Below are 112889 nucleotides of genomic sequence, written 5' to 3'. Positions count from 1 at the left end.
ACGGCGAGAACCTCGTCGTAAAAGACCTAAACCTTGCAATGCCCAAAGGTGAGTTTCTAACAATGCTTGGGCCGTCAGGCTCGGGCAAGACGACTTGCCTTATGATGCTCGCCGGATTTGAAACCGCCACGCATGGTGAAATCCTCCTGGGCGGCAAGCCCATCAACAATATCCCGCCGCACAAGCGCGGTATTGGCATGGTTTTTCAGAACTACGCTTTGTTCCCGCATATGACGGTGGCCGAAAACCTGTCGTTTCCACTGGAAGTCCGTAAACTGGGCAAGTCGGAGCGGGATGAAAAGGTCAAGCGCGCACTGGATATGGTTCAGATGGGCGCCTTTGGTGGCCGACGTCCTGCTCAGCTGTCGGGCGGGCAACAACAGCGGATTGCTCTGGCTCGTGCCTTGGTATTCGAACCCGAACTGGTCTTGATGGACGAGCCATTGGGGGCATTGGACAAGCAGCTGCGTGAACATATGCAGTTCGAAATCACGCGTCTGGCCCATGAGCTTGGGATCACAACAGTCTACGTGACCCACGACCAGACCGAAGCGCTGACCATGTCAGATCGGGTGGCTGTATTTGATGACGGCCGCATTCAACAGCTGGCGCCGCCTGATCAGCTTTACGAAGAGCCGGAAAACAGTTTTGTCGCGCAATTCATTGGTGAAAACAACACGTTGGAAGGTGTTGTTAAATCAATTGACGGCGACACTTGCGTCGTACGTCTGGATGATGGCTCGGAAATCGACGCGGTTCCGATCAACGTCCACAGCGCAGGCGACCGGACCAAAGTTTCGATCCGCCCTGAACGTGTGGAATTCAACAAAGACCGACTGCATGCTGACGCGCATACTTTGAAAGCAAGGGTCGAAGAGTTCATTTACATGGGCGACGTATTCCGGTTCCGCATGTCCGTTGCCGGAAACAACGAATTCATCGCCAAAACTCGAAATGCGCCTGACGCCGTACGCCTGACCCCAGGTCAAGAGATCGAGATCGGCTGGCTGGCACAGGATTGTCGTGCGCTCGACGCATAGACCAAACCGCGCGGGACAAGCGCGGTTAAGCTGAGGGACCGGCCGGTGAAAACCCGTGCATCGGCTGACCACCACATAAAACGGGATGAACTGGGAGTAACACATGAAACCAACCAAGATCATGCTCACTGCGGCTGCGATTGCGACGGCTGCGGGCACTGTTTCAGCCGAGGAGATGACCATCGTTTCCTGGGGCGGTGCCTATTCAAAGTCGCAGTTGAAGGCGTATCACGAGCCCTATTCGGAAAAGACCGGCATCACCATTCTGAACGATGACAGCTCGGCCGAAGCCGTTGCCAAACTGCGCGCAATGAACGAAGCGGGCAACATCACATGGGATGTGGTAGATGTTGTGGCCGCTGACGCGATCCGTCTTTGCGACGAAGGTCTGGCCCTCGAGATCGATTTCGACAGCCAGTTGGCCGCAGCTCCGGATGGCACGCCCGCCTCTGAGGATTTCGGCGACCTGCTGGTCAGCGACTGCTTTATCCCGCAGATCGTCTATTCGACCACATTCGGCTACCGCACTGATCTGGTCGGTGACACCCCGCCGACCGACATCTGTGCAGTGTTCGATCTGGAAACCTATCCGGGCAAACGTTCGCTGGAGAAGCGTCCGATCAACAACATGGAATGGGCGCTGCTATGTGATGGTGTCGCCAAGGATGATGTCTATGACGTTCTGGCGACTTCGGAAGGTCAGGATCAGGCCTTGGCCAAGCTGGGCACCATCAAAGACAGCGTTGTCTGGTGGTCTGCTGGTGCGGACACGCCACAACTGCTGGCTGACGGCGAAGTCATCATGGGTTCGACCTATAACGGCCGTCTGTTCAGCGTGATTGAAGAGCAGAAACAGCCGGTTGCAATGCTGTGGGACGCGCAGGTGTTCGATCTGGATGGCTGGATCATTCCTGCCGGTCTGAGTGATGAGCGCAAGCAGCGCGCGCTGGACTATATCATGTTCGCAACCGACACTCAGCGTCTGGCGGATCAGGCCAAGTACATCTCGTACGGTCCGGCCCGCGCCTCGTCGGCTCCGCTGGTAGGTCAGCACGCCGATCTGGGGATCGACATGGCCCCGCATATGCCGACCGATCCGGAAAACGCCAAGAACACGTTCTTGTATAACTACGAGTTCTGGGCGGATTACCGTGATGACATCGACGCCAAATTCCAGGCGTGGCTGGCGCAATGAGCGTCTGATTTCATGACACAGTCGGGGGCGGTGCGCCGCCCCTGAACCAAGACAGATCCAAGGGGCTCCAATGACTGACGCAAGCCAAAACGCCGGACCCATGCTGGCAGCGGATGGAACACCGCTCAAGCTATCGCTGGCACGCTCGTTGCGGCGGCAAAAGCTGCGTGCCTTGCTGTTGATCGCTCCTTTGCTTCTGTTCGTTCTGTTTTCCTTTATTGTTCCAATAGCTGCGATGCTATTCCGTTCAGTAGAAAACAACATCGTCTCTGACACTCTGCCTCTTACCGTCGAGGCGCTTCAAAACTGGGATGAACAGTCTGGAGAATTGCCGGGCGAGGGCGTGTATGATGCCTTTGTGCGGGACATGATTGTTGCGATTGACAATAAAGAGCACACACGGCTTGGTTCGCGTTTGAACTACGAAGAAACCGGTATGTCTTCGATGTTCCGCAAGTCAGGTCGTCAGATCAAGAAACTGGATCCTGAAACGGATGGTCCGTTTAAAGAGCAACTAATAGATATTCACGACGGATGGGGCGATACACAAACGTGGCGCGTGATCAAAACCCATTCGCCGAAGATCACCAACGGGTATTTTCTGAACGCGGTAGATATGCGCAGAACCCCCGACGGCGCGCAGGCACAACCCGAAGACAAGCAAATCCTTGTTAAGCTGTTCGGTCGAACGCTGTTTATGTCTCTGGTAATAACGGGTGCCTGTATCCTGCTGGCTTATCCGGTCAGCTATTTGCTGGCGACGTTGCCGATGCGTGTCTCAAATCTGCTGATGATCCTTGTGCTTCTGCCGTTCTGGACGTCACTGTTGGTGCGGACGTCGGCGTGGAAGGTGATGCTGCAACAGCAAGGCGTGATCAACGAAACGCTGGTCTGGCTGGGGTTGGTGGCTGACGATGCACGACTGGTGATCATCAATAACCAGATCGGTACGATCACCGCAATGACGCATATCCTGCTGCCATTCATGATCCTGCCCATGTATTCGGTGATGCAGACCATTCCGGAATCCTACACGCGTGCCGCGAAATCCATGGGTGCGACCAACTGGACGACGTTCTGGCGCATCTACTTCCCGCAATCTATTCCGGGTATCGGCGCGGGTTCAATCCTCGTGTTCATTTTGGCGATTGGCTACTACATCACGCCTGAAATCGTGGGCGGTACCAAAGGTGTCTTCATCTCGAACCGGATCGCCTATCACATCTCGTCCTCACTGAACTGGGGACTGGCGGCGGCGCTGGGAACGATACTTCTGGCGGTCGTTCTGCTGCTCTACTGGGTCTACGACAAGATCGTGGGCATTGATAACGTGAAGCTGGGATAATCGACATGGCCGCACTTACTCCGATATCCCGTAAACCTATGTCGATGGTTCTGCCCAGCGTTGCATTGGCCGGAGCATTCGCTGGTATCTTTGTCGGCGCCGGAAACGGCTCGGTCCTGCTAGGGATCGTGGGCGGTGCCATCGTGATTGCCGGACTGGCATGGATTTACATTAACATTCTAAAGAATGAGCAGTTGGCCCGCTGGATCAATATCCTCGGCTTTGGCATCGCGGGCTTTTTGATGTCCGGCCCAATGGGGGGAGTACTTGGCCTGTTGGGGGGCTGGTTCTTCGCCTGGTTTACTTATTGGTTGTACGAAGGGCGATACCGGCGCAAGCTGTTGCCGTACCTGACCGCGCAGCAGGTGTTTTACCACTACCTGTTCCGGGTGATCTGCGGTGCGATCTTCGTCTTCCTGATCACACCGATCCTTGTGGTCTTGCCGCTGTCGTTCAACGCACAGGACTTTTTTACCTTCACGCCCGAGATGTTGCGGCTTGACCCTGAAGGGTATTCGCTGAAGCACTACCGCGATTTCTTTACCAACAATGAATGGCAACGCAGCTTCAAGAACTCGCTGATCATTGCCCCGATTGCCACAATCATCTCGGTCTCGCTTGGCACCTTGGCGGCCATTGGTCTCAGCCAGAGCCACGTCCCCGGCCGCCGTGCTATCATGGGTATCCTGATTTCGCCGATGATCGTTCCGCTGATCATCTCGGCCACTGGCATGTTCTTTTTCTACAGCGATATCGGTCGGTTCCTTGAAGGCACGCTGGGCATGAACAAGAACTTTGTGGGCTATCTGAAAGTCATCCTGGCGCACGCCGTTCTGGGTATCCCGTTCGTGATCATCACTGTGACCGCCACGCTTGTGAGCTTTGATCGTTCACTGACGCGTGCGGCTGCCAACATGGGGGCAGGGCCGGTGCGGACCTTCTTCAAGATCCAGATGCCGCTGATCCTGCCGGGTGTGATTTCGGGTGGTCTGTTCGCCTTCATCACCTCGTTCGACGAAGTTGTGGTGGTTCTGTTCGTGGGCTCGGCCAGTCAGAAGACTCTGCCGTGGCAGATGTTCACGGGCCTGCGGGAACAGATCAGCCCGACCATTCTGGCGGTTGCGACGATCCTTGTGGTTCTGTCGATTGCGTTACTGACCACGGTTGAGTTGCTGCGTCGTCGGTCCGAACGTTTGCGGGGGCTTTCACCCGCTTGACGGAGCATTCTGTCTGATCTAACGATTCTCGTGTTCATCTCCGCTGCGATGGCGTCGCGGCGTTTAAGGGGATGATCGGCTCTCGGACCCCGAGACCGCCTGTCCTGAACGCCGGGACATGTGGCCGGGATTTGTCGCCCGGCAAAGATGAGAGACCAAGTGATGACCGACACAACAAAACGCCCCGAATTCTTTACCTGTCACAATGGTGACAAAGCGCCTTTGCCGTTCAGCAAGGGTGAGTATGATCGCCGTCTCAGCAGGCTTCGCAGCATTATGGCCGCACGTGATATTCCTGCGGTTCTGCTGACATCAATGCAAAATATCGCCTACTACTCGGGCTTTCTGTATTGTTCCTTTGGCCGTCCGTATGGCTGTGTGGTCACCCAAGAGGCCTGCACCACCGTTTCGGCCAACATCGACGCCGGGCAACCGTGGCGCCGGTCAGTCGAAGACAACGTGATTTATACTGACTGGAAGCGCGACAACTATTGGCGTGCGGTTGCAAGCCTGATCGGCAATGTTAAGCGGATCGGCATTGAAGGTGACCACATGACGCTGGCCGCCCGCGACACCGCCCTGCGGATGCTGGGTACCCCCGAACTGGTTGACATCGCGCCGGATACAATGACCGCGCGCATGGTCAAATCCGCCGAAGAGATTGAATTGATCAAGGGTGGGGCACGCACCGCGGACGTTGGCGGGGCGGCAATCCATGCGGCCATCCGTGAAGGCGCAACTGAGATCGAGATTGCCATGGCGGGCCGTGACGCAATGGAAGAGGAAATCGCGCGCGCTTATCCAGACGCCGAATATCGCGACACCTGGGTTTGGTTCCAGTCCGGGCTGAACACCGATGGCGCACATAACCCGGTTACAAAACGCGCTCTGCAAAAAGGCGATATCCTGTCGCTGAACACTTTCCCGATGATCTCAGGCTATTACACCGCGCTGGAACGTACCCTGTTTCTGGGCGAGCCGGACGCTGACAGCCTGCGCCTTTGGAAGGCCAATGTGGCGGCCCATGAACTGGGCCTGAGCCTGATCAAACCCGGTGCGACCTGTTCAGGCATCACCGCCGAGATCAACCGTTTCTTTGCCGATGAGGGGCTGCTGCAATACCGCTCGTTCGGGTATGGCCACTCGTTCGGCATTCTCAGCCACTATTACGGGCGCGAGGCCGGTCTGGAACTGCGCGAGGATATCGACACCGTGCTGGAACCTGGCATGGTCGTTTCAATCGAGCCCATGCTGTGGATCCCCGAAGGGCAACCCGGTGCAGGGGGCTACCGCGAGCATGATATTCTGGTGGTTGGCGAAGATGGGGCCGAAAACATTACCGGCTTCCCATATGGGCCCGGCCACAACATCATCGGTGCCTGATACAAAGAAGGGGGAACATACGTTCCCCCTTCATTTTTCGCGACCGGCGCGTTCGTGAAAGATGAAACCCAGGAAATTCAACAATAGCTGCGCAGCCAGAATCTGCGTGCTTTCGCTGGGGTCATAGGCTGGTGCCACTTCGACAAGGTCGATGCCGACGACATTGCCGCGTTTAGCGAGGCCCTGAAGGATTTCCAGTACGTCATAATACAGAAATCCGCCATGGCTGGGTGTCCCGGTCCCCGCCGCGATAGAGGGGCAAAAGGCGTCGATATCTATTGTCACATAGTACCGAGCACCTTCAGGAATGCGTTCAAGAACGCCCCCGGTTCCCAGCTTTCTCACCTGACGCACGGACAGGATGTCTGATCCACGTGCGCGTGCGTCCTCGTATCCTTCCTTGGCGGTTGACGAGACGTTCCGAATGCCCAACTGGGTCATCCCCGAGACATAGTCTTTCTCGATCGCCCGTCGCATGGGGTTGCCGTGGCCATTGGTGACACCGTGACGCTCGTCCACGAAATCCAGATGCGCATCGATTTGAACCACGTGGATCGGGCCATTTTGTGCACAATCATATTCAAACGCGGAAATGCAGGGAATGTTGACAGAGTGATCGCCGCCGATCACAAGCGGCAGCGCCCCGGCGAACAGAATTTTGCGAACACCATAGGCGATGTTTTCGTGGCTGACCTCGGTCTTTGTGTGGACGATATCTGCATCCCCCAAATCCACGATGCGCACGGAACTGTCCAGATAGGTAGCATCGTCTTCGTGGTCATAAGCACCGGCATGTCCAAAACTGAACAGGGTCGAAGCCTCGCGCACGGCCCGAGGGCCGAATCTTGCCCCGGCGCGCCATTGGGTGCCGAAATCAAAGGGGGCACCTAGGACACAAACATCCGCATCAATTTTGTCCCAATCCTCGACATACGGAGATTTTCCAAAGGTCGATATTCCAACGAAAGGTAGGTTCAGTCGTCCTGACGCATATCCATGATCCTGCATTATCAATCCTTTCGCTGGTCATGCCGCCTTGCGTGCAATTGAACATGAGAAGGCGGTGCAATGAAATTAATTTTCTTCGATCAAACCATGTCTGGCGTTCAGACAGGTCTGATCCGGTGCATTCTTTCCGTTTAGCTGTTGGTCGTTTCGCCACAAACGAAAATTCAGAGGGGCAAGCTGTGGTCCCGCAAAATCGTTCACGGCAGCGCGTGATTTTGCGAGCGATACACAGGCCCGGCGAAACGCTGTTGTCATGGGCGCAGGTGTTCTATTTCCGACGGCTCATACATTACACCTGCCGCACAAGTTGCGAGCCGGGCGCAATCGTTGGCGGTGCACTGTTCAGGGCGTCACGCGCGAAACCGGCGGCAGCTTTGTATTTGGCCATGAAACTGGCCCTTTCAGCCAAGGGAATGACCGTTTCAATATCGTCGAACACACCGGCACAGCGGTCGTTGACCAAATTCAACAGGCCAAAAGGCCCGGCACCCCGATTGCGAAGGACAAGGTCTGACACCGGACCGCACAGCGTGTCATCATAAGCCACCAGCGCGGTTGAACCCACGCCATGCTTGAGCAAGCTGGCCCCCAAAACGCGGGCGTCCATGATCGCCTGGCTGGCCCCATTCGAACCGGTGGGGTACATCGGATGGGCGGCGTCTCCGATCAAGGCAACCGGCCCGTCAACCCACGTTTCAACCGGATCGCGGTCGATCATCGGGTTTTCGTATGTCACACCCGCACCGCGGATCAGAGCTGGAACATCCAGCCAGTCATAGGTCCATCCGTCAAAATGGTGCGCAAAATCCTTGGCCTCAACCTGCCGGAACCATCCGGTTGCCGCATGCGCGGCCGGGTCATCGTGGGTGACTTCGGCAATCCAGTTTATCAGCGCCAAGCCGGTTTCGGGGTCGGGGTGCGAGATCGGGTAGATCACCATTCGTTTCTTATGCGTACCCAGTCCGACAAAGGAGGAACCCGTGCGCACAGGCTTTGCCAGTGTTGTGCCGCGCCACATGACGGCACCTCCCCAATGGATCGGAGGTTGGCTTGGATGCATTTGGGCGCGGATGGCTGAATGGATACCGTCGGCACCGATCAGAATGGCACCGGTTTCGCGGTTAGCCCCCTCGTCAGTTTGCAGCCGCACTGTAACCGTCCCGTCCGCATTGATCTGGTACCCAGTGGCCCGAGCGCCAAGGCGTACGGCATCCGGGCCTGCGCGTTCGACAAACCGCTTGTAAAGCGCCATGTGAAACGCGCCGCGATGCACCGCGTATTGCGGCCAGTTGTAACCGGCAAAAGTTCCGCGCGGTTCCGAATAAATCTCATGCCCATTCAAACCAACAAGCGCCCATTCCCGCGCTGGGACGCCAAACTCGTCCAAATCCCGAGCCGTGAAACCCAGATCGTACAACTCACGCACGGCGTTGGGTTGCAGGTTTATCCCGACACCCAGGGGGCGCGGGTGCCTAACGCTTTCAAAGACGGTGCAGTCGATGCCAATCTGATGCAGTGTCAGCGCCAGCGACAACCCGGCAATACCACCGCCCGCGATCAGCACTTTTGGATTTGTCATGTTGCCTGCCTTTCTGTCCGACTGGCGATGGGTATTGGTTGTCGATAATCGGCGCGTGTGGATCAAGCCTCAACCGCAAATGCGTTTGATCCGTTTCGGGGATGGATGAAGGCTCGCGGCGTTGCGCAGCCGCGCCCGTAGGCAGATCAGAGCGGTATCAATCGTCGTTTGCATGAACCCATGCGCCATCGCCGCGCTGTCACCCTGTTTCAGCTTTCGGCGAGCGGATTGCCAAGTGTTCAGTGCGTCCGAAATCGCATTGCATGTCCAATGCTCGGCTTCTTGTGCAACAAATTCGGCGATGGCGTCACCCGCAGGCCCTGCGGCCAGACGTGTTGCCAGCATACGCGCGTGTATGCCGTTGGCCCCTTCGTAAATCGAGGTAATTCGGGCATCACGATAGGTCTGCTCCAGCCGGTATTCGCGCAAATAGCCATAGCCGCCCAGAACCTGCATACCCAATTCGGCGGCCTTGATACCGGCGTCGGAGCAATAGACCTTGGCAACCGGGGTCAGAAAATCGACCAGGTCAGGCGATGTGCCCCGTTCCATTGTGACAAATGCAAGATGTGCAAGACTGCGGCTACTGACCGCCAGCCAATCGATTTGATCCAGCATGCGGCGGATGTCGGCATGTTGATCCAGTGTTGCCGGTTTACCGTCGGGATTGCGTCCCTGCACCCTTTCACTGGCATAAGTACTGGCAATGTCATAAGCCCGCGCGGCGTGCGCGACGCCCTGTAGGGCGACATCAAGCCGGGCGTGGTTCATCATGGTGAACATGGCCATCAGACCTTCACCCTCGGCCCCAATCAATTCGGCTTTGGCACCATCAAATGCCAGCTGGCACGTGGGCGAGGCATGCAGGCCCATCTTTTCCTCGATGCGCGTTACGGTAGCTTGGTTGCGGCTGCCGTCTGTGCAGGAGCTGGGGCATAGAAACAGCGATAAACCTCTGACGCCGTCATCGGACGTGCGCGCAAGCACAAGATGCAGGATGTGATCGCTCATGTCCTGGTCACCGCCAGAGATAAAGATTTTTCCGCCCGTGACCTTCCAGCCATCCTCGGCAGGTTCCGCCCGGCAGCGCACGCGTGAAAGGTCAGATCCGGCCCCGGGTTCGGTCAGGCACATGGTGGCCAGAGTTTCACCCGAGGCCAGAGACGGAATGTACCGGTATTGCTGATCCTCTGTGCCAAAGCGCAACAAGGTACGCACCGCGCCCGGAACCAACCCCGTAACCATCTGAAGGCTGTGGTTTGCGCCCGAAAAAACCTCGGACGTGATGGCCAGCATCAAGGCTCCAAGCCCTTGACCGCCATATTCCTCAGGCACGGTGAGAGAGGGCCAGCCCTGTTCCGAATACGTGGCATAAACTTGGGCAAAGCCAGCCGGCATGGATACGCGACCGTTTTCCAGCGTGCATCCCTGCCTGTCTCCCGGCTCGTCCAGCGGGGCAATTTCACCTTGTGCGAAGGCGGCAAAATGTTCGCCGATCTCACCAGCCAGGTCAGCGTCCCAGTCTGGAAGCTCGGTAGCCCGGGCTACGTGGTTCAACGTGAATAAGATGTCCGTAAGCGGGGCTTCGAATGGCTTCATGATCATATCACCCGACAGCTGGTAAGTTCGGCGGTCACGACGCGGCCCGGTTCTGGCGGTTTGGCACTGTCGAATCTCAAAGTGACTGGGTAGGGACGCGATGGGGCAGGGGGCAGCATCACGGGGTCAGTCCCAGCAGGCGCGCGGCATTGCCTTTGATGATGTCCGGGCGCAGTTCGTCCTTGATATTGATCTTCTCGAAATCCGACAGCCAGCGTTCAGGAGTGATCATTGGCCAGTCGGACCCAAACAGAACCTTTTTCCTGAGGATCGAGTTGCAGTATTTCACCAGGATCTCGGGGAAGTACTTTGGTGACCAACCGGACAGGTCGATATAGACGTTGGGCTTGTGCTGCGCCACGGACAGAGCCTCTTCCTGCCAGGGAAATGACGGGTGGGCGAGGATAATCTTCATATCCGGAAAATCGACGGCGACGTCATCCATGAACATCGGGTTCGAGTATTTAAGCCGCATTCCGTTACCGCCGCGCATGCCCGAACCGACACCGGTCTGGCCTGTGTGAAACAGGGCGATGCAGCCTTCCTCGGCGATTGCTTCGTAAAGGTCATAAGCCATGCGGTCATTGGGGTAGAACCCCTGCATCGTCGGATGAAACTTGAACCCTTTGATACCAAATTCGCGGATCAGGCGGCGCGCCTCGCGTGCGCCCATCTTGCCCTTGTGCGGATCAATTGACGCAAACGGGATCAGCACGTCGTCATTTTCCGCCGCCAATGCGGCAACTTCTTCGTTCTTGTAGCGCCGATAGCCGGTTTCCCGCTCGGCATCGACCGGGAAGATCACCGCGGCTATGTTTTGCTCGCGATAGTGCTGTGCAGTTTCGGGAACCGTAGGCGGATGGCTCCACGGCGCGCCAAAGTAGTTGGCCATGGTTGCCTGCAGGTCGTCATAGCCGTCATCCGAGTGGCACCCGCAGGGTTCTTCAGCGTGGGTGTGAATGTCGATTGCGCGAACCTTGGAGATATCGACCATCTGTTCGTTCCTTTCTCAGATCTTTATGATTGCCGGATCGGCGTCGTCATAAAGACGCTCAAGTAAATTTTGCCGGCGTGTCAGTATCTTGCGGAAATTGAGGTTCCCCTTGGCGGTCATTTCGCCCTCGGGCATCGAGGCGGGCTCGCTAAGGACAATGGCGCGCCCGACCCGTGTGGAGCTGCCCGATAACTCGCGGGCGCGCTCTGCCAGGCGGCGGTGAATTTCGCCTTGCAGCAATTTGCAGCAGTAGGCGCCACTGTCGTCGTTCAGGTCAAATCCTTCCCGCTTCAGCTCGGCGACATCGGGAAAGACCATGACGCCGATCTCATTTCTGTCGGCACCTGTAATGACCAGATCTGAGGCAAGAGGCGCAAGACAGGTCAACAAGTCCATCCTCAATTGTGCGGCCCGCACCCATGTTCCGGTCAGCAATTTGAAATCCTCGGATATCCGGCCGTCGAATTTCATACCTTTGTTTACGTCCTGCGGGTCGATGAACCGCATGGCGTCGCCGGTAATGAAAAACCCTTCTTCATCGAAAACGCTGGCTGTCTTGCCCGGCTCGTTGAAGTACCCGGGCATCACGTTTGGCCCTTTGATGCGCATTTCGCATCGCATGTCTTCATCCGGTATCAGCTTGAGTGTCACGCCGTTCATCGGAACGCCAACAACCCCGGAACGATCAATGGGCTCGGACTGCATCATTGTGGCGGGCGCTGTCTCGGTCAGTCCCCAGGATGAGGTCATCAGCGGTATCTCACCTTTGACATCCAGCACCATCTGTTCAAATTCAGACCAGATGTCCTGTGGCAGTGAAGCGCCCGCATAAAAGATCAGATCAAGTTCTTCGAAGAACCGCTGACGCAATTCGCCATCCCGCTGCAATGCGCCCAGCAGCATGCCGTAACCTACGGGAACATTGAAGCTGAGCGTGCCGGTGACCATGGACAGGTTTTCCAGCGTCCGCTCAAACAGACCAGCTACCGGTTTGCCGTCGTCGATGTAGAAGCTTCCGCCGTTGGCGAGCATCATGTTGAAATTATGTGATCCGCCAAAGACGTGGTTCCATGGCAGCCAATCGACCACACGGGGCGGACGCGTGCGCAGAAATGGCAACGCGTCGGCCAGCATGGTCTGGTTCACACACATCATGCGTTGGGTCGTGATGACCCCCTTCGGGGCCGAGGTTGAACCGCTGGTCATCAGGATCTTGGCGACGGAATCGGGGCCAACCAGTTCATAGGCGGCCGCAAGATCGACACTGACATCCCCTTTGAGAAGTTCGTCGAACGCTGTGACCTGACTGTTCCTGCCTTGTCGGCTGGCTACGATTTCGACCCCTTGAAGCGCATCCAGTTCCAGCGCCTCTCGGTATTGATCCCCATCGACGACATAGGCCATCTTCGGGCGCACCAGTTCGATGGCATGGCGCAGGCGGCCGTGCGCGCCATGGATCAACGCGTACTGCTCAGCCACGGGGGCTGTTGGTATGCCGATATACTGAGCAGCAAGGCTTAGCAGACCGTGATCGACACCGTTACCGCTCATGATCAGGATCGGTGTGTCAGGCCCCATCCCACGCCCCAATAGCGAGCTTGCGATGGCTCGCACCTTTTCAAGCGTGGTCGCATAGCTTTCCTTGCGCCATCCCGCGCCGCTGCGTTCAGCAATGAACGTGCGGTCAGGCGCGTCCGAGGCCCAGGCGTGCAGCCAGACACCGGTTTTGTCGACGACAGGACCAAGAGTGTGGTTCGATTTTAGCAGGATGGAGCCGTCGGCCCGATCTTCGCGCGAAACAGAATGCACCAGGTATTCCGATGTGCGTTGCATGATCAGCCCCTTTCCCTCGCTTTTTCGATCGTCCTGAGGGCATCGAAAACGGTGGTGATGGTTGCGTCATCCAAACCGGCCAGCAGCTTGCCTTCGTGGGCGGTAACCGCGGCGACGGCCTTTTCATATAATTGCCTTCCCGCCAATGTCGTCCTGAGGGCATAGGCGCGCCGGTCGGTGGGTACCCGGTCGCGGACGATCAGTTCCCTGCGCTCCAGTTCATCAATGATAACGACAAGGTTCGGGCGCTCGATATCCATTGCATCAGCCAGTTGGGACTGCCGCAATCCGGGGTTATCGACGATGAGAACCAGTGCCGTATACGTCAGCATTCGCAGATCAAAGGGGCGCAGAGTTGTTGTCAGATCTTCCTGCACCACATTGAAGGCCCGTTTCATGCGATACCCGACAAACCCCCGCAGCGTAGCATCGCTAATCGTGTTTGGCGCGCCGTCTTCTGGCGTGTGTTCATGTTTCCTTTTCATGTGTTCACCTGAAGTTCGGGGCGCGCTTTTCAAGAAAGGCCCGCAGCCCCTCCTGCGCATCGGGTGTTGTTTGCGACAGGGCCGCAGCCAGAGATTCAGTAAACAGCCCGTCGTTTTGCGACATTTCATTGATCCGTGCGACCGCCTGAATCATCAGATAGTTTGACAGTGGCGCGTTTCGGGAAATCTTACCTGCCAGCGTTTGGGCCAGCGCCAAAGCCTCGCCTTCACCAACGCTATAATGTGCCAGCCCCAGCGATACCCCTTCATCGGCACCATATTTGCGGCCGGTCAGCATCATCTCGGTCATCCGATCGGCCCCCAGCAGGCGACCGACCCGCGCGGTCGCACCGCCGCCGACAAATATTCCGCGGCGGCCTTCGGGAAGCTGAAAGATCGTCGAAGGTTCAGCGATGCGAACATGTGTTGCCGCTGCAAGCTCCAGCCCGCCGCCGATCACGGCACCAAACATGGCCGAGACAACCGCAAGCCCACCAAACTGGATCTTGTCCATGACGCTGTGCCAGTGACGGGAATGATGCAGGTTTTCCTCGGCTGTACGATGAACATGCTCGGACAGGTCCAACCCGGAACAATAGTGCCCTTCAGTTCCGGTCAGGATCACCACACGCACATTTTTGGGTGGTGCAGAAAAGAAATCATCCAGCGCGCCCAACAGTTCCTCGCACATCGCGTTTCGCTTGTCTGGGCGGTTCATGGTCAGGGTCGCGATGGATCCGTTGACCTCAATGTTCAGGATTTGGCTGTCCATGGGGAACTCCTTACCGGGGCGGCAGACGAACGGCGCCGTCAAGTCGAATAGTGGTGCCATTCAAAAACGGGTTTTCAACGATCTGTTCGGCGAGCATTGCGAACTCGCGCGCTTCGCCAAGGCGGGCAGGGAAAGGAATGTTCGCAGTGATCTTGGCAGTGACCTCTTCCGGCAAGCCTTCCATCATTGGCGTGTGGAACAGGCCGGGTGCGATGGCCATCACCCGAATACCCGACTGTGCGAGTTCCCGCGCGGCGGGCAGGCACATCGAAGCGATTGCCCCTTTGGACGCGGCATAAGCGGCTTGACCCAATTGACCGTCCTGCCACGCAACCGACGCCGTGTTGATGATCACACCGCGTTCACCGTCAGCCAACGGGTCGAGACCGGCCATGTGTCTCGCCGCGTGGCTCATCACGTTGTAGGTGCCAAAAAGGTTCACGCGCAGAGTTTTCTCGAACACGTCGAATGACAGCTTGCCTTCGCGCCCAACGATCCTGGCCGCCATGCCGACGCCTGCACAACTGACGGCGATTCTGGGCGCCGACCCGAAATGGGATACTGCCGTCTCAAACGCGGCACTGACGGAGGCCTCGTCACTGACATCGGCTTGCAGGGCAAGGCCACCAATTTCGTCAGCGACTGCCTTCGCACCGTCAGCATTGAAATCCAAAACGGCAACCTTTGCTCCGCTGGTGGCGAAATGCCGTGCCGTTGCAGCGCCCAACCCGCTTCCGCCGCCGGTGACCAGCGCGACACATCCACTTAACTGCATGGTGCTCTCTCCAATTTAGTATGCTCAATCATTGTTGTATCTCATACCTATTTTCGGATGGGCCTGCTCCGGACCGCTGTTGGTGTCTAAGCTAGGGGATCAGGAACAGGGTAATGGCTGGAAACAGCACCAGGATCATGACCCGAATGATGTCAGAGGTGACGAACCACATCACTGCCTTGTAAGTTTGGGTCATCGGGGTTGAACGATCCATAGCGTTGATAATGAACAGATTCATTCCGACCGGAGGGGTGATCAGCCCGACCTCGACAACGATCAGAACCAGAATACCGAACCAGATGGCCACATGTTCGGGGCTCATGCCGAAATCCAGTGCGCTGATGACCGGAAAGAAGATCGGGATTGTCAGCAGGATCATTGACAGGCTGTCCATCAGACACCCGAAGATCAGATAGAACACCAGGATCAGGCACAACACCATCCACGGGCTGAGCCCAAGTCCAACGACCCAGCCAGACAGTTCCTGCGGTACCTGAGTGAGCGCTAGGAAACTGTTATACAGCCCTGCGCCCAACACGATGAAGAAGATCATCGCCGTGCTTGAGGCCGTGGCAATGATGCTTTCGACGAAGACCTGCCAGTTCAGATTGCCCGAGATCAGAGCGATCAACCCGGTTCCCGCCGCCCCCACGGCTGCGCCTTCGGTTGGGGTGAACCAGCCAAGATAGATGCCACCAACAACAAGGCCAAAAACCAGCAGGACAGGCCAGACATCCAGCAGTGCCCGTACGCGTTCAGGATATGGGATCGCTTCGCGGGTGCCGGCGGCGTCAGGATACATGCGCACATAGATCGAAATCGTGATGATATAGCCGAGCGCTGCCAGAATGCCGGGGACAAAGGCCGCGAGAAACAGCTTGGCGATATTCTGTTCCGTCAGGATCGCATAGATCACAAGGATCACCGAAGGCGGGATCAGAATGCCCAATGTGCCGCCAGCAGCAAGCGTTGCGGTCGAAAACCCGCCGGAATAGCCGTAGCGGCGCAGTTCGGGCAGCGCGACACGGCTCATCGTCGCGGCGGTGGCCAGGGAGGACCCGCATATTGCGCCAAATCCGGCACAAGCGCCAACTGCCGCCATGGCGACGCCTCCTTTGCGGTGGCCCAACCAGCTTTCAGCCGCTTTGAACAAGGCCGAAGACATGCCCGACAATGTCGCGAACTGCCCCATCAGCAGGAACATCGGAATGATCGTCAGCGAATAGCTGGAGAAGGTAGAGTAGGTTTCGGTTTTAAGCTTGGCCATGAACATGCTGGTGCCACCCATGGCAAAATACAGCCCGCCAATCCCGCACAGCAACATGGCAAGGCCAATCGGCGCGCGCAGGAAAATCATGATCAGAAGTACGGGAAAGGACACGTAGCCCAGTTCGAGCATGGTCAATGTGCGGCCTCCCCGCGATAGGGTAGGATATGACGCCCGGTGACAAGCTCGATGACCTGCGCGACGGCGCAATAGACAGCAACAAGTGATGCGACAAGGGCGGCAACAAAGCTTAGCCCATAGGCCCACCAAACCGGAAATTGCAGCAGAAAGGTCGTTTCACCATAGTCCAGCTTGTTTTGCATGCCGACAAACAGGCGCCATGTAATCAAAAGGATGACAAGCGACAGGATGATTTCCCAGAACGTGATGATCACCTTGTTCACCTTAGCCGGAAGGGCGTTTGTGAATACATCGACCGTGGCGTGAGAGCCGTAGAGCTGGCAGATCGGCAGGAACGAGAATATGGCGAACGCAACGCCGGCTTCGACCAGTTCAAAATCGCCATTCACCGGCCCGACGCCCGATGCAATCAGCGCATTTGCCGCTGCTTCCGACAGTGACGTCAGAATGTCCGAGTGACCCAGCGTGTTCAAGCCGCGCCCCAGCACGCTGACACAGGTCAGCAGGACCAGCGCAGTCAGAACCACACCGCCGAGAACGGCCATGAAGCGCGCGATGCGCTCAACCAGTTTCTGCATGATCAACTCCAAAGGGATTGCTCTCCCAGCGGGAAATAGCGCCGGAAGAGCGACCGGATCAGTTGCCGGAGTATTGCGAAATCAGTTCGAGCGCGCGGGCGCGCAAGCCGGTTCCGTCCAGACCTTTTTCATCCATCTCGGCGATCCAGGCGTCAGTGGTCGGCTGTGATGCTGCCTTCCATTCCGCAACCTGTTCCGGGCTCAGCGTGATGATGTTGTTGCCGCGTTCCATCGCCTGCTTGTGTGGCCCGTCATCATCGGCCTGCATCTGCTTGCCTGCGAAGGCCGAGAATTCAGCGCCCGAGTTGGCGTCGATGATGGCCTTCAGATCATCCGGCAATGCATCCCAGCGGTCCTTGTTCATCGCGAAGATGAAGGTGGTGGTATATAGCGTGTCGTCGCCAAAGGTCGTGTGGTTCCCGACCAGCTCGTTGACCTTCAGGGCGCCTGTCACTTCCCAGGGAATCACAGTTGCGTCGATCACGCCTTTAGACAGCGCTTCAGGTACCGCGGGAACAGGCATGCCAACGGGGGTTGCCCCAAGCGAGCTGAAAAGGCCGTTCGTTACGCGTGTCGGTGCGCGCAGCTTTACACCGTTCAGATCTTCGATGCTTTCGATCGGCTCCTTTGAATGGATTAGACCGGGCCCGTGCACCCAGAGCCCGAGAACTTTGAACTGCTTGAAGTCATCGTCCATCATGGTTTCTTCGGCCAGATCCCAATAGGCGCGTGAGACGGCTTCTGCATTCGTCATGGTGAACGGCAGTTCGAACACTTCGGTCCGGGGAAAGCGGCCCGGCGTATATCCGGACACCGTCCAGACAATGTCGGCCACACCATCAATGGCCTGGTCGATCAGTTCGGGGGGTTTGCCCCCAAGCTGCATGGACGGAAACCTTTGAATTTCGATCCGGCCATCCGAATCCGCTTCGACCTTGTCGGCCCAGACATCCAGAACGTTCTTGGGTACGTTGGCTTGTGCTGGCAGGAATTGGTGCATCCGCAGTGTCACTTCGGCCGCAATGGCAGTGGTTGACATGGCGCCAAAAGCAATCGCCGCCACTGCAGATTTGAGTATGGTTCTGCGCAAGTTGGTCATGGTCTCCTCCCTAGATGACCTATGAGTATCATCCCCTGTTCATGATTGCTCATATTAGTTATGTTTTATAACGATTTTGATCCACTTTCTTAGTGTTTGGTTTCAGGTCCTTTTCGGAAAACAGAATGCTCACACATGTGAACCTTTTCGTCGAAACGCTACGCAACAGACAGGTTATGCGCGGACGCCAAGTTATCCTCTCAGGATTACATTGCCCTCGGTTGGCTCAAAGGTAAATTGAGATTTCTTAGATTTTAGTTTCTGTTTTCGGTAACTAAAGCGCGAAAACGGTGGATTTGCTTTCCCTGTTTCAATTGGACCAGCGCCCGCGGTGGAATTCAAGACCGTGTGTTATCGTCGGTGGCAGCTTCAACTGCCTTGCCTGCGAGCTTCAGGAAAGTTTCGCGTTCATTCGGAGTTAGCCCTTCGAGGATCTCGCTTTGCAGGTCAATTACGACTGGCGCAGCTGCCGCTAGGATGTCTTTTCCTTTTTCGGATAAGGTGACCTCTCGCGCGCGTCTGTCACGTTGACTGACCGAGCGTTTGACGTAGTTTTTCTGCTCCAGCCGGTCGATAACCCCGCCGATTGTTGCGCGGTCATAGGCGATTTTCGCCGCGACTGTGGCCTGATCAATGCCGGGTTCGGCGCGAATTGTTTCAAGTGCTGCGAACTGAACGGATGTAAGGTCGATCCCGGCCTCCTGCATCCGGACCGAGAAAACGTGGGTTGAAATCTGATTAAGTCTGCGGATGAGGTGGCCCGCCATTCCGTAAATGCTCATTCAAAACCTCCGAAATCACTTTAAGCCGTCACTTTTTCCAGAACTACCGCGGCAATTAGTGAGTGTACATATCTTTGTTGACAAGAAATAGTAAGTATAGTTATTAAAATTGCGTAAACCTGCGGAGGAGGGGGCAATGCAATATTACGTTGATGGATTTCGTCCGGGTGATCCGGATATCAAACCGGCTGCGTTCGGTCACCACAACCACCCCGCAACCATCCCCGAAAAGGTTGATGTTCTGATAGCGGGTTGTGGACCGGCCGGGCTTTGCCTTGCGGCGCAACTGGCCGGGTTTGCAGCGATTTCGACAATGATCGTGGATCAAAAGCCGGGTCCGATGGAGAAAGGCCAGGCGGATGGCGTCAACGTCCGCTCGATGGAGATGTTTCAGGCGTTTGGTTTCGCTGAGAAAGTGAAGCGTGAAGCATATTGGGTCAACCAAACGGCATTCTGGACGCCCGATCCCACAAGCCCGGGCCACATCCGCCGGGCGGGCACGGTGCAGGACGTGGCCGACGATCAATCCGAGATGCCACATACCTTGATGAATCAGGCCCGGATTCATGAGCTGTTTCTGGACGTGATGAGAAACGCTCCAACGCGGCTGCAACCCCATTACGGGCTTCGTGTCAGCGATTTGACGATTGATACCGGTTCCACGGATCACCCTGTCAGGGCAGAGCTTGAACGCCTGGGCGAAAATGGCGACGTGGTTGAACGGCTTACAGTACGTGCGAACTATGTCGTAGGCTGTGACGGTGCACGCAGCAAAGTGCGCAGGGCTATCGGGGGTAAGCTGCAAGGCGACGCAGCACACCAGGCGTGGGGCGTTATGGACATATTGGCGAATTCCGATTTTCCCGATTTGCGGCGGAAATGCCTTGTTCAATCGGCTTCGGAAGGAAACGTTCTGATCCTTCCGCGCGAGGGCGGATACTTGTTCCGAATGTATGTCGAGCTTGACAAGCTGAACCCGGATGAGCGGGTCGCCAACCGCAATCTGACGGCTGACCATATCATCGCTGCCGCGAACCGGATCATGCGTCCTTTTTCCATCGACGTAAAAGAAGTCGTTTGGTGGTCGGTCTACGAGATTGGGCATAGGTTGACCGACAAGTTCGACGATGTCCCGCAGCATGAAATTGCAACACGCACCCCGCGCGTGTTCACGGCGGGCGACGCCTGCCACACGCATAGTCCCAAGGCAGGTCAGGGGATGAACGTGTCGATGGGCGATACTTTCAACCTGGGCTGGAAACTGGTGCATGTGCTGACGGGAAGATCAAAGCCTGATCTTCTTCACAGCTACTCGGCCGAGCGTTTGCAAGAGGCCAAAAGACTGGTCGAAACCGACCATAAATGGGCCCGGACCATGAGTGCACCACCGGGCGAGTCAGAGCTTGACGGCACTGATATGCCCCGATTTCAAAAACAGTTTATCGAAAATCTGGAATTCACCGGCGGGCTATCTGTTCACTATGGGCCTTCGGACTTGGTCGCCGAACCGGTTCACCAGCATCTGGCGCGTGGGCTGGTAATAGGCAAGCGATTTCATTCCGCACCAGTTGTCCGGCTTGCGGATGCCATGCCCATGCAATTGGGACATGTGGCCGAAACGGATGCGCGTTGGAGGCTCTATGCCTTCGCTGGACAGGGAGACGCAGGTACGCAAGGCGGATCGATCCATCGGCTTTGCGAGGCTTTGCAAAGCGATTCGAACTCTCCGCTCCGACGGTTTACGCGCCCATACGAAGACATCGACGGTTTGATAGACCTTCGGGCCATCTTCCCGCAGGATTTCAAATCGCTGAATTATGAAGATATGCCGTCTCTTTTGAAACCCGAGAAGGGCAGGTACCGCCTGCGCGACTTCGAAAAGGTTTTTTGTGTTGATCACAAGAGGCGCGAAGACATCTACGAAATGCGCGGAATTGACCGGATAAAGGGCTGTATGGTCGTCGTCAGGCCGGACCAATATGTGGCGCATATCCTGCCATTAGAGTGTCACGCTGACCTGTTTGACTTCTTCTCCAGGCTGTTTGTTTCGGGCGGCGGTTGATAAGTGCGACGTCTTAGACCGCAATGGACAGAGGCTCCGGGGGGAGAATGGATTGTTGCATCGGTGCATGGTTCGGCAAGATTACCGCCTGGGCAAATCTGGATTGGCACTTGAAGCCGCCCGTGTCGCAGGAAGGCTCTCTAGCCAGTCAGCTAAGCGCGGGTATTTCAGGACGCGTTTAACGCGGCCAGAACCTCGGTGCTCACCACAACACCGTCAGCCTCGGCTGCCGCCCGTTTGGCCAGACGCCCATCACCCGGAACACGGGCGTTCCCATTGCCGACAATTTCTGCGCAAATGCGCGCGATATATTGATTGAAGTCCGCGTTGCCGAACCGCGTCGGATCAATCGCTATCAGTGTCGCACCGCCTTTGATGTTAAGGGCTCCGAACGTCTCGCGTTCTTGATTGTCCACGGAAAGGGTTCCACCAGCCAGGGCGGCACCCAACACCTCAACCATGAAAGCGATTGCGGCGCCCTTGTGCTCGCCAAAAGGTAACAGGCTGCGGGTTTCCAGGATGGCGTTCGGGTCCGTACTGGGTTGGCCGTCAGGATCCAGCCCGGCGGGGCGGGGCAGGTCGTGCCCCTCGGCTGCGGCCATGCGGATATCCATCAAAGCAACCATTGAAGACGCCTGATCCCAGACTATCGGCGCACCGTCCTCGCGCGGGCAGGCAAAAGACATCGGGTTGGTGCCAAAAACCGGGCGCACCCCGCCTTGCGGCACCACCATGGACAATGAGTTGATCACGGCGAAAGCTACCAGACCAGCCTCGGCCAGCGGTTCGGTGTCAAACCGCAACGCGCCCAGATGGTGGCAATTTGCGCAGGTGAACGCGGCAATGCCGTATTCCTGCGCCATTTCGATCAACGTGTCGCGGGCTTCTGCTGCGGCGACCTGATAATATCCGTTATCGGCATCACCGCGCAGAACGCCCGGGGCAGCCTTTTCTATCTTGGGTTTCGCATTGCCGTTTGCATAGCCCGAGGTGAAGCTTTGGACATAGACCGGTAGCATACGCAATCCGTGGCTGCGCGGTCCGTCCCGCTCGGACCGGGTAACAATGTCGGCCAGAATATCGCTGCCCTGTGCGTTTACACCAGCAGAAGCTAGTACGGATTTCGCCAGCGCCCGAACCTCGGCAAGAGAAAGCGTTTTGGTCGATTGTTCGGTCATCATTTCAAATCCAGTCTTTTTACTTCAGGGGTTAGGCACGCGCACGCGCGTTGGTGGGATCAACGGCGCAAGTATCGATCACCTCGGCATCGCGCATTTCGTTATGGACCAACACCTGCATCCTTGTACCCGGCGCGGTCATATCGTTTGGTACAAGTGCCATCGCTATGTCGTGGTTGCAATAATAAGAGAACCCACCCGACGTAACGCGCCCGATCAGTTCACCGTTTGCATAAACACCCTCATCGAACATCACCGAAGTTTCGCCAAAGGGAAGTTTCAACGTGACCAGCCGTTTGTGATTGCCCTCGCTTCTCTGCTTCTCCAGCGCCGCTTTTCCGATGAACTCGCGCCCCTCGGTGACGACAAACCGATCAAGGCTGGCCTCATACGGTGTCATGTCCTTGCAAATCTCGCGGTTGATGGCGCGATAGGATTTTTCAAGGCGCATGGACTCCAATGCCTCAAGACCGAAGGGTTTTACACCGGCTTTCAAAAGCAGGTCGACAAGGTGTCGGTTATACCCGACAGGATGGTGCAGTTCCCAACCCAGCTCGCCTGTGTAAGATACCCGAAGCAGGTGTACGTCTTTGGCATAGCCCACTTCACCCTTTTGCGCAGAGAGCCAGGGAAAAGCAGCATTCGACAAATCGTTGTCGGTCAGCGGTTGCAAAATCTCGCGCGCCTTGGGACCGGCCAGCGCGATCACACCCAACTGTTCCGAAACGTCTTCAAGGATAACCGATTGATCTTGTGGTAGCAGGCGTTGCAGCTGATCCCAGTTATAGGCGCGCCAATTCGGGGTAGAGACCAGGCAAAAATCATTCTCGGCATAGCGGACAACTGTGTATTCCGCATCCATGCCACCTTTTGGATTCAACAAGAGCGACAGGTTCATCCGGCCCACTTTGGGCAATTTGTTTGCCATCAGACCATCCAGCCACCGCGCAGCGCCGGGACCGCGTATAGTAAACTTGGTCATCGGCGACATCTCGATGAACCCGGCCTCTTCGCGGGTGGTGTGCACTTCCTCCTGAACGCGTTCCATGTGGTTGGTGCGGCGGAAAGAATGTTCGGGGATCGCCTCTTGCGGCGATTTGGCGAACCAGCGCGGGAATTCATAGCCGTTGAAGCTGGTCCAGACTGCGCCATGCGCCGTCAGCAGATCGTAAGACCCCACGGTTTTCATTGGGCGCGCGCCCGGGAAATCTTCGCCGGGGATATGCGCGTTCATATGTGTGCCCCAGGTTTCGCGAACCTTATCCATGGTCCAGCGTTTGGAGGCGTAGTCAGAGAAACGGCGCGGGTCCAGTTCCGACATGTCCATGCCCGGATCACCGTCGACGATCCAGCGGGCCAGCCGTTCGCCCACGGTGCCGCCCCACAGAATGCCACCGGGCATCCCTTCGGCCAACCACAGGTTTTTGTGCCCCGGCGCTGGCCCGGCAAGTGGCAATTCGTCCGGCGTCATTTGGAAGGGGCCGCGCGTGTTCGCCTTGATGCCCACCTCGCCAAGCACTGGCACCCGTTCGATCGCCCGTTCCCATTGGGTTTCCACGGCATCGAAATCCTCGGGCAAGAGGTCTGCGCCAAAGTCAGGTGGCACGCGGTCTTCGGCAAACAGTTTCAGGTCCTTGGTGAATTCATAGGGCCCGAACTGAATGCCACCGACATCTTCGCGCAGATATGCGCCGTAATCCTCATCCCGCAGGATCGGGAACTCGGGCAAACCCTGCGCGCGACGTTCCTTGAGCAGTGGAACGGTTTCCGTGGTCCAGTACTGGTGAACGATAGGAATGCAGGGCAGGTCCAGCCCAACGCGCCGGGCATTTTCACGGGCATAGTTGCCGGTGGCAAAAACCAGATGCTCGCACGTGATCTCACCCTGATTGGTGGTCACTTTCCAATGACCGCTTTCCAGCCTTTCATACGCCTGTGCTTCGGTGTTCTGACAGATTGTGGCGCCTGCATCCCGCGCCAGTTTTGCCATTGCCATGGTGATGTCGGCCGGGTTCACATAGCCGTCCTCGGTATGCAGGATACCGCCGCGAATATGCTCGGACTGGCTCAAAAGGGGGTGAACATCGGCAATTTCCGCCGGCGTCAACAGTTTGCAGGGCACACCGGCGGCCTCGGCAATCGAGATATATGACTGGAATTCATCCCAACGTTCCTGGGTGTTGGCAACGCGCAGCTGACCCACTTTGCGCAAGCCTACCGACGCACCCATCTTCTGTTCGACTTCGGAATAGATGCGGATGGTTTCCATCGTCATCTTCGACACGTTTCGGGACCGCACGAAGGTGACCAGCAGACCTGCGGCGTGCCAGGTCGAGCCTGAGGTCAGCGTGGTCCGTTCCAGCATCACCGCATCGCTACAGCCGTGCTGTGTCAGCCCATACAGAATGGACGAGCCCACACATCCGCCGCCAACGACAACAACTTTGGCATGTGATTTCATTCGCCGATTTCCTTCTTGCGACTGATCATGGTGTCAGACGCTCTGCCTGCCCGAAATCAGTAAGATGAGAACGTTCCGAAGTTTTTACGGAAACATGGCGCCAGGTAATCGCAAAAAATTTCTCCTGCGGCTTAGTTCAGGTCACCTCTTACTAGGCACCTTCGAATTGGTCGCTGTCTGGTTCCCAGTCATTCAGTGCCGTCCAGAACGGCATCAATTTTTATGTGCCTTGTCTTGTTTCACCCTGTTATGTTAGCGCAAACTGTGCCAGTGAAACCTGATGCCTTTGCAAAACTGGGTTTCTGTTGCCTACAGTATTGCGGCTTACAAGTGGGAGGAACAGGTGTATCTCGGTCTTGATTTGGGGACGTCAGGTCTTCGGGGAATTGTGGTCAGTGAAGACGGCGACGTCGTTGCCGAGGCCGAAGCAAGCGTGAACACATCGACACCGCATCCGGGCTGGTCAGAGCAGAAACCTGCGGATTGGGTTGAAGCGTGTCAAAAGGTCGTTGCCCAGTTGCGCGGGCAAAACGGCGCTGCGTTTTCGGCAGTGCGGGGCATTGGTCTGAGCGGACATATGCATGGCGCAACGCTTCTGGACCGAAATGGTAGCGTCTTGAGGCCCTGTATCCTTTGGAACGACACAAGGTCTGCCCGCGAAGCTGCCGAGCTGGATGCGCTTTCCGCGATGCGATCGATCACCGGAAACATCGTTTTTCCCGGTTTCACTGCGCCTAAACTGGAATGGGTGCGCAGGCATGAACCTGACGTTTTTGAAAAGATCGCCAAAGTCTTGCTCCCCAAAGATTATTTGCGCTTCTGGCTGACCGGAGAATACGTCAGCGACATGTCTGACAGCGCGGGTACCGCGTGGTTGGACGTCGGATGCCGTGAATGGTCGGAAACAGCGCTTGAGCTAAGCCACATGCGTCGGGATCAGATGCCCGAACTGGTCGAAGGCAGCGCCGCCGGGGGCGAGCTGAGGGCGGAGATTTTGCAGCACTGGGGTCTGACCGGACCCGTTGTTGTTGCAGGTGGGGCAGGTGACAACGCAGCGGCGGCCTGTGGTATTGGAAGCATCGCCGAAGGCAGCGGTTTTCTATCGCTGGGAACGTCGGGTGTGCTGCTGGTTGCCAAGGACAGTTACGCGCCCGCACCAGAAACGGCGGTTCATTGCTTCTGCCACGCGGTGCCGGAGCGCTGGATTCAAATGGGCGTCATCCTGTCGGCGACCAACAGCCTGAACTGGCTGTCCCGGAACCTCGGCCAATCCGTTGGTGCACTCGCATCGGCGTTGCCGGATACCGTCACCGGGCCGTCGAAGACAATGTTCCTGCCATACCTGTCGGGGGAACGTACCCCTCATAATGACAGCGCCATCCGGGGGGCATTCATGGGGCTGGATATTGCGTCAGATCCAGCGGATCTTGCACAGTCCGTGATGGAAGGTGTCTCGTTCGCGCTGCGTGATTGCCTTGAAGCCCTCAGGAGCACGGGAACAAAGCCTGAAAGCCTGATGGTCGTCGGCGGGGGTGCACGATCCCGGTTCTGGGTCGAGACGCTGGCAACTGTTCTGAACATTCCGCTTGCCTTGCCCAAAGGCAGTGAATTCGGAGCCGCCATCGGAGCGGCGCGCCTTGCTGCCTGTTCAGTAAATGGTGCAGACCCGGCGGAGCTCATGACATCGCCAGAAACCTCAGAAATTGTTCAGCCGCGCGCGGGGTTATTCGACGCCTATGAGGCTGAATATCAAAGATACCGCCGGTTCTATGCCGCTCTATCCCCCCTGTCTGCGCCATGATGAAGGGCGTCACTTCCCTACCCATCGAACAGGTTGTTCTGGAAGATGGTGTGATGTCGGTTTCCCTGCTGAGCTATGGGGCGATCACACAAGGGTGGTGGATCGGTGAAACGCCCTTGATCCTGGGCTATCCAAACCCGCAGGAATATCTGACCGACCCTTATTACATAGGCGCAATCGTGGGTCGCGTCGCCAATCGGATCGGTGGCGCAAAGTTTAATATGCAGGATGCCGCTTATCGCTTGACGGCGAATGAGGGGGAAAACACGCTGCATGGCGGTGTGGTCGGGCTGTCACGCAGCCACTGGATTATCAGGAAGACCAAGTCGAACCGTGCGGTTCTGTCCTTGACGTCACCTGACGGCGCTGACGGTTTTCCCGGAGAAATCAGGTTCGAGATTCATGTCGAGCTGGCTTTTCCACGGCTGAATTACACGATCACCGCATGGCCGGACCGGCCTACGCCGATCAGCATTGCGCAGCACAATTACTATACTCTTGGGTGCCAAAGCGGTATTCTTGACAGCCGATTGACCCTGAATTCCAAGCGGGTACTGGAACTGGACGACAGCTCCACTCCGACAGGCATCGTGGATGAGATCGAAAACCAAGCGCTGGATTTCTCATCCCCGCGCATTATCGGTGATGAGGGGCGCGGCATTGACCACTACTTCGTGTTTGAAGAGGCGGGCAATTTCAGTCGACCGGTTGCCACAGTCGAAACACCGTCAGGTTTACGCATGAATACCTACTCTGATCAGCCCGGCGCGCAGGTCTATTCCGCCGCGCACCTGTCCGATCCTTTCACGCCATGCGCAGGGCTTTGCATTGAGCCTTCCGGTTACACGGACGCTGTGAACCACCCATTGTTTCCGTCCGTCATCTATTCTCCGGACAATCCGTATAAACAAGTTCTGACGTTGGAAATCGCAGAGGATCAGGCATGAAAGTTGCGATATCGGTGTATGCTCTGGCCCTTTGCGTGACACTGTCGGCGGCGCAGGCGCAAGACCTCGGGCCGCTTCCTCAATTTGTAGAACCGGACCTTGTCAAGGTCGAACTGGGACAGTTGCTGTTTTACGACCCGATCCTGTCGGGGAACAAAAACATCAGCTGCGCCACTTGTCATCATCCGAAACTGGGAACGTCAGACGCGCTTTCTCTGGGTATCGGCGAAGGCGGTGTGGGGCTGGGTGCAACGCGCAGGCTTGATCAGGAAAACATGCCCGAGCAGCGCATTCCCCGAAATGCACCGGGGCTGTGGAACCTTGGGGCGCTGGAATTCACCACCTTCTTTCATGACGGGCGTCTTGAGGCAGACCCGTCACAGCCTGACGGGTTCCGAACGCCCTTGGGCACAGATATGAGGCCGGGCTTCCAATCTGCACTGGCCGCGCAAGCGATGTTCCCGGTCTTGTCGGCTGACGAAATGGCCGGCCACTATTCGGAAAACGAAGTGAGCAAAGCCGTACGTCTTGGGTTGCTGACCCAAAAGGACGGCGCATGGGAGCTTATCGCGGCGCGTGTTGCCGCAATCCCGGAATACAGGGCGCGCTTTGACCAGCTCGCGCCCGGAGAAGAGATCACTTTTACCGCAATCGCCAATATCATTGCCGATTTCATCGCCTTTGAATGGCGCGCTGACAACAGCCTGTTTGATCGCGCGATGCAGGGGAAAGAGGCGCTGCCCGAACAGGCACAAATGGGGCTCGACCTTTTTTACGGCAAAGCCGGGTGCAGCACCTGCCATTCCGGTTGGTTCCAGACGGATCATGGATTTCATTCTATCGCCATGCCGCAAATCGGGCCGGGAAAAGCCGCCCGGTTCGAGAACCATGTTCGCGATGACGGGCGATTGCGTGTGACGGGCAATGCGGATGACGCCTTCACATTTCGCACGCCATCCTTGCGCAATGTGACCCTTACGGCACCCTATGGTCACAACGGAGCCTACGCGCGGCTTGAAGATGTTGTCCGTCATCATCTGGATCCGGTCGCAGCTTTGCGCAGCTATTCGGTCGAAAAAGCAGCGTTGCCAGAGTTTCCGGGCGCGGATGATCAAAAAGCCTTGCTCGACCCCACGCTGACCGAGGCGATTGCAGCGTCGAATGAACTGGCCCCAATCAGCTTGAGTGATGACGAGGTGAACGCCATTCTGAGTTTCCTCAGTACACTGGAAGACCCGGCAGTCCGGCTGGGTGTGCCTGCGCATGTGCCCAGCGGTTTGCCTGTTGATCAATGATCATCGGTCGATGCGAAGCACTTGGTTGCTTCTGAAGGTCTGCCAATCACCAACTGTGCCGTCTGGCCAGATAACCCGCAGCGCCAGTTCGTCCGCGTTGCCCAGGCCAAAGTGGTGAAGCCCGGAGATGCCGCTTGCGTGACCGCCGCCAATGGTCACTTCCCGTGTTTGAATTCCGTCGGTGGTTTTAACCTCGATGAAGCTTCCGACAGCTGCGCGGTTGGGACGATCCTGGCCAAGATCAACCTGAATCCAGTTTCCAAGCTGTTGTTCGTTCTGAAATACCTCAAGCGCTGACCCGCGATTGACCACGACCAGATCAAGCGATCCATCCCCGTTCAGGTCCGCCAGGGCCCCACCGCGGGACTTGCCCATAGAGGCGACACCCGCCGCTGAGGCAGCTTCGAAAAACTGACCATTTGCGGATTGCAGCAACAGGTTGTTGGGGTCGGTTTGCGCCGCATCGGGCATCTGTTCGACATTGCCCTTGGCGACAAATATGTCGTCGCGCCCGTCGTTATTGACGTCGCCGAACTGCGCATGCCAGCCGGTTGACGGGCGACCATCGCCACCGACATGCGGCCTGTGCGCCGTTGTCCCTCGGTCATAAGTCGCGTCGCGCCATGTCGGCCCCTCTGCAGTGGGATCAAAGATCTGAAACTTCTGATCTCCCATCGAGGTCAGGTAAACATCCGGGAAGCCGTCCCCTGATATATCCCTTGATGCAATCCCCATGCCCCAGATCGAATAGGGCAGCCACCCATCTTCCGGCGCGTAAAGGCGTGGCGTGTCTTCCATAGCCCAAAGCTGCTCTTGCCCGCCGCGCACATAGTAATGGCGGTCGTTACTGACACGCAAGTCCGCGCGCCCGGTGCGCGCCCAGTCGGAAAACAGAATGGACAAGGAACAATGTCCCGGTACCAGGTGGAGAGGCGGGCCATAGGCCGTCCCTTCGGGGCGATACAAAAGCGTCGGCCCGCAGGTTTCAAACGGGCCATTGGGATTGGTTCGGTCGACATATGTTCCAAAAGCCAGTGTCGGCAGGGTTTGACCACTTTCCCAGGTGGCGGAAAAACCGGTGGTCCAGTGATCCTGAGACTGGAAATTCAACGAGGTGAACGGTTCAAATGCGCAATTCGCTTTGCCACGCAACAAAACGTCCTCGCCAACGCGCAAAACCGCCAGATCCAGAAACCCGTCCCCATCGATATCCACTGGGTAGGCGCCCGTCACGCCGGTCAGGGACAGTGCGCTTGGCGTTTCTGACCGAAAACTGACATCGGGTCCTGATGTGTTGACAAACAATTGCGCCGGGTTGGTTCCCCCTGCGGCAAACAGGTCGGACCGATCATCGCCATTGCAGTCGAAAACGGCGATGCCTCCGCCCACGAAGTGCTCCCACCCGCCGTCGTAAACATGGCTGGGGACGTCGATGCTGTGAAACTGCGGAAGGTTGATGTCGGCCGTGGCGGCAGACGCTGTCGCTAGCAGGATCGTCAGTTCAACTCGCATTTTCCGCCAGTTCCCTGACTTTCAGGATCGAGACTTGTTCGATCCCATAGGCTGCTGCCCCTTTTGCCCACATTGAATCCCCCCAATGGTTCACGTTGATTTCAGGCAGTGGCGCGTCAACGCTGACGACACCGTTTTTGATACGGGTCATCACTGCCTCAGAATGCAGGTATTCAAAGCTGCCTCGGGTGCCGGACAGGATGATACATTCCGGATCGAACAGATTGATCAAGTTGGAAAGCCCCATTCCAAACATCTGGCCAGCGCGGAACAGAACTGAAATGGACCGGGCATCACCGGATTGGGCGGCTGCGTGAATATCAGCAAGAGTGTGCGGGTCAGTAGCCCGGCTGGCAATGGTTGCCTCGCGGATCAGGGCATATTCCCCAACATAAGCTTCAAGGCATCCGCGTTGCCCGCACTGGCACAATGCGCCATCCAGCTGAACTTTGACATGCCCGAATTCCGCGCCGCAGCCGCGCTCGCCGCGATAAAGCTTGCCATCCAAAACAATGCCCAGACCAATGCCGTGTTCTATCGTGACAACCAGAAAGTTCTTCAGCCCTTTGCCAAGACCGAAAAGCTGTTCGGCCTTTGCAACCAGATTGGCGTCATTCTCGATAAATGCGGGGCAGGGGAGCGTTTGGGACAGAAGCGGGCTCAGATCCACGTTGCGCTCTGTCAGCGAAGATGACCAATGTACAAAATTCCGCTCTGCGTCGACCAGTCCGGCAATCCCGATGCAGACGCCGGAGACCTCTGTCAGGGACCAGCTTGCAGACGCGCAGGCCTGTTCCAGCGCCGTGCATATCTTTATTGCAAACGCCTCCGGGGCCATCCGGGCCTCTTCCAACGGATGTGTGTAGGAGATGATCTCGGTGCCTTCAAAATCGACCAGGATGACTGAAATCTGGTGCCGGGCCACTTTTACACCTGCAATCAAGTGACATCCGCCATGCAGTTTCAGCAGCACACGTGGTCTGCCGCGGCGCGCGGATTTTGACGGTGTTTCGCTTTCGATTTCCTGAATCAGACCAGCTGAAAGCAGATCTGACGTTGCCGCTGTCACTGTCGCTGGGCTGGTCTCAAGCGCGCTTGCAATGTCGATCCGCGATATCGCTCCGGTCGACCGGATTTGTTCCAGCACGCGCAAGCGGGTGATGTTTCGTTGATCCGTAGCGTTTGAAGAAACCTTGCTTTTCAGCATCCTGCCCTCGCGAATCTGGTGATTTCCCAAGCGTAAGCGGTTTTTCTTCTTTCGGGTAGCATAAATATTTTACTGACTGAAATAAATATGCTACTCAGAATTGTGAGAGCCACGAATCATGAAGCGATGGCTCGATAAACCGGGAGGAAATCATGAAACGAATTCTCAGCGCTTCTGCTGTGGCTGTCCTGATGGGGACGGTTGCGTTTGCAGAAACCACGGTCGGTGTCAGCTGGTCGAACTTCCAGGAAGAGCGCTGGAAAACCGATGAAGCGGCAATCAAAGCCGCGCTTGAGGCGGGCGGTGCCGAGTATATTTCGGCAGATGCGCAATCGTCGTCGGCCAAGCAGTTGTCGGATATTGAAAGTCTGATCGCCCAGGGCGTTGATGCGCTGATCATTCTGGCGCAGGATTCCCAGGCCATCGGACCGGCTGTTCAGGCAGCGGCCGACGAAGGTATCCCAGTCATCGCATATGACCGTCTGATCGAAGATGATCGGGCCTTCTACCTGACCTTTGACAATGTCGAAGTCGGTCGTATGCAGGCGCGTGCGGTGTTCGACGCCATGCCCAAGGGCAACTATGTGATGATCAAGGGCTCGCCCACCGACCCGAACGCGGATTTCCTGCGCGGTGGTCAACAGGAGATCATTCAGGGTGCTGTTGACAGTGGTGACATTGTGATCGTTGGCGAAGCCTATACCGACGGCTGGCTGCCTGCGAACGCGCAGCGCAACATGGAACAGATCCTGACCGCCAACGAAAACAAAGTTGATGCTGTGGTCGCGTCAAATGACGGAACCGCAGGCGGTGTAGTTGCTGCACTGACCGCACAAGGTATGGACGGCATTCCGGTGTCGGGTCAGGATGGCGACCATGCGGCGCTGAACCGGGTGGCCAAAGGCACGCAAACCGTTTCGGTCTGGAAAGACGCACGTGAGCTGGGCAAGGCCGCAGGTGAAATCGCGGTCGCGCTGAGCGGTGGAACGGCTGCGGCGGACGTCGAAGGCGCGGTCAGCTGGACTTCGCCCGGTGGGACTGAGATGACGTCTGTCTTCCTGGCGCCTGTGCCGATCACAAAAGACAACCTTTCCGTTGTGGTCGATGCTGGCTGGATTCCGCTGGAAGACCTGTGCCAAGGCGTCGAAAACGGCCCTGCACCCTGCAACTAAGTCAAGTCTCCAAACCATAACGTCTCTGGCCCGCAAGGCCGGGCCAGAGACCATAGCTGAACATGAAAGATCGGATATGACCGAAACTTCGTCTCAGCCGGTACCCCAAAAAGCAAAGGCCAACCTGTTCCAGCAACTGGAACTGGACATGCGGCTATTGGGCATGATCGGCGCCTTCATCATCCTGTGCATCGGCTTCAACATCGTAACGGATGGCCGTTTTCTGACGCCCAGAAACCTGTTCAACCTGTCGATCCAGACCGTCTCGGTCGCGATAATGGCCTGCGGCATGGTGTTCATTATCGTGATGCGCCACATTGATCTTTCGGTCGGCGCGCTGCTGGCGACCACATCCGCCGTCATGGCGATGACACAGACCGAACTTCTGCCGAACGTGCTGGGGTTAGGTTTAAATCACCCGGCGACTTGGGCAATCACCCTTGTTGTCGGCCTCGCAGTCGGAACCTTGATCGGCGCATTCCACGGTTGGATGGTAGGCTATCTGACCATACCGGCCTTTATCGTGACGCTTGGCGGTTTTCTGGTCTGGCGCAACGTCGCCTGGTACATGACAGACGGCCAGACAATCGGCCCGCTGGACAGCACGTTCCTGATATTTGGCGGAACCAACGGGACGTTGGGAACAACGGTCAGCCTTCTGTTCGGCCTTGCCGCCACCGCTATTGCGGTCTGGGCGTTGTGGAGCGGACGCCGCTCCAAGGCTGCCCATGGGTTCCCTGTGAAACCGGTTTGGGCCGAAACAACTTTGGCAGGGATCATTGGCATCGCCATTATGGGCTATGTCTTGATCGTCAACAGTTACTCGATCCCCACACGCAGGCTGGAACGTATGTTCGAAGCGCGGGGCGAGACCATGCCTGAAGGGCTTGTTGTGGGTTATGGTATCCCGATCTCGGTTCTGATCCTGATCCTTGTTGCAGTAACCTTGACTGTTGTGGCCCGCAAAACCCGATTTGGCCGCTATATCTTTGCCACGGGGGGCAACCCGGATGCGGCGGAACTGTCGGGCATCAACACCCGCATGATGACCGTCAAGATCTTTGCCCTGATGGGGTTTCTGTGTGCGCTGTCCGCGGTCGTGGCCTCGGCCCGTCTGGCCAACCACTCGAACGATATCGGCACATTGGATGAGCTGCGCGTGATTGCTGCGGCCGTGATCGGCGGCACCGCCTTGTCGGGCGGTATCGGTACGATCTACGGCGCGATCCTAGGCGCGCTGATCATGCAGGCGCTTCAATCGGGCATGGCTATGGTTGGCGTTGACGCACCGTTTCAGAACATCGTCGTGGGCACCGTTCTGGTTTTGGCCGTCTATATCGACATCGTCTATCGCAAACGTCTGGGAGCGAAATGATGCAAGCACAAGAAACACAGAACCAAACTTCGGGCCGAGGGTCCGGCCAGCCTCCTCTTGTCGAAATGCGCGATATCTCGATTTCGTTCGGCGGCATCAAGGCGGTGGACCGTGTCTCGGTCGACTTGTACCCGGGCGAGGTTGTGGGCCTTCTGGGCCACAACGGGGCCGGTAAATCTACGCTGATCAAGGTGCTTTCGGGTGCCTATCAGAAGGACCACGGAGAGATCCTGATCGACGGCAAGAAGGTTGAGATCAACAACCCCCGCGATGCGCGTGCCAACAATATCGAGACGATCTACCAGACGCTGGCCTTGGCGGACAATCTGGATGCAAGTTCGAACCTTTTCCTGGGGCGGGAGATGGTCACGCCCTTCGGGTTGGTCAACGATGCCGCGATGGAGGCCGAATGCCGCAAGATCATGGCACAGTTGAACCCGAACTTTCAGAAGTTCAATGACCCGGTCTCGGCGCTATCCGGCGGTCAGCGGCAGTCGGTGGCCATCGCGCGTGCGGTGTACTTCAACGCGCGTATCCTGATCATGGACGAGCCCACAGCCGCGCTTGGCCCACACGAAACACAGATGGTGGCGGACCTGATCCAACAGCTCAAGGCGCAGGGGATCGGGATATTCCTGATCGACCACGACGTGCATGCAGTGATGGAGTTGTGCGACCGGGCTTCGGTCATGAAAAACGGGCAACTGGTTGGCACTGTCGACATCGCCGATGTCACGGACGACGATCTGCTGTCGATGATCATTCTGGGCAAAAAGCCTGGCGAAAAGACGGAATGAGGTAAACGAGATGACGAGCGGTTTCTTTCAGGGGATCGAGCAGGTCCAATTCGAGGGCGAGAACAGTAAGAACCCACTCGCATTCCGTCACTACAACCCGGACGAGATCGTGATGGGTAAGCGCATGGAGGATCACCTGCGTTTTGCCGTGGCGTGGTGGCACTCGTTCGCCTGGGAAGGCGGGGATCCGTTTGGTGGCTCGACTTTTGAACGTCCATGGCATCCGCAAGATGACATGGGCCGCGCCAAAATGAAGGCCGATGTTGCCTTTGAGATGTTCGAGATCATTGGCCAGCCCTATTTCTGCTGGCATGACGCGGATGTCCGTCCCGAACAGGGCAGTTTTGCAGAAAACCTGCGAACGCTGAATGAGATCACTGACTATATCGGTGAAAAGATGCAGGTGTCTGGCACCAAGCTGTTGTGGGGCACAGCCAATATGTTCAGCCACCGTCGCTGGATGGGGGGTGCCAGCACCAACCCCGACCCTGATGTCTTTGCATTTGCCGCCGCCACGGTGAAATCCTGTTTGGACGCGACCCACAAGCTTGGCGGCGAGAATTATGTGCTTTGGGGCGGGCGCGAGGGCTACGAGACGCTGCTCAATACCGACATGAAGGCCGAACTGGATCATATGGGCCGGTTCCTGAACATGGTGGTCGAGTACAAGCACAAGATCGGCTTCAACGGCACGATCCTTGTAGAACCCAAACCGCAGGAGCCGTCCAAGCATCAATATGATTTCGATGCAGCAACCTGCATCGGTTTCCTGCGCAAGTACGGCCTTGAGGATGAGGTAAAGCTGAACCTGGAACAAGGGCACGCAATCCTGGCAGGACACAGCTTTGAACATGAGATCGCTGTTGCCTCGGCCGAAGGTATGCTTGGGTCCATCGACATGAACCGAAACGATTACCAGTCCGGGTGGGATACGGATCAGTTCCCCAACAACACGCCTGAAGTCGCGCTGGCTTATTACCACATCCTGAAAGCGGGCGGGTTTACCACGGGTGGTACCAATTTCGACGCCAAGCTTCGCAGGCAATCCATCGATGCCGAAGACCTGATCGCGGCGCATGTGGGCGGGATGGATATCTGCGCCCGGGGCCTGAAAGCGGCAGCTGCGATGCTTGAAGATGGTGGTCTGGAACAGGCGCTGGCCGACCGGTATGCAGGCTGGAAAACGCCTAAAGCTCAGGCGATGCTAACCTCTGGCCTCGACGAGATTGCAGCGCGGGTGCTTGCCGAAGACCTCAATCCTCAGCCACGCTCGGGGCGTCAGGAAGTGCTTGAGAACTACGTGAACCGCTTTGTGTAATTTCGGTCGGCTGAGCCTGAACTAAAATATTCGGTGTACAAAGCCCCGGAAACGCGTGAGTTTACTTAGGCGTTGTCCGGGGTTTTCCCTTGTCGAACGCAGTGGCATCATGGGCCCGTCCGGGTCGCGCAGGTGGGACGACCAAAGACTTGGTGGAAAAATCGGCAGGTAAGGCAATCTTTCTAAGTGGCAACCTGATGCTACATGTGACGCGCATGTCGCTGACCACGAGCATTGGATTGATGGCGATATTTGCTGTCGATTTTGTCGATATGGTCTTTATCTCGATGCTGGGCAACGACGCGCTGGCCGCAGCGGTAGGTTATGCCGGGACGCTGCTGTTTTTCACCAACGCAATCAATATCGGTCTGTCGATTTCTGCCGGGGCGCTGGTCGCGCGTGAGTTGGGCGGCGGGCGGGCTGAACAGGCAAGGCAATACGCATCCAGTGTCGCCGTTCTGGGGCTGATCGTCGGGTTGGTAACCTCTGTTCTGGTGTTGCTGAACGTCAGCTTTCTGCTGTCGCTGCTTGGCGCAGAAGGCGAGGTTTTGCGGCTGGCGACGCGCTATGTGTCGATCATTCTGCCGACCATGTGGGTGATGTCGATTGCGATGGCAGCGATGGCTGTGCTGCGCGCCCACGGCGATGCGCGCCGATCAATGATGGCAACGATTTACGGCGGCATTGTGAATGCAGTTCTTGACCCGATTTTGATCTTTGCCGTCGGGCTGGGGTTGGATGGCGCCGCGATAGCCTCGGTTCTGGCGCGGCTATGCATGTTGGGAGCAGCATTGTGGCCCGCGCTGCGGGTGCATCAGGGATTTGCACGCCCATCGCTGAAACAGGTGGCACAGGATTTTCGGCCCGTGCGGGCCATCGCAATCCCTGCCGTTCTGACGAATGTCGCCACGCCGATCGGGAATGCCATCGTAGTGCGGGAAATTGCACAGTTTGGAACGGATGCGGTTGCGGGCATGGCGGTGATTGGGCGGCTGTTGCCGGTGGCGTTTTCGGTCATCTTTGCGCTGTCCGGCGCGATAGGGCCAATCATCGGGCAGAATTTCGGGGCAGAAAAATTTGATCGCGTGCGTGCCGCGTTTTTGGCCGGGATCAAGTTCACCGCAATCTACGTTCTTTGCATGTCGGCCATTTTGTTTTTACTGCGTTCGCCAATTGCGAATTTGTTCGCAGCCCAGGGGGAAACGCGCGTACTGATTTATCTGTTCTGCGGCCCGCTGGCATTGGCTTCGTTCTTCAACGGTGTGATTTTTGTGACAAATGCCAGTTTCAACAATCTGGGCCATCCGGTCTATTCCACATGGATAAACTGGGGTCGTCACACTATTGGCACATGGGTGTTTGCCATGATTGGCTCACAAATCGCCGGGGCCTCGGGCGTTCTGCTGGGTCAGGCTTTTGGGGGCGTCATCTTTGCTGTCATAGGATGGGTTCTTGTCGCGCGCGTAGTGGCACGGCTGGAACGGGTGCAAACGCCCGAGCCTTTTGCCGATCAGGGGCGGCTTCACTCGCTGTTCGGGCGTCGCGGCTGGTAAGCGATCAGGTCAGTTCCCCTGATTGCGCGCTTCCAGCCGTTCCAGGTTGACCACTGTCGACAGCATCAGGCGGTCATGGCTCCAATCCCGTGTCTGCTGGATTGAGGCCGACCCCAGAGCCAAAAGCGCACCAAAGATCAGCGTCATTCCAAGGAACACTGCCGGTAGGGCAGGTACCGATGGCTGAACATCGGTCAGCGCGATTACACGTTGCCGCAATACGCGCTTTGCCTTACCGCCTGTCACAAAGGCAACATTCAGAACGCGTGGGCTGTTGGTTGAGATTGTCCGGGCGCAATAGTCCAGCAGGCACGCCGTGTATTCCCGCGCATCAATCCGTTTGCGCGCAACAACCGACTGGTCGCAGGCCAACTCGCGCAGCCGGCCGAACTGATACTTGAGCATCAGATAGGCGGGGTTCCAGAACAACAGCGGACGCAGCAGCTCAAACCCCAGTTCCCATTCGACGTCACCCGTACGGATATGCTGAAACTCGTGGGCAAGTGCAAAACGCAACTCGCGCGGGGTGTCCAGCAGATGGCTGGGCAGAACGACGTGGCGGCGGCGAAGTCCTCGCACGGCAAAGGGCACAGTGATGCGATCGGACAGTCGAATATCCACCTTGGCGGACCGCCGCCAAAGAAAACTGGAATTGACAGTCTGACAAATCGTCATTGCGTCCCGCAAGGCACGCGCGGCGTACACGGCTGCGATACAGGCAAGTATGGCGGTAACGAGGGTGATCACGGGCTGCCGCCCGGACAATGCCAGATCAACCCACCTTTCGCGGGTGTTCAGCAGTGCTTCGAACTGAGTAGCAGGCATTGCGATGTCACCGCGCAGATAGGCTGCAACGGCGATATCGCCAAGGGCCACGGCACTGCCCGGCCAAGCGTAAGTCGCCAGCGACGACACGCAAACCGCCAGAAACGGGCTGGCAAGGACACAAATGCACAAGGTCTTGAGCGCCCGCAACTGTGCGACATAGCCATTGCGTAGGGCGGTGCGGCTTAGGGCCGTGCGGGTCACCAGCCAGATGACCGCCGAAAAGGCCAGCACGATGTTGAGTTCGATGAATGCGTCGAGAACCGGTCTAACCGCTGTCATTTTGCAGTCTCCTCTCTACCAGTGCTCGAATTTCCTCCAGGTCGGCTTCGCTCAGCCCCGCGTCGTCGACCAGCCGCGCCACCAGTGTGGCGGGGGTGTCGTCGAAAAGCGTGCGCGACAGATTTTGAAGCGAACGGGCCTGATATCTGTCCTTTTCCAGAAGCGGCGTATAGATCAGGGTCTTTCCCGACTTGTGGCTTTCCACAAAACCCTTCTCGTCCAGAATGCGCAGGATCGTGGCCCCGGATGTATAGGCCAGGTTGCGTTCTGATGGCAGGCGGTCCAGGACATCACGCACCGAGCCTTGCCCGAGGGCCCAGAGCTCGTTCATGAACTCCAGTTCGACCTCGGTCAGCAGATTTGTTGTCTTTTTCTTTCGCATTGGTCTCGGTGTCGTCATGGTTAGTATGCCTGACAGACAAGCATCCTTTCGCGATTTCTCAAAGTCTAAACTTTCCAGAAAACAAAAACGCCCCAGCCAATGGACAGGAACAGCGGTGTCCAAACGGGTTGCCCGACCAATCCAAGCCACGCCAGGAAAATATATGCGGCCCCCAGAAGGGTGATGAACAGGCGATCCCCCAGCGTGGTTGTCAGCCCCAGAACCCCGCGCCGTTCAATTCCGTCGCGGAATTTGAAGCCCTCCAGCAAGCCAATGCATGCAATGGCCGAGAAGATACCGACAAACACGGCCAGCGTGGCAGGTGTCCATGCCATCCAGAAATCAGGCCAAAGGGGGTCCGTCCACGAGAACCCTTTTTCGGCCTCTTGTCCGACATTGCCCCATCCGGCCTTGGCCTGGGCAAAGGCTGTTGAGGGCAAGAAGGGGAGGGTGAGAAGCAGTTTTCGCATGTCGAACCTCACACACGTCCCATCGCGAAGCCACGCGCGATGTAGTTGCGAACAAACCAGATGACAATGGCACCAGGGATGATGGTCAGGGTGCCCGCGGCGGCCAGCAGACCCAATTCGTACCCGGCACTGGATGCTGTACGGGTCATCACAGCAGCGATGGGTTTGGCCTCGACCGCGGTCAGGGTCTTGGCCAGCAGCATTTCCACCCATGAGAACATAAAGCAGAAGAACGCCGCGACACCGACACCTGCCTTGATGTTGGGCAGGAAGATTGTCACGAAGAAGCGCGGGAACGAATATCCATCCACATAGGCGGTTTCATCCAGCTCCTTTGGGATACCACGCATGAACCCTTCCAGAATCCACACCGCCAGCGGCACGTTGAACAGCGTATGGGCCAAAGCCACGGCCAGATAGGTGTCGAAAAGGTGGATCGACGAATAAAGCTGGAAGAATGGCAGGGCGAACACCGCCGCTGGGGCCATGCGGTTGGTCAACAGCCAAAAGAACAGTTGCTTGTCACCGAGGAACCGATAGCGCGAGAACGCATAAGCCGCAGGCAAGGCAACGCAGACGGAAAGCACTGTGTTCAGAGTCACATAGGTGATCGAGTTGATGTAACCCCAGTACCAGGTTGGGTCTGTGAAGATGGTAATATAGTTCTCCAGCGTAAAAGTCTGGGGAAACAGGGAAAAGCCCGACAGAATCTCGTTCGTTGTCTTGAAGGACATCGCCACCAGCCAATAGATCGGCAGCATCAGGAAGGCGATATAGAGGATCGGGATGATGGACCGCTTTTTCATTCTGCGTCGTCCTTTGTCATCAGAGTGTAGAAGAGCCACGACACCAGCAGCGTGATGGCGAAGTAGATCAGGCTCATCGCTGCCGCCGGGCCAAGGTCGAACTGTCCCAGTGCGATCTTCACAAGGTCAATCGACAGCAGGGTGGTCGAGTTGCCGGGACCGCCGCCGGTCAGAACAAAAGGCTCGGTATAGATATTGAAGCTGTCCATAAACCGCAGCAGAACAGCGATGGTCAGAACCGTCTTCATCTTGGGCAACTGGATATAGCGGAACACCGACCACGGGCTGGCGCCGTCGATCTTGGCGGCCTGATAATAGGCGTCGGGAATCGACACGAGGCCGGCATAGCACAGCAGCACGACCAGCGACGTCCAGTGCCACACATCCATGACGATGACGGTGATCCAGGCCGAAAGCGGCTGTTGCGTCATGTCATAGTTGATGCCCAGCACGTCATTCAGGAAATATCCCAGCAATCCGATTTTGGGCAGAGTGAAGATGTTCCACATCGAACCCACAACGTTCCATGGGATCAGCATCGGCAAAGCCATCAGCACCAGACAGACCGGCACCCAAAAGCCCTTGCGCGGCATAGACAGGGCAACGATGATGCCCAGCGGAACCTCGATCAGCAGGATTAGGAAGGTGAATAGGAATTGCCGACCAAGTGCTGCCTGAAACCGGTCGGATCGCAGGATCTGTTCGAACCAGCCCAAACCTTCCCAGAAGAACTGGTTGTTGCCGAAGGTTTCCTGCACCGAGTAGTTGACCACCGTCATCATGGGCACCAGCGCGTTGAACGCCACCAGCGCAAGAACGGGCAGGACAAAGAACCATGCTTTTTGGTTTTCCGTTCTCATTGCGCCCGCTCCTGAGTTGCGATCCAGCCGTCGCGGTAGACGCGGGATTGTTCGGGTTTGAATTGCAAGAAGACCTGTGATCCCGGTTCCGGTACACTGTGTTCGGTCACAACCTTGAGGGCGGTGTTGCCGACCACGGCGCTGACCACATAGTGGCGGCCGATATCGGCGACCTTGGTCACATGTGCCGGAATGCCGGAGTCGCCGAAACCTACATATTCCGGGCGGATACCCAGATCGGTACGGCCGCCGTCACCATGTGTGGGACCTTCCAGCATGACCTCGTGCCCTTCAAAAACGGCGCGGTCGCCTTTGGCTTCACATGGAAGGACATTCATACCCGGCGAGCCGATGAAATGGCCGACAAATGTGTGCTGTGGCCGTTCGAAAAGTTCGACCGGCGTTCCGATCTGAACCACTTCACCGTCCTGCATTACCACCACTTCGTCGGCGAAGGTCAGCGCCTCGGTCTGGTCGTGTGTCACGTAGATCATGGTTGCCTGCACGCGCTGATGCAGCTCTTTCAGCTTGGACCGCAGTTTCCATTTCAGGTGCGGGTCGATCACGGTCAGCGGTTCATCAAACATCACCGCATTCACGTCGTCGCGAACAAGGCCGCGACCCATCGAGATCTTCTGTTTGTTGTCCGGGCTCAGACCTGACGCGCGGGTGTTCAGCATGTCCGTGACGTCCAACATCTCGGCGATTTCCAGAACGCGACGCTTGATGGTTTCGGCGTCGACACCCCGGTTCTTCAACGGGAAGGCCAGGTTTTCGCCCACGGTCATCGTGTCGTAGATCACCGGGAACTGAAATACCTGCGCGATGTTGCGTTGGTCCGGGGGCAGGGCGGTGACGTCCTTATCATCGAACAGTATCCGACCTTCCGAGGGGGTGAGAAGACCGGATATGATGTTCAGCAGCGTGGACTTGCCACAACCTGACGGCCCCAACAGCGCATAGGCCCCGCCATCGCGCCATGTCACGTCGATTTCCTTCAGGGCATAGTCCTCGGGGCCTTTTGGCGATGGCATATAGCTGTGTCGAAGGTTTGAAAGCTTGATCTGTGCCATGTCAGGCCACCCTTTTGCCGTCTTGGCTGAAGTACCGGCAATGCGCCGGGTTCATGTAGAAACTGTGATCTTCGCCGACCTGATAAGGATGCACGCCAGCGGCGAGTGAAACCCAGGCTTCGTCACCATGCTGGAAATGCGCGCTGGAATCCGAACCTGACAGTTCGGTCACGATCACACGTCCGGTCAGTTCGACATCGGCGTCAGACGTACGGAATGGCGTCACGCGATGAGGGCGAACGGCGATCATATATTCCCCGTCGGCCATGCCCGAGGCTGCCCAGCCGACATTGCCTGCCAATTGCGCCCGGGCGCTGGAAACAGTAATACGGGCCACATTGATAGGCGGATCCGAGAATACACGCGCCGCAGCAATGTTTTCCGGATTACGGTAGATGTCGGTGGTTGGGCCGAACTGGGTCACACGGCCGTCTTCCATCAGTGCGGTGTAGCCTCCCAACAGCAATGCCTCTTCAGGCTCCGAGGTGGCGTAGACAACGACGGCCCCGCGACCAGCGAACAGATCCGGCAGTTGTTCGCGCAGCTCTTCGCGCAGTTTATAATCAAGGTTCGCAAGCGGCTCATCAAGGAAGACGGCGCGGCTTTCTTTTGCGATGGCACGCGCCAGCGCGGTTCGCTGTTGTTGCCCGCCCGACAGCTCATGCGGGCGGCGGTGCAGCATGGGGCGCAGTTGCAGCATATCGGCGGCCTCTTCCACGCGGCCATCGATCTCGGACTTAGCCATGCCAGCCACGCGCAGGGGCGAGGCGATGTTGTCAAATACGGTCATATGTGGGTAGTTCACGAAAAACTGGTGCACCAGGCTGATCTGCCGCTTTTGCGTGTTCAACCGTGTCACGTCCTGTCCGTCCATCAGGACCTTGCCCGAGGCGATCGGGTCCAACCCGGCCATCATTTTGATCAGTGACGTTTTTCCGGAACCTGTCGCGCCCAATAGCACGTTGAAATGGCCGGTTTGCAGCGTCAGGTTGGTTGGCTTGATATGGATGACGTTGCCGACCCGTTTGGTCGCGTCTTGAAGTTCGATCATCTGGGAAACTCGCGGGGCATTCAGTGGTAGGCCGGGCTTTAGCCCGGCCTACGATGTTGCATTTACTGGGACTGCCAGCGCTTAACCAGTTCGTCATAGTTGACGGTCTGGCCCTGCGGCTTTTCGTTTTCCAGCTTGGCCTTGGGCGAACCCGCTTTTTCCAGCCAGAATGCGTCGTCCTGCGGTTCATTCAATCGCGGGCCACAGCCACCGTAGACACCGGCGCTTTCATCCGCGGCCTGCATACGGGCCATGGTGATGTCCATCTCTTCGGCCAGACGGTCCATCGCCTCTTGCGGTGTGAAGGCGCCCGAGTTCACGTCACCGATCTGCTGCCACCAGATCTGGGCCAGCTTTGGATAGTCCGGAACGTTGATGCCGGTTGGCGACCACGCCACGCGGTCAGGCGAGCGATAGAATTCGACCAGACCACCCAGCTTGGATGCGCGTTCCGTGAACGACTCGTGGTTGACCGAGCTGTCGCGGATGAAGGTCAGACCCACATGGGACTTCTTCACATCAACAGTCTTGGACGTCACGAACTGGGCATAAAGCCAGGCTGCCTGCGCACGATCCGAGGGGGTTGATTTCAGGAACGTCCAGGAACCCACGTCCTGATAGCCAACCTTCTGGCCTTCTTCCCAGTAGGGGCCGTGCGGGCTGGGCGCCATCCGCCACAGCGGCGTGCCTTCGTCATCCACGGTGTTGTTGCCTTCGGATTTCGGCTTCACCATGTCGGCGGTAAAGGCGGTGTACCAGAAAATCTGCTGGGCCACGTTGCCCTGGCTCAGTGCCGGCAGCGACTGATAGAAGTCATAAGACGCCGCACCCGGAGGCGCGTAGGCCCGTAGCCATTCGTCCCATTTGCGGATCGCATAGACCGCAGCCGGACCGTTTGCAGCACCACCGCGCGACACCGAGGCGCCGACCGGGTTACAGGTGCCCGCTTCCATGCGGATGCCCCATTCGTCAACCGGAATACCGTTCGGCTCGCCCTTGTCACCAGCACCGGCCATCGAAAGCCAGGCGTCGGTCATGCGCCAGCCAAGGTCGGGCGCGCGCTTGCCGTAATCCATGTGGCCGTAGATCGCCACGCCGTCGACTTCTTTCACGTCATTGGTGAAGAACTCGGCGATGTCTTCATAGGCCGACCAGTTGACCGGAACGCCCAGATCATAGCCGTATTTCTCTTTGAACGCGGCCTTGTTGGCCTCGTCATCGAACCAGTCCTTGCGGAACCAGTAAAGGTTCGCAAACTGCTGGTCGGGCAGCTGATACAGCTTGCCGTCCGGCCCGGTGGTGAACTGAATGCCCATGAAGTCATCCAGATCGATTGTCGGCGAGGTTGTCGCCGCCCAGTCGCCGCCCATCATGTCGGTCAGCGGATAGGCCAGTTGCAGACGCGAGTGGGTACCAATCAGGTCACTGTCGTTGACATAGCCGTCATACAGGTTCCGACCTGTCTGCATCTGGGTCTGAACAGCCTGGACCACTTCGCCTTCGCCAAGGATCTGGTGATTGACCTTGATGCCGGTGATTTCTTCAAACGCCTTGGTCAGAACCTCCGACTCGTAGGAATGCGTCGGAATACCTTCGGACAGGACGTTGATTTCCATGCCAGCGTAGGGCTGTGCAGCTTGGATAAACCATTGCATCTCGGCCATCTGTTCGTCTTTCGACAAGGTCGATGGCTGGAATTCGTCGTCGATCCAACGTTGTGCTGCGGCTTCGTCGGCCCAAGCGGACCCGTGCCCCGCAATGACGGCAGCCGCCGCCACTGCGGAAAGTAGATGTCTCCGCATCTGTCTCCTCCCAAAAATTATGGTTCTCCGGCGGGAACCGGATGCAGAACAGCATCAGCGATTTTTTGCGTACGTGTCAAACTAAATTTTTAGTAATTGACGTTCAGGCATTCTGGAGTCGCGTGAATTGAATTTGTTTTCAACGCTGTAAATGATTGTAACTATATAATTATGTTATCGAAATTTCAAAATTTCTCCGCGAGGGAAATAGGGAACTCCACTGAGACCCATTGCAAGCAAGAGATGACAGAGGGTGCGTTGAATTGCATTCGCGTTGCGAGAGGCATGGACACTGATCCGGCACTCGTGAGAAGTCAGGCAAACCAGCTTCCCGGATCACTACTGCTGAAACTCAGTGCTCACATGGCACCAATCCGTTCCGACAAAAGGCCAGTTGTGGCAATGCGGATGTAGCACTGCCTTGCCGTTCACGGTATTCCGTGTCCATATAAAGGAAAATTCCGGAGCCGGTTCGTGAAGAAGAATACCCTCAACACCCATCGTGAGCTGGAATTGCTTGATGCCCTCAGACGTTTGGGTGGAACGGCCCGGAATTCGGATTTGGCGAATATGCTCGGCGTATCCGAAGAGACGGTGCGCCGAACGATCAAAGCCTTGTCAAAGGCGGGTACAGTCGAACGCGTTCATGGCGGAGCTTACCTTGCCGGAGTGCAGGGCGCCCCCAACTTCTTTCACCGGATATCACAAGACGCTGATGAAAAGCGTTTGATCGCCGGGCATACCGCGAAACTGGTTCGCGATCAGATGACCGTTTTCCTGGATGTGGGATCGACAACCGCCTTCGTCGCAGAAGAGCTGCGACAGGTCAGCAACCTCACGGTTGTCAGCAACTCCATCGGTGTCGTTCAGACCTTGGCCGGGGTCAACGGAAACCGGGTGCACCTTTTGGGGGGTGAGTTGCAGATCGATGAAAGGGGGACGTTTGGTCACGTCACCCACAAGCAGCTGCAACGCTATGCCTTTGACATCGTGATCCTGAGCACGGACGCGATTTCAGACAGCAAAGGGTTTCTGTATCACAGCGCGGTCGAAGCGGATCTTGCATCGGTGGTGGTCAGGTGTGCGGACCAGGTTGTCATGGCTGCAGCACATTCCAAGTTTGGTGAAAGGGCACCTTATGTGGGGCCGGATCCTCGGCTGGTGCATTCGCTGGTCACGGATGCTGTGCCAAAGGGTGGGGTGGCCAGATTCCTTGACCGTTGGGGCATCGAAATTCAGATCGCTGATGACAGCTAGGTTGCTGATTCCAGACGCGGCCCGGATGATCTTGCTGCTTTGGGATGGAAGAAGCTAAGGAAGAGTGGCAGCCCGTAGGGGAATCGAACCCCTCTTTCCAGGTTGAAAACCTGGCGTCCTAACCGATAGACGAACGGGCCACTTGGTATAAGGTCACAAGCGCAAATGGCAGCCCGTAGGGGAATCGAACCCCTCTTTCCAGGTTGAAAACCTGGCGTCCTAACCGATAGACGAACGGGCCACGCTGGCTTGTGGAGGGCCTTTTACGGTTTCGCCGTGACCCCCGCAAGCGTAAAAACGCAGGGACGGGAAAGTTTTTTAGCACACCAAAGCCGCGTGTTAACGGGCTTCTGCCGCGTCCTCCAGCCTGAGCTGCACAGATTGGCGCCCGCCCCAGGTGTTGACCTCAAGCCGACCCGCAAAATGAAAGCGCGCACCGCCGTGATTTGACAGTTTTTCGCCCATTGGCCCATCAAAAGCACCAAAGGCAATCGCATCCAGCGCGCCGCCCATTCCATCGGTCAGCGACAGTTTCAGATGCGATTCACCGACCCGTTTTGCAAAGCGAACCTGCAGGTCAGGCAACGCATAGCGCGGGGCAGGGGCTCCGGCACCAAACGGTCCGGCCTGTTCGATCAGCTCGATCAGATCCACGGTTGCTGCACCGGGCATCAATGCGCCATCCAGTTTCAAATCCGCAGGTCCACCCTGGCCCGCCCCTTGTCTGGCCAGCAGCTCGCTCAGGCGCTCCATTGCGGGTTCCAGTTGATCGCGCATGACGGTCAAACCCGCGGCCATCTTGTGGCCGCCTCCTTTGACCAGCAACCCTTCGGCCGCCAGACGCTGGATCGAAGCCCCAAGATCGACGCCGGAAACCGAGCGGCCCGAACCTTTGCCCTCATCCCCGTCAAAGCCAATCACAATCGCCGGTCGATCGGCTGTCTCCTTCAGCCGAGAGGCCACGATACCAACGACACCGGGGTGCCAGCCTTCGCCTGCTGCCCAGACCAAAGGGGCGTCCAAGCCACGCGCCTCGGCTTGCTCCAGCGCGGCGGCACGTACCGTGTTTTCAATGTCACGGCGCTCAGTGTTCAAGGCATCCAGACGTTCGGACAACGCCTGCGCCTCTTGCTGGGAATCGGTGCTCAGCAAGCGCGCGCCCAGATCGGCCTGACCAATCCGTCCACCGGCATTCACGCGGGGCCCAAGCAGAAACCCGAGGTGATAACTGTTCGGCGCGGTATCCATGCGCGAGATATCGGACAGCGCGACAAGGCCGGGGCGCTGCCGCTGTGCCATCACTTTCAGCCCCTGTCGCACCAGGGCGCGGTTGGCCTCGATCAGTGGTGCCACATCGGCAACGGTCGCCAGGGCCACCAGATCCAGAAGGGCCATCAGGTCCGGTCCCCTTGCGCCCGCGTCACGCAGCTGCCGACCGGCCTCGACCAGCATCAGGAACACAACGCCCGCCGCGCAAAGATAACCAAGATCGCCGCTTTCATCCTGTCGGTTTGGGTTCACCACTGCGACGCAATCGGGCAGCGTCTCGCCCCCCAGATGGTGGTCCAGAACGATCACATCCGCCCCCGTCGCCGCCGCAATCGGATCATGGCTGAGCGTGCCGCAATCAACGCAGATGATCAGATCATGCGTAGCCGCAAGCTCCTGCATCGCGGGAACGTTGGGGCCATACCCTTCGTCGATCCGGTCCGGCACATAAAGCGTCGCCTGCACGCCCATCTGCCGCAGCCAGACCAGCAGCAACGCGGCAGAGCTGCCGCCATCGACATCGTAATCCGCAAACACCGCAATTTTCTGGCGATTGCGGACGGCTTCCAGAAAGCGCGTGGCAGCAACTTCCATATCCTTGATGGCCCGCGGATCAGGCAGCAATTCCTTCAGCTTTGGGTCAAGAAAGCCGGGCGCCTCCGATACGGGCACGCCGCGCCGGGCCAGAACCTGGCAAACGGCACGGGGCAGGTCGGTTTGTTGCGCCATCATCTCGGCCGCCCGCTCAATCTCCGGGCTGGGTCCAACCCAAAGCCGTCCCGTCAGTGATTGCTCGACTCCAAGAAAACTCATTGCTCGCCTCTCATGCGCCAAGGCCGGACCCTTGCGGACCCGGCCTCTTCACCTTTTCAGAAATACTCTCGCCGAAGGCAACGGCGCAAGCCGTTATGTGTTGTCATGCGGCCATGTCGGCGTGCGGTAGGACATGCGGCGCACCGACCCGGTCTTGGACCGCATCAGCAGCGTCGTGGTTTCCACCCAGCCGGGCTCGCGCTTGATCCGGGGCAGCAAAGAGCCACCGGTCACGCCGGTGGCGGCAAAGATCACATCCGCCGTCACCATCTCATCGCGTGCATAAACACGGTCCAGATCGGTGATGCCTGCCTTTGCGGCCCGGCCACGTTCGTCATCGTTACGGAACAACAGGCGACCAAAGATCTGCCCACCCATACATTTCAGCGCAGCGGCGGCCAGCACACCCTCGGGCGCGCCACCCTGGCCCATATACATGTCGATGCCGGTTACTTCGCTTTCAGCGCAATGCATGACACCCGCCACGTCACCATCAGTGATCAGACGGATCGCGGCGCCGGTTTCGCGCACTTCGGCAATCATCGCCTCGTGGCGCGGGCGTTCCAGAATGCAGACGGTGATGTCGGCCGGCTTGCACTCCTTGGCCTTGGCCAGTGCTTCGACACGCTCGCGTGGCGACATGTCCAGATTCACGACACCTTCCGGCAGCCCTGGGCCAACCGCCAGTTTGTCCATATACACATCCGGCGCGTGCAGCATCGAGCCGCGCGGGCCCATGGCGATGACGGTCAGTGCGTTTGGCATATCCTTGGCGGTCAGCGTGGTGCCTTCCAGCGGATCCAATGCGATATCCACGCCGGGGCCATTTCCGGTGCCAACCTCTTCGCCGATATACAGCATCGGCGCCTCGTCACGCTCGCCTTCCCCGATGACTACAACACCTGCGATATCCAGTAGGTTCAGCTGTTCGCGCATTGCGTTCACAGCGGCCTGATCCGCGGCTTTCTCATCGCCCCGGCCTACCAGCGAAGCCGAGGCCAGTGCAGCCTGTTCCGCCACCCTGGCCAGCCCCAGAGACAGCAGGCGGTCATTGAAATCGGTCTTGGCAGCACTCATGTTTCTGTATCCTCTGGTCAGTATAGCCGTGTCTTCCGGCATAGCTTGCGTTTCATGCAGGCCGCAAGGTCAAACCGCCTCAATCCGCAATGCAACTGGGTCGCCTGCAACCACATCGGTTTCGCGGAAACCCTCCAACGCGACGTCCAGCGCCGTTCGGGTGGTCTTATGGGTGACGATCAGCACAGGCGCGGTGCTTTCGGCATGTGCATATTGGCGCATCCGGTCGATTGACACCCCGGCATTGCCCAGAATGGCCGCAACCTTGGCCAATGCACCGGGTTTATCCAGCAGGCCCAGCCGCAGATAATACGGCGCAGGTCGGCCGGTGACGGCGGGAACTGCGGTTTCAAGCGTGGTGGCTGGGCGGCCAAAGGTCGGGATATGCAATCCACGCGCCAGATCGCAGACATCGCCCATCACAGCGCTGGCTGTCGGACCTTCGCCTGCGCCGGGGCCGCGCAGAACAACCTGCTCAACCGCGTCGCCTTCGATCACGACCATATTGGTGCCGCCTTCCAGTTGGCCCAGTGGCGATTCACTGGGTACCAGGCAAGGCTGCATGCGTTGCTCCAGCCCGCGTGCGGTGCGCTGCGCCACGCCCAGCAGTTTAATGCGAAAGCCCATGTCTTCGGCCTGATCAATGTCGTCCAGGCTGATCTGCTGAATACCCTCAATCTCGATCCCGTCGAAATTCGGCTTGGTCCCAAACGCAATCGAGGATAGCAGAGCCAGCTTGTGCGCAGCGTCGATACCTCCGACATCCAGATTGGGGTCGGCCTCAAGGTATCCCAATTCGGCGCATTCATCGAAAAGGGCATTGTAGCCCTGACGCTGCGATTGCATCCGGGTCAGGATGTAGTTGCACGTCCCGTTCATGACACCCATCACGCGGGTGATTTCGTTGCCCGCCAGACCTTCGGTCAGGGATTTGATTACCGGGATACCACCAGCGACAGCGGCCTCAAACCGGATCACACGACCGGCGGCCTCGGCCTTTTCAGCCAGTTCCTGCCCGTGGATGGCAAGCAACGCCTTGTTGGCGGTGACCACATCCTTGCCACTGGCCAATGCTGCTTCGACCGAGGCTTTGGCAGGACCGTTCTCGCCACCCATCAATTCGACGTAAACGTCTATGTCGTCGCGTTTTGCCAGTGCAACCGGATCGGTTTCCCAGGCATAATCCGACAGGTTCACGCCACGGTCCTTGTTCGGGTCGCGCGCGGATACAGCCACGATTTCAATCGAACGGCCTGTGCGGGCCTGCAACAATTCTGCATGGCGGCGGACGATCTTGACGACACCCACGCCGACCGTTCCCAAGCCCGCAATTCCCAGCCGCAGTGCCTGTGTCATGTCGTGGGTCCTTTTCCGCTCGAATTTTTCTGGTGTCGGATGCTTGTCCAATCAGCGCTGCCTTAGCGGGTTCAGGCCAAGGGTGCAATCCGTCACTGGGGGATAGTAGGGGTGATTTATGACGCGTCAGTTGGTTTGCGCGTTTTGTAGCGCCTGCGCCTTTTGGGCCAAGGCATTGCTGCGTTGGGTCAGATCGTCTTCGACTGCTGCTGCCTGATGGATCGGGTCCACCGGTGGCCCTAAGGTTTCCTGCAACGGAATAAGGCGCGGGTAGGGGGCGGATCTGACTGCAGCCGGTTCGCTGCCTTCCAACTCGGGAATGTCCGCACAGGCGGCGCAAAATAGAATAAGGGGCAAAACAGGCAGCAGTTTCATGTCGCAGGCTTTTCGGTCTTTGTTGCCCCATCGTGATGCACGTTTTGACGACATCGTTCAAGCGGGGTTCTATATGAACATCTGTTCATATACTGTAGACCCATGGCACGCACTCAAGGCTCACATTCCGACATAACCGGCCCGCGAATCCGCAAGGCCGCGCTGCACCTTTTTGCCCGCTATGGGTATGCCGCTGTCTCGATGCGGCAGATCGCAAAAGAGGTCGGCGTACAGGCAGGCGCGCTTTATAACTATACGCCCGACAAACAGAGCCTTTTGCACCGGTTGATGCGCGAACACATGCAGGACCTGCTTGAGGCGCTTGATGCAATGGGCCGTTGCGACGATGCCGAAGACGCTTTGCGCCAGTTTATCGGCTTTCACATCCGCTTCCATTTGCAACGCCCCGACGAAGTTTTCATCGCCTATATGGAGTTGCGCAATCTTTCGCCCGAAAACTTTGCTGAAATCGAAGACTTGCGGCGCCAATACGAAAACGTGCTGGAAAGCATACTTGACTCAGGGCAGCAGGCCGGACAATTCGCAATTTCGGACACGAAGATTGCAACGCTGGCCGTGATTGCCATGCTGAACGGCGTGATGACCTGGTACCGTTCGGGTGGTCGCCTGTCACTGGACGAGGTCGAAGAGATCTATTGGAACATGGTGCACAAGGCCGTGACGGCCTGACAGGGTCAAACCGTCACGCTGTTAGTGCGCGGGGTGAATGAACGTGCCATTGCGCAGCTCGCGAAATGCCTGTTCCAGTTCGGCCCGCGTGTTCATCACGATGGGGCCATGCCACGCGACGGGTTCGTTGATCGGAGCCCCAGAGATCAGCAGGAACCGCACACCTTGGGGGCCAGCCTGAACGGTGATTTCATCGCCCGTGCCAAAACGGACAAGCGTGCGATCCCCTGACATGTCGCGGATATTGACCTCTTGCCCGGCGATTTCCTTTTCCAACAGCACACCTGTCGGCTGCGAGGCATCGGCAAAGGCGGCCTGACCCTGAAACACATAGGCGAAGGCACGGCGGTACGTATCGATCCGGAGGGTTTTCTTCACACCTGCCGGGACAGAGATATCCAGATACTGCGGGTCAGCAGCTATCCCGTCAACGGGTCCGGTCTTACCCCAGAACTCACCTACGATCACCCGCACTGTGGTGCCATCGTCATCGGTGATTTCGGGGATGTCCTTGCTTTGAACGTCCTGATAGCGCGGGGCGGTCATCTTCTGATCCGAGGGCAGGTTGCCCCACAACTGGAAGCCGTGCATCTGGCCCGAGATGTTGCCGCTTGGCATTTCCTGATGCAAGATACCGGATCCTGCGGTCATCCATTGCACATCACCGGCGCCAAGCGTGCCGGTGTTACCCAGCGAATCCGAATGCTCGACTGTGCCGGTCAGAACGTAAGTGATCGTTTCAATTCCCCGGTGCGGGTGCCAGGGAAACCCGGCCTGGTAATCCTGCGGGCGGTCATTTCTGAAATCATCGAACAGCAGAAAAGGATCCAGTTCGGACGGATCCTGAAACCCGAATGCACGGTGAAGTTTGACACCAGCCCCTTCCATTGTGGGGATGGCTTTGCGTGTTTCTAACGTCGGTCTAAGGGACATGTTCACCTCCGTTTCATCCGGGCAGCATGTAATCTCTGCGCCACGGCAGTCAATTCGCATGAAATAACCGGACCTGTGCGAAATTGTTTTGCGGCCAAGCCTCTGTTGTTTCCGGCGCAAAATGGCTAGATCGAAGCGGATCAGACAGGAGACATCCATGCAGGACGACGTGTTGGCAACGATTCAGGCCTCATCCCCCAGACGATGGACCGGGGTAGGGATGCTGACAACGGTTGGAACGCTGGTTACCTATGTCGCGCTGGCATCGCCACCCGAACCGGTTTGGCAGGTGTTTCTGTTTGTCGTTGGCGGTGCATCGCTTTGGCTGGCGCTTCGCGTCTGGCGCGCCACAGAAGACTGGATCGAACTGACGCGGACCGAGTTGCGAACGGGGTCGGGTCAGATCATCGCAGAAGTGGCCGACATTGAAACGGTAGATCGGGGTGTGTTCGCCTTCAAACCGTCAAACGGCTTTCTGGTCCGTACGCGAAACAAGGCGGCGAACAGTTGGGCTCCGGGATTGTGGTGGCGGGTTGGTCACCGGGTTGGCGTGGGCGGCATGACATCTGCCGCCGAGGCCAAGTTCATGTCCGAAATTCTATCCGCTATTTGTGCAGACGAACGGGGTCTGGGTTAAGTTACAAGCAACTTCGTTTGTAAAGCGGGGACGGGTAAAGATGAAGTTCTCAAAGGTGATACCTGTCGCAAAATCCCAGCCCGGTCGGAACGTGGGGATGTATTCATTGGACGTTTCAACCAGAATAACGGTGTCCTGATTGGGCATTGGCGGCAGGCGGTCTTCGATTTCATCGATCCTGTTGTCATCCCATTCCTGATCAAAGCCGCGTACGGTCGACCAGCGCACATAATGGCGTTTATCGTCCTCATCGTAAACGATAAGAGAAACCCGCATTTTCACTTCTGACCGGTTATTGATCATCTTGCCCGCCAAATCGTGCAACGAGTCAATATACACATCGGTCACGGCCTGCGTTTCACGCGAAATCAGGTCGCTGATCGTATAAGCTGCCTTCAGATTGGATGCGCTTTGACGAAACCCCTCGAATGCTGTGAACGTGAACGTGATCGTCCATAACATCAGCGGAAAAATCATGAGGGCTTCTACGGTCAGAATGCCACTTTCGTCTTTCTTGAAGACTTTGAAGCGATTCTTCAGGTTTCGGAATACAGACATGATCTTACAGTGGCTCCTGTACGAATGCCGTTGTTGCGGTCACCGCGTAGTGACCGGTAGCGTCCGGGACAAGCTTGGCAATGGCTGAGGTCTCAAGAACCGGATCTATGCGCAAACAGGCCCGCAAGATCATCAACTCGTTGGATTGGCCGCTTTTGAAATCCAGAACCGGTTTGGGATCTTCGGAACTGTCCGTGCAGGGAACGTTGTCTGAAAGTACGATACCAGCGAACGCGTCCTGCTTGACCATTTGCAGTCGCAAATTCCCTGTACAATCCTTGATTCCGGACACTTCGCAAATCCGATTTCTGATTACGTCGTGATCCCAGTTCGTACCGGTGCCCAGCCGAATATCCCTTACGATCAGGTCTACCCCACGCTCCAAAGCAGCATGCCGCATTGTGATGATGGACAGTTCGGCTCCTGCCACGAGAAGCGCCAGGAAGAAGGGTACGAGCATGATGAACTCGATTGTCGCATTGCCTGCCTCGGATTGTCGAAACAGGCGGAGCATCGACAGCTTTCTGCTGATCATTGGGTTAGCCTCAGCTTGCGGATCGACGATGCGATGGATTCAAAGGCTTTCTCAAGGTTCAGGCCACTTACGTCATAGACGTGGCTGTCAGAGCTGGCACAGTCTTTGAGGGTCCTGTACCCGCTTCTGGGCGCCTCGAACGCGATACCGTAAACGATGATGCCCTGATCCTTGGCCGCATCACAAATGTGCTTGGTGCGCTGGTTCTTGGCCGACGTTTCAACTTTCGCGTAGGCCTTGGAATACCATTCCGCCCAACCGCTGGACTGCCAGTAATAGTTGTACCGTGCGTTCCATGCCAAAGATACTCGGTTAAACAGTTCGGGATATGACAACCGAACGGCTGTTCCAGGTTCTTCGTTCAGCTGCGTCTCAGGTTCCGGGTTTCCGTAGGGATGATCCGCCCAAACGTCTTGCTGAGGCCAGAAAAAATTCGGACGACCCTGAGAATGGTACACGGTGTATTCATCAGCTTCCGGGTTGTACCAAACGTCTGACATACCTTCGCGCAGCGATGGGTTAAGCATGTATTGATCGGTGTTCTGACCATCGGTCATAACAATGGCGATCTTCAGAACGTCGGTGCCATAGTCCGAGGGACGGACCGAGAATTTTGATGGCACAATTGTTGTACCTGCATAGGATGGATCCTGTTCCAGCGACAGGTCGCGAACAATTCCGCGCATGCTCGGGTCCAGAAGGGCAGTTCCCCACTTCATCCCAATATCGATCGACGTGTTCCCACCGGGGGTGAGGGACGCAATCTGAGCAAGCAGTTTGTTCATATTGTCGGTGACAGGGGTGATTGCACTTCCTGCGCGGACCGGACAAACGGGCAGGTCGATTGACCCTTCAGAATAGGTGAAAGGATCGAAATGGGCGGTGCGCTCCAACGTGTCATCGCGTTCCAGATCAGAATCGCTGTACTGTTCCGGAATGAAGTTTACGCAGTGCGAATAGCTGTGTTCCTGCGTGACATTTGTGAACTTGTCCAGGATTGGCGCACCCGCGTTGACCTGCGTTGCATAAGGAACAATCGAGATTGAAATCTGTGTTTCATCAGGTTTGTCCAGCATGAGCCTTACAAATTCCGACGCAGCTTCTCTCAACACTGCGATTTTTGTCTTCGATGGTGTGGCAGACGAGCGCGACATAGAGCCGGAAATGTCGAGAACCAACGAGATTTCTACAGCGCCAATGGATTCTTCAGCCGCACTGCTGGCAACAAGGCCCAGTTCAGTGACTTTGCCGAACCTCAGATAGCGGGTCGGAACAACCGCTTCGGCTGTAGCACTTACTTTTTTAGAGCCGAACCCTTCAACAACCGTCGTAATGGCGTTCAGATTGCCCAGCCCGGCCTTGTCCATGTAAGAATCGACAACCGCCTTGGCAGGAAGATCCTGGTCAAGGTCAGCGGCAGCAAGCACAGCGCGGTCCAGGGTGGATTGCAGGCTGGCGCGGTCACGCTCATACTTCATGACATCCATGGCCATGCCGGTAATTGCCAGCATCAGGACCACCATGAACAATACGAAGATAGTGAAGACGCCATCTTCGTTCCGAGCGAACTGCTCTAACTTGAACGTTTTGCGCTTCGGTTTCGAGCCGTCGTTACAAAGCAAGGAATTTAGCATTCTGGTTACTCCGCCTCACACGTCGAATTCGTGCGTCAAAGAAAAAGAGATTTGGGACAAAGTTAATTTTCAAACGTGGCGTGAATTGGGCGAAAAAGGCTTGGTTTTGGCCTTTTTACGCGCCGAAGGGGTATAATTTGGACCGTTTCAGGTGATCTGTCGATGAAATGAAAACAATTCGTTAAGGAGTTGGCCGATCTGAGCGACTCACCCTAGGGCAACTAAGCGTGCGTTCATAAAATGATTAAAAAAAGTGCATTGTTTGATTGCAGCAGGCCGCCAGTGGTGCGACAAAACGTCGTGACGCATCGTCATGTACCGCTACGGAGGATTTTATGACCGGCATCAAAGAACCCAGCTTTCGTGAAAGTGTTGACCTGATGTTCAACAGGGCAGCCGCCCTTATGGAGCTGCCGCCGGGGTTGGAGCAAAAGATCCGTGTCTGCAACGCAACCTACACAGTTCGATTTGGCGTGCGGCTGCGTGGTGAAATCCATACCTTCACTGGTTACAGGTCTGTCCACTCGGAGCATATGGAACCGGTCAAGGGCGGTATTCGATATGCCACTGCGGTTAACCAGGACGAAGTCGAAGCTCTGGCTGCGCTGATGACGTATAAGTGCGCACTTGTCGAAACACCGTTTGGTGGCTCCAAGGGTGGGCTTTGCATTGATCCACGAGAATATGAAGAGCATGAGCTTGAACAGATCACGCGGCGCTTTGCGTATGAGCTTGCAAAGCGAGACCTGATAAACCCATCGCAAAACGTGCCTGCGCCCGATATGGGCACTGGGGAGCGTGAAATGGCTTGGATGGCTGACCAATACGCGCGGATGAACACAACGGACATCAATGCGCGCGCCTGTGTGACAGGAAAGCCGCTGAATGCCGGTGGTATCGCGGGGCGGGTCGAAGCGACTGGGCGCGGTGTTCAATACGCGTTGCGCGAGTTTTTCCGCCACCCTGAAGACATCCAGAAAGCAGGCTTGTCAGGTAAACTGGATGGTAAGCGCATTATCGTGCAGGGGCTTGGTAATGTAGGTTATCACGCTGCAAAGTTCCTCAGCGAGGAAGATGGCGCGCGCATCACCGGAATCATCGAATGGGACGGTGCGCTATTTAATCCCGACGGGATTGACGTCGAAGCCGTGCGTCAGTGGATTGTCAAACACGGTGGCGTAAAGGACTATCCCGATGCGACCCATTCCGCTGAAGGCGCGGCAGTGCTGGAGGCTGAATGCGACATTCTGATCCCGGCGGCTTTGGAAGGTGTCATCAACCTGTCGAACGCCGATCGGATCAAGGCACCGCTGATTATCGAAGCTGCCAATGGTCCGGTTACCGCTGGCGCGGATGAAGTCCTGCGTAAGAAGGGCACAGTGATCATCCCCGACATGTATGCCAACGCAGGCGGTGTGACAGTATCCTATTTCGAATGGGTCAAGAACCTTAGCCATATCCGCTTTGGCCGGATGCAGCGTCGTCAGGAAGAGTCGCGTCACGAACTGATCGTCAGCGAGCTGGAAAGGCTGGACCGGTACCTGGGGGATGCGTGGTCGATGTCGCCGGACTTCAAGGCCAAGTACCTCAAAGGCGCGGATGAGCTTGAGTTGGTGCGCTCGGGTCTCGATGACACAATGCGTATTGCTTATCAGTCGATGCGTGAGGTTTGGCACAGCCGTGATGATGTCGAGGACCTGCGTACGGCGGCTTATATCGTGGCGATTGACCGCGTTGCGAAAAGCTACCGCGCCAAGGGGCTGTGAATTAGGTGGGCGGGGTGATCATTTCATCCCGCCAGTACGCGCTGCGGCTTGAATGTCCATGACAGCCCGTTAGGTTGACGGGCAATCTACTTCAAAGAAACGAATCTCCGGAGAATTCCATGTTGCGTATCGCTTTTGTCGCGGCTCTGTTGGCCACCCCTTTGGCCGCTCAGGAAACCAAGGAACAAAGCTGCAAGTACCAAGCTGATGTGGTGGCTGCGGTTCAAAAGGCGCGACTGGACCGTGTAAAAGAACGTGACGTTGTACAAGCGGTGGCGGATAGCGGCCCGACATGGCCCGAAAACTACAATGCTGCAATCCCGCTGATCACACCTTGGGTTTATGAGCAAAAGATGCGGGACGTGCGCAAGAAAGACCTAGGCGCGGCGTGGCTTGAACTGTGCCTGCAACAATAATCCACAACTCGGACATTTCCCTGTGGACAACCGCGCGCCTTCCTCTTGGCGCGCGTTTTCATTTCTGGCAGGTTTAGCAGATGTCATTGCCCCCCGGATTTCTGGACGAATTGCGCACGCGGCTCAGCCTGTCTCAGGTTGTCGGGCGCAAAGTCATGTGGGACCAGCGCAAGTCCAATCAGGGCAAAGGGGACATGTGGGCGCCTTGCCCGTTCCATCATGAAAAGACGGCCTCGTTCCACGTGGATGATCAGAAGGGGTTTTATTACTGCTTTGGCTGTCACGCCAAAGGCGACGCGATCAGTTTTGTGAAAGAGACCGAGAATGTCTCATTCATCGAAGCAGTCGAGATTCTGGCCCGCGAAGCCGGGATGCCGATGCCTGCGCGCGATCCGAAGGCGCAGGAAAAACAGGACCACCGCACACAGCTGGCTGAAGTGATGGAGCAGGCAGCGCAGTTCTTCCGCCTGCAGCTCAAGACCGGGGCAGGAGCCGCCGCACGAGACTACCTCACGCGCCGCGGGTTGAACGCGCAAGCGCTGGACCGGTGGGAGATTGGATTTGCCCCGGACGATTGGCAGGCGCTGTGGGACCATCTGCGCGGCAAGAACGTGGCCGAGGACCTGATCCTTGGGGCCGGGCTGGCCAAGCCGTCAAACAAGGGCAAAAAGCCTTATGACACCTTCCGCAACCGCATCATGTACCCGATCCGCGACCCGCGCGGACGTTGCATCGCGTTTGGCGGGCGGGCGATGGACCCCAATGACAACGCGAAATACCTGAACTCGCCCGAGACCGAGCTGTTCGACAAAGGGCGCAGTCTTTACAATCAAGGCCCGGCTCGACAGGCGGCAGGTAAGGGGCAGCCGCTGATCGTGGCCGAAGGTTATATGGATGTGATCGCGCTGGCCGAAGCAGGTTTTGGCGCGTCGGTTGCCCCTTTGGGAACGGCCATCACCGAACATCAATTGCAACTGCTGTGGCGGATCTCGGACGAGCCGATCATTGCGCTGGACGGCGACACGGCAGGTCTGCGCGCTGCGATGCGGGCGGTTGATCTGGCTTTGCCGCTGCTCGAAGCTGGAAAGTCGCTGCGGTTTGCCCTGATGCCAGAAGGCAGAGACCCCGACGACCTGCTGCGCGCCGAAGGGGCAGGCGCTGTGAAGGCCGTGCTGGATGGTGCCATTCCGATGGTCAAGTTGCTTTGGCGGCGCGAGACCGACGGCAAGGTGTTCGACAGTCCTGAACGCAAGGCGGCTTTGGACAAGTCCCTGCGCGAGAAAATCAAGCTGATCCGCGACCCATCGATACGGGCGCATTATGGGCAAGAAATCAAGGACCTGCGCTGGCAGTTGTTCCGTCCGCAACGGCAGCCGCAATCCCGGCAATGGCAACCGCGCGGCAAATGGGTGCCGCCAAAACAACCCGCCACGCCCGGCGCGCGGTCCTCGTTTCTGGCCTCGTCCGAGAATGCCGAGATTCAACTGCGCGAAGCGGCCATTCTGGCTATTGCCGCGCTTAACCCCCAAGTCGTCGTGCAGTTCGAACACCAACTGGAAGAGATGGAATGCCGCGATGTTGATCACGCCGCATTGCGAACTGCAATTCTGCGCCACGCGATCGATGACCCGGACAATCTGAAGGACCACATTGCCGAAACTTTAGGGCCTGAGGCCCTTGAAAACCTGCTGGCCCTTCGCCATGTCGCCGTAATCCCCTGTGTGTTCAAACCGGGCGACGTTGAAAAGGCCGAGATGACTCTGGCCGAAGAACTCGCGAAAATCAAAGCGCTCCGGGGGTTGGATGCTGAGATTGCCGAAGCCGCAGAGGAGTTGTCCGATCTGGCCGATGAGGCGCTGACATATCGGCTGGCGCAAGCGGCAGAAGAACGCAACCGGACAAACCGAAGCCAGAATGAAGACAGGGCCATATTCGACATCGCCGACAACGGGGCGCGAATCAACCGCGACGAGAAAGACGCGTTCGAGGCAATCATGTCCGGCATCAAATTCGAGCGGAAACGCCGGTAAAATGGTGTTTTCGTAAGGCACTGGAAAAGAAAAACGGGTAAACGGGTGGCCGAATCACTTCTACGCGCTAATGATTCGGTTCAATCGAATCACCCATCCCTGCAGGAGCATTGAATGGCCGCCAAAGACACGACCGAAGATCGCAAATCCGACGAGCAGGACCAGGAAATCTCGCTGGACATGAGCCAGGCCAACGTCAAGAAGATGATCGCCGAGGCCCGCGAGAAAGGTTACATCACCTACGATCAGCTCAATCAGGTTTTGCCGCCCGATCAGGTCAGCTCGGAACAGATCGAAGACGTTATGTCTATGCTCTCCGAGATGGGCATCAACATCATCGAAGATGAAGAGGCCGAAGAGGAAGAGAACAAGGGCTCGACCGAACTGACGACCACCGAAAGCAACCGCGAGGTTGCGTTGGCCGGGGCCGCCACTGAAAAGCTGGACCGCACCGACGATCCCGTTCGCATGTATCTGCGCGAGATGGGTTCGGTTGAACTGCTGAGCCGTGAGGGCGAGATTGCCATCGCCAAGCGGATCGAAGCAGGGCGCAATACCATGATTGCGGGCCTGTGCGAAAGCCCACTGACCTTTCAGGCAATCACCATCTGGCACGACGAATTGCTGTCCGAGGATATTCTGCTGCGGGATGTCATCGATCTGGAAACCACATTCGGCAACCAACTGGACGAAGATGGGGACGCGCCAGTTGTTGACGCGTCGGCGGTGCAGGCTGCGAAACCCGCGAAAGAGGCCGGGCCGGAACTGGATGCCGATGGCAACCCGATCACCAGCGACGACGACGATGACGAAGACGATCAGGCCAACATGTCGCTGGCCGCGATGGAAGCTGCATTGAAGGATCAGGTTCTGACCACGCTGGAGCGGATCTCAACCGATTTCGCGATGCTGTCCGAAATGCAGGACAGCCGCATTTCGGCCACCTTGAACGAGGATGGCACGTTCAGCGAAAAAGACGAAGAGACCTATCAGAAGTTGCGGGCCGAGATTGTGCAATTGGTGAATGGTCTTCACCTGCACAACAACCGGATCGAAGCGCTGATCGACCAACTTTACGGTATCAACCGTCGCGTCATGTCGCTGGACAGTTCGATGGTGAAGCTGGCCGATCAGGCACGGATAAACCGTCGCGAGTTCATCGACGAATACCGCGGGCGTGAACTGGACCCCAACTGGCTGGCCGAAATGGCGGAAAAGCCGGGCCGGGGCTGGCAGATGTTCATCGAACGCTCGACCGCGAAGGTCGAAGAGCTGCGCAACGACATGGCTCAGGTCGGCCAATATGTAGGTCTGGACATCAGCGAATTCCGCCGCATCGTTCAGCAGGTCCAGAAGGGCGAAAAAGAGGCGCGGCAGGCCAAGAAGGAAATGGTCGAAGCCAACCTGCGTCTGGTGATCTCGATCGCCAAGAAATACACGAACCGCGGCCTGCAATTCCTTGATCTTATTCAGGAAGGTAACATTGGCCTGATGAAGGCGGTAGACAAGTTCGAATACCGTCGCGGCTATAAGTTCTCGACCTATGCAACGTGGTGGATTCGTCAGGCTATTACGCGTTCAATCGCGGATCAGGCACGCACGATCCGTATTCCGGTTCATATGATCGAAACGATCAACAAGCTGGTCCGGACCGGCCGCCAGATGCTGCACGAGATCGGCCGCGAGCCGACGCCAGAAGAACTGGCCGAAAAGCTGCAAATGCCGCTTGAGAAGGTTCGCAAGGTGATGAAGATCGCCAAAGAGCCGATTTCGCTGGAAACTCCGATTGGTGACGAAGAAGACAGCCAGCTGGGTGATTTCATCGAGGACAAGAATGCTGTGCTGCCGCTGGACAGCGCCATTCAGGAGAACCTCAAGGAAACCACGACACGGGTCCTGGCCTCACTCACCCCGCGTGAAGAACGTGTGCTGCGGATGCGTTTCGGCATCGGTATGAACACCGACCACACGCTTGAAGAGGTGGGTCAGCAGTTCAGCGTGACCCGCGAACGTATCCGCCAGATCGAAGCGAAGGCGCTGCGGAAGCTGAAGCACCCCAGCCGATCCCGAAAACTTCGGTCCTTCCTGGATCAGTAAGTATCAAGGCGCCTCTCCCGAGGCGCCTTTTTTTATTCCGGACACTCTTCACGATGGCCTGTTCTCCCATCACATTGGCGGGAACGCACAAGGGCTGGACCTTCTGTCCTTCTATATCCGTTCTGTCCACTCATGGGACGGGCCGGGGCGAGGTTTTTCAAGCTGATGACCCCCGGTCTCACGTCCGTATCGGGTGTTCTGTTCGCGTCTTGAACGCGCTGGGCGGCTGGCCTGTCCAACGTTTGAAAGCGGTCGAAAATGCGGCCTGATCCGCATAGCCCAGCGAATAGGCGATTTCGGACAAGGGCATTTCATTCTTGATAAAGGTCTGCGCCAGGTCGCACCGCAGATCGTCGACAACATCGCGGTAGCTGGTGCCTTCGTCCCTGAGGCGCCTGCTGAAGGTTCTAAGGCTCATCCCCAGATCAGCCGCGAGGCTTTCGGCCTGCGGGATTGCGCCGGGCAGGGATCGGGTAACCAGCCCTTCGACCTTGGCACGGGTCAGATGTTTGGGCGCGCCTCTCTCAGAAAGCAGGCGATCTGCATATTCCAGCAAGTGCTCTCTGAGTTGGGGGTCATAAGTCGGTACAGGCAGGTCCAGCGCTGAAAGAGGCAGGATAATCTCGAGGTTCTCGGCCCCAAAGGTCACGGGAAAACCGGCAAGCTTTTCAAATCTTCGGGCGTGGTCACCGACCCTGTGCTGAAACCGAATTTCTATCGGATAGAGATTGACTTGCGTCAGGTTCCGCATTCTGGCCAGGGCAGCAAATATCAGGAATTCGGTGCGTCTGTGATACCGCGCAAATCCGGGGTCTTTCCACTCGGCTTCCAAGGTCGCAAAGTTACCCGCGACGCGCAGGTTAAGCGCGATGGCAGGGTCGATGATACCGTGAAAGCGCGAGAGGTTCTCCATCACCTGTTTCAGGTCGCGGGAATACTTGCTGATATAGGCGGTCACGGTCGAGGCTGATGTAACCTCAAGACCCGTGCGGGCCGCAAACGTTATGTCATGGGTGGCGTCACATGCATAACGGATAAACAAAGCCTCGCTTTGTACGCTGTAGGTTGAAACCGGCGGCGCGATATCCTGAGGGCGCAGCCCTGCCATTTTCAGGACATCGCAGGACATGTCGCCATTTCCAGAATAGCGGTCCAGCGCCTGAACAAACAGATGAAGTCGGCCGATATCGACATCCATCGCGAAACAGTACCTCAAATTTTAAATTACATATGCAGACTATCGCGGAATTGTCTTTCATGATCGACGGTGCTGACAAGTGGATTTCACACAGAAGCAAGCCGTCAGTGGCAGTTTCTCGAAATTTATTGACCGGTATGGACAAGCATCGCCATGTGCAACGAACCACTTCAGTGGTGTTGCCGGGTCCAGACCTTTATGGGGATGAGGTCAGAGCCTCGGGGAAATCACCAGCCTCTGGTTAAGGCTCCCCGGCACGCCCCCACACCTTTCATACATGTCGCATTGCTTCGCTCAGGTGGTTTTGTCAGGCTGGCTTCAAGTCAATAGTTCCGGTGTAAAACCTTGCAGGGTATATTTGAGAATACAGCGGTTTATGGCCAAAACCTAATTGTGTTTGACGGCGAATGCGTGCTGTGTTCGGGGTTTTTCCAGTTTATGCTGAAACGTGACCAGCGCCATGTTTTTCAATTTGCAACGGCGCAGTCCCCGCTTGGGCAAAAGCTATATCGTGATCTCGGCCTTCCCACACAGGATTTTCAAACAAATCTGGTGGTCGTGAATGGCGCTGTTTTTCAGCATCTGGATGCGTTTGCGGCGGCGATGCGACAGTTGCGTGGCCCATGGTCGCTGTTATCAATGTGTCGGCTTCTGCCTCGGCTTATCAAGGATCCGGCCTATCGCCTGATCGCACGAAACAGATATGCATTCTTTGGACGTTCCGAGACATGTCTGGTTCCCGGTCCCGATATCAGGGCTCGTTTTGCCGAAAACGGGTACTAGCGATGGGCGATCCGTTTCTTAAGGCGATAGGATCGACCGAAAGGTTGCCAGAGGCGGTTCGAGTTTTGCACATGAGCGAGGGCTGCTTTGCAGGACGTTGCGACATCGAACGTGGCAAAGGGATATGGGTTGCCCTTGCAACACGTCTGGCCGGGTTTCCGCAAAGCGGCAAAGACGTCCCCGTCTCCGTGCACATTGATACTGATGGCGAATTCTGGTCATGGGATCGGAATTTCGCGGGCCACAAAACCCGATCAACTCTGAAATATGATACGAAAAGAGAGTGTGTCCGTGAATCTCTTGGCGCGATCTCGATCTGGTTAAAGCCCGTTTGGTGGGAAAATGGGATGCATATCAAAATCCTCCGCCTGACCGTGTTTGGCATCCCGATGCCATCTTTTACCTTGCCGCGATCAAGAACGCGCGAATGGCAGGACAAAGCGGGGCGCTTTCGGTTTGATGTGTCTGCAGACGCGCCGGGACTGGGAATGTTGATCAGATACCAGGGCTGGCTCACGCCGGTTCACGCATCGCACGAGACGGACTAAACAGAACGTGAGCGACCCTGTGCCGACGGAGCTTATGGCCTAACCTTTTTGAGACACACAATCAGGGAATTATGACAATGAAACATACACGGACATTTGCCGCGCTTGCCGCCCTGGCGTTCAGCATTCCAATGACGGCTGACGCGGCACCGCACGGTTACCGGACCGAGCCGATAAACGCCACCGATTTCGAAGTTATTCCGCGCGGCGACCAGCGTACCGAAGGATACTGGTGCGCGGCAGCGGATTATGCACGGCGTACATTGGGCGCGGGCTGGCGCGATCGGATCTACGTGTTGCGCGGGTATGGGCCAAGCGTCACCACCGGTCGTAAAACGGCGGTTCAGTTCTCGACCAAGCCGCCCCAGAATGTGGGTGCACAGCCAAGCAGCTTTGTTACAATCGGTTTTCAACCTGGCACCAGCATGTCTGTACAAGGCGCGAATGCCAGGTGTAACTATCGACCGTTCTATAACGACTGACAAAACGGCGAGACACCGCGAATGCAGACTGAATTTGTAATCCGGACCCAAGGATCAGGTCTTTACGAATTCACGTCCGAGGTGACGCAGTGGCTGGGGCAGGTGGCGACGGATGGCTTACTGACGCTTTTTGTTCGCCACACCTCCTGTTCATTGCTTGTTCAGGAAAACGCAGACCCCGAAGTTCAAACTGATCTTCGGGCGTTTTTCGAAAGGCTGGTGCCGCCGTCCAATCACCCGGCAATGTCGTATCTTCGGCATACTTATGAAGGCCCCGACGACATGCCAGCGCATATAAAGGCTGCGCTGTTGCCGGTATCCTTGTCGATACCTGTGGTGCAGGGTCGCCCGTGCCTTGGTACATGGCAGGGGATATATCTGTTTGAACACCGCACGGCACCACACCAGAGACGGATTGCAGCGCACCTTGTCTGACCCTTTATCTAGCGGTTGAAATTTCCGACTACCCAAACTCTAGTTGCTGCCCTATAGTTGTGGATAAGTAAGTCGCAGCGCTTACAAAAAGAGGCGGAACAAGGGACGAGGAGACGGCGGATGCGCTGCCCGTTTTGCGGAAATATCGATACTCAGGTAAAAGATTCACGTCCGGCAGAGGACCACGTGGCAATCCGCCGACGCCGGTTCTGCCCGGCCTGTGGCGGGCGGTTCACGACCTATGAGCGTGTGCAGCTGCGTGATTTGGTTGTCATAAAGACCAATGGTAAGCGCGAGGATTTCGATCGCGATAAACTGGAACGTTCGATCCGCATCTCGATGCAGAAACGGCCAGTTGATCCCGAGCGGATCGATCAGATGATTTCGGGTATCGTGCGTCGGCTGGAAAGCATGGGCGACACGGATATCCCGTCCCACAAGATCGGTGAGATCGTTATGGAAGCTCTGGCGCGGATCGATACCGTCGCGTATGTTCGCTTTGCGAGTGTGTACAAGAATTTCCAGGCGGCCGATGATTTTGAGGAGTTTGTCCACGAACTGCGCCCGCCGCAGCCACCGACGGACGAGTGAGCGAAAAAGATAAGCGTTTCATGGCGCTGGCCCTGTCACTGGGGCGGCGCGGTCAGGGGATGTGCTGGCCAAACCCTGCGGTGGGGTGTGTTATCGTGCGCAAAGGCCGGATTGTCGGGCGCGGTTGGACCCAGCCGGGCGGTCGCCCCCATGCCGAGACCGAGGCTTTGGCGCAAGCCGGGCAGGCCGCGCACGGTGCGACCGCCTATGTAACTTTGGAACCCTGCGCCCATCACGGCAAGACACCCCCCTGTGCCGAGGCTTTGATTGCTGCGGGTGTCGCCCGTGTCGTGGCCGCCGTGGAAGACAGTGATCCGCGCGTCGCAGGGCAGGGCTTTGCCAAGTTGCGCGAGGCCGGAATTAAGGTCGTAACCGGTGTCCTCGCAGAGCAGGCGGAACGTGATCTGGAAGGCTTCTTCCTGAAGACGGAACAAGGCCGACCTTTCGTGACCCTCAAGCTGGCCAGCAGTTTTGATGGGCGGATCGCAACCTCGACCGGACACAGCCAATGGATTACCGGGCCACAGGCGCGTCGTGTTGTCCATGCCATGCGTGCGCGTCACGATGCGGTGATGGTCGGAGCGGGTACCGCGCGGGCCGACGATCCGTCACTGACGGTTCGGGATCTTGGCGTTGAACATCAACCGGTGCGCGTTGTCGTTTCGCGCCATATGGACATATCCCTGATGGGACATTTGGCCCGCACGGCATCAAAGACACCTGTCTGGCTCTGCCATGCGCATCACCCGGATTCCGAGCGCGCGAAAGCCTGGGAAGGATTGGGCGCAAAGCTGATCCCCTGTGCTTTGAAAGATCATCAGGTTGACGCGGTCGATCTGCTCCAACAGTTGGGGCAAGCCGGTCTGACCAGCGTCTTCTGCGAAGGTGGGGCGGCGCTGGCAGCGTCGCTGCTGGCCGAGGATCTGGTGGATGAACTGGTCGGATTTACCGCTGGATTGACCATCGGAGCCGAAGGTCTGGCTGCCGTGGGAACATTGGCTTTAACGACACTGGACGCCGCGCCACGGTTCGAACTGGTTGAAGCGAAAGTGGTGGGTGGGGATATCCTGCACCGTTGGCGCAGGGCGTCGGACTAGGTTTAGCGCCACAAGTGCGCATGTGTCGCAAACGCGCCCTGAAGTTTTGACAGAACTCGATTGAACGGACCGGTCGGAGCACAAGTGCCCTGCGCCAGACGTTCAACTGCAACCTCGACCGGGCAGGGTTGCCCCGTGACCGGGTCGAAATAACGAGGGTAATCAATCAGGGTGGCATGGACGAGGCCCATCAACGTTGGTCGTGCGCCACGCCGGGCGGGAACAACCCCCAGATCCGTGGTCAGCCCCCAACCCGCATAAAAGGGCGCGCCCAGAGTTGTAACCTTCACGCCGCGCAGCAAAGCCTCGAACCCCAGAAGCGATGTCATGGTCCATACTTCCTGCACGTGCGGCAACAATGACGCGGGGTCTGTTTGGGTTAAAACAATGTCTGCAATCGCCTCGGCATCGATCCTGCCTTCGCGCAGACCCGCTTCGACATCGGGGTGGGGTTTGTAAATCAGGATCGCGTCGGGATTGGCATCGCGCACAGTTTTCAGCAGGTCCAGATTGTTGCGGACCGCGCTGGTACCCAACAGGATCGAGGCGTCGTCCTCGACCTGTCCGGGCACAAGAATACGATGGCCTTCGGGCAGGGGGCTGGTCGGATTGCCGGTATTGTATTTGCTCAGGCCTTCGGCCAAAAGGTTTTCGACAAGACGTTCCGCGCGCAGGTCCTGATCCGGCCTCAAAGTTTCACGCAAAGTGATCAGCTCTTCCAACTGGCTGGGTTTTGTCGGGTCGTAGTAGATACCGATCTCGTCTGTCACCAGCGACAATGGCGGGACCAGTGCCGCCCCAAGCCCGCGTGAACGCAGGAACCCGTCTTCGACCCGAACCGCCCCTTCGGTGTTCCTTGCCTGGCTGGCCCATACCATGTGGGGGCGGTCCGGTGTGCCGGGTTGAGATGCCGTAAAGCGCAGCTTTCCATGTTGCCCGAAAAACTGTTGCAGATGCCTGCGTTTCCACAAGCGCATCCCGGATGCCGTCCAGCCGTTCTTGTCCTGTCGCCAGGCGCGGGTATTTGCCTCTAACGTGTCCAGTACCGTTTCCAGCTCGCACAGCTGATCGCGATAGGGGTCATACCAAGTCGGGTACAGCAGCATGGCGGCCGCGAACAATTGCGCCCGTGTCAGGCTGCGCTGGCGGCGCGGAACGGGTCTGTCATCCTGCGTCAGGCCCCATCCGGCATAGAAAGGTTGGCCGAACACACGCGGTTTGTGGCCTGCCAGAATTGCCTCAAACCCCAGTTGTGAGGACACGGTGTAGACAGCAACAGCCCCTTCAAGCAACGGCCATGGGCTGATCGGGTCGCTGAACCGCGTTATCCGGTCTGACAGGTCCTGATCGGTAAAATGCCCCTGACGGTGACCCGCCAGTGTTTCAGGATGCGTCTTGATCAGGATGCGCGCGCCGGGGTTTTCCTCCTGCGCCAAGACAAGCATTTCAAGAAACCGGGCGCGGTCCGCTCCGCTTGCTGTTACCGACGCATCGCCGACCGTCTGATCAATCACCAGAACATAGCCCGGATCGGGTGGTTCAAGATCGAGATCGAAGGCGGAATACTTGCTGAGGTTAAGCTCTCTGATCCGCGTGATCGCGGCGCGGGCCCGGTTCAGCAGGGCCGTGTCATCCAGAGGGTGCGTGGCCAGCATTGTTTCAAGTTCAGACGGCGTGGCGGCATCGAATTGCAGGCCGGAACGATCCAGCAACAGCCCCGAAGGGGGCTCGCCATTCCGGCCCGGGTGCAGAGATCTGAGAAAGGCGTCCTCGACCCGCAGAATCGGGGCAGCGTGTTTTTCAGCAATCTTAAGACCGCGATGTGCTGTCGGGCTGTTGCCCCAGACGCCTACGCAATCGCCTTCTTTCGGAAATCCCAGTCGAATGTCGTAACCCGAAAGCGACAGAATTCGTCTCAGACGTTTCTGGGTCAGAAAGCCGCCGTTATAAACAAACAGCCGATTTTGCCCGCTCCCGGCTGACGTGTCGGGATCGGGCCGCATGCATCAATTGCCGGTTAGCGTGGCAACGTTTGCAACGGGAGTCAGACCGCCTGCGATAAGTGAGATCGACTTGCTCCACTGCGCATAGGGCGCTTCGGTCACGTAGATTGTATCATCATCCCGGATCACGAAATCGCGTGCAATGAACAGGCCGTTGGGGGCTGTCAGGTTCAGCAGGTAGATCATGCGCTGATCCCCTTTAAGGTCGGCGCGTCCGGTGATACTGCGGGCGACATCCTGACGTTCCTTGCGCAGAATGAATATTCCCGTTGGATCCGAGGAAAGCGTCAGCAGACCACCGACCTGCGCCAAGGCTTCCAGTGCCGACAGATCCTGACTTTCAAATGCCACGCGCGACTGGCCCCCGGTTGCGCCAAGGGCGATATACGATCTGCTGTCCTCTTCCACCAGAATGCGGTCGCCACCGCGCAGGGCGACGTCCAGCTTGGGGTTGCGGAACAGGTCCTCGTACCAAACGGTACCCTTCTGATCGCCCCGGATCAGGGTCACCAGCGCGATGTCCGACGCGACCGAGACCCCGCCCGCCTGGGACAACATACCAAGCAGCGATCGGGTTGGCCGTTCAATCGGATAAATGCCCGGTGCGGCGACCGTGCCCGTCAGCGAGACGGTGGACCCGTCACCCGCGACGCGCCGTACTTCGACCTGCGGGTCCGGCGTTTGTTCCTGAAGCTTGTCTGTGATCAGAACGCGCAGCTGTTCCGGCGTGTTTCCCGCGGCCCGAATCCGGCCTGCATAGGGGACAAAGATAAATCCGTCACTATCAACCTGAACCTCGTTCAACGCGGTCGCAAGACCGGTTTCGCCTGACAGCAAGCCATCATCGACGTTTTCCCAGATGGTCAGCCCCAGCACGTCACCAGGGCGGACGGTATCTGCGGTCAATGTCTGGGCACTGCTGAAGGAGGACGAAAAGCCGTACTGAGGAATGGCGGACGTCGCGCGTGTGACATTGTCGTCAACTTCAACGACATATGCGTTGCCCCCGTTTTGAACTGAACCGGCCAGAATTTCGGATTTGTTCGGTCCGGATTTTGGTAGCTGGCACGCAGCCAGCAGACCAATTGCAGCCACAAGGGACACACCCCGCATCCATCGCCTAGGAGAGACTTTCACCGCCCGATATCCTCAGTCTTTTGTAGTTGCGTGCAGACTAGCTGGTAAGTTGCTTAACTTCCAGTCACACACCACCCGTTTCATTCGACGACTTTCAACTGTGTCGTTCGCGCCTCGTTCGTATTCAGGACCGATTGGTAAGGATCGTTGGTGTCCAAAAGCATATCCACGGCGCGGCGCAGCAGCTGTCGGCGCCCTCGTCTTGAATAGAACCCGCCGGGTACCTGACTGGTTTCCAGAAGAAACTGCCGATAACAGCGATAGGCTTCGGCATCCGGGTGGCGGGGATCGGCGAAAAACGCTGCGATCGGCTGCTGTGAGACGAAATCGGGCTTGTCGTAAACCGAACGCCCGAAAATGCGCAATGGAATACCCCGCCACAGGACCTGCTGTCCAGCGGTGGAATTCACGGTGACGGCCGAACTTGCCTCATCCAGCAATCTGGCCAGCTTGCCGCCCGGCACATAATGAACCCGGTCGCTGATGCCATGTTTTCCGGCTATCTCGCGGGCCCGGCGTCGCAACGGTTCGCGATGGTTTTCCAACGGGTGTTCCTTTACCACCAGCCTGTGATGGGCGGGCGCGCCTTGTGCAAATCCTTCGATTACCAGCTCAAGAAATTCACACATACCCGAAAAGCTGGAATGAGCCTGCACCGAACTGTCATGCCCAAGCTGCAACAGTACCAGATGATAGGGGTATCCGCCCCACCTGACCCGCGTCGTCGCCAAACTTCGCTGAAGACGGTGAAAAGGCATCAAAAACAGCCGCTTGAGGTACAATCTGAATTCCTGCGAGACAGGCAATTCCCTGTGCGGTTGAAAGTTGCGGTAACGACTGTTCAGGGCCATCACGAACCAATGATAAAGGGCGCCATAGAAGATATGGTGCCGCATGTCTCCCCAATGCGACGGTGGCGGCGGCGCCTTTCGGTCGGACAGGGCCAAGGCCTGGCGCATCTGCTGAACGTCCAGCGACATCAGCCGGGAATTTCCGTTTGATCCGTCCCGCTCATAAGTCACCCACCATGGGCGCAGATACCCCTCCTCGAATACATGAACGGTAACTCCGCAAGACCGCGCGATTTCGACCGCACGCGCATGTATGGGTCTGGTGTCGCCATATAGAACAATATCCGTAACAGCTTTTTCAGCGATCAAAGAGGACAGTGTTGCGGGCCAGTTTTCCGGTTTGTCCTGAAACGGGATGTAGCTTGCCTTGTCAAACCAGAACGCCTGATCGCCTGCATTGAACCCAACCCGCCAGACCCGAGCCCCCGTGGCGCGCAACATACGCCCCAAGGCCGGGAAAAAAGGTCCGTGCGGGCCCTGAAGGAACAGGAAGACCCGATCATGAGACCTTGAAGGCGGGTGCGGCATCCGAACTGCTCGTATTGTTGTTGTTGCCAAAACTATGCCCGTTTGGTCGGTGTACGGCAAGGCAGGGCTTGCCCGCGCGGCCCGTTGGCCTTACCTCGACGGTGATAGTCAGGCACAGGTTAGGAACTGAGGGTTAACGGAATGTTTACAGGGATCGTCACCGACATGGGCACCGTCGCCGAGCTGGAGCAGCAGGGAGACCTGCGTGCGCGGATCAGGACTGCGTATGACACTGCGGGCATCGATATCGGGGCCTCGATTGCCAGTGACGGTGTTTGTCTGACCGTGATCGCGCTGGGCGACGATTGGTATGACGTCCAGATCAGCGCGGAAACCGTCTCGAAAACCAATCTCGACACCTGGACTGTCGGCAAGCGTGTCAATCTTGAACGTGCCCTGAAGGTTGGTGACGAATTGGGCGGTCACATCGTCTCGGGCCATGTGGATGGCGTAGCCGAGGTGATCGCGATTAAGGAAGACGGCGACAGCACACGCGTCACCTTGCGCGCGCCAAAGGATCTTGCACGGTTCATCGCGCCCAAAGGATCGGTGGCATTGAATGGCACATCCCTGACGGTCAATGACGTGACAGATTGCGATTTCGGCATCAACTTCATTCCACACACCAAAGAGGTCACCACCTGGGGCCACGTGCAGGTCGGGGACCGGGTCAATCTTGAGATCGATACACTGGCCCGTTATGTGGCGCGTCTGGCCGAGATGTCCTGATACCATACGTCGCGTCGGAGCAGACCTGCGCCGTTTGTGGACTGGTCTTTGTGCCCTCAGTGGTCTATTCCGCCGTTCAAACATGCCATGCGAAAGGCTGCCCAATGAGCTTTGAGACACCCGGCCCGGTCGAGGCCCGGCTGCGCGACGCGATCAGCCCGATCGAAGACATTATTGAAGAGGCGCGAGCCGGCCGGATGTATATTCTGGTCGATCACGAGGATCGCGAAAACGAGGGCGATCTGGTGATTGCTGCCGAGTTCGCGGATGCCGAGGCCATTAACTTTATGGCCACCCATGGCCGTGGCCTGATCTGTCTGCCTATGACGGCAGAACGGGTCGAAGCGCTTGGGCTGCCGATGATGGCGGTGAACAACTCGTCCCGGCACGAAACCGCATTCACCGTGTCCATCGAGGCGCGCGAAGGGGTCAGCACCGGGATCTCTGCCGCCGATCGTGCGCTGACCGTGGCGACTGCGATCAATGAGCAGAACACAATGGCCCATATCGCAACACCAGGCCACGTCTTCCCCTTGCGCGCCAAGCGGGGTGGGGTGCTGGTGCGTGCTGGTCATACCGAGGCTGCCGTTGATATCTCGCGTCTGGCCGGTCTAAACCCCTCGGGCGTGATCTGCGAGATCATGAAACCCGACGGCACCATGGCGCGTCTGCCTGATCTGGTTGAGTTTGCGCAAGAGCACAACATGAAGATCGGCACGATCAGTGACCTGATTGCCTACCGGTCGCGCAACGACAATCTGGTGGTTGAAACCTCGCGTCAGATGGTGACGTCAGAATATGGCGGCGAGTGGGAGATGCGGCTGTTCACCGATCAGACCCATGGCATCGAACATGTGGTCATGATCAAGGGCGACATCACCACACCCGAACCGGTGTTGACCCGCACCCATGCTCTGCACGAGGCCCCCGATATTCTGGGTCTTGGTCCGAAATCCTCGCGCGAACTGCCGCGCGCCATGGAAAAGATTGCTGAAGAAGGACGGGGCGTGGTCTGCCTGTTCCGTCAACCGCGCAACTCGCTATATGCGACGGGTGACGAGGGGCCGCGCACCATTAAACAAACCGGTCTGGGGGCCCAGATCCTGTCCAAGATGGGAATTCAGGAACTGGTTCTGCTGACCGACTCGCCAGAAACCGTATATCTGGGGCTTGACGCGTTTGGCCTGTCCATCGTCGGTACCCGTTCGATTTTGAAGGAAGACTGATCATGGCTGCTCAAGACGAACATGGCGTTCTGCCGACACCGACATTTGACAAGCCGGTCAAGCTGCTGATCGTGGCGGCGCCGTTTTATCGTGCGATTGCCGATAACCTGATCACGGGCGCGAAGGCCGAAATCGAAGCCGCGGGCGGAACCTGCGAAGTGGTCGAGGTGCCCGGCGCGCTGGAAATCCCGACCGCCATCGCAATGGCCGACCGTCAGTGCAACTTTGATGGCTACGTCGCGCTGGGCTGCGTCATTCGCGGCGAGACCACGCATTACGAAACCGTTTGCAATGACTCCAGCCGGGCCATCCAGTTGATGGGCCTGCAGGGCCTGTGCATCGGCAATGGCATTCTGACTGTGGAAAACGACGCGCAGGCCGAAGTCCGCGCGAACCCGAAAAAGATGAATAAAGGGGGTGGGGCTGCTGCTGCGGCCTTGCATCTGATCGCGCTCAGCCGTAAGTGGGGCTCTTCCAAAAAGGGCGTTGGTTTCAAACCGCCGTCCGAGTCCATCCTCGTGGCGGGCGACAGCAACGGACCCTCGACAGCATGACCAAGACAGACGCGCCGAAACCGGCCAACCAGAAACGCCTGATGAAATCCGCCGCCCGGCTTTATGCCGTGCAGGCGCTGTTCCAGATGGAACAGTCCGGGCAAACGACCGAAGCTGTCGTGAATGAGTTTCTGGATCACCGTTTTGGCGCTGTCTATGAGGGTGAGGAAATGTTGGACGGTGATATCAGTGTCTTCCGCTCGTTGGTCGACAATGCGGTGAACTATCAGGCGGCCATCGACCAGATGACGGACCGTGCGCTGGTCGCCAAATGGCCGATCGCTCGGATTGACCCGACCTTGCGGGCGCTGTTCCGTGCGGCTGGGGCAGAGCTGACCCAAAGCGACACGCCGCCAAAGGTTGTCATCACTGAATTTGTTGACGTTGCGCGTGCGTTTTTCCCGGAAGGCAAAGAGCCGAAATTCGTCAATGCTGTGCTGGATCATATGGCCCGCGAGGCACAGCCCGAGGCATTCTGACGCCTTTACGAGAACCAGATATGCGCTAACTTGAATGTCATAGCGCAAAGAGGTTCGCCATGCCCAAACTGATCCGCCTTTATATCACGCAAGTTGCCTGGGGCTTTGTCATTTCGGCTGTGTTTGTCGGCGTCCTGTTGGCGCTGAATGTCGCAAACCTGCGCCATCTGATAACCAGTTCGGAAATCGGTCTTATCGCTTTGGTGATGATCTGGTTCATGAACGGCATTGTCTTTGCCGGTGTCCAGTTCGCCTACAAGATCATGAGCATGGCAGAAAAGCCGCAAGGCCCGCGCCGGGGAACACCGGTTTTAGATGATTTGAAACCAGTTGCGATCAAGCAAGAGGCGAGTGTTTCACGCTAATTTTGATGCCAGGCTTTATCACACCAAGCCTCTTATGGGTTCTCTGGCATATCGTGAGATGGTTGCGCCGACATTGACTGTTGCAGCTTCAAAGCAGATGCAGCCGCTGTCACGTTTGTATGCGGTTGATTTCAGCCTATCGCGGATATTCAGAATGGCGTATCTGGGGCCTTGGTCTGAACATATTCCTTCAATATAGCGCTTTGAATAACCTGCTAATAGGAAGGGACTTTGATCATCTTGTCCAAGCGACTAGTTTGACAACATGGCCTCCGTACCACAATTAACCGACTGGATGATTACCGAAGGACGCCGCTCAGGCGACCCCGTGAAAGTAGTTTCTCATTTCTGCTCGTCATTAGTTGACGAAGGCGTTCCACTCTGGCGAGTCAATATTGGTCAGCGGTTCGCCAATCCGTTACTTATTGCATGGGGGATAGTCTGGACCCCTGACCGGACCGACAGCTACGACGTAACTCATGAAACGATGTCGACAGACGGGTATGTTGGCAGCTCATTTGAGTACATTCTGGAGCACAGAAAGCCACTTCATAAAAGTCTGCGACAACTTGATCCAAGGACCGAGCATTCATCGTATCTTGAATTCGCTGAGTCGGGTGGCACAGACTACTATGCCACCCTTATGTATTATGGTGATGGATCTCTGCACGGTTGTACATTTGTTACACAGGACCCAGACGGTTTTTCACCGCAACATCTGGAATTGATTGAGGAAGCTCTGCCTGCTCTATCGTCCGCCTTGGAACCCGTCACAATGCGCAAGTCAGCCAAGGGGCTTCTACGAACATATCTTGGTGATGGGCCCTCTGATGCGGTTTGGAATGGGCGGATCAAGCGGGGCGAACGAACGACAGTTGATGCAGTTGTCATGTTTTCTGATTTGCGAGGTTTCACGGCTCTTTCGGAAGCCGCTCCCGAGGTGGATGTTTTTGACGCGCTGAGCGGTTACTTTGATCTGGTTGTGCAATCCGTAGAAGAGAACGGCGGCGATGTTCTCAAGTTTATGGGTGACGGTATTCTCTCGATCTTCACCATCGCAACTCAGGTTGACCACGCCGACCGATGCCGAAAGGCTGCGCAAGCCGCACAAAGTGTATTGGCCGGTTTGACGACGCTCAACAGTCGCCGCGTTGAGGCTAATAAGTCGTCTTTGGATGTAGGAATCGGGATCAATGTTGGGCAAGTCAGCTATGGCAATATCGGCAGTCCGGGAAGGCTTGATTTCACGGTTCTCGGGGGCGCAGTGAATGTTGCCAGTCGCATAGAAGGTCTAACCAAGTCTATCGGTCACAGAGTGCTGGTAACATCAGCGATTGCTGGGACCTCACCTGATCTGTTTTTGCCTTGTGGGGTTCACGAAGTTCGTGGCCTTGCTAATCCAATCGAATTGTTTTCTCTCATCGAAGGATAGCCTTGAACCAGTTTGCATGAATATTCTTGGGGCCAGGGAATGGGTGCTATGTTTCAACAGGAAGGCTGGTACACTAAGTTAGCATTGCTTTTGGAAGAATTGGGCTATCAGAGCGGATTAATTTGATCTGCATGGCATCCAGGCGTGTAAAGACCGACGTTGGTGGTGCTCTGAGCCAATTCAGCAATGTGGCGGGACCACCAAACAACCGTGTGGTTTGATTCCCGAGGACCTGTATATACAGGTGGGCGCCAGGTAATCAGGCCAGGACCTGAACAGAGCCAGCCCCCTCGGAATTGCTTAAGGCCACCAGAATGCTACCTGTCACAAGAAGGGCAGAACCCGCCACGCGCTTAAGTAGGGCGTCTGACGGGTTCGCACAAGGGGTCAGGCATCAACAGTTTCGTGCAATGCCGTGCGCATCTTGCCAAAGTGCTCGTCCCAACCCTTGTCCAGCGCCAGGATCAGGCCAAAGGCATCGGCCCCCTGCGGCAGGCCTTCATGCCGCAGGTCAAGGCGCGTCCCGCCTGCGACGGGTTCCAGGGTCCACTTGACGACGCTCACCGCGTCGCCCATCGGTTTTACGGTGAACGTGTATTCCAGATATTTGGGAGGGTTGGCAACGCGAACCTCACCCCAGATCAACAGTTCGCCGCTTGTTGTGCCAAACATCTCCAGCTTTTGACCCGCGGTCAGAGGATGTTTCGGTTTGTGGAACCATTCCGCCAGGCGATCCGGGTCTGTAAGATAAGCCCATACCGTTTCCGGTTCGGCCCTCAGAAAGATCGATTTCTTCAGAACTGCATCGGTCATTTCGATTTCCTTTCAACAGCTTCCTTGAGAGAGTTGAGGCGATCGTCCCAGAACTGGTCAAAATACCTGAGCCAGTCCAGAACGGGGGCCATCCCCTGTGGTTCAAGACGGTTAATGCGTTCGCGGCCACGGGTTTCGACGGTGATCAAGCCGCCGTCGGATAGCACGGTCAGATGCTTTTTGACCGCGGCCCGAGTCATGTCGAACTGGTCTGTCAACTGCCCGATGGTCATGTCCTGAGACGAGAGCAATTGTACAATGTCCCTACGTGTGGGATCGGCCAGCGCACGGAACGCGTTTTGAGTTCGGTTATCCATAAGCAACTCCAGAAGAGATACCATTTGGTATCGTATTAATATGATGCCAAATGGTATTATGTCAAGCGCGATGGAGCACTTTACTTTTGTTCACCAATTGTTCACATTTGGGGTATGTTGTTAGATTTGCAGCCCGGACAGAAACTGGCGCGTGGCGTCGCACGCCACCTTGCCGCGCATGGTTTTGTTTCTGTTGAAGAATTCGTTCCGGCACGTGGTTTGCGTGTCGATGTGATGGGGCTGGGTCCCAAAGGTGAGATTTGGGTGATCGAATGCAAATCCAGCCGTGCCGATTATCAATCGGATGCCAAATGGCAGGGCTATCTGGAATGGTGTGACCGATTCTTCTGGGCCGTGGATACCGAGTTTCCGACCGATCTGTTGCCTGACGAAACGGGCTTGATCATTGCTGACGCCTATGATGCCGAGATCGTGCGCATGGCGCCCGAGGACAAGCTTGCCCCGGCGCGGCGCAAGAAGATGATCCAGAAATTTGCGACAGATGCAGCACGCCGACTGCATGCGCTGCGCGATCCGCGCTTGTAAAAGCTCAGCCTTTGACGGCGAGGGCGGCCTGTATTGCGGCGCGGATCTCGTCGGCGATTTCTTCGGCTTCCTCGGGGTCGAAATCCATCGGAATCTCGATGCCGTCGGCTTCGATGAACAAGCGTACCATCCCCTGATCGGTCGGACCGATTTGCAGGTTGGCCTGAATATCGCGTTCGGTATTGATGCCCATCGATGCCTCCGAGACTGAGCATTCGTGCTAGCGCGCACGGGGTTGAGAATCAAGTCACCTTTGCGGTCAGATAAGACATGGATAAAGTGGTTCTCAGAACGTTTCGCCCCGATGATGCCGCGTGGCTGGTCGAACAGCACGGGTTACTCTATGCGCGCGACGAAGGATTTGATGACAGCTTTGCCCCATTGGTTGCGCGCATCCTTGAGGAGTTCATTGCCAACAATGACCCGTCCTTTGAAAAAGGCTGGATTGTTGAACGGGCTGGGCAAAGATTGGGTAGCATCTTCTGCGTGCGTGTTGACCAGACAACCGCCAAACTACGCCTCTTCCTGCTTGTCCCCGAAGCGCGCGGACTTGGGTTGGGGAAACGGCTGTTACAGACCTGTACAGACTTCGCACGCGAGGCTGGATATCGGGAAATGGTTTTGTGGACCCATGAAAGTCATACGGCTGCCCGCGCGCTTTACAGGGCGTTTGGCTGGGAACTGATCGACAGCAAACCGGTGCATTCCTTTGGCGTCGATCTTGTCGAACAAAGCTGGAGAATTAGGCTTTAATCCTCTTGCATTCCCCCGGCGCGTTCGGTACATCGCCCCTCACAAAGTGCCGCCTTAGCTCAGTTGGTTAGAGCGCTGGATTGTGGATCCAGAGGTCCCCTGTTCAAGCCAGGGAGGCGGTACCATTCCCCCCAAATCGACTGTCCGTGTTCGCATCACCAAGCGTATTACAAGCGTAGTGTAGGCTTGAACGCCGGAATTTACGGCGCGCTGTCCTTTAGCGCGCCAGGTTCAGTTTGAACCGCATTTTTGCCCGTTTGGCGGTGGGCAGGTGGCGGTTCAGGCGTTTGTTGATCAGGCCAAATCCCCCGACAATCACCAATGTCAGCAGGATGAAATAGAACGCCAGAATTGGATAGGGGATGAAGGGGTTGAACGTTTTGTCCGCGAAATAGCTGGCGTAATAGAGCGCGTCGCCACGTTGTTGCCAGGCCGGAAAGGCCGAGAAGAAGACCAGCGTGGTGGCATGGAACAGAAAGATCGCTTCGTTCGTATAGGCCGGCCAGGCCAGACGCAGCATGGTGGGCCAGACGATCCGCCGAAACCGCGACCAGCCGGACATGCCATAGGCATCTGCCGCTTCGATATCTCCCTTGGGGATCGAGCGCAGGGCACCGTAAAAAATCTCACCCGAATAGGCTGCGGTGTTCAGGAACAGCACGATCAGCGCCCCCAGCCAGGCCGAGGTGAAGGCGTCGAACATCGGATATGTTTTCTTCAGCGACAGGAAGAAGAAATAGGCAAAGAAGAACTGGATAAAGAGAGGCGAGCCCCGGAACAGAAAGATGAACCATTCGGCAGGTTTGCGCAGCCATTTGTTGGTCGAGGCTTTGCCGACGGCCAGCGCGGTGGCCAGAAAGAACCCGGTCGCCAGCGCCATGACGCCGAAATAGATGTTCCAGATCATGCCCGAGCCGATCAGGGTGAACTGTTCGCACAGGGTGAAATCGGTTTTAGGCAGCAGGCGCTCGCCAAAGCCAAGCGACCGCAGGCCGTAATCCTGAATGGTCTGGATGCAACTCATGATCGGGCTCCTTGGAAAGGAGATTGCGGGCGCGAGAGAGATTGCTGTGCAATCGCGTGCGGCACCCGGTTGCGGTCTTGAACGCGGATCATCATGCCGTGGTCTCCTTGCGCAGAAGCTCTCCGCCGGAAGTGGCCTGTCCGTGGGACAATCGCCGCATCAGTTTTTCAAGCCCAAGTTCCGAGAAACGGGTCATGCCAAGGTAAAAGATCAGCAGGAACAGGAAATACCACATGCGCCAGTCGCCATGCGGGTATTGCGTGAATTTCGAGGTTTTGGTGCCGCCCAGTTCGCGCGCCCAATACACGATATCTTCGACGCCCAGCAGGAAGAGCAGGGGTGTCGCCTTGATCAGCACCATCCACAGATTGGACAGGCCGGGCAGCGCGTAAACCCACATCTGAGGTACGAGGATTTTCCAGAAGGTCTGGCGGCGATTCATGCCATAAGCTTCGGCCGTTTCCAGTTGCGCATGTGGTACGGCGCGCATTCCGCCGAACAGGACATTGGCCGCGAAAGCACCAAAAACGATAGAGAAGGTGATGACCGCAAGGAAAAACCCATAGGTTTCATGCACCCATTCAGGCGCGGTTCCAAGTGGCAGCTTGGCGGCCTGACAAACGAGGAAGTCATTGCCCTGGCGGATTGGGTCGGTCCAGTCCGGGCACAATATCTTATGCCGCGTCCACTCAAACGCCTGATCCAACGCGATGACGAAGAACAGGAAAAACGCAATGTCGGGCACGCCGCGCACAATCGCGATATATCCTTTGCCCAACCAGCTGAGGGGCGGGAAATGCGAGCGCGCCGCCATGGCTCCAGCAAACCCGAAGCCAAGAGCGACGGGCGCGGTCACAGCCAGCAAGGCCAAAACCTTGATGAAAGACAGGTAGAACGACCAGTGGACGCCATTGGTCAGGTAGCATGAAAACCAGCGGAACGTGCCCAGCGTGTCAGGATCAGCGCAGTACGAGAACATATGGCGTCTTTCCAACGTCTGTTCCGGCTAGGCCGGAAGCGGCCCGGCGCCAAAGCACCGGACCGGGATTGGTCAGGTCTTAGTTGGTGACGACCGAACCGTCAGTACCGTATGTGGCGGTGCCCTCACCGAACCACTTGATCAGCATCTCGTTCAGCGTGCCGTCAGCTTTCATCGAAGTGATGGCTTCGTCGAATTTGCCGCGCAGTTCACCGTCGCTTTCACGCAGGCCCATGCCGACACCGCCGCCCAGCGGAACCGGATCGCCGATAAAGACCAGCTCACCGCCCGATTCCTCGACCAGCGGCACCAGATAGTCGCGGTCGGCCAGAACGGCATCGGCTTCACCGTTACGGACGGCTGCAATGGTTTCTTCCGGGGTCGCGAATTCGACCAGGGTTGCACCGGATTCGGCAACGTGGCCTGCCTGGATCGTGGCGGTTTGCGCAGCAACGACACCGCCGGTTACGTCTGCCGAGTCAGAGGTCGCGACATAGGCCGACGCGGTCGGCGGGTAATAGTCTTGGGTAAAGTCGATGACCTCATCACGTTCGGCTGTGATCGACATACCGGCGATGATGGTGTCGTAGTTGCCCGAGACCAGATTCGGAATGATCGAGTCCCAGTCGTTCTTGACCCATTCACACTCCAGGTTAGCGCGTTTGCACAGCTCGTCGCCGACTTCACGCTCGAACCCGTCGATTTCACCTGCATCGTTGATGAAGTTGTACGGAGGGTAGGCGCCCTCGGTGCCCATGCGGACCGTGTCGGCCATCGCGATACCAGCAGTCAGCGCCAGGGCTGCAGTGGACAGAATCAGGTTTTTCATTGGTTACTCCCCAGTTTTGGTTCTGTTCTAGAAGTTAAGCCGCTTGAGTAGCGGAGAGAAAGCCCCGAAGCCGTTCGGATTCGGGTGACGTAAAGATATCTTCGGGCAAACCTTCTTCCTCGATCAGGCCCTGATGAAGAAATACCACGTGGCTCGAGATATCTGCCGCCATTTTCATGTCATGGGTCACGATGATCATGGTGCGCCCTTCTGCGGCCAGATCCTTGATCACCTTGATCACTTCCTGTTCAAGTTCGGGATCCAGCGCCGAGGTCGGTTCGTCGAACAACAGCGCCTGCGGTTCCATGCACAGCCCCCGCGCGATCGCGGCACGCTGTTGCTGACCGCCGGACAATTGCGCCGGATAGGCGTCGCATTTGTCGCCAATCCCAACTTTCTCAAGGTATTTGCGCGCGCTGTCTTCCACTTCGGCCTTGTCGCGGCCCAGAACGGTCACGGGGGCTTCCATCACATTTTGCAGGATGGTCATATGCGCCCACAGATTGAACTGCTGAAACACCATCGACAGGTTGGTGCGGATGCGCAGAACCTGCTTGGGGTCCGCGGGGCGACGCCCATGGCTATCGCCCGACCATTTGACAGGTTCGCCTTTGAACAGGATTTCGCCCTGCTGGCTGTCTTCCAACAGATTGCAGCAGCGCAGCAAAGTTGATTTTCCTGACCCCGATGACCCGATCAGCGAGACCACGTCGCCGCCATGCGCTGTGATATCCACCCCCTTCAACACTTCCAGATTGCCGAAGCTTTTGTGAAGGTTTTTGATTTCGATGACGGGAGCGATTTCTGTCACGGGCAGTCCAGTAGTTTGTGGTGTTGGTGCGGTAATAGGGCCGAAAAATTTGCTCAATGCAATGCGCAATTCGCAAATTCAGGGTCGGAAACAGCCAAAATGACCAAATGCACCGGACAATTTGGTCATCAGATTATCCGCTGTGCGCATGGCGGTGGCGGGGTCGGTACGGACAGGTACTCCTCCGCCGGGATGTCGATCAGCCCCTGAATATGCAGCGTTTTGCGGTCGTGTTCGGCAAGGCCGACTATTGCGGTTCGAACTGCGTCTGCGACCAGATCCGCGTTTTGGTCGGGTCCAGTAATATAGGGCAGGGTTGGTGTAGGAGAGGTTTTTGCCAATTCGCGCAGGCTTTTGCCCAGATCGGTATGTTCCTGCAACATCATCCAGGTCAATGCATCCAGCGCGGCGAAATCTGCCTTCCCGTCCGAGACCGCCTGCGCTGACAGCGCGTGACCGCCTGTTTCCAACAACGACGCAGGATTCAGGTTCTCTCGGGATAGATGCGTGATCGGTGCTGCCCAGCCGGATTGAGACAGCGCTTCGTTATACGCGAAGATACCGTCAGTCATGCCCGCCAGCGTGCGGTTGTCGTCGCGCCGCGCCACAAAGACCGAGCAATAATGCCCGGCAGGACAACCGGGCAGGCCGTAATCCGGGGTGCCCACCAGTTGAACCCGACCATGCAAGCGTGTGCGATAGGGCATTCCACAGGTCTGCGCCAGCACCAGTTCGGGATCAAGCCAGACCTGCCAAACATCGGTGTCTCGCGTCAGCTGTTCTGGCCCGCATCCCAAATGCGCACGAATCAACCCCCAGAACCGATCATTGGCGGCCTGAACCTCGGGCATGTCATACATGCCAAGCATGGCGATCAAGATTTAGCGGCCTTTTGCCGGGCCAAAGCCGAATCCACGTCGCTGACCCCTAGTAAGCTGACAACCAGACGCAGCAGCGAGTCCTCCTCACCCGTACGGTGGCCATCAGCCAGCGCCACCGACCACAGCGCCTGAACCACCGCCAGCCGGTTTTCATAAGCGACAGCTTCTTTGATGGCACGGGTAAAACGGACCGTGTCGGGGGCCTCGGCCTCAAGATCTTCGGCACGGGCGCGCAAAGCCGCGCTTTCGAACGGGGACAAACCGTATCGTTCAGCCGAGATGCGGTCGATGCGCGCCATCTCAGAATCAGAATAATCGTTGTCAGATCGTGCCAGACGCACCAGCAGGGCCGTCAGGGCCAGGCGGGCATCATCTTCGACAAGCGGGTCGGGCTTGGGCTGTGTGAGCCTGGAAAGAAAGTCGCTGAACATGGGTAAGATATAGCGGGCGCTTAACTCACATCCAAGCGGCTTTGGACGCGCTCGCGCGCTGCCTGACTGTCATTATAGCTCAGGCCCATGGCAATGCGGGCTTCTTCGACGATCTTTATCTCGCCCTCGTCCGAACTGCCATCTGCCAGAACGATTTCCCACAACGCGTCAAGGGCTGCCAGCCGCTCTTTTAGGTCCGTGGTTTCCCGGATCAGTTTGCCGAACGTATCAGTTTCCGGTGCCGCAGCATGGAGCTTTTCGCAGGTGGCCCGAACCTTGGCCGCCTCAATCGCGTTATGCTGGTAAAGACGAGCCAGTATCTTGTCGATCAGACTGATCTCTTCCAGCTTATAATCGCGATCTGCCTGCGCGACGCGCACCATCAGAGCACCCAGAGCAAGTTCTGCATCCGGGTCCGGCAATTGTTCATGATGAGGCGGTCTGAGCGCCTTAAAGAACCTTTTCAACATAACAAACACCTAGACGACAGGTCGTGATCGGCCAAGCACGAAATGCCGGTCTTGCTATAGTATTGCGTGTGTCCCGCGCTGAACCAGAGCTGCGCGGCACCGGGTACACACCGGCCAACAATCAATCATTGCCCAATATCCATGAGTTTCAATTTGTCCTTAAGAAACAAAGGCCTGCGTTTACCAGGTCAGCGCCTCTTTGGTTGCGTTCTGCAACCAGGCCAGCATCTGGCGATAGGGGACCGGGCCGTAGCTGATCCGCGCGACCCCGAGCTTTGCCAGAGTGGCCGTATCCGGCGTGCCGGGCAGGGCGATGATATTGACCGGCAACGTGGTGGATTCGCAAAGCCGGGCGATCAGGGCTTCGTTCTTTAGCCCGGGGGCAAAGAATCCGCTGGCGCCTGCGTCAGCATAGGCATTGGCACGGGCAATGGCCTCATCCAGCATCGTGTCGTCATGGGTGTCCGCTGCGGCCTTCAGGAAGATATCTGTGCGCGCATTGACATAGCCGGGAATGCTTGCGCGCGCGCAAGCGTCGCACATCGCTTCAACGCGTTTGGCCTGAGTGGCGATATCGTAGAGACCGTCACCACCGATGATCTGGTCTTCAAAGTTGAACCCGACAACACCGCAGTCAAGTGCGCGCCGAACGTTTTGCGCGATCCCTTGCGGGTCTTCGGCATAAGCCCCCTCGAAATCCAGTGTTACCGGCAGATCAACAGCCGCAACGATGCGGCGTGCATTGTCCAACGCGGCCTCAAGTGGAATGTTCTGCCCGTCGCCATAACCTTGCGCCATGGCAACAGGGGCACTGCCGGTCGCGATGGCCTGGGCACCAGCGTCCCGAACGGCGCCAGCGCTGCCAGCGTCCCAGATATTGAACAGAATGACAGGATCGCCCTTCTTGTGAAGGCTGGTAAAGGTCACGGCTTTCTGGGACTGGCTGGTCATCGGAACTCTCCTGTTGTCACGTATCCTACAGCTAACGCTGAGAAAATGACCCGGCCAGAGTTTTTGCACCCAGCCAGGTCAATTTAAGGTGACGGCACAGGCACAGATTGCGTCAGCTTCGCAAAGCACCTGTGACACCCACCGGTTTGAAACCAAGGTCTCAGGCGTCGCCCGCAGCGCCAGAGACGAATTTCGCGCTAAACGCAGATTCGCCCAGACGTTGCAGAAGGCTCAGCTGTGTCTCCAGCCAGGCTTTATGACCTTCTTCTTCCATCAGGATGCGTTCGAACAGTGTACGCGAACCAACATCACCAACTTCGGCCGCCTGTTGCGCTGCATTGGTGTAGAAGTCGACGGCCTCACTCTCGTCTTTGAGATCAGAGGCGAACATCTCTTCCAGCGTGCCCGCTGCGGCTGGGCTTTTCTGAAACGCAAGCTCGGGGGTTCCACCCAGAAACAGGATACGTTCGATAAAGGCGTCAGAATGCACCAACTCTTCCTGCATCTCGCCCCGCATTTTCTCGGCCAGAATATCAAGGCCCCAGTCGTCCAGAACATGCGCGTGCAACTGGTATTGGTGCGCGGCAGTAAGCTCCATATGAAGCGCTTGCTGAAGGTTGGTGATCGTTGTTGCGTTGCTCATCGGAAATCTCCTGAAACCGTGAAATGCAAAAGCAGAAAACCTGCCTCTCCACACAGTTAAGAGGTCAGCCCCCACGAAACAACGTGGGGTGACAGTCCGACACAGTCAGGGATCAAACCAGGCGCGAGGTGTCTTTCGCGGCCCGCACAAATTCGCGAAACAGCGGATGCGGGTCAAACGGCTTGGACTTCAATTCCGGATGGTACTGAACGCCAATGAACCACGGGTGATCCGCCCATTCCACGATTTCGGGCAGACGTCCGTCCGGCGACATGCCCGAAAACTTCAGGCCCGCTTTTTCAAGCTTGTCGCGATACTTGATGTCCACCTCATAGCGGTGGCGGTGACGTTCCTCGATCTGCGTGCCGCCATAAACCTCGGCCACTTTGGATCCATCCGCCAATACTGCGTTGTAAGCCCCAAGGCGCATTGTGCCGCCCTTGTCGTCGCCGACCTTGCGCTCGACCTTGTGGTTGCCCTGTACCCACTCCTTGAGGTGATAGACCACCGGTTCAAACCGTTTCTTCCCGGCCTCATGGTCGAATTCCTCGGACCCGGCTTCGGTAATACCCGCAGCGTTCCGCGCAGCCTCGATCACCGCCATCTGCATGCCAAGACAAATGCCCAGATAGGGAACCTTGTGCTCGCGCGCATATTGCGCCGCCTTGATCTTGCCTTCGGTGCCACGCTCGCCAAACCCACCGGGGACAAGGATGGCGTGGAAGCCTTCCAGATACGGGGCCGCGTCTTCGGTGTCGAAAACCTCGGCATCCACCCACTCGATCTTGACCTTCACGCGGTTGGCCATACCGCCATGGGTCAGCGCCTCGGCAATCGACTTATAGGCGTCCTCAAGCTGCGTATATTTGCCGACAATGGCCACTTTCACTTCGCCCTCGGCGTTGTGGATGCGGTCGCTCACATCTTCCCATTTGGCCAGATCGGGCTTGGGAGCGGGGCTGATCTGGAAGGCATCCAGAACGGCCTGATCCAGCCCCTCGCGGTGATAGGCCAGCGGCGCGTCGTAAATGGTGGACAGGTCCTGTGCCGCGATCACGCTGTCTGGGCGCACGTTACAGAACAGGGCCAGCTTTTCCCGTTCCTTGGTCGGGATCGGCCCTTCGGACCGGCAGACCAGAATATCGGGGGCCAGACCGATCGAACGCAGTTCTTTAACCGAGTGCTGGGTCGGCTTGGTTTTCAACTCACCCGAGGCCTTGATGTAAGGCAGCAGCGTCAGGTGCATGAAAATGCACTGCCCGCGCGGCTTGTCCTGACTGAACTGGCGGATGGCTTCAAAGAAGGGCAGGCCTTCGATATCGCCCACAGTGCCGCCAATCTCGCACAGCATGAAATCAACCTCATCCTCGCCTATGGCGATGAAATCCTTGATCTCGTTTGTGACGTGCGGGATCACCTGAATGGTCTTGCCAAGGTAATCGCCACGGCGTTCTTTCTCGAGCACGTTCGAATAGATCCGCCCGGAACTGACCGAGTCGGTCTTGCGGGCAGCCACGCCGGTGAACCGTTCGTAATGGCCCAGGTCCAGATCGGTTTCGGCCCCGTCATCGGTGACGAACACTTCGCCATGCTCAAACGGCGACATCGTGCCCGGATCGACGTTCAGATAGGGGTCCAGCTTGCGCAGACGCACCGAATAACCGCGGGCCTGCAACAAAGCGCCCAAAGCTGCCGAAGCCAGCCCTTTGCCCAAGGACGAAACCACACCACCGGTGATGAAAATAAAACGTGCCATAGTTTTTCGGCTGCTCCCGTGAGACGTCAAAATCAGCTGCCCGGCGGTTCCGAAAAACCGCTGCATCACGGGACTTCACGTATAAAGGATTCGCGCCAAAAGCGCAAGAGAACCGCAAGATGCTGTTGCAGTCCTCTCTCAGGTTTCTAGGTTTTGTGGATCAATCCGCCTGCGGGATCAGCGGCGCGTTGTCGTCCTGTGCCGGCGGCAGAAGATCATCAACCGACGGAATAGCCGGAGCGCTTTCCTCGGTCGAAGCCGGTGCCGGAACGCCCAGACGGTCGATTACCGAGCTGCCCGAAGATTTCTGAGCCGCAAGAATGGTCAGCGTGATCGAGGTGACGATGAAACACGCTGCAAGTATCCACGTCAGCTTGCCCAAAGCCGTCGCTGCCGCGCGACCGGTCATCGCACCACCGCCACCGCCCATGCCAAGGCCACCGCCTTCAGACCGCTGCATCAGGACAACGGCGATCAGGCCCAGAGCCAGAAGAAGATGGATGATGAGAACGACGTTTTCCATGGTGGTCCTGTACAGCGTGGCGTGTATCGCGTGGTACTTATGCAAGTTTGCCAGCGGGGGCAAGTCAGGAGTTGGCATCAACTTCCTTGATGTATCCCATCACGTCAAAGGGACTGGACAGTGCGTTGAGTTGTGACGCAGGCTGCGGCCATGCCACATGACGATCACGACCACCCGCATGCCCTGTTGCCACCCGAACCCGCATTGCGCGTCAAAGCGCTTGAGACGATTCTGACTCGCAAAGGGCTGATCGATCCGGCGGCTCTGGATGAGATTATCGACACTTATCAGAACAGGATCGGGCCGCAAAACGGCGCGCGCGTCGTTGCCAAAGCCTGGAGCGACCCTGCCTTCAAAGCTGCCCTGCTTGAAGACGCCACTCCGGTCGTGGCCGACCTTGGCTATTATGGCCGCCAGGGTGAACATATGGTGGTGGTAGAGAACACACCGGACCGGCACAATATGGTCGTCTGCACACTGTGCAGCTGTTACCCCTGGCCGCTGCTGGGCATACCGCCCGGATGGTACAAATCCGACGCCTACCGCGCCCGCGCAGTGCGAGAACCGCGCAAGGTGCTGGCCGAATTCGGCGTCACCTTGCCCCAAGACACCTCTGTACGGGTTTGGGATTCGACGGCCGAAATTCGCTACCTTGTCTTGCCCATGCGCCCTGAAGGCACAGAAGGGATGAACGAAGATGAACTAACCGCGCTTGTGACGCGCGACAGCATGATCGGCACGGGCCTTCCCAGGGTGCCCGCATGACCCGCGTTCACGATATGGGAGGACGTTTCGGTGATGGTCCGATAAGTCCAGAGGCAGAGGATGCGCCGGTCTTTGCCAAAGACTGGCACGCCCGCGCTCTTGCGGTCACACTTGCATCTGGGTTTCTGGGGCAGTGGAACATCGACGTTTCACGCCACGCGCGCGAACGCCTGTCTCCGAAGGACTACACCCGGTTTTCGTATTATGAGAAATGGATATCCGGTCTGGCCGATCTGCTTGTCGAAAAGGGTGTTCTGACATTGGATGATCTGCGTGGCGTGAGCGGCGACGAACCGCACCCCTTGGCGGACAGAGCACTCAAGGCGGAAGCGGTGTCCGCTGCGCTGGCCAAAGGCGGGCCTGCGGACAGGCCTTCCAATGTCGCGGCGCTGTATTCTGTGGGGCAAGAGGTTGTCACGGTCCGACCGGCGGCAAATCGCCTCGTGGATGGAGGTCACACGCGCCTGCCTGTCTATGCATCCGGTGCCAGGGGCCGAATCCTGCGCCTGCACGGAACCCATGTTCTGCCCGATTCCAATGCGCATGGGTTGGGTGAGGCGCCAGAGCCGATTTATGCAGTGGTCTTTGCGGCATCAGAACTCTGGGCCGCCCCCGAACATCCCGCTGACCAGGTGGTTCTGGACCTCTGGCAAAGCTACCTGCAACCGGAATGAACGACTGCATCACATACGGAGCCCCCGAGCCGGTTTTTGCTGAGCCCTGGCACGCTCAGGTCTTTGCCGTCACAGTCGCGCTGAACGAGGCCGGGCGGTTCGAATGGGCGGATTGGGCGGCGCGTTTTTCAGCGACATTGAAACGCAACGGGCTTGCCCGGGAACTGGATGGCGGTGACGATTACTTCCACGCATGGCTGGAAACGCTTGAGGCATTGCTGGTCGAACAGGGCGCTGCCATGCCGAAAGATGTGCAGGATCTGCATAAGGCCTGGGAAGAGGCTTACCTGACCACTCCGCACGGACAACCTGTCCACTTACGATGACAGGGTAGGGGGCTCTGCCCCCGCCGCCCGTTCCGGGCGCCTCCCCCGGGATATTTAAAGCCAGATGAAGCAGGGGATCCGCTCTTCATCTGGCTACAAATATCCCCGCCGGAGGCATCGCGCGCCTGCGCGATTTTCCTCTGCGGCGAAATATCGGTTTCCCTGCCGTTTTTGCCCCGCTATATGAGCCGGGTTTGATCACTCAGCACGAAAAGGACCGGATATGGCCAACGTGGTTGTTGTCGGCGCCCAATGGGGCGACGAAGGAAAAGGCAAGATTGTCGACTGGCTCAGCGAAAGGGCGGACGTAATCGCGCGTTTTCAGGGCGGTCACAATGCCGGTCATACGCTGGTGATCGACGGCGAGGTCTATAAGCTGCACGCGCTTCCTTCGGGTGTGGTACGCGGCGGCAAGTTGAGCGTTATTGGCAATGGGGTGGTTCTGGACCCCTGGCATCTGGTCAATGAGATCGCAACCATCCGGGCGCAGGGTGTTGAGATTACGCCCGACACGCTGATGATTGCCGAAAACACACCGTTGATTCTACCGATTCACGGCGAGTTGGATCGTGCGCGCGAGGAAGCTGCGAGCAAAGGCACCAAGATCGGAACAACCGGTCGTGGAATTGGCCCGGCCTATGAAGACAAGGTTGGGCGGCGTTCCGTTCGCGTTGCCGATCTGGCGGACGAAGCCACGCTGGAGGCCCGCGTGGACCGCGCATTGCAACATCACGATCCGTTGCGCAAGGGTCTGGGTATCGAACCGGTTGACCGCGACGCGCTGATTGCCCAGCTCAAAGAGATCGCGCAACAAATTCTGCCGTTTGCGGCACCTGTCTGGAAAGTGCTGAACGAAAAGCGCAAGGCCGGGAAACGCATCCTGTTTGAAGGGGCGCAGGGCGCGCTGCTGGATATCGATTTTGGCACCTATCCCTTTGTGACGTCGTCGAACGTGATTGCGGGGCAGGCGGCAACCGGTGTTGGAATCGGACCGGGCTCGATCAATTTCGTGCTTGGCATTGTTAAGGCCTATACCACCCGCGTTGGAGAAGGGCCGTTCCCGACCGAGTTGGAAGACGCAGACGGTCAGCGTCTGGGTGAACGCGGGCACGAATTCGGCACGACAACCGGCCGCAAGCGCCGCTGCGGCTGGTTCGACGCCTGTCTGGTGCGCCAGACCTGCGCCACCAGCGGCGTGAACGGCATTTCGCTGACAAAGCTGGATGTTCTGGACGGGTTTGAGACCCTTAAGATCTGCACCGGGTATGAGCTGGATGGCGAGCGTTTGGATTACCTTCCGACCGCAGCTGATCAGCAAGCCCGCTGTACCCCGATTTACGAAGAAATGCCGGGGTGGAGCGAATCGACCGAGGGCGCGCGCAGCTGGGCGGATTTACCTGCAAATGCGATCAAATATGTACGTCGGGTCGAAGAACTGATCGAGTGCCCGGTAGCGCTTTTGTCCACCAGCCCGGAGCGGGATGACACCATTCTGGTGACAGACCCCTTTGCCGACTGATGCGCGAGAAACAGAAGACAGGGTTGAGTTACAAGGCACGCCGGCGCTGGTCGCTGGTGATCCTTGTGCTTGGCCTTCCGCTGTACATCATCGCTGTTGTGACGATCGTGAACTTGCTGGGGCGTCCTCCGATTTGGATTGAGTTACTGGTTTATGTCGTGCTGGGCATCCTTTGGGCCCTGCCGTTCAAGTTCGTGTTTCGCGGCGTCGGTAAAGAAGACCCCGATCAGCCCTAGCGCTCGTCAGGTTCGTGTAAATGACCGGGCCTGCTGAGCACCGCGCAGGAAACGCGTGGTCCTCGGCAGTAAGGTGCTGGCTGTCTGGTTTCAGTCGAAACGCTCGGGCTTTGTCATTCAGGGCAGGCGTATGGTCCAATGGCAAAAAGCAAAAAGGCCGGGGGTAAACCCGGCCTTGCTTGGAATCCTTGTGGCGTGATCAGCCTACGGCACGCTCATCATCGGGGCGAAAACCGATCAGGTTGGACGCCGCGAAACGCCCGCCTCCGGCTTTCTCGATCTTGCCATCGCGCAGCAACTGCCCAAAAGAACGCAGGCTTTCTTCGCGATTGAACTCGTCCTGTTTCAGTGAACGCACCTTGTTCATCAGCTGCGGGCGCGAAAACTGCTCCTGACCTTCGATGAAGGACAGATATGCGGCAGCCGCTTCCAGAAGATCAGGCAGCGATTGCGCACCCTGTTCCTGTGCAAACTGTGCGAAACCGCCTTCTTCCGATCCGGTTGCGTCCTGGTCTGCGGTGACACGACGTGGCGAGACCGGGCTTGCGGATGTTCCGTGTTCATCCACCCGCTGCTCGGCCACCAGCTTGAGCGGCGCCGGAGCTTCCGGTGCCGGACGCATGCTGGTTACCTTGATTTCGGGTCGCCGTGGGCTGACCACGGATGCCAGATCGCCGCGATATTCCCGGTCGGCCGCCTCATCCGAGCGTGCCTGACCGTCGCGGTCGGCTTCGGTGGCTGCGACGGCGGTGCGCAGGTGCGAATAGGTTTCGCGCGCATCGCTGCTGCTGGGATCATCCATATGCTCACCGGTCTTTGCCATCAGGCGCGACATATCCTGATCGGGATCCGCATCGTCCGCCAGTTTTTGGCTCGAACGGCCGGACAGGTGCTGTTCGATCTCGGAAATTTCGGTCAACAGGTGCATTTCGTCTTCTGCCGTCAAAACACCCTGCGTCAGGTCTTCCTCGACCGGTTCATCGTCGGATTCAATTGCTACGTCTTCTACGTTGAGGATGTTGGGGGCATCCTCTTCGTCGAAATCTTCTTCGGCAACGTCTTCGAGATCAGTCAACAGGGGCTCGGCGGCGGACTGATCCGCCACCGGCGTGTCTTCGATCTCGTCGATTTGCAGGGGCTGGGGGGTCAGGGGCGCCTGCAAGTCAACGGTTTCTTCGATCTGAGTTTCAGCAACTTCGGGGATCAGCGCATCAGCTGTCTCAGCCGCTTGTGGTTCCGCGGCCTCCTCGTCAAGCGCCTCGTCAACCGCAGGTGCCGCCAATTCTTCGGTTTCCTGGGCTTCAGGCTCTTTGGGTTCGGCAAAGTCATCCGCGCTGAGAGCACCAGCCTCAAACGCGGCGGCCACTGCATCTACCGGGGGGGCGGTATTGGCCAACAGCGGTGAGTCTTCGTCTTCGGAATACTCGGCCGCGGGCACATCGGAATGAGAGACGACTGCGCGAATGCGTTGCAGTTTCGCCGCGATGCTGTCAGCGGCCGGGGGTGGGGTGTCCGCGACAGGTTCCGCTTCGGCGAACCCGGTCTGCGCAGGGGCCGGTTGTGGCTGAACGTGAGCGGGAGTTTCGGCAACATTGATCGTGGCCGTGTGCGGGGCCGGCTCTTCAGCAGCGACAGGGGTTTCGGTTGTCTGAGTGGCGCGCAGCAACAGGCCGGATTCGTTCTGACGGGCTTCGACGCGCTGCGACGCATCGCGCCGGGCGATGCGGGTCAGCATTTCGGCATCAGGTTGCGGGGGTTCCGAGCCGAAGTAACGATCATCCGCTGCGAGATCGCGGAAATATTCGGCGATGGCTTTCATCGTTTCAAAGGAATCATCGAATCCTTCCAAAGTGCAGGAGAAGGTTCCATATGAAACGGTTAGTACCTTGTTATTCTGTACCATCAGACGCACGTCCTTTACAAACTACGAGAGCCCACTTACCCGGAATCGGGAGCACACGAAGGCTCTGAACTTTATGCATGAACCTATCATTTTGTGGTCTTAATGTGTCCAAATCCGGGAAAAATGGCCAATCTTAGGGAAATCGAGCCAATTGTACGCTCTGCCGATCCAATTGGGCTGTTCGGAGGGGGATTTATCGGATCTGGAGACCTGAATCTGGTGCTGAATCGCGTCAATTCGGTCGTTGCCGCCGATGGCGGAGCGGACGTTTTGACAGAATCAGGCCGGATTCCCGATGCGGTGATTGGTGACTTCGATTCGCTGAGCAAAGCGACGCAAGCGAAAATTCCCGCGGATCGCCTGTTTGCCATCCGCGAACAGGACAGCACCGATTTCGACAAGGCTCTTCGCAATCTGCACGCTCCGCTGGTTCTTGGGGCCGGGTTTCTTGGCGGGCGACTTGATCATCAACTGGCCGTTCTGAACGTTCTGGTCCGGCGGCAGGATCAGGCCTGCATATTGCTGGGCGAACGTGAACTGGTTTTTCACGCGCCGCCAGAGATCAAGCTGCCGGTTGCACCCGGCGATGTGGTCTCGCTGTTTCCGATGCAGCCCGTGACGGGGCGCAGTACCGGGCTGGAATGGCCGATTGACGATCTGGCCTTTCGACCGGACGGGCAGGTGGGGACATCCAACCGCGCATTGGCGCCTGTCGAGCTGAAGATGGACGGGCCGGGCCTGTTGGTGATGATCCCGCGCGCAGCGCTTGATCCGCTTATGCAGGTGTTTCTGTCGGGGCAGACCGGGCGCTGGCCCGCTCGCGCAGAATGACGTACAGGCCTGCGGCAATGGTGATGACGATGCCAGCCGCAGCCAATCCATCGGGCAGGTCGTTGAAAATCACCCATCCGATCAGGGTCGCAACCGGGATTTCCAGGTATTGCATCGGGGCCAGAGTGGCAGACGGCGCATAGCGCAGCGACCACGTCATCAACAGATGCGCGACCGTACCCAACACCCCGATCGCAATCAGCAGCCAGTTCAGATCGCTGGATGGCAGGGTCATCGAGAGCTCCGGAATGTTCATTTGCGTGCCAATCAGAAGGACCGGAGCCAGAAGGACTGTCGCAAATACGCCGGACACAGCCTGCAACGACACCGGGTCGGTCTCTTTCGCGACTTGCCGGGTGACCAGCATGAACAAGGCAAAGACTACGGCAACGATCAGTGGCAGCAACGCAGGTGCACCTACCTCGGCAAAGCTGGGTTGAATGACCAGTAACGTGCCAATGAACCCGACGATGCAGGCGGCAAGACGGCGGGAACCGACCTCTTCCTCCAGAACATATTTGCCCAGCAGCAGCATGATGAATGGCATGACGAAGGCAATAGCAACGGCATCCGCCAATGGCAGGAATTGCAGCGCGCTGAACATGGCTGAAATGCCGATGATATGCAGCAGCGTCCGTAGCAGGGTCAGCCGCAGGATGCGTCCGCGCATCCGCCAGGGTCGCCCGGTCACCGCAACCAGCGGGATCAGGATCACCGCTTGCACCGCGAAACGGACCATGACCAGCAGACCCAGCGGTGTGGTCTCGCCCAACAGCTTCGCCATCGCATCCCCCAAGGGCGCGAGCACGCAAAAACCAAGCATCAAGAAGATGCCAAAGACGGGTCTGTCCTGAGTCATGAGCGCGACGCTAACTGTTTCGCGACGCAGAGGGAAGCGCTGTTGTCAGCGGTTGGGCAGGGGCTGAACCTTGGTGTAATCCGGCCCGTTGCAGGTAGGCAAACCATCCTCCAATTTCAGCCATTTCAGCTTTTCTTCATGCGCGACATGCAACGTTGGTTCCAGCGCTTCAGGAGCGCCCAGCGTCGCGACATATAGGTGCACCACATCCGACATGGCGGTTGACCGGAAGGACATCGGCGTGCCGCAATGCGGGCAGAAGCTGCGCTCGACACCAGGAGAGGAGTTAAAGCGCTTGGGCTCTTCACCGATCCACCGCCAATGACCATCGCGAACTCCGAAATACGTTGTCATCGGCGCTGCGCATTGGCGGCGGCAACTGTCGCAATGGCAGGTGACGCATGAAAGTACCGGAGGGTCGACCTCGAACCGGATCTTGCCGCACAGACAATGCCCACGCATGTCGCCCCTCGCTTTCTGTTTCAACAGTTCGGTACGTTCACAGCCAGACCACCCAGCGACGTTTCCTTGTATTTCTCATGCATATCATGGCCGGTTTGGCGCATCGTCTCGATCACCGCGTCCAGCGGCACGAAATGCTGACCGTCCCCGCGCAAGGCCAGTGAGGCGGCTGAAACTGCTTTGATAGCGCCTAACCCGTTTCGTTCGATACAAGGAACCTGAACCAGCCCGGCAACAGGGTCGCAGGTCATGCCCAGATGATGCTCCAGCGCGATCTCGGCGGCATTTTCCACCTGTTCGGGGGTTCCGCCCATCACGGCGCAAAGCCCGGCTGCCGCCATGGCGGCGGCGCTGCCAACTTCGGCCTGACATCCCGCTTCGGCACCCGAGATTGAGGCGTTGTACTTCACCAACCCGCCAATGGCCGCTGCGGTCAGCAGGAAATCCTCGATATGGCTTTCGGACGCGCCCGGTACGTGGTCCAGATAGTAGCGCAGAACAGCGGGCAGAACACCTGCGGCGCCGTTGGTTGGCGCAGTGACAACTTGCCCGCCTGCCGCGTTTTCCTCGTTGACCGCCATGGCATAGACGCTCATCCAGTCGTTGATCGTGTGCGGCGCGGTCAGGTTCATGCCGCGCTCGGCCATCAGCGCATCATAGATGCCTTTCGCGCGGCGGCGCACTTTCAAACCACCCGGAAGGATGCCGTCGGTGGTCAAGCCGCGTTCGATACAGGCATTCATGACGTCCCACAGGCGAGCCGAGCCTTTGGCAAAACTGTCAGCGCAGCCCCGCGCGATCTCGTTCGCGCGCTTCATCCCGGCTATGGTCTTGCCACTGGATTTGGCCATCTCAAGCATTTCTGCGGCGGATTTGAACGGGAACGGGACCGGGTCGCCTTCATCGGTGTCTTTCCCTTCGGCCAGTTCTTCCTCGGTCAGGACAAAGCCGCCGCCGATCGAATAAAACACCTGCCGCAGGATGACATCGCCCTGTGCGTCGGTAGCCATCAGGATCATCCCGTTGGCGTGCCCGGGCAAATTGTTGTCGTAGTCAAAAATCAGATCCGCCTTGGGATCGAAATGAAGCGTCGGCAGGCCTTCGGGCGTTACGGTGTGCGTGCGTGCGATATCGGCCAGCGCGGCCTCGGCCTTTTCGTTGTCATAGGTGTCGGGAACAAAGCCCGCCAGACCCAGAATGGTCGCCCGATCGGTCGCGTGGCCGACGCCGGTGAAGGCCAGCGAGCCGTGCAGCGAACCTTTCAGGCCCGTAAATTCAAAGGGGGACGCGCGCATCATGTCCAGAAAGCGCGCCGCGGCCACCATCGGGCCCATTGTGTGTGATGAAGACGGGCCAATGCCCACTTTGAACATATCGAAGACAGATAGGAACATATCAGATAGCCGAGCCTTCCGGGGGATTAGCGTAAGTAGGGGATGTGAAGGGTGTAACGCCCAAACCTTCCGCAGCGATTGCCGAACGGGTGGCGGGGCATGTCTCAAGGTGCAGAAGCACTTTCTGCAGATGCGGCGTGTCGGCCAGTTGATACCAGCTGCGGTCAGTACTTACAGGGTACAGGGCCATCCAGCGCATCATGCAGGCGACATAATAGGTCAGAACCGATGGGACACCTGCGCGAAACCACTCAGGCCCGCGTTGCGCCAGCGCATCCAGCAACCGCAGGTGCTGCAGCAACCGGGGTCGGATGCCCGCGCGCAGCGTGTCGGCCTGTGAGGCGTCTATGTATTTTTCAGCGTAGAACAGGATGCGCAGATCCGCATGCAACGTGTTGGACGCGAAGAACAGCCATTTCAGAAATCCGGCGCGTTCAGGATCATCCACCGCCGGGGCCAGTTGACCATGGCGCTCTGTCAGCCAAAGCAGGATCGCCGCAGTTTCAAAGATCGGGCCCTGCGGCGTTTCCAGAACCGGGATCAGCCCGTTGGGATTAAGCGACCGATACGCGTCGCTGTCCTGCTCGTTCTGGCGGCGGTCCACCAGCACGGTTTCATAAGCCACGCCCATCTCGTCCAGCGCCAGCCGGATCACCAGCGAGGCGTTGTCAGGGGCATAATGCAGGCGGTACGGGGTCAACATGCGCGCAACTTACAGCGCAAAGATGTGGGTGTAAGACATGATTGCGACTTTTCCGACAGGAAACGCGTAGTCCTGAGACATCTTAACACCTGTCGGATCGCAAAATGGGGTCGCAGTCGTCTGACGCATTCCCTATAACTCCGTCAGAATAAACTGGGAAAGCTGCCATGACCAGAGATCTGTCGCCAATCGACACCGCGAAATATGTTGCCGCGTACCGTGCCGCCGACATGGTTGAAGACGGGATGCGCGTGGGCCTTGGCACAGGATCGACAGCCGCCTGGCTGGTGCGCCGTCTGGGTGAACGGGTGCGCGAAGACGGACTGCGGATCAAGGGTGTTCCAACCTCGACCCGCACGGCGCAGCTTGCCCGCGAGGTTGGTATCGACGTCATTTCACTGGATCAGGCCGGTTGGCTGGACATGACCATCGATGGCGCGGATGAGTTCGATCAGGACCTGAACCTGATCAAGGGCGGTGGCGGTGCGCATCTGCAGGAAAAGATTGTGGCCACGGCCAGCGACCAGATGATCGTCATCGCCGATGCAGGCAAAGAAGTTGAAACTCTGGGGGCCTTTCCGCTGCCTGTCGAGGTCATTCCCTTTGGCTGGCAGACAACGCGCACATTGATCGAGGAAGCCCTGGATACGATGGATGTGCTTGGGACATCCTCGGCGCTGCGCATGAATGGCGAGGCGCCGTTTGTGACGGATGAGGGCAACCACATCCTTGACCTGCACCTCAAGCGCATCGGCAACCCGCGCCAGATGGCGCTGATCCTGAACCAGGTGCCCGGTGTTGTGGAAAATGGCCTGTTCATCGACATCTGCGACAAGGTCGTGATCGGCCATGGCGATGGCCGGGTCGAGCTGCGTGATATCAACGCGGGCACGGTCGAACTGGATCAGCTGCTCAGCGGGTCGCGCGATAACCTGTTTTCCGATTTTTCGGACTGAGTATCGTGCAGGTCCCTTCGGCAAGTGGCTATGAAAGTTCGAATTTTCCGCGCCGGGGGTTGGCACAGGGTTTTTTACGCCCAGATATCCAGAGAATTTTGCAAGTTGAATGAAGGAACCCGGCATGAGCTTTGACTATGATCTTTTTGTCATCGGCGGAGGTTCGGGCGGGGTCCGCGCGGCGCGTGTTGCGGCGGGCGAAACCGGTGCCAAGGTCGCGCTGGCCGAAGAAGACCGGTATGGCGGCACCTGTGTGATCCGGGGCTGCGTGCCAAAGAAGCTGATGGTCTTTGCCAGCGAATACTCGGGCATGGTCGGGGATGCGCAGGCCTATGGCTGGGACATTCAGCCCGGCGCGTTCAACTGGAACACTTTCCACGGCAAGCTGGTGGCCGAGCTTGATCGGTTGGAAGGGATATATCGCAATATCCTGAAGAACAACGGCGTCGAAAGCTTTGACCAGCGTGCGCGCCTTGTGGATGCCCACACGGTCGAGCTGGCCGACGGAACCCGCAAAACGGCCAAACACATTCTGGTCGCCACCGGCGGTCGCCCGGTTGTTCCGGATTTCCCGGGCTCGGAACTGGCGATTACGTCGAACGAGATATTCCACCTGGACAAGCTGCCTGAAAGCATCCTGATCGTAGGGGGCGGTTATATCGCCTGTGAATTTGCCGGGATCATGAACGGGCTGGGGGTCAGGACGACTCAGTTCTATCGCGGCGCACAGATCCTTCGGGGGTTTGATGACGAGGCGCGTGGACTGATCAGCGAAGAAATGTGTCAGAACGGCATCGACCTGCATCTGGGCACCAATGTGCTCGAGATGAAAAAGCAGGGCGACAAGATCTGGGTCAAGGCCACCAACGGCTCCGAGCAGAGTTTTGATGTGGTAATGTATGCCACGGGCCGTGCGCCGAATGCCGATAACCTTGGGCTGGAGGCTTTGGGCGTTGAACGCGGCCGTAAGGGCGAGATCATCGTGGATGAATACAGCCAGACCGCTGTGCCTTCGATCTTTGCCATTGGCGATGTGACGGACCGGGTGAACCTGACACCGGTTGCGATCCGCGAGGGGATGGCCTTTGTGGAAACCGTGTTCAAGGGCAATCCGACACCGGTGGATCACGACTTGATTCCGACCGCGATCTTCACTCAGCCTGAGATGGGAACTGTCGGCCTCAGCGAAGAAGAGGCAGCAGAACAGGAACCGATTGAGGTTTATGCCACATCTTTCAAGCCGATGCAGAAATCCTTTGCTGGCGGCACGCAGCGGGTACTGATGAAACTCATCGTCTCTCAGGCCACGCGCAAGGTGCTGGGTTGCCATATTGTCGCCCCCGGTGCCGGCGAGATGATCCAGCTGGCGGGAATCGCCGTAAAGATGGGCGCGACCAAGGAAGATTTTGACCGCACGGTTGCAGTTCACCCGGTCATGGCCGAAGAACTGGTGACAATGCGGCAACCTGTGCGCACGGCTTGATTTGCAAGCGCGCGCACACAGGTTACAAGGGAACCCGTGATCACACGGTCCAAAACGAAGGAAAAGATACATATGGCGGGCAACAGCGGCGGCCCCTGGGGGGGCGGAGGCTCATCCGGTGGCGGAGGAAATCAGGGTAACAACGGGAACGGGCGCAAGCCTCCCGAAAGCGATGGCCCGCATATTCCCGAGATCGATGAACTGATGAAAAAAGGCCAGGAGCAGCTGCGCGTCCTCATGGGCGGCCGTGGCGGCGGTGGCCGTGGCGGTAGCGGTGATCAGGGCGGTGGCGGTCCGGCCTTTACCAAGGGCACCCTGCTGCTGGGTGGCGTCGCCGCTCTGGTGATGTGGGGCGTGGCCAGCGCCTATACGGTCAAACCCGAAGAGCAATCAGTTGAACTGCTGTTTGGCCGCTTCTCGGGGATCGGTACAGAAGGTCTCAACTTTGCCCCATGGCCGGTTGTGACGGCCGAAGTTATTCCGGTGAAGGTCGAACAGACGGAAACCATCGGCTCGGGTGGTCGTGGAAGCGATGCGGGTCTGATGCTGACGGGTGATGAAAACATCGTCGATATCGATTTTCAGGTGGTCTGGAACATCTCCAATCCGGCAGATTTCCTCTTCAACCTGCGCGATCCCAGACAAACGATTCAGGCGGTTTCGGAATCCGCGATGCGCGAAATTATCGCGCAATCTTCGCTTGCGCCGATCCTGAACCGCGACCGTGCGGTTATCGCGGAACGGCTTGAGGAGCTGATTCAATCCACGCTCGACAGCTATGGTTCAGGCATCAATATCGTTCGTGTGAACTTTGATGGTGCCGACCCGCCAGAACCGGTCAAGGACGCATTCCGCGAGGTTCAGTCAGCGGGTCAGGAACGTGACCGGCTTGAAAAACAGGCTGATGCCTATGCCAACCGGGTTCTCGCCGGTGCGCGTGGTGAAGCGGCACAGGTTCTGGAAGAAGCCGAAGCCTATCGCGCCCAGGTCGTGAACGAAGCACAGGGTGAGGCCAGCCGCTTCAGCGCGGTTTTGGCGGAATACGCCAAAGCGCCGGACGTGACGCGCAAGCGTCTCTATCTTGAGCGGATGGAGCAGGTTCTTGGCGACGTAAACAAGATCATTCTGGATGAGAATGCCGGTGGGCAGGGGCAGGGCGTTGTCCCGTATCTGCCGCTGAACGAATTGCGCCGCAACTCGGGCGAGGGGAACTAAAAGATGCGTAAATCAACTTTTGTTCTGCCTGTCATTTTTGTTCTTGTGGTGGCTGCGCTATCGTCGATCTTCATCGTCGACGAACGTGAAAAAGCACTGGTTCTGCGATTTGGTCGCGTTGTGAGCGTCAAGGAAGATCCCGGTTTAGCGTTCAAACTGCCAATCTTCGACGATGTGGTTCGTTACGACGACCGTATTCTGAGCCGCGAGGTCGGACCACTGGAGGTGACACCTCTGGATGACCGTCGTCTGGTGGTTGACGCGTTTGCACGCTATCGGATTACCGATGTGCGCCAGTTCCGCGAAGCGGTGGGTGCGGGCGGCATCGATACCGCAGAACAGCGGCTGGATTCCATTTTGCGGGCGAAAACGCGCGAAGTTCTGGGTTCTGTCAGCTCGAACGATATCCTCAGCTCGGACCGGGCGGCGCTGATGCTGCGCATCCGCAATGGGGCCATTACCGAAGCGCGCGACCTGGGTCTTGAAGTGATCGACGTCCGGCTCAAACGCACTGACCTGCCGCAAGCCAACCTCGAAGCCACCTTTGCGCGTATGCGTGCCGAACGCGAGCGTGAAGCGGCAGATGAAGTGGCCCGTGGTGAGGAAGCTGCACAGCGTATCCGCGCGCAAGCCGATCGTACAGTGGTGGAACTGGTGTCGGATGCCCGCCGCGAATCTGAAATTGTTCGTGGTGAGGCCGACGCCGAACGCAACGCGATCTTTGCGGATGCCTACGGAGCAGACCCCGAGTTCTTTGAATTCTACCGCTCTCTGTCTGCCTATGAAAATGCGCTTCAGGGCGGAAACAGCTCGTTGGTGCTAAGCCCGGATTCGGACTTCTTCAACTACCTCAGCTCGCCAACAGGTCGGCGGGCACCGGTGGCGGTGCCGTCCGAATGATGGGTATGATCCTTCTGGCCTTCGGGCTGGTACTGATTGTCGAGGGGCTGGCCTATGCGCTGGCCCCTTCGCTTATCGAGCGGATGCTGGAGGCGTTGCGCGCCATGCCCGAACAGGCCCGGCGTCTGGCCGGGTTGCTTTGTGTTGTCAGCGGTTTGATCCTGCTCTGGGGGGCATATCAACTGGGCTTTTGACGGGGCGGTTTCACGTGCGGGTGATTTCCCTGCGATCCCGAGTTGCTCACCGGGTTAAACTGACTACATTGGAAACTAAGAAAGGCCGAAACAGGCCTTGGCAAGATTGTCGACAAGGAGAGCTCAAGTGCAGGCGAAAGCGCGCAGTTTATCCGTCCGGTGGGACGACGTGAGTGTTTGGATGCGGCTGTTGTGGCTGGCCTTTGCCGGTACGCTGCTTGTGCTGGCGCAGTCGGTTTCCGCTCAGGCCAGAGGCGAAAGCCTGGCGCCCTTGGCCGAAAAGATCAGCCCGGCCGTGGTGAACATCACCACAAGCACCCTGATCGAAGGTCAGACAGGTCCGCAGGGCATCGTGCCCGAGGGGTCTCCGTTCGAGGATTTCTTTCGCGAGTTTCAGGATCGCAACGGCGGCAATGACAACGGCCCGCCCCGACGCAGCAACGCCCTTGGGTCGGGTTTTGTGATCTCTGAAGATGGCTACATTGTCACCAACAATCACGTCATTGCGGAAGCTGATGAAATCCTTGTGGAGTTCTTCCCCGGCGACGGGCAGCCCAAAAAAGAACTGGTGGCCAAGGTCATCGGAACCGATGAGAAAACCGACATTGCACTGCTCAAGGTCGAGGCATCCGGCCCCTTGAAATACGTGCAATTTGGCGACAGCGACGTGGCGCGTGTGGGTGACTGGGTTATTGCCATGGGCAACCCGCTGGGCCAGGGCTTTTCTGTATCCGCTGGTATCGTATCGGCCCGCAACCGGGCGCTCAGCGGATCTTATGACGATTACATCCAGACAGATGCGGCGATCAACCGGGGCAACTCGGGTGGTCCGTTGTTCAACATGGACGGCGAAGTGATCGGCGTGAACACCGCGATCCTGTCGCCCAACGGTGGTTCGATCGGCATCGGCTTTTCGATGGCGTCGAACGTGGTGGTAAAGGTCGTCGATCAGCTGCGCGAATTTGGCGAAACCCGGCGCGGCTGGCTGGGTGTCCGCATTCAGGACGTGACCGAGGATATGGCCGAGGCGATGGGGCTGGAAAAACCCGGCGGCGCGCTGATCAGCGATGTCCCGGAAGGCCCCGCCCAGGAGGCCGGTCTGAAAGCAGGCGACGTGATCATCAGCTTTGACGGCGTCGAAGTCGAAGACACCCGAGGTCTGGTCCGTCAGGTCGGCGAAACAGAAGTCGGCAAAGCCGTCCGGGTCATTGTACACCGTGATGGCGGCACGCAAACAATTCTGGTCACGCTGGGACGCCGTGAGGACGCAGAAAGCAAAGACGATGACGAAGAAGAAACGCAGGATGCTCCGGTCGAAGAAAACGCCGATATTCTCGGGCTGACCATCTCCCCGCTCACAGATACGCTGCGCGCGGATATGGGATTGGACGCAGATGCCCAGGGTCTGGTGATTTCGAATGTTGACGAAGCGTCTGAGGCTTACGCGAAAGGGTTGCGCGCGGGTGACCTGATCACCGAAGCGGGTCAGCAAAAGGTGGAAAGCATCGCGGATCTGGAAGCCAGAATGGACCAATCGCGAGAGGCTGGGCGGAAATCCCTGCTGCTTTTGGTCCGCAGGGGGGGCGAGCCGCGATTTGTGGCGCTGAGCCTGGAAGAATGATTGGAAAAGGCCGGGACAAGCGCCCGGCCTTTTTCATTGCCTGAACACCTGAAGAGGCATGCAGAAAGAAAATGAGCCATACGCTGAAATTGCGTATGGCTCAGATACAGGGAGAGATCAGTGGACAGATATCGGGGATGATTCTCTGACCTCCTACGGTAACAACTTCACCTTAGGTCAACACCGGCCCCTTCGTATGTGAACCAGATCACACTGGTTCAGATAAGTTCGGAATCGGCCAGTTCCCGCAATGCGTCGAAATCCTGAATCAACAAGCCGCCGCGCGAGGATTCGACAATATTGTCGCGTTTCCAGATCGAGATTGTCTTGGAAACGGCCTCGCGCGTAGCCCCGACAAATTCGGCAAGCTCGCTCTGCGACAGGGTGATGCGCTGCGTTGGGTCGTCCTGCAATTCCGACAGATGCAGCAGCTTTCGGGCCAGTCGAATGGGCATGGGCAAAAAGACCTGCTCGTTCAGCTGCAACCCCATCCATCGCATCCGCAGCCCGGCCAACCGGATCAGATCCACGGCAAGGTCAGGCTGTTTTCTGATCTGGTTCATGACGTCATTGCGACGCACACGCAGGACGCGCGATGGCTCGGCCGCGGCAATAGTCGCCGTACGCGGGCCGTTGTCAAACAGAGCGATCTCGCCAAAAACTTCACCTGGGCGCATCAGCGTCAATGTCAGTTTCCGGCCGCTCATCGCCAGAAAGGACACTTCAAGCGTGCCTTCCAGAATGGCATAGAGCGAATCCCCTTCATCGCCTTGTTCGAAAAGGGTTTCTCCTTGAGCCAGCGAGATGTCGGTCGCTTGCGCCGAAAGCATCTCTCTAAGCCCGTCGGAGGCCTCCGAAAGGAAGCCGCTGGTGGGAAAGGCCGTCATGTATACACCGATCTTGGGTAAGGTGTGAGTGTGGGTGGTGACACAACTTCCCATAGCTCGGCGGCTAAGCCAAGAATTTTGTTTGTTTTGCAGGTATTGCGACGTCAGGGCAGCTATTTCTGTTCCGGGTCGTCCATATAGCGTTGCAGGATGCTGAATTGCAGCATCAGGAAGGCCATCAGCGCGATGGGAAATCCGAAGGTTTCGATTTTGACCCAAAGGTCGGTCGACATGGTGCGCCAGACAAACTCGTTTGCGGCGGCCAGAACGGCGAAACAGGCGCAAAGGCGGCGCGTCAGAATCATCCACCCTTCGTGCTTCATCGGCAGCAATTCATCCAGTACGTAGGCCAGATAAGATTTCTTTTGCAGCAACCCGATGCCAAGGATCAGGGCGAACAGGCCATAGACAAGCGTGGTTTTCATCTTGAAAAACCGCTCGTCATTGAACCATGCGGTCAGGCCACCAAAGAAAATGACCATGAAGGCCGTGAAAATCTGCATCCGGCTAAGCTGGCCGGTCAGATACCACAGGATACCCATTGCCCCCAGCATCAGGGGGACGAAGATAATCGTGGCGATGATAAAGCCGGAATACTCGGTGCCACCGATCAGAAAGCTGTCATCACGCAAGCGCAGGTAGATGAAGAAGAAGGCCAGCGGCGGGCCAAGCTCCAGCACCTGTTTCAGAAATGGGTTGATATCTTTTTTGCCTGTCATCGGTATGTCCTGCTGCTTACCCGCCCATTTCAACTATTACTGCGCCGAGTGCAATCAATGCCATCAATGCAATGCGTCTTGGGCCAACGGTCTCCTTCAGGACAAGCCAGCCGATCAGCGCCGCAAAGACGGTTGAGGTTTCGCGCAGCACGGCGGCTTCGCCGACTTTGTCCAGCCGCGTGGCCAGCATGATCGACCCGAAGGACAAAGGCGCGATGATGCCGCCAGCCAGACCCCGCAGCATCAGCAGGCCGGGCGCAGGGCGATGTGTCATCGCGCGCCATCTGAGGAAGGCGTAGACCGGCATCGCCGCGCCGTCGATCATGAAGAACCAGGCCAGAAATGTGAACGGGTCGGCGGTGGCGCGTATGCCATAGGCGTCATAGGTGGTGTAAAGGGCGACAAACAGCCCCGTGATGATCGCCAGGACCAGCGCAATTCCCAGCGTGTCCCGGTTGGTTTCAAGAAACCGGAAATTATAGGCGGCCAGGCCGAATATCCCGGCCAGCAGGGTTGCGACGCCCAGCCACTGCACGGTCGAGAATGTTTCACCGAACAGAAGATAGGCACCAATGACCGTAAACAGCGGGCCTGTCCCGCGCACGACGGGATAGACGACCGTGTAGGACCCTTTGGTGTACGCCGCGGCCTGCAGCGTCTTGTAGGCAATGTGGATCAGCCAGACGAGGGCGAAGATCGGCCACATATGAGGTTCAGGCCAGGGCACCACGAAAAAGGCAAACGGGGCGGCCATCAGACCATAGCTGGCGTCAATGGCACCGCGGGACAGCCATGGATCATGACGGCCTTTCTGCAGCGCCCCGAACGCGGCGTGCAGGAAGGCGGCCATCAACGCCAGTGCCAGCGCCAGTTGGTGACCGGCTTCGGTGCCTTCAAGTGAGATCAGCCAGTCGCTCAAATACGCAGACCTTTTGTAGGGCGGAGAGGGGTGGGGGCTGTCTGCCCCCACACCCCCGAGGATATTTGGGGCCAGATGAAGTGGCGGATCAGCCCTTGTCGAGCCCGGTCAGGGCGGCGGCGAATTCTTCGGGATCGAAGGGGGCAAGGTCATCGATCTGTTCTCCCACCCCGATAGCGTGGATCGGCAGGCCGAACTTGTCGGCCAGCGCGACCAGCACACCGCCCTTGGCGGTTCCGTCCAGCTTGGTCATGATCAGGCCCGAGACATCGGCCAGCTTGCGAAAGGTTTCCACCTGGCTCAGCGCGTTCTGACCTGTGGTGGCGTCAAGGACCAGCAAGGTGTTGTGCGGTGCGGTCTCGTCAACCTTGCGGATGACGCGGACGATCTTGGCAAGTTCCTCCATCAGGTCGGTGCGGTTTTGCAGGCGTCCGGCGGTATCGATCATCAGCAGATCCGCGCCTTCGGCCTGAGCCCGGGTCAGCGCGTCAAAGGCGAGGCTGGCGGGGTCCGAGCCCTCGGGCGCGGTCAGAACCGGAACCCCGGCGCGATCGCCCCAGACTTGCAATTGTTCGACGGCCGCCGCGCGAAAGGTGTCACCGGCGGCGATGACGACTTTTTTGCCAGCCTGCTTGAACTGGCTGGCCAGTTTGCCGATGGTCGTGGTCTTGCCCGAGCCGTTGACGCCGACGACCAGCACCACTTGCGGGCGTTTGGGATAGATCGGCAGGGGCCTGGCCACGGGCTCCATCACGCGGGCCACTTCCTGCGCCAGCAACTGTTTGATTTCCCGGGTCGAGAGTTTTCGCCCAAAGCGCCCCTCGGCCATGTTCGAGGTGACACGCAGGGCGGTGTCGACGCCCATGTCAGAAGCGATCAGCAGCTCTTCGAGTTGCTCGAGCATGTCGTCATCCAGCGTGCGGCGTATTTCTGTGGCAGCGCTGCCACGGCTGAACAAGCGGTTCAGGATGCCTTTGGATTCAGGGACTTCTGGTGGCGGGGCAGCTGGTGTGGGATCCGCCGGGGCGGGGGCAGGTTGTTCAGCCGGTTCCTGCGCCGGTTCAGGGGTCGGGATTTCGGGAACCGGTTGCGGTTCGGGCTCAGGTTCGGGGAGGACAGGGTCGGGAACGGCGGTTTCCTCGCCACCATCCTCGACGATGGCGTCCAGCCCCTGTTCGAGGCGGGATGAGGATTTGAACAGCTTGTCCTTTAGCTTTGAGAAAAACGCCATATTTGGTCTCCGCAGGTGTTCCTTTCACCTAATGCGGATTTGCGGCAGTTGCAAAGGGTCACGCAAAAGCAAAGACGAAACCAAATTGCGCGCCCCAGTAGAGCGGCCAGATCAGATAGGGCGTCAGCTTGTGGGCGGGGTGGTTCGCAGGCAGCAGGAACTTTTCCGTAGCAAGGATCAGATCGGACGCGATGAAGGCGATTGCAGCCGGGAATGCCCATCGCAAGGCACCTGTCTGGGGCAGCGCCAGCACGGTGATCCCCATGCCAAGGATGATCGGGATATAGGCCAGAACAGGGCCTTTCAGGTCTCCGGCGCGGGGGGCAAGCAGTGTGGCCATGACAATGCCCAGAATGACCAGAGACCACACGATCGCGGGGGCATCCCAGATCAGGCTGGCGGAGCTGGCAGGATGCGACAGGAACAGGGCGATATAGGCCAGATGCCCGGCGGCAAAAGCGGCAATGCCGGCCATGAACGTGGCATCCGTTTCACGCGACAACAGCGCGTCCCCGGTTGCGCACAGGGCAAGCGCAGCGGCAAGCATCCATGGGCTGCCCTGCAGAACCGCAATGACTGCCAGCGCGGCGACCGAGGAGGTTTTCAGCACAGTGCGCAAGGAACTGGCTGGTCGGGCCGTCAGGGGCAGGTATCCCAATGCGCAGCCAAGGGCGATCCAGAAGAGAAAGGTTGTCATGTCACCTCACCGCGGTTTTCGAATACCTTCATCCCGAGCGCGGCATATAATCAAGCGCTTACGTTGAGTTAAGCGTGTTTCCCCAAGCCCTGGCCAAAGGGTGAATGGCATAGCGGGATCGCATCTGACACAATGGGCGTATGTTCCGAGCGCTGATGATTCTCGCCTGCTTTGCCGCACCGCCCGCTGCGGCCCAGACCCCTTTGTCCGGCCCCGAATTCGACACCTATACGCAGGGCAAGACCCTGTTTTACGGGTTCGAAGGGCAGGTTTACGGGGTCGAACGCTATTTGCCCAACCGCCGCGTGATCTGGTCATTTCTGGATGGCGATTGCAAGGAAGGTGTATGGTATCAGCAGGAAGAGCAGATTTGTTTCATCTACGAAGACCGGTTTGATCCGCAATGCTGGGTCTTTACGCGATCCGGCGGTGGCCTTGTCGCGCAGTTTGAAGGCGACCCGCAGGCGACCGAACTGTACGAGGCGGAAGATATCGGGGAAGAAATGGTGTGTTATGGCCCCGACGTCGGTGTCTGACTAGGTCACCCGAAGCTCATCATAGCTGAGCATGACATGCTGCTGATATGCAGGTCTTTCTGTCAGCTTATCGTAATAGCGCCGCAGGTTGGGCAGGACCGCGCGGGATATCGCGATGTTGTAATAGCGATAAAGGATATGTCCCAGCTGAATATCGGCCAGCGTCAGATCGGGCCCGCACAGGTAGGTGTTTTCTGACAGCCGGGTATCGGCAAGTACCAGTTTGCTATCCAGCGCGGCAACGGCCTGCTCAATCGCGTTTTGGTCCTGCTCTGCCGGGGCGGTCCGGACAACCTGCCAGAACACGGGCACCGTGAAATCCATCGCAACGTTGATCTTGGCCCATTCCGCCCATTTGTCGATTTCAGCCCGTTGGACCGGGTCGCGTGGCCAGAACGCATTCCCGCCATAGGCATTCGCCAGGTAGCGCAGGATTGCGCCGGTTTCCCACAGCGGTGGGTGATCGCCATCCTGTAGCACTGGGATGGTGCCGTTCGGGTTCAGCTTGCGAAAGGCATCGGTGTCCAGCCCGCCGAATCTGTGCCCTGCATCGTGGCGGTGAAAGCGCAGATCCATCTCTCCGACGCACCACATCAGGGCCTGAACATTCGATGACGTTTTGCGGCCCCAGATTGTCAGCATGGCTTAGAACAACGATCCTTGATCTGGTGTATCCGGTTTGGATTTCCGGTTGGTCTGCTTTGCGGCTGTCCCGGTGCCAAGAATGCCATCGGCGAATTCGATGTCCAGCACCGTGTGTTTTGCGGCCTCGGCCTTGGTCGTGATGACATTCCCATCTGCGCGAACCACGGCATATCCGCGTTCCAGCGTCGCCTTGTAGCTGAGCGTTTCGCGCAGGCGGTCTGTGGCCTCAAGCTGATGTTTCAGACGATCCAGCCGCGTGGTCTGCGCCGCGTTCATCCGGTCACCAAGCCGGGCAAGGTTTTGCGCGTGCTGGCCGATCTCGCGTTGAATTGGGCGCAGGGACAGGCGCGACGACAGGTTGCGCAGTGATTCCTGCCGGGCCGAGACCAGACCGCGCAGAGTTGACGGGCGCAGATGGGCTGACAGTTCCACAACTTGCAGGCGGCGGTTTTGCACTCCTCGCGTCAAAGCCGGGGTCAGGCGATCCGCAATCAAATCAAGGCGTTGCCGGGGGGAGTTCAACAGGCTGTCCGGGCGCGGCAGGGCGCGGGACAAATCGCGCAGCCTTTGCGAACGGCGCTGCACCGCGTCCGTTGCCGCGCGCGACAAGCGGGCGCCTTGCTCGCCGGTCCAGGCGAGCAGTTCGATGCGGACCGGCACGGCCAGCTCTGCCGCAGCTGTGGGTGTTGGCGCGCGGCGGTCCGAGACAAAATCGATCAGGGTCGTGTCGGTTTCATGCCCGACGGCCGAAATCAGCGGTATGTCCGATGCGGCGGCGGCGCGCGCGACACTCTCTTCGTTGAAGCCCCAAAGATCTTCGATCGACCCACCGCCACGGGCCACGATGATCAGGTCAGGACGGGGCAGTGCGCCGCCGGGTGTCAACTGGTTGAACCCTTCGATGGCGCGGGCAACCTCGGGGGCGCAGTTTGCGCCCTGCACGGCCACGGGCCAGATCAGCACCTTTCGCGGGAACCTGTCCCGAAGCCGGTGCAGAATGTCACGGATCACCGCGCCCGAAGGCGATGTCACGACGCCGATGATCTGCGGCAGATACGGCAGGGGCTTCTTGCGCTCGGGCGCAAACAAACCTTCGGCCTCAAGCTGTTTCTTGCGCTTTTCCAGCAAGGCCATAAGTGCGCCCTGACCGGCAACGGCAACTTCATCGACATTCAGGTTGTATTTGGATTGCGCGCCAAAAGCGGTCAGGCGACCAGTGACGACAACCTCCAGCCCTTCCTCTGGCACGACCGAGAGGCTGGAAACTTGACCTTTCCATGTCGTGCAGGCCAAAACGTTACGGTCGTCCTTGATGTCGTAGTACAGGTGCCCGGACCGGGCCTTGAACACGCGGCCAACTTCGCCGCGCACGCGGATTCGCCCGAACGCGCCTTCCAGCGTGCGCTTCACCTCGCCCGATACCTCGGAAACCGTGTATTCAGGGGTGTTTTGGCCCGGAATCGGGTCATCAAGCAGGTCGGACATTTCAGCGCCTTGTTTCAATTGCTCACCCAGCTTAGAACGCCGCGCAGGCGAGGCCAAGCAGATCGGAGACGACCCCATGAACATCCTTATTCTCGGCAGCGGCGGGCGCGAACACAGCCTGGCCTGGGCGGTGATGCAAAACCCAAAATGCGACCGTCTGATCGTGGCGCCGGGCAATGCCGGGATCGCTCAGATCGCGGAGTGTGCCGCTCTGGATATCGAAAACGGCGGGGCCGTCGTCAGCTTTGCCGAGGAAAACGCGATTGATTTCGTGATTGTCGGTCCCGAGGCCCCCTTGGCCGCCGGAGTGGCGGATCGCCTGCGCGAAGCCGGGGTGCTGGTTTTCGGACCGTCTGCCGAAGCGGCCCGGCTGGAGGCCTCGAAAAGCTTTACCAAGGAAATCTGCGACGCGGCACATGCGCCCACCGCCGCTTATGCGCGGTTCACCGCGCCCGAGCCCGCCAAGGCCTATATCCGCGAACAGGGCGCGCCCATCGTGGTCAAGGCCGATGGTCTGGCCGCCGGCAAGGGCGTGATCGTGGCCATGGACGAAGACACGGCGCTTGACGCCATTGACGACATGTTCGGCGGTGCCTTTGGTGGCGCGGGGGCCGAGGTCGTGATCGAAGAGTTTATGGACGGCGAAGAAGCGTCTTTGTTTGTTCTGTGCGACGGCCAAGACATCCTGTCCATCGGCACGGCACAAGACCACAAGCGGGTGGGTGATGGTGACACGGGCCTGAACACCGGGGGGATGGGTGCCTATTCTCCGGCGCCGGTTCTGAGCGCGGAAGTTGAAG

At 57.8% G+C, this 112889-nt stretch carries 111 protein-coding genes and 3 tRNA genes (2 of these 114 running past the window's edge); 50 read left to right on the top strand and 64 right to left on the bottom strand.

All coding sequences use genetic code 11. The annotated features are described in order from the left end of the window. The 5 genes from ACR0ES_RS09295 to ACR0ES_RS09275 form a co-directional block, all read left to right on the top strand. On the top strand, positions 1–1040 hold the 3' portion of the coding sequence (locus ACR0ES_RS09295; protein ID WP_480486135.1) for an ABC transporter ATP-binding protein. Its footprint begins 61 nt before the window's first position; 1040 of the gene's 1101 nt are visible here — the last part of the coding sequence; the start codon falls outside the window, past its left edge; it ends in the stop codon at positions 1038–1040. 103 nt (positions 1041–1143) lie between these two features. Further along, positions 1144–2235, top strand: coding sequence for an extracellular solute-binding protein (locus ACR0ES_RS09290; RefSeq protein ID WP_480481704.1), 1092 nt, complete (start codon positions 1144–1146; stop codon positions 2233–2235). 70 nt (positions 2236–2305) lie between these two features. Beyond that, on the top strand, positions 2306–3580 hold the full coding sequence (locus tag ACR0ES_RS09285) for an ABC transporter permease (RefSeq protein ID WP_209504364.1): 1275 nt from the start codon (positions 2306–2308) through the stop codon (positions 3578–3580). 5 nt (positions 3581–3585) lie between these two features. After that, the gene (locus tag ACR0ES_RS09280) at positions 3586–4797 is read left to right on the top strand and encodes an ABC transporter permease (RefSeq protein WP_267365892.1); all 1212 of its coding nucleotides are present in this window, start codon (positions 3586–3588) and stop codon (positions 4795–4797) included. A gap of 162 nt (positions 4798–4959) precedes the next feature. Further along, on the top strand, positions 4960–6180 hold the full coding sequence (locus ACR0ES_RS09275; RefSeq protein WP_480773529.1) for an aminopeptidase P family protein: 1221 nt from the start codon (positions 4960–4962) through the stop codon (positions 6178–6180). Between the two features lie 30 nt (positions 6181–6210). On the opposite strand, the gene speB is transcribed toward ACR0ES_RS09275, so the two are convergent. The 12 genes from speB to ACR0ES_RS09215 all read right to left on the bottom strand — a co-directional run bounded on the left by speB (position 6211) and on the right by ACR0ES_RS09215 (position 19092). After that, a complete protein-coding gene (speB, locus tag ACR0ES_RS09270; RefSeq protein WP_480486129.1) occupies positions 6211–7188 on the bottom strand; it encodes an agmatinase in 978 nt (325 codons plus the stop codon). 289 nt (positions 7189–7477) lie between these two features. Further along, a complete protein-coding gene (locus ACR0ES_RS09265) occupies positions 7478–8767 on the bottom strand; it encodes a flavin-dependent oxidoreductase (RefSeq protein ID WP_480773530.1) in 1290 nt (429 codons plus the stop codon). Between the two features lie 69 nt (positions 8768–8836). Further along, a complete protein-coding gene (locus ACR0ES_RS09260; protein WP_480773531.1) occupies positions 8837–10366 on the bottom strand; it encodes an acyl-CoA dehydrogenase family protein in 1530 nt (509 codons plus the stop codon). 118 nt (positions 10367–10484) lie between these two features. Then, positions 10485–11360, bottom strand: a complete 876-nt coding sequence (locus tag ACR0ES_RS09255; protein ID WP_480486123.1) for an amidohydrolase family protein — start codon at positions 11358–11360, stop codon at positions 10485–10487. Positions 11361–11375: 15 nt separating this feature from the next. After that, entirely contained in the window at positions 11376–13193 is a 1818-nt protein-coding gene (locus tag ACR0ES_RS09250; protein WP_480870361.1) for a feruloyl-CoA synthase, read from the bottom strand. 2 nt (positions 13194–13195) lie between these two features. Then, positions 13196–13678: a MarR family winged helix-turn-helix transcriptional regulator gene (locus tag ACR0ES_RS09245; RefSeq protein ID WP_480486120.1), complete on the bottom strand. Its 483-nt coding sequence runs from the start codon at positions 13676–13678 to the stop codon at positions 13196–13198. A 4-nt stretch (positions 13679–13682) separates the two neighbouring features. Further along, positions 13683–14450, bottom strand: coding sequence for a crotonase/enoyl-CoA hydratase family protein (locus ACR0ES_RS09240; protein ID WP_480773534.1), 768 nt, complete (start codon positions 14448–14450; stop codon positions 13683–13685). Positions 14451–14460: 10 nt separating this feature from the next. Next, entirely contained in the window at positions 14461–15225 is a 765-nt protein-coding gene (locus ACR0ES_RS09235; protein ID WP_480831683.1) for an SDR family NAD(P)-dependent oxidoreductase, read from the bottom strand. A 91-nt stretch (positions 15226–15316) separates the two neighbouring features. Next, positions 15317–16630: a TRAP transporter large permease gene (locus ACR0ES_RS09230; RefSeq protein WP_209504353.1), complete on the bottom strand. Its 1314-nt coding sequence runs from the start codon at positions 16628–16630 to the stop codon at positions 15317–15319. After that, positions 16627–17211: a TRAP transporter small permease gene (locus ACR0ES_RS09225; RefSeq protein ID WP_480481631.1), complete on the bottom strand. Its 585-nt coding sequence runs from the start codon at positions 17209–17211 to the stop codon at positions 16627–16629. The genes ACR0ES_RS09230 and ACR0ES_RS09225 overlap by 4 nt, the downstream gene beginning before the upstream one ends. Before the next feature lie 58 nt (positions 17212–17269). Continuing rightward, a complete protein-coding gene (locus ACR0ES_RS09220) occupies positions 17270–18310 on the bottom strand; it encodes a TRAP transporter substrate-binding protein (RefSeq protein ID WP_480773536.1) in 1041 nt (346 codons plus the stop codon). Between the two features lie 338 nt (positions 18311–18648). Next, positions 18649–19092: a MarR family winged helix-turn-helix transcriptional regulator gene (locus ACR0ES_RS09215; protein ID WP_480773537.1), complete on the bottom strand. Its 444-nt coding sequence runs from the start codon at positions 19090–19092 to the stop codon at positions 18649–18651. 136 nt (positions 19093–19228) lie between these two features. Here ACR0ES_RS09215 and ACR0ES_RS09210 point away from each other — a divergent pair, with 136 nt between their 5' ends. Continuing rightward, on the top strand, positions 19229–21154 hold the full coding sequence (locus ACR0ES_RS09210; protein ID WP_480773538.1) for an FAD-dependent monooxygenase: 1926 nt from the start codon (positions 19229–19231) through the stop codon (positions 21152–21154). A gap of 167 nt (positions 21155–21321) precedes the next feature. On the opposite strand, the gene ACR0ES_RS09205 is transcribed toward ACR0ES_RS09210, so the two are convergent. Continuing rightward, on the bottom strand, positions 21322–22332 hold the full coding sequence (locus ACR0ES_RS09205; RefSeq protein WP_209596692.1) for an Ldh family oxidoreductase: 1011 nt from the start codon (positions 22330–22332) through the stop codon (positions 21322–21324). Between the two features lie 31 nt (positions 22333–22363). Next, positions 22364–24793, bottom strand: a complete 2430-nt coding sequence (locus ACR0ES_RS09200; protein WP_480870358.1) for a GcvT family protein — start codon at positions 24791–24793, stop codon at positions 22364–22366. A gap of 343 nt (positions 24794–25136) precedes the next feature. On the opposite strand from ACR0ES_RS09200, the gene xylB reads away from it, so the two are divergent. The 3 genes from xylB to ACR0ES_RS09185 are packed head-to-tail and all read left to right on the top strand — an operon-like array spanning position 25137 to position 28836. After that, positions 25137–26594 carry a xylulokinase gene (gene xylB / locus ACR0ES_RS09195; RefSeq protein WP_480870393.1) on the top strand — a complete coding sequence of 486 codons (1458 nt, stop codon included), beginning with the start codon at positions 25137–25139 and terminating at the stop codon, positions 26592–26594. Next, positions 26591–27541 (top strand): aldose epimerase family protein, encoded by a 951-nt coding sequence (locus tag ACR0ES_RS09190; RefSeq protein WP_480870355.1) that lies wholly within the window; start codon positions 26591–26593, stop codon positions 27539–27541. Before xylB ends, ACR0ES_RS09190 begins: the two co-directional genes overlap by 4 nt. Beyond that, the gene (locus ACR0ES_RS09185; protein WP_480870353.1) at positions 27538–28836 is read left to right on the top strand and encodes a cytochrome-c peroxidase; all 1299 of its coding nucleotides are present in this window, start codon (positions 27538–27540) and stop codon (positions 28834–28836) included. The genes ACR0ES_RS09190 and ACR0ES_RS09185 overlap by 4 nt, the downstream gene beginning before the upstream one ends. Here ACR0ES_RS09185 and ACR0ES_RS09180 read toward each other — a convergent pair whose 3' ends face one another. Beyond that, complete coding sequence (locus ACR0ES_RS09180; protein WP_480773543.1) at positions 28837–30348, bottom strand: CRTAC1 family protein; 1512 nt, start codon at positions 30346–30348, stop codon at positions 28837–28839. Continuing rightward, a complete protein-coding gene (locus tag ACR0ES_RS09175; RefSeq protein WP_480773544.1) occupies positions 30338–31555 on the bottom strand; it encodes an ROK family transcriptional regulator in 1218 nt (405 codons plus the stop codon). The genes ACR0ES_RS09180 and ACR0ES_RS09175 overlap by 11 nt, the downstream gene beginning before the upstream one ends. Positions 31556–31707: 152 nt before the next feature. On the opposite strand from ACR0ES_RS09175, the gene xylF reads away from it, so the two are divergent. The 5 genes from xylF (at position 31708) to ACR0ES_RS09150 (ending at position 37770) form a co-directional block, all read left to right on the top strand. Beyond that, on the top strand, positions 31708–32727 hold the full coding sequence (xylF, locus tag ACR0ES_RS09170) for a D-xylose ABC transporter substrate-binding protein (protein WP_267364640.1): 1020 nt from the start codon (positions 31708–31710) through the stop codon (positions 32725–32727). A gap of 76 nt (positions 32728–32803) precedes the next feature. After that, complete coding sequence (locus ACR0ES_RS09165; RefSeq protein ID WP_267364641.1) at positions 32804–34102, top strand: sugar ABC transporter permease; 1299 nt, start codon at positions 32804–32806, stop codon at positions 34100–34102. Then, positions 34102–34899: an ATP-binding cassette domain-containing protein gene (locus ACR0ES_RS09160; RefSeq protein ID WP_209504341.1), complete on the top strand. Its 798-nt coding sequence runs from the start codon at positions 34102–34104 to the stop codon at positions 34897–34899. Before ACR0ES_RS09165 ends, ACR0ES_RS09160 begins: the two co-directional genes overlap by 1 nt. Positions 34900–34909: 10 nt before the next feature. Beyond that, entirely contained in the window at positions 34910–36217 is a 1308-nt protein-coding gene (gene xylA, locus ACR0ES_RS09155; protein ID WP_480870350.1) for a xylose isomerase, read from the top strand. 89 nt (positions 36218–36306) lie between these two features. Next, positions 36307–37770 (top strand): MATE family efflux transporter, encoded by a 1464-nt coding sequence (locus tag ACR0ES_RS09150; RefSeq protein ID WP_480870348.1) that lies wholly within the window; start codon positions 36307–36309, stop codon positions 37768–37770. 9 nt (positions 37771–37779) lie between these two features. Here the strand turns inward: ACR0ES_RS09150 and ACR0ES_RS09145 are convergent, their stop codons facing one another. The 8 genes from ACR0ES_RS09145 to ACR0ES_RS09110 form a co-directional block, all read right to left on the bottom strand. After that, the gene (locus tag ACR0ES_RS09145; RefSeq protein WP_480870345.1) at positions 37780–38877 is read right to left on the bottom strand and encodes a M56 family metallopeptidase; all 1098 of its coding nucleotides are present in this window, start codon (positions 38875–38877) and stop codon (positions 37780–37782) included. Next, positions 38864–39259, bottom strand: coding sequence for a BlaI/MecI/CopY family transcriptional regulator (locus tag ACR0ES_RS09140; RefSeq protein ID WP_209504337.1), 396 nt, complete (start codon positions 39257–39259; stop codon positions 38864–38866). The genes ACR0ES_RS09145 and ACR0ES_RS09140 overlap by 14 nt, the downstream gene beginning before the upstream one ends. 65 nt (positions 39260–39324) lie before the next feature. Further along, positions 39325–39729, bottom strand: coding sequence for a DUF2160 domain-containing protein (locus tag ACR0ES_RS09135; protein ID WP_480583453.1), 405 nt, complete (start codon positions 39727–39729; stop codon positions 39325–39327). A gap of 8 nt (positions 39730–39737) precedes the next feature. Next, on the bottom strand, positions 39738–40535 hold the full coding sequence (locus tag ACR0ES_RS09130; RefSeq protein WP_155139158.1) for a carbohydrate ABC transporter permease: 798 nt from the start codon (positions 40533–40535) through the stop codon (positions 39738–39740). Next, a complete protein-coding gene (locus ACR0ES_RS09125) occupies positions 40532–41395 on the bottom strand; it encodes a carbohydrate ABC transporter permease (protein WP_209595792.1) in 864 nt (287 codons plus the stop codon). Before ACR0ES_RS09125 ends, ACR0ES_RS09130 begins: the two co-directional genes overlap by 4 nt. Next, positions 41392–42468 (bottom strand): ABC transporter ATP-binding protein, encoded by a 1077-nt coding sequence (locus ACR0ES_RS09120; RefSeq protein WP_480870342.1) that lies wholly within the window; start codon positions 42466–42468, stop codon positions 41392–41394. Before ACR0ES_RS09120 ends, ACR0ES_RS09125 begins: the two co-directional genes overlap by 4 nt. A 1-nt stretch (position 42469) precedes the next feature. After that, positions 42470–43519, bottom strand: coding sequence for an ABC transporter ATP-binding protein (locus ACR0ES_RS09115; RefSeq protein ID WP_480870340.1), 1050 nt, complete (start codon positions 43517–43519; stop codon positions 42470–42472). A 62-nt stretch (positions 43520–43581) separates the two neighbouring features. Next, on the bottom strand, positions 43582–45321 hold the full coding sequence (locus tag ACR0ES_RS09110; protein WP_480476378.1) for an ABC transporter substrate-binding protein: 1740 nt from the start codon (positions 45319–45321) through the stop codon (positions 43582–43584). 474 nt (positions 45322–45795) lie between these two features. Here ACR0ES_RS09110 and ACR0ES_RS09105 point away from each other — a divergent pair, with 474 nt between their 5' ends. Then, on the top strand, positions 45796–46578 hold the full coding sequence (locus ACR0ES_RS09105) for a DeoR/GlpR family DNA-binding transcription regulator (protein ID WP_480476380.1): 783 nt from the start codon (positions 45796–45798) through the stop codon (positions 46576–46578). A gap of 65 nt (positions 46579–46643) precedes the next feature. On the opposite strand, the gene ACR0ES_RS09100 is transcribed toward ACR0ES_RS09105, so the two are convergent. The 6 genes from ACR0ES_RS09100 to ACR0ES_RS09075 form a co-directional block, all read right to left on the bottom strand. Continuing rightward, positions 46644–46718: transfer RNA gene (locus tag ACR0ES_RS09100), tRNA-Glu, on the bottom strand. 26 nt (positions 46719–46744) lie between these two features. After that, positions 46745–46819, bottom strand: a tRNA-Glu gene (locus ACR0ES_RS09095). A 98-nt stretch (positions 46820–46917) separates the two neighbouring features. Then, positions 46918–48660, bottom strand: coding sequence for a single-stranded-DNA-specific exonuclease RecJ (gene recJ, locus ACR0ES_RS09090; RefSeq protein ID WP_480870338.1), 1743 nt, complete (start codon positions 48658–48660; stop codon positions 46918–46920). 93 nt (positions 48661–48753) lie between these two features. Further along, the gene (glpX, locus tag ACR0ES_RS09085; RefSeq protein ID WP_480773550.1) at positions 48754–49737 is read right to left on the bottom strand and encodes a class II fructose-bisphosphatase; all 984 of its coding nucleotides are present in this window, start codon (positions 49735–49737) and stop codon (positions 48754–48756) included. Positions 49738–49806: 69 nt separating this feature from the next. Then, a complete protein-coding gene (locus ACR0ES_RS09080; RefSeq protein WP_480773551.1) occupies positions 49807–51093 on the bottom strand; it encodes a homoserine dehydrogenase in 1287 nt (428 codons plus the stop codon). Positions 51094–51219: 126 nt separating this feature from the next. After that, positions 51220–51468 carry a hypothetical protein gene (locus tag ACR0ES_RS09075; protein WP_480481597.1) on the bottom strand — a complete coding sequence of 83 codons (249 nt, stop codon included), beginning with the start codon at positions 51466–51468 and terminating at the stop codon, positions 51220–51222. 102 nt (positions 51469–51570) lie between these two features. Here ACR0ES_RS09075 and ACR0ES_RS09070 point away from each other — a divergent pair, with 102 nt between their 5' ends. Continuing rightward, a complete protein-coding gene (locus tag ACR0ES_RS09070; RefSeq protein ID WP_267366137.1) occupies positions 51571–52158 on the top strand; it encodes a TetR/AcrR family transcriptional regulator in 588 nt (195 codons plus the stop codon). A gap of 21 nt (positions 52159–52179) precedes the next feature. Here the strand turns inward: ACR0ES_RS09070 and ACR0ES_RS09065 are convergent, their stop codons facing one another. Continuing rightward, complete coding sequence (locus ACR0ES_RS09065) at positions 52180–53091, bottom strand: pirin family protein (protein ID WP_480773552.1); 912 nt, start codon at positions 53089–53091, stop codon at positions 52180–52182. Positions 53092–53248: 157 nt separating this feature from the next. On the opposite strand from ACR0ES_RS09065, the gene ACR0ES_RS09060 reads away from it, so the two are divergent. After that, complete coding sequence (locus ACR0ES_RS09060) at positions 53249–53728, top strand: hypothetical protein (RefSeq protein ID WP_480773553.1); 480 nt, start codon at positions 53249–53251, stop codon at positions 53726–53728. On the opposite strand, the gene ACR0ES_RS09055 is transcribed toward ACR0ES_RS09060, so the two are convergent. The 3 genes from ACR0ES_RS09055 to ACR0ES_RS09045 are packed head-to-tail and all read right to left on the bottom strand — an operon-like array spanning position 53690 to position 56455. Then, positions 53690–54286, bottom strand: coding sequence for a TadE/TadG family type IV pilus assembly protein (locus ACR0ES_RS09055; protein ID WP_480773554.1), 597 nt, complete (start codon positions 54284–54286; stop codon positions 53690–53692). The two genes, ACR0ES_RS09060 and ACR0ES_RS09055, sit on opposite strands and share 39 nt — an antisense overlap. A gap of 4 nt (positions 54287–54290) precedes the next feature. After that, a complete protein-coding gene (locus ACR0ES_RS09050) occupies positions 54291–54821 on the bottom strand; it encodes a TadE/TadG family type IV pilus assembly protein (RefSeq protein ID WP_480773555.1) in 531 nt (176 codons plus the stop codon). Beyond that, entirely contained in the window at positions 54818–56455 is a 1638-nt protein-coding gene (locus ACR0ES_RS09045) for a pilus assembly protein TadG-related protein (protein ID WP_480481587.1), read from the bottom strand. The genes ACR0ES_RS09050 and ACR0ES_RS09045 overlap by 4 nt, the downstream gene beginning before the upstream one ends. Positions 56456–56790: 335 nt before the next feature. Between ACR0ES_RS09045 and ACR0ES_RS09040 the strand changes: the two genes are divergently transcribed. From ACR0ES_RS09040 to rpoD, 4 genes are all read left to right on the top strand, one after another. Continuing rightward, positions 56791–58221, top strand: a complete 1431-nt coding sequence (locus ACR0ES_RS09040; RefSeq protein WP_480481585.1) for a Glu/Leu/Phe/Val family dehydrogenase — start codon at positions 56791–56793, stop codon at positions 58219–58221. A 119-nt stretch (positions 58222–58340) separates the two neighbouring features. Beyond that, the gene (locus tag ACR0ES_RS09035) at positions 58341–58637 is read left to right on the top strand and encodes a hypothetical protein (RefSeq protein ID WP_267366003.1); all 297 of its coding nucleotides are present in this window, start codon (positions 58341–58343) and stop codon (positions 58635–58637) included. Positions 58638–58717: 80 nt separating this feature from the next. Next, a complete protein-coding gene (gene dnaG, locus ACR0ES_RS09030; protein ID WP_480870335.1) occupies positions 58718–60667 on the top strand; it encodes a DNA primase in 1950 nt (649 codons plus the stop codon). A 114-nt stretch (positions 60668–60781) separates the two neighbouring features. Then, positions 60782–62764, top strand: coding sequence for an RNA polymerase sigma factor RpoD (gene rpoD / locus ACR0ES_RS09025; protein WP_209504318.1), 1983 nt, complete (start codon positions 60782–60784; stop codon positions 62762–62764). A 178-nt stretch (positions 62765–62942) separates the two neighbouring features. Here the strand turns inward: rpoD and ACR0ES_RS09020 are convergent, their stop codons facing one another. Further along, positions 62943–63962 (bottom strand): helix-turn-helix domain-containing protein, encoded by a 1020-nt coding sequence (locus tag ACR0ES_RS09020; RefSeq protein ID WP_480773558.1) that lies wholly within the window; start codon positions 63960–63962, stop codon positions 62943–62945. Positions 63963–64355: 393 nt separating this feature from the next. On the opposite strand from ACR0ES_RS09020, the gene ACR0ES_RS09015 reads away from it, so the two are divergent. From ACR0ES_RS09015 to ribD, 6 genes are all read left to right on the top strand, one after another. After that, the gene (locus tag ACR0ES_RS09015) at positions 64356–64745 is read left to right on the top strand and encodes a thiol-disulfide oxidoreductase DCC family protein (protein WP_480773559.1); all 390 of its coding nucleotides are present in this window, start codon (positions 64356–64358) and stop codon (positions 64743–64745) included. A 2-nt stretch (positions 64746–64747) separates the two neighbouring features. Continuing rightward, on the top strand, positions 64748–65293 hold the full coding sequence (locus ACR0ES_RS09010; protein ID WP_480870333.1) for a DUF4166 domain-containing protein: 546 nt from the start codon (positions 64748–64750) through the stop codon (positions 65291–65293). Positions 65294–65370: 77 nt separating this feature from the next. After that, positions 65371–65775 carry a hypothetical protein gene (locus tag ACR0ES_RS09005; protein WP_480773561.1) on the top strand — a complete coding sequence of 135 codons (405 nt, stop codon included), beginning with the start codon at positions 65371–65373 and terminating at the stop codon, positions 65773–65775. A gap of 21 nt (positions 65776–65796) precedes the next feature. Further along, positions 65797–66210 (top strand): secondary thiamine-phosphate synthase enzyme YjbQ, encoded by a 414-nt coding sequence (locus ACR0ES_RS09000; RefSeq protein ID WP_480486070.1) that lies wholly within the window; start codon positions 65797–65799, stop codon positions 66208–66210. Positions 66211–66330: 120 nt separating this feature from the next. Then, on the top strand, positions 66331–66801 hold the full coding sequence (gene nrdR / locus ACR0ES_RS08995; protein WP_267367325.1) for a transcriptional regulator NrdR: 471 nt from the start codon (positions 66331–66333) through the stop codon (positions 66799–66801). Further along, entirely contained in the window at positions 66798–67898 is a 1101-nt protein-coding gene (ribD, locus tag ACR0ES_RS08990; protein WP_480870330.1) for a bifunctional diaminohydroxyphosphoribosylaminopyrimidine deaminase/5-amino-6-(5-phosphoribosylamino)uracil reductase RibD, read from the top strand. The genes nrdR and ribD overlap by 4 nt, the downstream gene beginning before the upstream one ends. A 2-nt stretch (positions 67899–67900) precedes the next feature. Here the strand turns inward: ribD and ACR0ES_RS08985 are convergent, their stop codons facing one another. The 3 genes from ACR0ES_RS08985 to ACR0ES_RS08975 all read right to left on the bottom strand — a co-directional run bounded on the left by ACR0ES_RS08985 (position 67901) and on the right by ACR0ES_RS08975 (position 72417). After that, on the bottom strand, positions 67901–69901 hold the full coding sequence (locus tag ACR0ES_RS08985) for a capsular polysaccharide biosynthesis protein (RefSeq protein WP_480870327.1): 2001 nt from the start codon (positions 69899–69901) through the stop codon (positions 67901–67903). A 3-nt stretch (positions 69902–69904) separates the two neighbouring features. After that, positions 69905–71038, bottom strand: coding sequence for a polysaccharide biosynthesis/export family protein (locus ACR0ES_RS08980; protein WP_348540319.1), 1134 nt, complete (start codon positions 71036–71038; stop codon positions 69905–69907). Positions 71039–71118: 80 nt separating this feature from the next. Further along, positions 71119–72417, bottom strand: coding sequence for a capsule biosynthesis protein (locus tag ACR0ES_RS08975; RefSeq protein ID WP_480870324.1), 1299 nt, complete (start codon positions 72415–72417; stop codon positions 71119–71121). 141 nt (positions 72418–72558) lie between these two features. Here ACR0ES_RS08975 and ACR0ES_RS08970 point away from each other — a divergent pair, with 141 nt between their 5' ends. From ACR0ES_RS08970 to ACR0ES_RS08945, 6 genes are all read left to right on the top strand, one after another. Then, positions 72559–73146: a riboflavin synthase gene (locus tag ACR0ES_RS08970; RefSeq protein WP_480773566.1), complete on the top strand. Its 588-nt coding sequence runs from the start codon at positions 72559–72561 to the stop codon at positions 73144–73146. Between the two features lie 104 nt (positions 73147–73250). Beyond that, entirely contained in the window at positions 73251–74372 is a 1122-nt protein-coding gene (gene ribB / locus ACR0ES_RS08965) for a 3,4-dihydroxy-2-butanone-4-phosphate synthase (protein WP_267365297.1), read from the top strand. Positions 74373–74374: 2 nt separating this feature from the next. Then, the gene (locus tag ACR0ES_RS08960) at positions 74375–74926 is read left to right on the top strand and encodes a 6,7-dimethyl-8-ribityllumazine synthase (RefSeq protein ID WP_209504307.1); all 552 of its coding nucleotides are present in this window, start codon (positions 74375–74377) and stop codon (positions 74924–74926) included. Continuing rightward, complete coding sequence (nusB, locus tag ACR0ES_RS08955; RefSeq protein ID WP_480481565.1) at positions 74923–75405, top strand: transcription antitermination factor NusB; 483 nt, start codon at positions 74923–74925, stop codon at positions 75403–75405. Before ACR0ES_RS08960 ends, nusB begins: the two co-directional genes overlap by 4 nt. Before the next feature lie 59 nt (positions 75406–75464). Then, a complete protein-coding gene (locus ACR0ES_RS08950; RefSeq protein ID WP_480481563.1) occupies positions 75465–75770 on the top strand; it encodes a hypothetical protein in 306 nt (101 codons plus the stop codon). Positions 75771–76035: 265 nt separating this feature from the next. Continuing rightward, positions 76036–77202: an adenylate/guanylate cyclase domain-containing protein gene (locus ACR0ES_RS08945; protein ID WP_480492680.1), complete on the top strand. Its 1167-nt coding sequence runs from the start codon at positions 76036–76038 to the stop codon at positions 77200–77202. A gap of 387 nt (positions 77203–77589) precedes the next feature. On the opposite strand, the gene ACR0ES_RS08940 is transcribed toward ACR0ES_RS08945, so the two are convergent. Together ACR0ES_RS08940 and ACR0ES_RS08935 are read right to left on the bottom strand one after the other, a co-directional pair. Then, the gene (locus tag ACR0ES_RS08940) at positions 77590–78015 is read right to left on the bottom strand and encodes an SRPBCC family protein (protein ID WP_480537534.1); all 426 of its coding nucleotides are present in this window, start codon (positions 78013–78015) and stop codon (positions 77590–77592) included. Then, positions 78012–78332: an ArsR/SmtB family transcription factor gene (locus tag ACR0ES_RS08935; RefSeq protein WP_209504303.1), complete on the bottom strand. Its 321-nt coding sequence runs from the start codon at positions 78330–78332 to the stop codon at positions 78012–78014. The genes ACR0ES_RS08940 and ACR0ES_RS08935 overlap by 4 nt, the downstream gene beginning before the upstream one ends. Positions 78333–78446: 114 nt before the next feature. Between ACR0ES_RS08935 and ACR0ES_RS08930 the strand changes: the two genes are divergently transcribed. Continuing rightward, positions 78447–78878, top strand: a complete 432-nt coding sequence (locus tag ACR0ES_RS08930) for an MmcB family DNA repair protein (protein ID WP_209504302.1) — start codon at positions 78447–78449, stop codon at positions 78876–78878. Positions 78879–78882: 4 nt separating this feature from the next. Here ACR0ES_RS08930 and ACR0ES_RS08925 read toward each other — a convergent pair whose 3' ends face one another. Next, a complete protein-coding gene (locus ACR0ES_RS08925) occupies positions 78883–79071 on the bottom strand; it encodes a DUF6324 family protein (RefSeq protein ID WP_117869403.1) in 189 nt (62 codons plus the stop codon). A 77-nt stretch (positions 79072–79148) separates the two neighbouring features. Here ACR0ES_RS08925 and ACR0ES_RS08920 point away from each other — a divergent pair, with 77 nt between their 5' ends. Together ACR0ES_RS08920 and ACR0ES_RS08915 are read left to right on the top strand one after the other, a co-directional pair. Further along, positions 79149–79631, top strand: a complete 483-nt coding sequence (locus ACR0ES_RS08920; protein WP_480537535.1) for a GNAT family N-acetyltransferase — start codon at positions 79149–79151, stop codon at positions 79629–79631. Positions 79632–79679: 48 nt separating this feature from the next. Continuing rightward, positions 79680–79756: transfer RNA gene (locus ACR0ES_RS08915), tRNA-His, on the top strand. A gap of 92 nt (positions 79757–79848) precedes the next feature. Here ACR0ES_RS08915 and ACR0ES_RS08910 read toward each other — a convergent pair. The 11 genes from ACR0ES_RS08910 to secG all read right to left on the bottom strand — a co-directional run bounded on the left by ACR0ES_RS08910 (position 79849) and on the right by secG (position 88929). Beyond that, positions 79849–80655: an ABC transporter permease gene (locus tag ACR0ES_RS08910; RefSeq protein ID WP_209595834.1), complete on the bottom strand. Its 807-nt coding sequence runs from the start codon at positions 80653–80655 to the stop codon at positions 79849–79851. Between the two features lie 91 nt (positions 80656–80746). Then, positions 80747–81634: an ABC transporter permease gene (locus ACR0ES_RS08905; protein WP_480481688.1), complete on the bottom strand. Its 888-nt coding sequence runs from the start codon at positions 81632–81634 to the stop codon at positions 80747–80749. Positions 81635–81713: 79 nt separating this feature from the next. Next, positions 81714–82463 (bottom strand): transporter substrate-binding domain-containing protein, encoded by a 750-nt coding sequence (locus tag ACR0ES_RS08900; protein ID WP_267365285.1) that lies wholly within the window; start codon positions 82461–82463, stop codon positions 81714–81716. A gap of 34 nt (positions 82464–82497) precedes the next feature. After that, complete coding sequence (locus ACR0ES_RS08895) at positions 82498–83274, bottom strand: ABC transporter ATP-binding protein (protein WP_267365283.1); 777 nt, start codon at positions 83272–83274, stop codon at positions 82498–82500. A 128-nt stretch (positions 83275–83402) separates the two neighbouring features. Then, positions 83403–84152 carry a phosphate/phosphite/phosphonate ABC transporter substrate-binding protein gene (locus tag ACR0ES_RS08890; protein ID WP_480481552.1) on the bottom strand — a complete coding sequence of 250 codons (750 nt, stop codon included), beginning with the start codon at positions 84150–84152 and terminating at the stop codon, positions 83403–83405. Further along, complete coding sequence (locus tag ACR0ES_RS08885) at positions 84149–84586, bottom strand: tellurite resistance TerB family protein (protein WP_209504296.1); 438 nt, start codon at positions 84584–84586, stop codon at positions 84149–84151. Before ACR0ES_RS08885 ends, ACR0ES_RS08890 begins: the two co-directional genes overlap by 4 nt. A gap of 20 nt (positions 84587–84606) precedes the next feature. Next, the gene (locus tag ACR0ES_RS08880) at positions 84607–85056 is read right to left on the bottom strand and encodes a tellurite resistance TerB family protein (RefSeq protein WP_209504295.1); all 450 of its coding nucleotides are present in this window, start codon (positions 85054–85056) and stop codon (positions 84607–84609) included. A 180-nt stretch (positions 85057–85236) separates the two neighbouring features. Beyond that, positions 85237–86007, bottom strand: a complete 771-nt coding sequence (locus tag ACR0ES_RS08875) for an isocitrate lyase/PEP mutase family protein (protein WP_480870322.1) — start codon at positions 86005–86007, stop codon at positions 85237–85239. Positions 86008–86167: 160 nt separating this feature from the next. Further along, positions 86168–86650 carry a bacterioferritin gene (locus ACR0ES_RS08870; RefSeq protein ID WP_267365948.1) on the bottom strand — a complete coding sequence of 161 codons (483 nt, stop codon included), beginning with the start codon at positions 86648–86650 and terminating at the stop codon, positions 86168–86170. Positions 86651–86762: 112 nt separating this feature from the next. Then, positions 86763–88406, bottom strand: a complete 1644-nt coding sequence (locus ACR0ES_RS08865; RefSeq protein WP_209595839.1) for a CTP synthase — start codon at positions 88404–88406, stop codon at positions 86763–86765. 160 nt (positions 88407–88566) lie between these two features. After that, positions 88567–88929: a preprotein translocase subunit SecG gene (secG, locus tag ACR0ES_RS08860; RefSeq protein WP_209504291.1), complete on the bottom strand. Its 363-nt coding sequence runs from the start codon at positions 88927–88929 to the stop codon at positions 88567–88569. A gap of 150 nt (positions 88930–89079) precedes the next feature. Between secG and nthA the strand changes: the two genes are divergently transcribed. The 5 genes from nthA to ACR0ES_RS08835 all read left to right on the top strand — a co-directional run bounded on the left by nthA (position 89080) and on the right by ACR0ES_RS08835 (position 92449). Next, positions 89080–89694 (top strand): nitrile hydratase subunit alpha, encoded by a 615-nt coding sequence (gene nthA, locus ACR0ES_RS08855; RefSeq protein ID WP_480870320.1) that lies wholly within the window; start codon positions 89080–89082, stop codon positions 89692–89694. Beyond that, complete coding sequence (gene nthB / locus ACR0ES_RS08850) at positions 89691–90368, top strand: nitrile hydratase subunit beta (protein WP_480870318.1); 678 nt, start codon at positions 89691–89693, stop codon at positions 90366–90368. The genes nthA and nthB overlap by 4 nt, the downstream gene beginning before the upstream one ends. After that, complete coding sequence (locus ACR0ES_RS08845) at positions 90365–90694, top strand: nitrile hydratase accessory protein (RefSeq protein WP_480481538.1); 330 nt, start codon at positions 90365–90367, stop codon at positions 90692–90694. The genes nthB and ACR0ES_RS08845 overlap by 4 nt, the downstream gene beginning before the upstream one ends. A 223-nt stretch (positions 90695–90917) precedes the next feature. After that, on the top strand, positions 90918–92213 hold the full coding sequence (locus ACR0ES_RS08840; protein WP_209504287.1) for an adenylosuccinate synthase: 1296 nt from the start codon (positions 90918–90920) through the stop codon (positions 92211–92213). Next, a complete protein-coding gene (locus ACR0ES_RS08835; RefSeq protein WP_480870316.1) occupies positions 92213–92449 on the top strand; it encodes a DUF2842 domain-containing protein in 237 nt (78 codons plus the stop codon). Before ACR0ES_RS08840 ends, ACR0ES_RS08835 begins: the two co-directional genes overlap by 1 nt. Before the next feature lie 199 nt (positions 92450–92648). Here the strand turns inward: ACR0ES_RS08835 and ACR0ES_RS08830 are convergent, their stop codons facing one another. Further along, on the bottom strand, positions 92649–94352 hold the full coding sequence (locus ACR0ES_RS08830; protein ID WP_480870313.1) for a hypothetical protein: 1704 nt from the start codon (positions 94350–94352) through the stop codon (positions 92649–92651). A 123-nt stretch (positions 94353–94475) separates the two neighbouring features. Here ACR0ES_RS08830 and ACR0ES_RS08825 point away from each other — a divergent pair, with 123 nt between their 5' ends. Beyond that, on the top strand, positions 94476–95183 hold the full coding sequence (locus ACR0ES_RS08825; RefSeq protein ID WP_480486043.1) for a thiamine diphosphokinase: 708 nt from the start codon (positions 94476–94478) through the stop codon (positions 95181–95183). On the opposite strand, the gene ACR0ES_RS08820 is transcribed toward ACR0ES_RS08825, so the two are convergent. The 4 genes from ACR0ES_RS08820 to ACR0ES_RS08805 are packed head-to-tail and all read right to left on the bottom strand — an operon-like array spanning position 95128 to position 98601. Beyond that, entirely contained in the window at positions 95128–96042 is a 915-nt protein-coding gene (locus ACR0ES_RS08820; RefSeq protein ID WP_480557338.1) for a DMT family transporter, read from the bottom strand. The genes ACR0ES_RS08825 and ACR0ES_RS08820 overlap by 56 nt on opposite strands. Before the next feature lie 45 nt (positions 96043–96087). Further along, positions 96088–96504, bottom strand: coding sequence for a GFA family protein (locus tag ACR0ES_RS08815; protein WP_480557336.1), 417 nt, complete (start codon positions 96502–96504; stop codon positions 96088–96090). A 20-nt stretch (positions 96505–96524) separates the two neighbouring features. After that, the gene (locus ACR0ES_RS08810; protein WP_480481524.1) at positions 96525–97898 is read right to left on the bottom strand and encodes an L-serine ammonia-lyase; all 1374 of its coding nucleotides are present in this window, start codon (positions 97896–97898) and stop codon (positions 96525–96527) included. A 1-nt stretch (position 97899) separates the two neighbouring features. Further along, positions 97900–98601 (bottom strand): glutathione S-transferase family protein, encoded by a 702-nt coding sequence (locus ACR0ES_RS08805; RefSeq protein ID WP_480486041.1) that lies wholly within the window; start codon positions 98599–98601, stop codon positions 97900–97902. 167 nt (positions 98602–98768) lie between these two features. Here ACR0ES_RS08805 and rpiA point away from each other — a divergent pair, with 167 nt between their 5' ends. From rpiA to ACR0ES_RS08775, 6 genes are all read left to right on the top strand, one after another. Then, entirely contained in the window at positions 98769–99557 is a 789-nt protein-coding gene (gene rpiA / locus ACR0ES_RS08800; protein ID WP_209504279.1) for a ribose-5-phosphate isomerase RpiA, read from the top strand. A 124-nt stretch (positions 99558–99681) separates the two neighbouring features. Then, the gene (gene gor, locus ACR0ES_RS08795; RefSeq protein ID WP_480773611.1) at positions 99682–101040 is read left to right on the top strand and encodes a glutathione-disulfide reductase; all 1359 of its coding nucleotides are present in this window, start codon (positions 99682–99684) and stop codon (positions 101038–101040) included. 72 nt (positions 101041–101112) lie between these two features. Next, positions 101113–102255: an FtsH protease activity modulator HflK gene (gene hflK, locus ACR0ES_RS08790; protein WP_480773572.1), complete on the top strand. Its 1143-nt coding sequence runs from the start codon at positions 101113–101115 to the stop codon at positions 102253–102255. Between the two features lie 3 nt (positions 102256–102258). Beyond that, complete coding sequence (gene hflC, locus ACR0ES_RS08785; protein ID WP_480773573.1) at positions 102259–103155, top strand: protease modulator HflC; 897 nt, start codon at positions 102259–102261, stop codon at positions 103153–103155. Continuing rightward, positions 103155–103349, top strand: a complete 195-nt coding sequence (locus ACR0ES_RS08780; RefSeq protein ID WP_267363999.1) for a DUF2065 domain-containing protein — start codon at positions 103155–103157, stop codon at positions 103347–103349. The genes hflC and ACR0ES_RS08780 overlap by 1 nt, the downstream gene beginning before the upstream one ends. Before the next feature lie 181 nt (positions 103350–103530). Beyond that, on the top strand, positions 103531–104970 hold the full coding sequence (locus ACR0ES_RS08775; protein ID WP_480870390.1) for a DegQ family serine endoprotease: 1440 nt from the start codon (positions 103531–103533) through the stop codon (positions 104968–104970). Positions 104971–105188: 218 nt separating this feature from the next. Here the strand turns inward: ACR0ES_RS08775 and ACR0ES_RS08770 are convergent, their stop codons facing one another. The 5 genes from ACR0ES_RS08770 to ACR0ES_RS08750 form a co-directional block, all read right to left on the bottom strand. Then, the gene (locus ACR0ES_RS08770) at positions 105189–105857 is read right to left on the bottom strand and encodes a Crp/Fnr family transcriptional regulator (protein ID WP_480481510.1); all 669 of its coding nucleotides are present in this window, start codon (positions 105855–105857) and stop codon (positions 105189–105191) included. Positions 105858–105970: 113 nt separating this feature from the next. Then, complete coding sequence (locus ACR0ES_RS08765) at positions 105971–106576, bottom strand: inner membrane-spanning protein YciB (RefSeq protein ID WP_480476490.1); 606 nt, start codon at positions 106574–106576, stop codon at positions 105971–105973. 16 nt (positions 106577–106592) lie between these two features. Next, a complete protein-coding gene (locus tag ACR0ES_RS08760) occupies positions 106593–107495 on the bottom strand; it encodes an EamA family transporter (protein WP_480870310.1) in 903 nt (300 codons plus the stop codon). Between the two features lie 88 nt (positions 107496–107583). Then, positions 107584–108726 carry a signal recognition particle-docking protein FtsY gene (gene ftsY, locus ACR0ES_RS08755; protein ID WP_480481504.1) on the bottom strand — a complete coding sequence of 381 codons (1143 nt, stop codon included), beginning with the start codon at positions 108724–108726 and terminating at the stop codon, positions 107584–107586. Positions 108727–108784: 58 nt separating this feature from the next. After that, positions 108785–109423, bottom strand: a complete 639-nt coding sequence (locus ACR0ES_RS08750) for a lysoplasmalogenase family protein (protein ID WP_480537550.1) — start codon at positions 109421–109423, stop codon at positions 108785–108787. A 155-nt stretch (positions 109424–109578) separates the two neighbouring features. Between ACR0ES_RS08750 and ACR0ES_RS08745 the strand changes: the two genes are divergently transcribed. Then, entirely contained in the window at positions 109579–109959 is a 381-nt protein-coding gene (locus tag ACR0ES_RS08745) for a hypothetical protein (protein WP_267363991.1), read from the top strand. On the opposite strand, the gene ACR0ES_RS08740 is transcribed toward ACR0ES_RS08745, so the two are convergent. Both ACR0ES_RS08740 and xseA read right to left on the bottom strand, forming a co-directional pair. Then, complete coding sequence (locus ACR0ES_RS08740) at positions 109960–110601, bottom strand: glutathione S-transferase family protein (RefSeq protein WP_480870307.1); 642 nt, start codon at positions 110599–110601, stop codon at positions 109960–109962. Positions 110602–110604: 3 nt separating this feature from the next. Beyond that, positions 110605–112089: an exodeoxyribonuclease VII large subunit gene (gene xseA / locus ACR0ES_RS08735; RefSeq protein WP_480481498.1), complete on the bottom strand. Its 1485-nt coding sequence runs from the start codon at positions 112087–112089 to the stop codon at positions 110605–110607. Between the two features lie 76 nt (positions 112090–112165). On the opposite strand from xseA, the gene purD reads away from it, so the two are divergent. Next, on the top strand, positions 112166–112889 hold the 5' portion of the coding sequence (purD, locus tag ACR0ES_RS08730; RefSeq protein WP_480870304.1) for a phosphoribosylamine--glycine ligase. The gene runs 545 nt beyond the window's last position; the window shows 724 of its 1269 coding nt (coding positions 1–724); it begins with the start codon at positions 112166–112168; its stop codon lies off the right edge, out of view.

The sequence above is a fragment of the Ruegeria sp. N7 genome (assembly GCF_056531345.1).
The sequence above is the reverse complement of the archived record's forward strand: the minus strand, read 5'-3'. Positions and strand labels throughout refer to the sequence as shown.

Excerpts from the sequence above, each read along its gene's own strand:
- ACR0ES_RS08910 (WP_209595834.1), bottom strand. The coding sequence starts at position 80,655 with ATGAGTTGCATCCAGACCATTCAGGATTACGGCCTGCGGTCGCTTGGC.
- ACR0ES_RS09055 (WP_480773554.1), bottom strand. The coding sequence starts at position 54,286 with ATGTCTGTATTCCGAAACCTGAAGAATCGCTTCAAAGTCTTCAAGAAA.
- ACR0ES_RS08885 (WP_209504296.1), bottom strand. The coding sequence starts at position 84,586 with ATGTTCAGCGACTTTCTTTCCAGGCTCACACAGCCCAAGCCCGACCCG.
- ACR0ES_RS09075 (WP_480481597.1), bottom strand. The coding sequence starts at position 51,468 with ATGAAACTGCTGCCTGTTTTGCCCCTTATTCTATTTTGCGCCGCCTGT.
- ACR0ES_RS09280 (WP_267365892.1), top strand. The coding sequence starts at position 3,586 with ATGGCCGCACTTACTCCGATATCCCGTAAACCTATGTCGATGGTTCTG.
- ACR0ES_RS09060 (WP_480773553.1), top strand. The coding sequence starts at position 53,249 with ATGCAGGACGACGTGTTGGCAACGATTCAGGCCTCATCCCCCAGACGA.
- ACR0ES_RS08940 (WP_480537534.1), bottom strand. The coding sequence starts at position 78,015 with ATGACCGATGCAGTTCTGAAGAAATCGATCTTTCTGAGGGCCGAACCG.
- ACR0ES_RS09160 (WP_209504341.1), top strand. The coding sequence starts at position 34,102 with ATGCAAGCACAAGAAACACAGAACCAAACTTCGGGCCGAGGGTCCGGC.
- ACR0ES_RS09210 (WP_480773538.1), top strand. The coding sequence starts at position 19,229 with ATGCAATATTACGTTGATGGATTTCGTCCGGGTGATCCGGATATCAAA.
- xylA (WP_480870350.1), top strand. The coding sequence starts at position 34,910 with ATGACGAGCGGTTTCTTTCAGGGGATCGAGCAGGTCCAATTCGAGGGC.
- ACR0ES_RS08865 (WP_209595839.1), bottom strand. The coding sequence starts at position 88,406 with ATGGCACGTTTTATTTTCATCACCGGTGGTGTGGTTTCGTCCTTGGGC.
- recJ (WP_480870338.1), bottom strand. The coding sequence starts at position 48,660 with ATGAGTTTTCTTGGAGTCGAGCAATCACTGACGGGACGGCTTTGGGTT.
- ACR0ES_RS09215 (WP_480773537.1), bottom strand. The coding sequence starts at position 19,092 with ATGAGCATTTACGGAATGGCGGGCCACCTCATCCGCAGACTTAATCAG.
- ACR0ES_RS08975 (WP_480870324.1), bottom strand. The coding sequence starts at position 72,417 with ATGCCGCACCCGCCTTCAAGGTCTCATGATCGGGTCTTCCTGTTCCTT.
- ACR0ES_RS08985 (WP_480870327.1), bottom strand. The coding sequence starts at position 69,901 with ATGCGGCCCGATCCCGACACGTCAGCCGGGAGCGGGCAAAATCGGCTG.
- rpoD (WP_209504318.1), top strand. The coding sequence starts at position 60,782 with ATGGCCGCCAAAGACACGACCGAAGATCGCAAATCCGACGAGCAGGAC.
- ACR0ES_RS09080 (WP_480773551.1), bottom strand. The coding sequence starts at position 51,093 with ATGACACAGGCACTGCGGCTGGGAATTGCGGGCTTGGGAACGGTCGGC.
- ACR0ES_RS09205 (WP_209596692.1), bottom strand. The coding sequence starts at position 22,332 with ATGACCGAACAATCGACCAAAACGCTTTCTCTTGCCGAGGTTCGGGCG.
- ACR0ES_RS08935 (WP_209504303.1), bottom strand. The coding sequence starts at position 78,332 with ATGGATAACCGAACTCAAAACGCGTTCCGTGCGCTGGCCGATCCCACA.
- ACR0ES_RS09165 (WP_267364641.1), top strand. The coding sequence starts at position 32,804 with ATGACCGAAACTTCGTCTCAGCCGGTACCCCAAAAAGCAAAGGCCAAC.
- ACR0ES_RS08925 (WP_117869403.1), bottom strand. The coding sequence starts at position 79,071 with ATGGGCATCAATACCGAACGCGATATTCAGGCCAACCTGCAAATCGGT.
- xseA (WP_480481498.1), bottom strand. The coding sequence starts at position 112,089 with ATGTCCGACCTGCTTGATGACCCGATTCCGGGCCAAAACACCCCTGAA.
- ACR0ES_RS09065 (WP_480773552.1), bottom strand. The coding sequence starts at position 53,091 with ATGTCCCTTAGACCGACGTTAGAAACACGCAAAGCCATCCCCACAATG.
- ACR0ES_RS09130 (WP_155139158.1), bottom strand. The coding sequence starts at position 40,535 with ATGAAAAAGCGGTCCATCATCCCGATCCTCTATATCGCCTTCCTGATG.
- ACR0ES_RS08840 (WP_209504287.1), top strand. The coding sequence starts at position 90,918 with ATGGCCAACGTGGTTGTTGTCGGCGCCCAATGGGGCGACGAAGGAAAA.
- glpX (WP_480773550.1), bottom strand. The coding sequence starts at position 49,737 with ATGAGTGCTGCCAAGACCGATTTCAATGACCGCCTGCTGTCTCTGGGG.
- ACR0ES_RS08775 (WP_480870390.1), top strand. The coding sequence starts at position 103,531 with ATGCGGCTGTTGTGGCTGGCCTTTGCCGGTACGCTGCTTGTGCTGGCG.
- ACR0ES_RS08825 (WP_480486043.1), top strand. The coding sequence starts at position 94,476 with ATGGCCAATCTTAGGGAAATCGAGCCAATTGTACGCTCTGCCGATCCA.
- ACR0ES_RS09175 (WP_480773544.1), bottom strand. The coding sequence starts at position 31,555 with ATGCTGAAAAGCAAGGTTTCTTCAAACGCTACGGATCAACGAAACATC.
- ACR0ES_RS09125 (WP_209595792.1), bottom strand. The coding sequence starts at position 41,395 with ATGAGAACGGAAAACCAAAAAGCATGGTTCTTTGTCCTGCCCGTTCTT.
- ACR0ES_RS09135 (WP_480583453.1), bottom strand. The coding sequence starts at position 39,729 with ATGCGAAAACTGCTTCTCACCCTCCCCTTCTTGCCCTCAACAGCCTTT.
- nthB (WP_480870318.1), top strand. The coding sequence starts at position 89,691 with ATGACCCGCGTTCACGATATGGGAGGACGTTTCGGTGATGGTCCGATA.
- rpiA (WP_209504279.1), top strand. The coding sequence starts at position 98,769 with ATGACCAGAGATCTGTCGCCAATCGACACCGCGAAATATGTTGCCGCG.
- ACR0ES_RS08900 (WP_267365285.1), bottom strand. The coding sequence starts at position 82,463 with ATGAAAAACCTGATTCTGTCCACTGCAGCCCTGGCGCTGACTGCTGGT.
- ACR0ES_RS08815 (WP_480557336.1), bottom strand. The coding sequence starts at position 96,504 with ATGCGTGGGCATTGTCTGTGCGGCAAGATCCGGTTCGAGGTCGACCCT.
- ACR0ES_RS08835 (WP_480870316.1), top strand. The coding sequence starts at position 92,213 with ATGCGCGAGAAACAGAAGACAGGGTTGAGTTACAAGGCACGCCGGCGC.
- ACR0ES_RS08780 (WP_267363999.1), top strand. The coding sequence starts at position 103,155 with ATGGGTATGATCCTTCTGGCCTTCGGGCTGGTACTGATTGTCGAGGGG.
- ACR0ES_RS08930 (WP_209504302.1), top strand. The coding sequence starts at position 78,447 with ATGTTGTTAGATTTGCAGCCCGGACAGAAACTGGCGCGTGGCGTCGCA.
- ACR0ES_RS08960 (WP_209504307.1), top strand. The coding sequence starts at position 74,375 with ATGGCTGCTCAAGACGAACATGGCGTTCTGCCGACACCGACATTTGAC.
- ACR0ES_RS08950 (WP_480481563.1), top strand. The coding sequence starts at position 75,465 with ATGCCCAAACTGATCCGCCTTTATATCACGCAAGTTGCCTGGGGCTTT.
- ACR0ES_RS08750 (WP_480537550.1), bottom strand. The coding sequence starts at position 109,423 with ATGACAACCTTTCTCTTCTGGATCGCCCTTGGCTGCGCATTGGGATAC.
- ACR0ES_RS08770 (WP_480481510.1), bottom strand. The coding sequence starts at position 105,857 with ATGACGGCCTTTCCCACCAGCGGCTTCCTTTCGGAGGCCTCCGACGGG.
- nusB (WP_480481565.1), top strand. The coding sequence starts at position 74,923 with ATGACCAAGACAGACGCGCCGAAACCGGCCAACCAGAAACGCCTGATG.
- ACR0ES_RS09180 (WP_480773543.1), bottom strand. The coding sequence starts at position 30,348 with ATGCGAGTTGAACTGACGATCCTGCTAGCGACAGCGTCTGCCGCCACG.
- ACR0ES_RS09255 (WP_480486123.1), bottom strand. The coding sequence starts at position 11,360 with ATGGTCGATATCTCCAAGGTTCGCGCAATCGACATTCACACCCACGCT.
- ACR0ES_RS08945 (WP_480492680.1), top strand. The coding sequence starts at position 76,036 with ATGGCCTCCGTACCACAATTAACCGACTGGATGATTACCGAAGGACGC.
- speB (WP_480486129.1), bottom strand. The coding sequence starts at position 7,188 with ATGCAGGATCATGGATATGCGTCAGGACGACTGAACCTACCTTTCGTT.
- ACR0ES_RS09285 (WP_209504364.1), top strand. The coding sequence starts at position 2,306 with ATGACTGACGCAAGCCAAAACGCCGGACCCATGCTGGCAGCGGATGGA.
- ACR0ES_RS08970 (WP_480773566.1), top strand. The coding sequence starts at position 72,559 with ATGTTTACAGGGATCGTCACCGACATGGGCACCGTCGCCGAGCTGGAG.
- ACR0ES_RS09240 (WP_480773534.1), bottom strand. The coding sequence starts at position 14,450 with ATGGACAGCCAAATCCTGAACATTGAGGTCAACGGATCCATCGCGACC.
- ACR0ES_RS08845 (WP_480481538.1), top strand. The coding sequence starts at position 90,365 with ATGAACGACTGCATCACATACGGAGCCCCCGAGCCGGTTTTTGCTGAG.
- ACR0ES_RS08830 (WP_480870313.1), bottom strand. The coding sequence starts at position 94,352 with ATGGTACAGAATAACAAGGTACTAACCGTTTCATATGGAACCTTCTCC.
- ACR0ES_RS09000 (WP_480486070.1), top strand. The coding sequence starts at position 65,797 with ATGCAGACTGAATTTGTAATCCGGACCCAAGGATCAGGTCTTTACGAA.
- ACR0ES_RS09040 (WP_480481585.1), top strand. The coding sequence starts at position 56,791 with ATGACCGGCATCAAAGAACCCAGCTTTCGTGAAAGTGTTGACCTGATG.
- ACR0ES_RS09035 (WP_267366003.1), top strand. The coding sequence starts at position 58,341 with ATGTTGCGTATCGCTTTTGTCGCGGCTCTGTTGGCCACCCCTTTGGCC.
- ACR0ES_RS08880 (WP_209504295.1), bottom strand. The coding sequence starts at position 85,056 with ATGTTGAAAAGGTTCTTTAAGGCGCTCAGACCGCCTCATCATGAACAA.
- ACR0ES_RS08765 (WP_480476490.1), bottom strand. The coding sequence starts at position 106,576 with ATGACAGGCAAAAAAGATATCAACCCATTTCTGAAACAGGTGCTGGAG.
- dnaG (WP_480870335.1), top strand. The coding sequence starts at position 58,718 with ATGTCATTGCCCCCCGGATTTCTGGACGAATTGCGCACGCGGCTCAGC.
- ACR0ES_RS09260 (WP_480773531.1), bottom strand. The coding sequence starts at position 10,366 with ATGAAGCCATTCGAAGCCCCGCTTACGGACATCTTATTCACGTTGAAC.
- ACR0ES_RS09110 (WP_480476378.1), bottom strand. The coding sequence starts at position 45,321 with ATGCGGAGACATCTACTTTCCGCAGTGGCGGCGGCTGCCGTCATTGCG.
- ACR0ES_RS08810 (WP_480481524.1), bottom strand. The coding sequence starts at position 97,898 with ATGTTCCTATCTGTCTTCGATATGTTCAAAGTGGGCATTGGCCCGTCT.
- ACR0ES_RS08820 (WP_480557338.1), bottom strand. The coding sequence starts at position 96,042 with ATGACTCAGGACAGACCCGTCTTTGGCATCTTCTTGATGCTTGGTTTT.
- ACR0ES_RS09245 (WP_480486120.1), bottom strand. The coding sequence starts at position 13,678 with ATGAAAAGGAAACATGAACACACGCCAGAAGACGGCGCGCCAAACACG.
- ACR0ES_RS09115 (WP_480870340.1), bottom strand. The coding sequence starts at position 43,519 with ATGATCGAACTTCAAGACGCGACCAAACGGGTCGGCAACGTCATCCAT.
- ACR0ES_RS09235 (WP_480831683.1), bottom strand. The coding sequence starts at position 15,225 with ATGCAGTTAAGTGGATGTGTCGCGCTGGTCACCGGCGGCGGAAGCGGG.
- ACR0ES_RS09140 (WP_209504337.1), bottom strand. The coding sequence starts at position 39,259 with ATGCGAAAGAAAAAGACAACAAATCTGCTGACCGAGGTCGAACTGGAG.
- ACR0ES_RS08905 (WP_480481688.1), bottom strand. The coding sequence starts at position 81,634 with ATGTTCTCGTACTGCGCTGATCCTGACACGCTGGGCACGTTCCGCTGG.
- ACR0ES_RS09220 (WP_480773536.1), bottom strand. The coding sequence starts at position 18,310 with ATGACCAACTTGCGCAGAACCATACTCAAATCTGCAGTGGCGGCGATT.
- ACR0ES_RS09225 (WP_480481631.1), bottom strand. The coding sequence starts at position 17,211 with ATGCAGAAACTGGTTGAGCGCATCGCGCGCTTCATGGCCGTTCTCGGC.
- ACR0ES_RS09250 (WP_480870361.1), bottom strand. The coding sequence starts at position 13,193 with ATGCAACGCACATCGGAATACCTGGTGCATTCTGTTTCGCGCGAAGAT.
- gor (WP_480773611.1), top strand. The coding sequence starts at position 99,682 with ATGAGCTTTGACTATGATCTTTTTGTCATCGGCGGAGGTTCGGGCGGG.
- ACR0ES_RS09265 (WP_480773530.1), bottom strand. The coding sequence starts at position 8,767 with ATGACAAATCCAAAAGTGCTGATCGCGGGCGGTGGTATTGCCGGGTTG.
- ACR0ES_RS09020 (WP_480773558.1), bottom strand. The coding sequence starts at position 63,962 with ATGGATGTCGATATCGGCCGACTTCATCTGTTTGTTCAGGCGCTGGAC.
- nthA (WP_480870320.1), top strand. The coding sequence starts at position 89,080 with ATGCCACATGACGATCACGACCACCCGCATGCCCTGTTGCCACCCGAA.
- ACR0ES_RS08875 (WP_480870322.1), bottom strand. The coding sequence starts at position 86,007 with ATGACCAGCCAGTCCCAGAAAGCCGTGACCTTTACCAGCCTTCACAAG.
- ACR0ES_RS08805 (WP_480486041.1), bottom strand. The coding sequence starts at position 98,601 with ATGTTGACCCCGTACCGCCTGCATTATGCCCCTGACAACGCCTCGCTG.
- hflK (WP_480773572.1), top strand. The coding sequence starts at position 101,113 with ATGGCGGGCAACAGCGGCGGCCCCTGGGGGGGCGGAGGCTCATCCGGT.
- hflC (WP_480773573.1), top strand. The coding sequence starts at position 102,259 with ATGCGTAAATCAACTTTTGTTCTGCCTGTCATTTTTGTTCTTGTGGTG.
- ftsY (WP_480481504.1), bottom strand. The coding sequence starts at position 108,726 with ATGGCGTTTTTCTCAAAGCTAAAGGACAAGCTGTTCAAATCCTCATCC.
- ACR0ES_RS09010 (WP_480870333.1), top strand. The coding sequence starts at position 64,748 with ATGGGCGATCCGTTTCTTAAGGCGATAGGATCGACCGAAAGGTTGCCA.
- xylF (WP_267364640.1), top strand. The coding sequence starts at position 31,708 with ATGAAACGAATTCTCAGCGCTTCTGCTGTGGCTGTCCTGATGGGGACG.
- ACR0ES_RS09050 (WP_480773555.1), bottom strand. The coding sequence starts at position 54,821 with ATGATCAGCAGAAAGCTGTCGATGCTCCGCCTGTTTCGACAATCCGAG.
- ACR0ES_RS08745 (WP_267363991.1), top strand. The coding sequence starts at position 109,579 with ATGATTCTCGCCTGCTTTGCCGCACCGCCCGCTGCGGCCCAGACCCCT.
- ACR0ES_RS09185 (WP_480870353.1), top strand. The coding sequence starts at position 27,538 with ATGAAAGTTGCGATATCGGTGTATGCTCTGGCCCTTTGCGTGACACTG.
- ACR0ES_RS09290 (WP_480481704.1), top strand. The coding sequence starts at position 1,144 with ATGAAACCAACCAAGATCATGCTCACTGCGGCTGCGATTGCGACGGCT.
- ACR0ES_RS09275 (WP_480773529.1), top strand. The coding sequence starts at position 4,960 with ATGACCGACACAACAAAACGCCCCGAATTCTTTACCTGTCACAATGGT.
- ACR0ES_RS09070 (WP_267366137.1), top strand. The coding sequence starts at position 51,571 with ATGGCACGCACTCAAGGCTCACATTCCGACATAACCGGCCCGCGAATC.
- ACR0ES_RS09145 (WP_480870345.1), bottom strand. The coding sequence starts at position 38,877 with ATGACAGCGGTTAGACCGGTTCTCGACGCATTCATCGAACTCAACATC.
- ACR0ES_RS09005 (WP_480773561.1), top strand. The coding sequence starts at position 65,371 with ATGAAACATACACGGACATTTGCCGCGCTTGCCGCCCTGGCGTTCAGC.
- ACR0ES_RS08740 (WP_480870307.1), bottom strand. The coding sequence starts at position 110,601 with ATGCTGACAATCTGGGGCCGCAAAACGTCATCGAATGTTCAGGCCCTG.
- ACR0ES_RS09120 (WP_480870342.1), bottom strand. The coding sequence starts at position 42,468 with ATGGCACAGATCAAGCTTTCAAACCTTCGACACAGCTATATGCCATCG.
- ACR0ES_RS09190 (WP_480870355.1), top strand. The coding sequence starts at position 26,591 with ATGATGAAGGGCGTCACTTCCCTACCCATCGAACAGGTTGTTCTGGAA.
- secG (WP_209504291.1), bottom strand. The coding sequence starts at position 88,929 with ATGGAAAACGTCGTTCTCATCATCCATCTTCTTCTGGCTCTGGGCCTG.
- nrdR (WP_267367325.1), top strand. The coding sequence starts at position 66,331 with ATGCGCTGCCCGTTTTGCGGAAATATCGATACTCAGGTAAAAGATTCA.
- ACR0ES_RS08920 (WP_480537535.1), top strand. The coding sequence starts at position 79,149 with ATGGATAAAGTGGTTCTCAGAACGTTTCGCCCCGATGATGCCGCGTGG.
- ACR0ES_RS09045 (WP_480481587.1), bottom strand. The coding sequence starts at position 56,455 with ATGCTAAATTCCTTGCTTTGTAACGACGGCTCGAAACCGAAGCGCAAA.
- ribB (WP_267365297.1), top strand. The coding sequence starts at position 73,251 with ATGAGCTTTGAGACACCCGGCCCGGTCGAGGCCCGGCTGCGCGACGCG.
- ACR0ES_RS09200 (WP_480870358.1), bottom strand. The coding sequence starts at position 24,793 with ATGAAATCACATGCCAAAGTTGTTGTCGTTGGCGGCGGATGTGTGGGC.
- ACR0ES_RS08870 (WP_267365948.1), bottom strand. The coding sequence starts at position 86,650 with ATGAGCAACGCAACAACGATCACCAACCTTCAGCAAGCGCTTCATATG.